The organism is Micromonospora humi (genome assembly GCF_900090105.1).
GTDB classification, from domain to species: Bacteria; Actinomycetota; Actinomycetes; order Mycobacteriales; family Micromonosporaceae; genus Micromonospora; species Micromonospora humi.
Genome location: NZ_FMDM01000004.1, coordinates 283,988 through 396,747, shown reverse-complemented (window position 1 = coordinate 396,747; position 112,760 = coordinate 283,988). Strand labels below are relative to the sequence as shown.

106 protein-coding genes, 2 tRNA genes and 2 pseudogenes are annotated in these 112,760 nt (G+C 73.6%); 69 read left to right on the top strand and 41 right to left on the bottom strand.

Going from position 1 to position 112,760, the window contains the following annotated elements:
• Positions 1-224: 224 nt before the first annotated feature.
• From GA0070213_RS10175 to GA0070213_RS10130, 11 genes are all read left to right on the top strand, one after another.
• The gene (locus GA0070213_RS10175) at positions 225-740 is read left to right on the top strand and encodes a MaoC family dehydratase (protein WP_091061273.1); all 516 of its coding nucleotides are present in this window, start codon (positions 225-227) and stop codon (positions 738-740) included.
• A gap of 92 nt (positions 741-832) precedes the next feature.
• Positions 833-1,324, top strand: a complete 492-nt coding sequence (locus GA0070213_RS10170) for a hypothetical protein (RefSeq protein ID WP_091061518.1) — start codon at positions 833-835, stop codon at positions 1,322-1,324.
• A gap of 35 nt (positions 1,325-1,359) precedes the next feature.
• Positions 1,360-1,983, top strand: a complete 624-nt coding sequence (locus tag GA0070213_RS10165) for a TrmH family RNA methyltransferase (protein WP_091061269.1) — start codon at positions 1,360-1,362, stop codon at positions 1,981-1,983.
• Positions 1,984-2,072: 89 nt separating this feature from the next.
• The gene (locus GA0070213_RS10160) at positions 2,073-2,771 is read left to right on the top strand and encodes a TFIIB-type zinc ribbon-containing protein (protein ID WP_332367391.1); all 699 of its coding nucleotides are present in this window, start codon (positions 2,073-2,075) and stop codon (positions 2,769-2,771) included.
• 116 nt (positions 2,772-2,887) lie between these two features.
• Complete coding sequence (locus GA0070213_RS31470; protein WP_013283898.1) at positions 2,888-3,046, top strand: hypothetical protein; 159 nt, start codon at positions 2,888-2,890, stop codon at positions 3,044-3,046.
• A 6-nt stretch (positions 3,047-3,052) separates the two neighbouring features.
• Entirely contained in the window at positions 3,053-3,925 is an 873-nt protein-coding gene (locus tag GA0070213_RS10155; protein WP_091061265.1) for a PH domain-containing protein, read from the top strand.
• Between the two features lie 76 nt (positions 3,926-4,001).
• Positions 4,002-4,853 (top strand): SigE family RNA polymerase sigma factor, encoded by an 852-nt coding sequence (locus GA0070213_RS10150; protein WP_091061262.1) that lies wholly within the window; start codon positions 4,002-4,004, stop codon positions 4,851-4,853.
• Positions 4,850-6,115: a TolB-like translocation protein gene (locus GA0070213_RS10145; RefSeq protein ID WP_091061258.1), complete on the top strand. Its 1,266-nt coding sequence runs from the start codon at positions 4,850-4,852 to the stop codon at positions 6,113-6,115. Before GA0070213_RS10150 ends, GA0070213_RS10145 begins: the two co-directional genes overlap by 4 nt.
• 10 nt (positions 6,116-6,125) lie before the next feature.
• Positions 6,126-6,992 (top strand): PHP domain-containing protein, encoded by an 867-nt coding sequence (locus tag GA0070213_RS10140; protein WP_091061254.1) that lies wholly within the window; start codon positions 6,126-6,128, stop codon positions 6,990-6,992.
• 31 nt (positions 6,993-7,023) lie between these two features.
• Complete coding sequence (locus GA0070213_RS10135) at positions 7,024-7,638, top strand: MarC family protein (protein ID WP_091061251.1); 615 nt, start codon at positions 7,024-7,026, stop codon at positions 7,636-7,638.
• 132 nt (positions 7,639-7,770) lie between these two features.
• On the top strand, positions 7,771-8,604 hold the full coding sequence (locus GA0070213_RS10130; protein ID WP_245716343.1) for a RecB family exonuclease: 834 nt from the start codon (positions 7,771-7,773) through the stop codon (positions 8,602-8,604).
• Between the two features lie 7 nt (positions 8,605-8,611).
• On the opposite strand, the gene GA0070213_RS10125 is transcribed toward GA0070213_RS10130, so the two are convergent.
• Complete coding sequence (locus tag GA0070213_RS10125) at positions 8,612-9,463, bottom strand: oxygenase MpaB family protein (RefSeq protein ID WP_091061244.1); 852 nt, start codon at positions 9,461-9,463, stop codon at positions 8,612-8,614.
• Between the two features lie 119 nt (positions 9,464-9,582).
• On the opposite strand from GA0070213_RS10125, the gene GA0070213_RS10120 reads away from it, so the two are divergent.
• Entirely contained in the window at positions 9,583-10,065 is a 483-nt protein-coding gene (locus GA0070213_RS10120) for a DUF2231 domain-containing protein (protein ID WP_091061514.1), read from the top strand.
• A 25-nt stretch (positions 10,066-10,090) separates the two neighbouring features.
• Here GA0070213_RS10120 and GA0070213_RS32645 read toward each other — a convergent pair whose 3' ends face one another.
• Positions 10,091-10,891 (bottom strand): hypothetical protein, encoded by an 801-nt coding sequence (locus tag GA0070213_RS32645; RefSeq protein ID WP_342670496.1) that lies wholly within the window; start codon positions 10,889-10,891, stop codon positions 10,091-10,093.
• Between the two features lie 127 nt (positions 10,892-11,018).
• On the opposite strand from GA0070213_RS32645, the gene GA0070213_RS10110 reads away from it, so the two are divergent.
• Positions 11,019-11,201: a hypothetical protein gene (locus GA0070213_RS10110; protein ID WP_091061512.1), complete on the top strand. Its 183-nt coding sequence runs from the start codon at positions 11,019-11,021 to the stop codon at positions 11,199-11,201.
• 20 nt (positions 11,202-11,221) lie between these two features.
• Here GA0070213_RS10110 and GA0070213_RS10105 read toward each other — a convergent pair whose 3' ends face one another.
• The 3 genes from GA0070213_RS10105 to GA0070213_RS10095 form a co-directional block, all read right to left on the bottom strand.
• Positions 11,222-11,632: a flagellar biosynthesis protein FlgA gene (locus tag GA0070213_RS10105; protein WP_245716328.1), complete on the bottom strand. Its 411-nt coding sequence runs from the start codon at positions 11,630-11,632 to the stop codon at positions 11,222-11,224.
• Positions 11,633-12,157: 525 nt separating this feature from the next.
• Positions 12,158-12,523, bottom strand: a complete 366-nt coding sequence (locus GA0070213_RS10100; protein WP_091061237.1) for an FmdB family zinc ribbon protein — start codon at positions 12,521-12,523, stop codon at positions 12,158-12,160.
• Positions 12,524-12,586: 63 nt separating this feature from the next.
• Positions 12,587-13,234 (bottom strand): 5-formyltetrahydrofolate cyclo-ligase, encoded by a 648-nt coding sequence (locus GA0070213_RS10095; protein WP_091061233.1) that lies wholly within the window; start codon positions 13,232-13,234, stop codon positions 12,587-12,589.
• Between the two features lie 84 nt (positions 13,235-13,318).
• On the opposite strand from GA0070213_RS10095, the gene GA0070213_RS10090 reads away from it, so the two are divergent.
• The 6 genes from GA0070213_RS10090 (at position 13,319) to GA0070213_RS10065 (ending at position 19,702) form a co-directional block, all read left to right on the top strand.
• Entirely contained in the window at positions 13,319-15,499 is a 2,181-nt protein-coding gene (locus GA0070213_RS10090; RefSeq protein ID WP_175441277.1) for a GGDEF domain-containing protein, read from the top strand.
• A gap of 9 nt (positions 15,500-15,508) precedes the next feature.
• The gene (locus tag GA0070213_RS10085; protein ID WP_091061230.1) at positions 15,509-16,456 is read left to right on the top strand and encodes a UTP--glucose-1-phosphate uridylyltransferase; all 948 of its coding nucleotides are present in this window, start codon (positions 15,509-15,511) and stop codon (positions 16,454-16,456) included.
• Positions 16,453-17,766 carry a molybdopterin molybdotransferase MoeA gene (locus GA0070213_RS10080; protein WP_091061227.1) on the top strand — a complete coding sequence of 438 codons (1,314 nt, stop codon included), beginning with the start codon at positions 16,453-16,455 and terminating at the stop codon, positions 17,764-17,766. Before GA0070213_RS10085 ends, GA0070213_RS10080 begins: the two co-directional genes overlap by 4 nt.
• A gap of 16 nt (positions 17,767-17,782) precedes the next feature.
• Positions 17,783-18,421 (top strand): GNAT family N-acetyltransferase, encoded by a 639-nt coding sequence (locus GA0070213_RS10075; protein ID WP_091061223.1) that lies wholly within the window; start codon positions 17,783-17,785, stop codon positions 18,419-18,421.
• Between the two features lie 179 nt (positions 18,422-18,600).
• Positions 18,601-19,383, top strand: a complete 783-nt coding sequence (gene sepX, locus GA0070213_RS10070) for a divisome protein SepX/GlpR (protein WP_175441276.1) — start codon at positions 18,601-18,603, stop codon at positions 19,381-19,383.
• Positions 19,384-19,628: 245 nt separating this feature from the next.
• Positions 19,629-19,702: transfer RNA gene (locus tag GA0070213_RS10065), tRNA-Ala, on the top strand.
• Positions 19,703-19,760: 58 nt separating this feature from the next.
• Here the strand turns inward: GA0070213_RS10065 and GA0070213_RS10060 are convergent.
• On the bottom strand, positions 19,761-20,456 hold the full coding sequence (locus GA0070213_RS10060) for a proteasome protein (protein ID WP_091061216.1): 696 nt from the start codon (positions 20,454-20,456) through the stop codon (positions 19,761-19,763).
• Positions 20,457-20,650: 194 nt separating this feature from the next.
• On the opposite strand from GA0070213_RS10060, the gene GA0070213_RS10055 reads away from it, so the two are divergent.
• Both GA0070213_RS10055 and GA0070213_RS10050 read left to right on the top strand, forming a co-directional pair.
• Positions 20,651-22,765 (top strand): cellulase family glycosylhydrolase, encoded by a 2,115-nt coding sequence (locus tag GA0070213_RS10055; protein WP_091061212.1) that lies wholly within the window; start codon positions 20,651-20,653, stop codon positions 22,763-22,765.
• A 218-nt stretch (positions 22,766-22,983) separates the two neighbouring features.
• Positions 22,984-23,535, top strand: a complete 552-nt coding sequence (locus GA0070213_RS10050) for a hypothetical protein (RefSeq protein ID WP_139128650.1) — start codon at positions 22,984-22,986, stop codon at positions 23,533-23,535.
• A gap of 22 nt (positions 23,536-23,557) precedes the next feature.
• On the opposite strand, the gene GA0070213_RS10045 is transcribed toward GA0070213_RS10050, so the two are convergent.
• The 5 genes from GA0070213_RS10045 to GA0070213_RS10025 all read right to left on the bottom strand — a co-directional run bounded on the left by GA0070213_RS10045 (position 23,558) and on the right by GA0070213_RS10025 (position 27,966).
• Complete coding sequence (locus GA0070213_RS10045; protein ID WP_091061204.1) at positions 23,558-24,016, bottom strand: DUF1579 family protein; 459 nt, start codon at positions 24,014-24,016, stop codon at positions 23,558-23,560.
• 54 nt (positions 24,017-24,070) lie between these two features.
• Entirely contained in the window at positions 24,071-24,694 is a 624-nt protein-coding gene (locus tag GA0070213_RS31835; protein WP_217628603.1) for a G5 domain-containing protein, read from the bottom strand.
• A 362-nt stretch (positions 24,695-25,056) separates the two neighbouring features.
• Positions 25,057-25,776, bottom strand: a complete 720-nt coding sequence (locus tag GA0070213_RS10035) for a VOC family protein (protein WP_091061201.1) — start codon at positions 25,774-25,776, stop codon at positions 25,057-25,059.
• Between the two features lie 129 nt (positions 25,777-25,905).
• Positions 25,906-27,234 carry a DUF4352 domain-containing protein gene (locus tag GA0070213_RS10030; RefSeq protein WP_091061197.1) on the bottom strand — a complete coding sequence of 443 codons (1,329 nt, stop codon included), beginning with the start codon at positions 27,232-27,234 and terminating at the stop codon, positions 25,906-25,908.
• Between the two features lie 75 nt (positions 27,235-27,309).
• Positions 27,310-27,966, bottom strand: a complete 657-nt coding sequence (locus GA0070213_RS10025; RefSeq protein ID WP_091061195.1) for a 4'-phosphopantetheinyl transferase family protein — start codon at positions 27,964-27,966, stop codon at positions 27,310-27,312.
• Between the two features lie 117 nt (positions 27,967-28,083).
• On the opposite strand from GA0070213_RS10025, the gene GA0070213_RS10020 reads away from it, so the two are divergent.
• The gene (locus GA0070213_RS10020; RefSeq protein ID WP_091061192.1) at positions 28,084-28,353 is read left to right on the top strand and encodes a hypothetical protein; all 270 of its coding nucleotides are present in this window, start codon (positions 28,084-28,086) and stop codon (positions 28,351-28,353) included.
• Positions 28,354-28,411: 58 nt separating this feature from the next.
• On the opposite strand, the gene GA0070213_RS10015 is transcribed toward GA0070213_RS10020, so the two are convergent.
• The 3 genes from GA0070213_RS10015 to GA0070213_RS10005 all read right to left on the bottom strand — a co-directional run bounded on the left by GA0070213_RS10015 (position 28,412) and on the right by GA0070213_RS10005 (position 32,442).
• On the bottom strand, positions 28,412-29,185 hold the full coding sequence (locus GA0070213_RS10015) for a peptidase (RefSeq protein ID WP_091061189.1): 774 nt from the start codon (positions 29,183-29,185) through the stop codon (positions 28,412-28,414).
• 2 nt (positions 29,186-29,187) lie between these two features.
• On the bottom strand, positions 29,188-30,477 hold the full coding sequence (locus GA0070213_RS10010) for a VWA domain-containing protein (protein ID WP_091061184.1): 1,290 nt from the start codon (positions 30,475-30,477) through the stop codon (positions 29,188-29,190).
• Positions 30,478-30,849: 372 nt separating this feature from the next.
• Positions 30,850-32,442 (bottom strand): dolichyl-phosphate-mannose--protein mannosyltransferase, encoded by a 1,593-nt coding sequence (locus GA0070213_RS10005; RefSeq protein WP_425412813.1) that lies wholly within the window; start codon positions 32,440-32,442, stop codon positions 30,850-30,852.
• Positions 32,443-32,630: 188 nt separating this feature from the next.
• Here GA0070213_RS10005 and rsmI point away from each other — a divergent pair, with 188 nt between their 5' ends.
• Positions 32,631-33,470 (top strand): 16S rRNA (cytidine(1402)-2'-O)-methyltransferase, encoded by an 840-nt coding sequence (gene rsmI, locus GA0070213_RS10000; protein WP_425412810.1) that lies wholly within the window; start codon positions 32,631-32,633, stop codon positions 33,468-33,470.
• A gap of 94 nt (positions 33,471-33,564) precedes the next feature.
• Here rsmI and GA0070213_RS09995 read toward each other — a convergent pair whose 3' ends face one another.
• Positions 33,565-34,395 (bottom strand): hypothetical protein, encoded by an 831-nt coding sequence (locus GA0070213_RS09995; RefSeq protein ID WP_245716327.1) that lies wholly within the window; start codon positions 34,393-34,395, stop codon positions 33,565-33,567.
• A gap of 127 nt (positions 34,396-34,522) precedes the next feature.
• Here GA0070213_RS09995 and metG point away from each other — a divergent pair, with 127 nt between their 5' ends.
• The gene (metG, locus tag GA0070213_RS09990; RefSeq protein ID WP_091061175.1) at positions 34,523-36,325 is read left to right on the top strand and encodes a methionine--tRNA ligase; all 1,803 of its coding nucleotides are present in this window, start codon (positions 34,523-34,525) and stop codon (positions 36,323-36,325) included.
• A 54-nt stretch (positions 36,326-36,379) separates the two neighbouring features.
• Here the strand turns inward: metG and GA0070213_RS09985 are convergent, their stop codons facing one another.
• Both GA0070213_RS09985 and GA0070213_RS09980 read right to left on the bottom strand, forming a co-directional pair.
• Positions 36,380-37,231, bottom strand: coding sequence for an alpha/beta fold hydrolase (locus GA0070213_RS09985; protein WP_091061170.1), 852 nt, complete (start codon positions 37,229-37,231; stop codon positions 36,380-36,382).
• A gap of 59 nt (positions 37,232-37,290) precedes the next feature.
• Positions 37,291-38,535 (bottom strand): hypothetical protein, encoded by a 1,245-nt coding sequence (locus GA0070213_RS09980; protein ID WP_091061166.1) that lies wholly within the window; start codon positions 38,533-38,535, stop codon positions 37,291-37,293.
• An 81-nt stretch (positions 38,536-38,616) separates the two neighbouring features.
• Here GA0070213_RS09980 and GA0070213_RS09975 point away from each other — a divergent pair, with 81 nt between their 5' ends.
• The 6 genes from GA0070213_RS09975 (at position 38,617) to GA0070213_RS09950 (ending at position 44,505) form a co-directional block, all read left to right on the top strand.
• Entirely contained in the window at positions 38,617-39,522 is a 906-nt protein-coding gene (locus GA0070213_RS09975; protein WP_091061506.1) for a TatD family hydrolase, read from the top strand.
• 79 nt (positions 39,523-39,601) lie between these two features.
• On the top strand, positions 39,602-40,471 hold the full coding sequence (rsmA, locus tag GA0070213_RS09970) for a 16S rRNA (adenine(1518)-N(6)/adenine(1519)-N(6))-dimethyltransferase RsmA (RefSeq protein ID WP_091061163.1): 870 nt from the start codon (positions 39,602-39,604) through the stop codon (positions 40,469-40,471).
• An 84-nt stretch (positions 40,472-40,555) separates the two neighbouring features.
• Entirely contained in the window at positions 40,556-41,509 is a 954-nt protein-coding gene (locus GA0070213_RS09965; RefSeq protein ID WP_091061159.1) for a 4-(cytidine 5'-diphospho)-2-C-methyl-D-erythritol kinase, read from the top strand.
• A 64-nt stretch (positions 41,510-41,573) separates the two neighbouring features.
• The gene (locus GA0070213_RS09960; protein ID WP_091061155.1) at positions 41,574-43,373 is read left to right on the top strand and encodes an ABC-F family ATP-binding cassette domain-containing protein; all 1,800 of its coding nucleotides are present in this window, start codon (positions 41,574-41,576) and stop codon (positions 43,371-43,373) included.
• Positions 43,374-43,458: 85 nt separating this feature from the next.
• Positions 43,459-43,914: a DUF4383 domain-containing protein gene (locus GA0070213_RS09955; RefSeq protein WP_091061152.1), complete on the top strand. Its 456-nt coding sequence runs from the start codon at positions 43,459-43,461 to the stop codon at positions 43,912-43,914.
• Positions 43,915-44,028: 114 nt separating this feature from the next.
• Complete coding sequence (locus GA0070213_RS09950) at positions 44,029-44,505, top strand: DUF4383 domain-containing protein (protein WP_091061149.1); 477 nt, start codon at positions 44,029-44,031, stop codon at positions 44,503-44,505.
• Here GA0070213_RS09950 and GA0070213_RS09945 read toward each other — a convergent pair.
• Positions 44,495-45,160 carry a TetR/AcrR family transcriptional regulator gene (locus tag GA0070213_RS09945; RefSeq protein WP_091061147.1) on the bottom strand — a complete coding sequence of 222 codons (666 nt, stop codon included), beginning with the start codon at positions 45,158-45,160 and terminating at the stop codon, positions 44,495-44,497. The two genes, GA0070213_RS09950 and GA0070213_RS09945, sit on opposite strands and share 11 nt — an antisense overlap.
• 78 nt (positions 45,161-45,238) lie before the next feature.
• On the opposite strand from GA0070213_RS09945, the gene GA0070213_RS09940 reads away from it, so the two are divergent.
• From GA0070213_RS09940 to cysN, 9 genes and pseudogenes are all read left to right on the top strand, one after another.
• Positions 45,239-45,976 carry a helix-turn-helix domain-containing protein gene (locus GA0070213_RS09940; RefSeq protein WP_091061143.1) on the top strand — a complete coding sequence of 246 codons (738 nt, stop codon included), beginning with the start codon at positions 45,239-45,241 and terminating at the stop codon, positions 45,974-45,976.
• A gap of 47 nt (positions 45,977-46,023) precedes the next feature.
• Positions 46,024-46,094, top strand: a tRNA-Gln gene (locus tag GA0070213_RS09935).
• Positions 46,095-46,167: 73 nt separating this feature from the next.
• Positions 46,168-47,691 (top strand): annotated as a pseudogene (gene glmU, locus GA0070213_RS09930) (bifunctional UDP-N-acetylglucosamine diphosphorylase/glucosamine-1-phosphate N-acetyltransferase GlmU); the annotation flags it as partial.
• 56 nt (positions 47,692-47,747) lie between these two features.
• Positions 47,748-48,728 (top strand): ribose-phosphate diphosphokinase, encoded by a 981-nt coding sequence (locus GA0070213_RS09925; protein WP_091061136.1) that lies wholly within the window; start codon positions 47,748-47,750, stop codon positions 48,726-48,728.
• A 283-nt stretch (positions 48,729-49,011) separates the two neighbouring features.
• Positions 49,012-49,704: a 50S ribosomal protein L25/general stress protein Ctc gene (locus GA0070213_RS09920; RefSeq protein WP_091061132.1), complete on the top strand. Its 693-nt coding sequence runs from the start codon at positions 49,012-49,014 to the stop codon at positions 49,702-49,704.
• 100 nt (positions 49,705-49,804) lie between these two features.
• Positions 49,805-50,395, top strand: a complete 591-nt coding sequence (gene pth / locus GA0070213_RS09915; RefSeq protein ID WP_091061128.1) for an aminoacyl-tRNA hydrolase — start codon at positions 49,805-49,807, stop codon at positions 50,393-50,395.
• 75 nt (positions 50,396-50,470) lie between these two features.
• Positions 50,471-51,304 carry an inositol monophosphatase family protein gene (locus GA0070213_RS09910; protein ID WP_091061124.1) on the top strand — a complete coding sequence of 278 codons (834 nt, stop codon included), beginning with the start codon at positions 50,471-50,473 and terminating at the stop codon, positions 51,302-51,304.
• 79 nt (positions 51,305-51,383) lie between these two features.
• Entirely contained in the window at positions 51,384-52,295 is a 912-nt protein-coding gene (cysD, locus tag GA0070213_RS09905; protein WP_091061121.1) for a sulfate adenylyltransferase subunit CysD, read from the top strand.
• Complete coding sequence (gene cysN / locus GA0070213_RS09900; RefSeq protein ID WP_091061117.1) at positions 52,295-53,599, top strand: sulfate adenylyltransferase subunit CysN; 1,305 nt, start codon at positions 52,295-52,297, stop codon at positions 53,597-53,599. The genes cysD and cysN overlap by 1 nt, the downstream gene beginning before the upstream one ends.
• A 60-nt stretch (positions 53,600-53,659) precedes the next feature.
• Here cysN and galK read toward each other — a convergent pair whose 3' ends face one another.
• Both galK and galE read right to left on the bottom strand, forming a co-directional pair.
• On the bottom strand, positions 53,660-54,817 hold the full coding sequence (gene galK / locus GA0070213_RS09895; RefSeq protein WP_091061113.1) for a galactokinase: 1,158 nt from the start codon (positions 54,815-54,817) through the stop codon (positions 53,660-53,662).
• Positions 54,814-55,800, bottom strand: coding sequence for a UDP-glucose 4-epimerase GalE (gene galE, locus GA0070213_RS09890; RefSeq protein ID WP_091061110.1), 987 nt, complete (start codon positions 55,798-55,800; stop codon positions 54,814-54,816). The genes galK and galE overlap by 4 nt, the downstream gene beginning before the upstream one ends.
• 176 nt (positions 55,801-55,976) lie before the next feature.
• Here galE and GA0070213_RS09885 point away from each other — a divergent pair, with 176 nt between their 5' ends.
• The 6 genes and pseudogenes from GA0070213_RS09885 (at position 55,977) to GA0070213_RS09860 (ending at position 60,504) form a co-directional block, all read left to right on the top strand.
• Positions 55,977-56,993, top strand: a complete 1,017-nt coding sequence (locus GA0070213_RS09885; RefSeq protein ID WP_091061107.1) for a hemolysin family protein — start codon at positions 55,977-55,979, stop codon at positions 56,991-56,993.
• A gap of 33 nt (positions 56,994-57,026) precedes the next feature.
• The gene (gene trpS, locus GA0070213_RS09880) at positions 57,027-58,052 is read left to right on the top strand and encodes a tryptophan--tRNA ligase (protein WP_091061104.1); all 1,026 of its coding nucleotides are present in this window, start codon (positions 57,027-57,029) and stop codon (positions 58,050-58,052) included.
• A 14-nt stretch (positions 58,053-58,066) separates the two neighbouring features.
• Positions 58,067-58,612 (top strand): 2'-5' RNA ligase family protein, encoded by a 546-nt coding sequence (locus GA0070213_RS09875; RefSeq protein ID WP_091061100.1) that lies wholly within the window; start codon positions 58,067-58,069, stop codon positions 58,610-58,612.
• A 56-nt stretch (positions 58,613-58,668) separates the two neighbouring features.
• Positions 58,669-59,616: a YihY/virulence factor BrkB family protein gene (locus GA0070213_RS09870; RefSeq protein ID WP_091061505.1), complete on the top strand. Its 948-nt coding sequence runs from the start codon at positions 58,669-58,671 to the stop codon at positions 59,614-59,616.
• Positions 59,613-59,984: pseudogene (locus tag GA0070213_RS09865) on the top strand (GntR family transcriptional regulator); the annotation flags it as partial. The gene GA0070213_RS09870 and the pseudogene GA0070213_RS09865, both read left to right, overlap by 4 nt.
• A gap of 76 nt (positions 59,985-60,060) precedes the next feature.
• Positions 60,061-60,504, top strand: a complete 444-nt coding sequence (locus GA0070213_RS09860; protein WP_091061093.1) for a hypothetical protein — start codon at positions 60,061-60,063, stop codon at positions 60,502-60,504.
• A 151-nt stretch (positions 60,505-60,655) separates the two neighbouring features.
• Here GA0070213_RS09860 and GA0070213_RS09855 read toward each other — a convergent pair whose 3' ends face one another.
• Both GA0070213_RS09855 and GA0070213_RS09850 read right to left on the bottom strand, forming a co-directional pair.
• Positions 60,656-62,290, bottom strand: a complete 1,635-nt coding sequence (locus tag GA0070213_RS09855) for a glycoside hydrolase family 13 protein (protein ID WP_091061089.1) — start codon at positions 62,288-62,290, stop codon at positions 60,656-60,658.
• Between the two features lie 174 nt (positions 62,291-62,464).
• A complete protein-coding gene (locus tag GA0070213_RS09850; protein ID WP_091061084.1) occupies positions 62,465-63,535 on the bottom strand; it encodes a LacI family DNA-binding transcriptional regulator in 1,071 nt (356 codons plus the stop codon).
• Positions 63,536-63,732: 197 nt separating this feature from the next.
• On the opposite strand from GA0070213_RS09850, the gene GA0070213_RS09845 reads away from it, so the two are divergent.
• The 4 genes from GA0070213_RS09845 to GA0070213_RS09830 all read left to right on the top strand — a co-directional run bounded on the left by GA0070213_RS09845 (position 63,733) and on the right by GA0070213_RS09830 (position 69,474).
• A complete protein-coding gene (locus GA0070213_RS09845; protein ID WP_091061081.1) occupies positions 63,733-64,986 on the top strand; it encodes a sugar ABC transporter substrate-binding protein in 1,254 nt (417 codons plus the stop codon).
• A complete protein-coding gene (locus GA0070213_RS09840; RefSeq protein ID WP_091061077.1) occupies positions 64,986-66,629 on the top strand; it encodes an ABC transporter permease subunit in 1,644 nt (547 codons plus the stop codon). Before GA0070213_RS09845 ends, GA0070213_RS09840 begins: the two co-directional genes overlap by 1 nt.
• Entirely contained in the window at positions 66,626-67,537 is a 912-nt protein-coding gene (locus tag GA0070213_RS09835) for a sugar ABC transporter permease (RefSeq protein ID WP_091061073.1), read from the top strand. The genes GA0070213_RS09840 and GA0070213_RS09835 overlap by 4 nt, the downstream gene beginning before the upstream one ends.
• Before the next feature lie 137 nt (positions 67,538-67,674).
• Complete coding sequence (locus GA0070213_RS09830) at positions 67,675-69,474, top strand: alpha-amylase family glycosyl hydrolase (protein ID WP_091061070.1); 1,800 nt, start codon at positions 67,675-67,677, stop codon at positions 69,472-69,474.
• Positions 69,475-69,529: 55 nt separating this feature from the next.
• On the opposite strand, the gene GA0070213_RS09825 is transcribed toward GA0070213_RS09830, so the two are convergent.
• Positions 69,530-70,117: a TetR/AcrR family transcriptional regulator gene (locus tag GA0070213_RS09825; protein ID WP_217628602.1), complete on the bottom strand. Its 588-nt coding sequence runs from the start codon at positions 70,115-70,117 to the stop codon at positions 69,530-69,532.
• Positions 70,118-70,215: 98 nt separating this feature from the next.
• Here GA0070213_RS09825 and GA0070213_RS09820 point away from each other — a divergent pair, with 98 nt between their 5' ends.
• The 9 genes from GA0070213_RS09820 to GA0070213_RS09780 all read left to right on the top strand — a co-directional run bounded on the left by GA0070213_RS09820 (position 70,216) and on the right by GA0070213_RS09780 (position 80,395).
• Entirely contained in the window at positions 70,216-71,208 is a 993-nt protein-coding gene (locus tag GA0070213_RS09820) for a hypothetical protein (protein ID WP_217628601.1), read from the top strand.
• Positions 71,209-71,265: 57 nt separating this feature from the next.
• On the top strand, positions 71,266-71,607 hold the full coding sequence (locus GA0070213_RS09815) for a hypothetical protein (protein ID WP_091061503.1): 342 nt from the start codon (positions 71,266-71,268) through the stop codon (positions 71,605-71,607).
• A gap of 277 nt (positions 71,608-71,884) precedes the next feature.
• Positions 71,885-72,958 (top strand): BMP family lipoprotein, encoded by a 1,074-nt coding sequence (locus GA0070213_RS09810; RefSeq protein ID WP_175441293.1) that lies wholly within the window; start codon positions 71,885-71,887, stop codon positions 72,956-72,958.
• Positions 72,959-73,163: 205 nt separating this feature from the next.
• A complete protein-coding gene (locus GA0070213_RS09805; RefSeq protein ID WP_091061501.1) occupies positions 73,164-74,768 on the top strand; it encodes an ATP-binding cassette domain-containing protein in 1,605 nt (534 codons plus the stop codon).
• Complete coding sequence (locus GA0070213_RS09800; RefSeq protein ID WP_091061059.1) at positions 74,765-76,102, top strand: ABC transporter permease; 1,338 nt, start codon at positions 74,765-74,767, stop codon at positions 76,100-76,102. The genes GA0070213_RS09805 and GA0070213_RS09800 overlap by 4 nt, the downstream gene beginning before the upstream one ends.
• A 2-nt stretch (positions 76,103-76,104) precedes the next feature.
• The gene (locus GA0070213_RS09795) at positions 76,105-77,385 is read left to right on the top strand and encodes an ABC transporter permease (RefSeq protein WP_091061055.1); all 1,281 of its coding nucleotides are present in this window, start codon (positions 76,105-76,107) and stop codon (positions 77,383-77,385) included.
• Positions 77,386-77,478: 93 nt separating this feature from the next.
• Positions 77,479-78,195 (top strand): cytidine deaminase, encoded by a 717-nt coding sequence (locus GA0070213_RS09790; protein ID WP_175441275.1) that lies wholly within the window; start codon positions 77,479-77,481, stop codon positions 78,193-78,195.
• Positions 78,196-78,334: 139 nt separating this feature from the next.
• Positions 78,335-79,615, top strand: a complete 1,281-nt coding sequence (locus GA0070213_RS09785) for a thymidine phosphorylase (protein WP_091061499.1) — start codon at positions 78,335-78,337, stop codon at positions 79,613-79,615.
• Positions 79,616-79,714: 99 nt separating this feature from the next.
• The gene (locus tag GA0070213_RS09780; RefSeq protein ID WP_091061048.1) at positions 79,715-80,395 is read left to right on the top strand and encodes a DUF4272 domain-containing protein; all 681 of its coding nucleotides are present in this window, start codon (positions 79,715-79,717) and stop codon (positions 80,393-80,395) included.
• Here the strand turns inward: GA0070213_RS09780 and GA0070213_RS09775 are convergent.
• Both GA0070213_RS09775 and GA0070213_RS09770 read right to left on the bottom strand, forming a co-directional pair.
• A complete protein-coding gene (locus GA0070213_RS09775; protein ID WP_091061045.1) occupies positions 80,392-81,243 on the bottom strand; it encodes a putative RNA methyltransferase in 852 nt (283 codons plus the stop codon). The two genes, GA0070213_RS09780 and GA0070213_RS09775, sit on opposite strands and share 4 nt — an antisense overlap.
• A gap of 3 nt (positions 81,244-81,246) precedes the next feature.
• Positions 81,247-81,720, bottom strand: coding sequence for a MarR family winged helix-turn-helix transcriptional regulator (locus GA0070213_RS09770; protein WP_091061040.1), 474 nt, complete (start codon positions 81,718-81,720; stop codon positions 81,247-81,249).
• Between the two features lie 57 nt (positions 81,721-81,777).
• Here GA0070213_RS09770 and yczE point away from each other — a divergent pair, with 57 nt between their 5' ends.
• From yczE to GA0070213_RS09750, 4 genes are read left to right on the top strand one after another with little or no spacing between them, the layout of a single operon-like run.
• A complete protein-coding gene (yczE, locus tag GA0070213_RS09765) occupies positions 81,778-82,404 on the top strand; it encodes a membrane protein YczE (RefSeq protein ID WP_091061036.1) in 627 nt (208 codons plus the stop codon).
• Positions 82,392-82,970, top strand: coding sequence for an NADPH-dependent FMN reductase (locus tag GA0070213_RS09760; protein ID WP_091061033.1), 579 nt, complete (start codon positions 82,392-82,394; stop codon positions 82,968-82,970). Before yczE ends, GA0070213_RS09760 begins: the two co-directional genes overlap by 13 nt.
• Positions 82,971-83,023: 53 nt before the next feature.
• Positions 83,024-83,470, top strand: coding sequence for a PPOX class F420-dependent oxidoreductase (locus GA0070213_RS09755; RefSeq protein WP_175441292.1), 447 nt, complete (start codon positions 83,024-83,026; stop codon positions 83,468-83,470).
• Positions 83,471-83,517: 47 nt separating this feature from the next.
• Positions 83,518-84,594: an adenosine deaminase gene (locus GA0070213_RS09750; protein ID WP_091061030.1), complete on the top strand. Its 1,077-nt coding sequence runs from the start codon at positions 83,518-83,520 to the stop codon at positions 84,592-84,594.
• On the opposite strand, the gene GA0070213_RS32135 is transcribed toward GA0070213_RS09750, so the two are convergent.
• Positions 84,595-84,933, bottom strand: a complete 339-nt coding sequence (locus tag GA0070213_RS32135; RefSeq protein ID WP_245716326.1) for a hypothetical protein — start codon at positions 84,931-84,933, stop codon at positions 84,595-84,597. It lies immediately after the preceding gene.
• A 459-nt stretch (positions 84,934-85,392) separates the two neighbouring features.
• Between GA0070213_RS32135 and GA0070213_RS09740 the strand changes: the two genes are divergently transcribed.
• The 4 genes from GA0070213_RS09740 to GA0070213_RS09725 all read left to right on the top strand — a co-directional run bounded on the left by GA0070213_RS09740 (position 85,393) and on the right by GA0070213_RS09725 (position 90,656).
• A complete protein-coding gene (locus tag GA0070213_RS09740; protein ID WP_342670495.1) occupies positions 85,393-89,067 on the top strand; it encodes a sensor histidine kinase in 3,675 nt (1,224 codons plus the stop codon).
• A 111-nt stretch (positions 89,068-89,178) separates the two neighbouring features.
• The gene (locus tag GA0070213_RS09735; protein WP_013283992.1) at positions 89,179-89,583 is read left to right on the top strand and encodes a roadblock/LC7 domain-containing protein; all 405 of its coding nucleotides are present in this window, start codon (positions 89,179-89,181) and stop codon (positions 89,581-89,583) included.
• Between the two features lie 100 nt (positions 89,584-89,683).
• On the top strand, positions 89,684-90,061 hold the full coding sequence (locus GA0070213_RS09730) for a DUF742 domain-containing protein (protein ID WP_091061496.1): 378 nt from the start codon (positions 89,684-89,686) through the stop codon (positions 90,059-90,061).
• Position 90,062: 1 nt separating this feature from the next.
• Entirely contained in the window at positions 90,063-90,656 is a 594-nt protein-coding gene (locus GA0070213_RS09725; RefSeq protein ID WP_091061022.1) for a GTP-binding protein, read from the top strand.
• 117 nt (positions 90,657-90,773) lie between these two features.
• Here the strand turns inward: GA0070213_RS09725 and GA0070213_RS09720 are convergent, their stop codons facing one another.
• The 3 genes from GA0070213_RS09720 to GA0070213_RS09710 form a co-directional block, all read right to left on the bottom strand.
• On the bottom strand, positions 90,774-91,994 hold the full coding sequence (locus tag GA0070213_RS09720; RefSeq protein ID WP_091061018.1) for an ABC transporter substrate-binding protein: 1,221 nt from the start codon (positions 91,992-91,994) through the stop codon (positions 90,774-90,776).
• Between the two features lie 125 nt (positions 91,995-92,119).
• On the bottom strand, positions 92,120-94,570 hold the full coding sequence (locus GA0070213_RS09715) for a transposase (RefSeq protein ID WP_091061015.1): 2,451 nt from the start codon (positions 94,568-94,570) through the stop codon (positions 92,120-92,122).
• A gap of 40 nt (positions 94,571-94,610) precedes the next feature.
• Positions 94,611-95,609 (bottom strand): DNA primase, encoded by a 999-nt coding sequence (locus GA0070213_RS09710; RefSeq protein WP_091061013.1) that lies wholly within the window; start codon positions 95,607-95,609, stop codon positions 94,611-94,613.
• Positions 95,610-95,725: 116 nt separating this feature from the next.
• Here GA0070213_RS09710 and GA0070213_RS09705 point away from each other — a divergent pair, with 116 nt between their 5' ends.
• Positions 95,726-96,067: a PadR family transcriptional regulator gene (locus GA0070213_RS09705; protein WP_091061009.1), complete on the top strand. Its 342-nt coding sequence runs from the start codon at positions 95,726-95,728 to the stop codon at positions 96,065-96,067.
• 8 nt (positions 96,068-96,075) lie between these two features.
• Here GA0070213_RS09705 and GA0070213_RS09700 read toward each other — a convergent pair whose 3' ends face one another.
• The 10 genes from GA0070213_RS09700 to deoC all read right to left on the bottom strand — a co-directional run bounded on the left by GA0070213_RS09700 (position 96,076) and on the right by deoC (position 107,340).
• Positions 96,076-96,768 carry a permease prefix domain 1-containing protein gene (locus GA0070213_RS09700; protein ID WP_091061006.1) on the bottom strand — a complete coding sequence of 231 codons (693 nt, stop codon included), beginning with the start codon at positions 96,766-96,768 and terminating at the stop codon, positions 96,076-96,078.
• Between the two features lie 59 nt (positions 96,769-96,827).
• The gene (gene cydC, locus GA0070213_RS09695; protein ID WP_091061002.1) at positions 96,828-98,669 is read right to left on the bottom strand and encodes a thiol reductant ABC exporter subunit CydC; all 1,842 of its coding nucleotides are present in this window, start codon (positions 98,667-98,669) and stop codon (positions 96,828-96,830) included.
• Positions 98,666-100,351 carry a thiol reductant ABC exporter subunit CydD gene (gene cydD, locus GA0070213_RS09690; protein ID WP_091060999.1) on the bottom strand — a complete coding sequence of 562 codons (1,686 nt, stop codon included), beginning with the start codon at positions 100,349-100,351 and terminating at the stop codon, positions 98,666-98,668. Before cydD ends, cydC begins: the two co-directional genes overlap by 4 nt.
• Positions 100,348-101,370, bottom strand: coding sequence for a cytochrome d ubiquinol oxidase subunit II (locus GA0070213_RS09685; protein WP_091060996.1), 1,023 nt, complete (start codon positions 101,368-101,370; stop codon positions 100,348-100,350). The genes cydD and GA0070213_RS09685 overlap by 4 nt, the downstream gene beginning before the upstream one ends.
• A gap of 11 nt (positions 101,371-101,381) precedes the next feature.
• Positions 101,382-102,629: a cytochrome ubiquinol oxidase subunit I gene (locus tag GA0070213_RS09680; RefSeq protein WP_091060993.1), complete on the bottom strand. Its 1,248-nt coding sequence runs from the start codon at positions 102,627-102,629 to the stop codon at positions 101,382-101,384.
• A gap of 100 nt (positions 102,630-102,729) precedes the next feature.
• Positions 102,730-103,635 carry a M56 family metallopeptidase gene (locus GA0070213_RS09675; RefSeq protein ID WP_091060989.1) on the bottom strand — a complete coding sequence of 302 codons (906 nt, stop codon included), beginning with the start codon at positions 103,633-103,635 and terminating at the stop codon, positions 102,730-102,732.
• A gap of 10 nt (positions 103,636-103,645) precedes the next feature.
• Positions 103,646-104,095 carry a BlaI/MecI/CopY family transcriptional regulator gene (locus tag GA0070213_RS09670; protein WP_091060986.1) on the bottom strand — a complete coding sequence of 150 codons (450 nt, stop codon included), beginning with the start codon at positions 104,093-104,095 and terminating at the stop codon, positions 103,646-103,648.
• A 32-nt stretch (positions 104,096-104,127) separates the two neighbouring features.
• Positions 104,128-104,952: an aldehyde dehydrogenase family protein gene (locus GA0070213_RS09665; RefSeq protein ID WP_091060983.1), complete on the bottom strand. Its 825-nt coding sequence runs from the start codon at positions 104,950-104,952 to the stop codon at positions 104,128-104,130.
• Positions 104,945-106,375 carry an aldehyde dehydrogenase family protein gene (locus tag GA0070213_RS09660; protein ID WP_091060980.1) on the bottom strand — a complete coding sequence of 477 codons (1,431 nt, stop codon included), beginning with the start codon at positions 106,373-106,375 and terminating at the stop codon, positions 104,945-104,947. Before GA0070213_RS09660 ends, GA0070213_RS09665 begins: the two co-directional genes overlap by 8 nt.
• A 5-nt stretch (positions 106,376-106,380) precedes the next feature.
• Positions 106,381-107,340: a deoxyribose-phosphate aldolase gene (gene deoC, locus GA0070213_RS09655; protein ID WP_091060976.1), complete on the bottom strand. Its 960-nt coding sequence runs from the start codon at positions 107,338-107,340 to the stop codon at positions 106,381-106,383.
• 136 nt (positions 107,341-107,476) lie between these two features.
• On the opposite strand from deoC, the gene upp reads away from it, so the two are divergent.
• Both upp and GA0070213_RS09645 read left to right on the top strand, forming a co-directional pair.
• Complete coding sequence (upp, locus tag GA0070213_RS09650) at positions 107,477-108,109, top strand: uracil phosphoribosyltransferase (RefSeq protein WP_091060972.1); 633 nt, start codon at positions 107,477-107,479, stop codon at positions 108,107-108,109.
• A 120-nt stretch (positions 108,110-108,229) separates the two neighbouring features.
• The gene (locus tag GA0070213_RS09645) at positions 108,230-108,910 is read left to right on the top strand and encodes a GOLPH3/VPS74 family protein (protein ID WP_091060969.1); all 681 of its coding nucleotides are present in this window, start codon (positions 108,230-108,232) and stop codon (positions 108,908-108,910) included.
• 84 nt (positions 108,911-108,994) lie between these two features.
• Here the strand turns inward: GA0070213_RS09645 and GA0070213_RS09640 are convergent, their stop codons facing one another.
• Positions 108,995-110,659 (bottom strand): phospho-sugar mutase, encoded by a 1,665-nt coding sequence (locus GA0070213_RS09640; RefSeq protein ID WP_091060965.1) that lies wholly within the window; start codon positions 110,657-110,659, stop codon positions 108,995-108,997.
• A 49-nt stretch (positions 110,660-110,708) separates the two neighbouring features.
• Positions 110,709-112,730: a protein kinase domain-containing protein gene (locus GA0070213_RS09635; RefSeq protein ID WP_091060962.1), complete on the bottom strand. Its 2,022-nt coding sequence runs from the start codon at positions 112,728-112,730 to the stop codon at positions 110,709-110,711.
• Between the last annotated feature and the right edge of the window lie 30 nt (positions 112,731-112,760).

Below are 112,760 nucleotides of genomic sequence, written 5' to 3'. Positions count from 1 at the left end.
ATAAATGTGACGTCCATCTCTGTTGGACGGTGCCTCCGTGCGGCAGAATCTTCCCCATCAGAGCGTGGGCGGCGGGTGCCGGGGAGGGCCCCGCCGCTCATTGCGTCTCCCCCCAGGTGGCGCCCGGTGTGACATTTCCGCCGCGCGAGCGCCCCGGCCCTCGCCTTAACCAGCGGTAAGGCATGCTGTGCCGAACTCCATCGCCGCCCGTCGAAGGGACCAGGATGCAGTTCGGCCGCTACTACGAGGAGTTCGAGGTCGGCGCGGTCTACCGGCACTGGCCGGGCAAGACGGTCACCGAGTACGACGACCACCTCTTCTGCCTGCTCACCATGAACCACCACCCGCTCCACCTGGACGCCCACTACGCGGAGTCCGCCTCCCAGTTCAAGCGCAACGTGGTGGTCGGCAACTACATCTACTCGCTGCTGCTGGGCATGTCCGTGCCGGACGTCAGCGGCAAGGCGATCGCCAACCTGGAGATCGAGTCGTTGCGGCACGTGGCCCCGACCTTCCACGGGGACACGATCTACGGCGAGACGACCGTGCTCGACAAGCGCGAGTCGGCCTCGAAGCCCGACCGCGGCGTGGTGGCGGTCGAGACCCGGGGCTACAACCAGGACGGCACGATGGTCTGCGTGTTCCGGCGCAAGGTCATGGTCCCGAAGCAGGAGTACGCGGCCGCCGCGGTGCCGGACGGCGTCGACCCGGAGCGCCCGAGCTTCCCCGAGCCGCGCTGATCCGCCACGCCCGACGCGCTGGTCCCGTCGCCGTTCGGCGGGGACGGGACCAGCGGCTCCGCCCGGGGCATATGCTCTGGCTGGAGGTCACCATGAGCCACTCCGTCGCCGGAGAGCCGTCCTCTGGCGGTCGCCGCCCCGCACCGCCCACCACCGCCGCGTACACCGCAGCGGAGTGGGACCTGCTCACCGACCTGCCCGGCCGGGTCCTCGTCGCCGCCGCCTCGCCCGGCCCCGGGCGCCCGCACCGCGGCGTCACCGCCGGGCTGGCCGGCCTGGACGCGGTGGCCGCCGGCCGGGCCTTCGACAGCGACCTGGTCCGCGCGGTGGTCACCGCGATCTACGCCCGCCACGACGGCGCGGCCGAGCGCGGCGAACGCCTCACCGACCTGGTGGACCTGCTCGCCGCCGCCCGGGCCGCGGTGCGGGTGCTGCGCCGTCGGGCCGATCCGGCCGACTCCGCCGCGTACCGGCAGTGGGTGGAGTCGGTGGCCGCCCGGGTGTGCCACGCCGGCCAGACCTCGCCCAGTCCGGCCGACAGGCGTTTCCTGGAGCGGCTGGGTGGCGCGCTCGACCTGCGCTGACCGCGCGCCCGGTCGGCCCGTACCCTCTGCAGACCGTGACCGACGACCAGCTCGACGTGGGCGTGGGGCCGTGGCCCGGTGACCCGCCGGACGACCCGCGCCTCGATCCGGAGCTGCTCGCCGCCGGGGACCGGCGCAACGTGGTGGACCGTTACCGCTACTGGCGGCGCGAGGCCGTGGTGGCCGACCTGGACCGGCGCCGGCACGACTTCCACGTGGCGATCGAGAACTGGCAGCACGACTTCAACATCGGCACGGTGGTCCGCAACGCCAACGCCTTCCTCGCCGCCGAGGTGCACATCGTCGGACGCCGGCGGTGGAACCGCCGCGGCGCGATGGTGACCGACCGCTACCAGCACGTCCGGCACCACCCGACGATCGAGGAGTTCGTCTCCTGGGCGGCCGGGGAGCGGCTGCCGGTGGTCGGGATCGACAACCTGCCCGGCTGCCGGCCGCTGGAGACCGGCGTCCTGCCCCGCCGTTGCGTGCTGCTCTTCGGTCAGGAGGGGCCGGGGCTCTCCCCGGTGGCCCGGGCGGCCTGCGACGCGCTCTTCTCGATCGCCCAGTACGGGTCGACCCGTTCCATCAACGCGGGGGTGGCCAGCGGCATCGCCATGCACGCCTGGATCCGGTCGTACGCCGGCCCGCCGCCGGACTGACGCTCGACGGTCGTGCTGCCGGGTGGAAATCCCATGTTCGTCGGCCCGGCCCGCTTGACGCGTCGCCGCCCCGGGGTGACGGTGAAGGCGTGACAGTCGCGGTGAGTTGTCCCAGGTGCGCGGGCCCGGTGCGCGAGCCGGACCTGATGCACGGCGAGTACCGGTGCGTGCGCTGCGGCCCGGTGGTGCCCCTGCACGTGCCGGCGCACATCGGCGCCGAGATCATGGCGAGCGTGGTCCAACGGGTGGCCGCCGACGGCGAACCGGCCGACCGGCCCGGCATGCCGCTGTGGTGCCCGTGGCCGCTCCCGCCGGGTTGGACGCTGACCGGGGTGGCATGGGCGGGCGACGATCGGGTCGGGATCCGTGCCACCGCGGTCGCCTGCGCCGGCCCGGCGCCGCTCGACGGTGGACCGGCCGACCTGATCTTCGTCGCCGAGGAGCCCGGCGTCGGCCTGGGTTCCCGCTTCGCGGGACTGCCCGGCCCCGATCCCGGCCCCGAGGTCGAGGAGGCGCTGACCGATCCCGGCCCTGGTCATCCCGAGCGTGTGCCGCACGCGAAGATCAGGGTGGGCGGCCATCCGACTCCACTGTGGCTCGTGCGGTCCGAAACGGATCGAAGCGCGTACGCCGGCGAGGCTCGGGGAATGTGGCTCCATGCGATAGCCTGGCCGGCGAGCGCGGGTCACCTCCTCGCGGAGGAGGTCGTCTTGCACGACCTCACCGAGTGGACGCCGCCCGAGCTCGTGTACGGCGCACCATCCCCGTACCTGCACGGGCAGGCCTGACCGGCCGGCACCGGCGAGTCGGAGACCGGACGCAGATATTCACGGTAAGACACCATGCTGATACTCTGGGTGCCGCTGCGGTAAACGGACCCGGCTCCGCGAGAGGATGGCCCGCTATGGTCAAGAAGGTCCTCACCTGGGCCGGCATCGCATTCTTGATCTTCTTCGTCGCCTACCGGCCGAACTCGGCCGCCGACGTGTTCAAGTCTCTCGGTGGCGGCATCATGGACATCGCGCAGGGCTTCGGCGACTTCTTCACCAACCTCGTCGCCTAGCCGCCCATGGGAAGCCCTTCCGGTCCCCCCTTCGACCCGGACGATCCCGACCGGGCACGCCGGGAGCGCGACACCGAGCCGATCCCACGGATCGACCCGGACGACGGTCCCGGCTACGGCGCCGGCCCCGCCTACGGGGCCGGGCCCTCCCTGTCGGGCGACGCCGCCTTCGGCGACGGCCCCGGCTACGCCGGTGAGGGCCGCTCCGGCCGCGCCTGGTCGCGCGACCCGGAGGGCTACCCGGAGCAGCCGATCTCCGAGGAGGAGCTGGCCGGTCTCCGGGTCGACGCCTCCGGCATGGCCCCACGCCGGGTGCTGCCGCTGGAGGACGAGCCCAGCTCGCTGGTCGCCCGCTACCTCTTCCCCACCGAGCGCTACCGGGGCGAGTGGAAGCGGCACTGGATCCACCTCTCCACGCCGATCATCGTCGGCGTCGCGGCCACGTTCGTGCTCGGCTACCTCTCCGGCTTCCTCGCCGGGCGGGACGTCGGCGCCCTGACCACGGTCGCGGTGCTGCTCTGGTTCGCCGTGATGGGCTGGGTCGCCTGGCGGGTCGCCGACTGGTGGTACGACCGGTTCATCCTGACCAACAAGCGGGTGATGGTGGTCAACGGGATCATCACCCGCCGCGTCGCGATGATGCCGCTGGTCCGCGTCACCGACATGAAGTACGAGCAGACCCCCACCGGTCGCGCCCTCAACTACGGCACGTTCGTGCTGGAGTCGGCGGGGCAGGAGCAGGCGCTCCGCGAGGTCAAGAACCTGCCCAACCCGAACGAGCTCTACCTGCGCGTGGTGGAGGAGATGTACGAGCCGCAGGCCGTGGAGGCGCGGTTGGGCAAGGAGGCCGACGAGGCCAAGGCCGACGACGGCGCCTGAAACTTTCCGTCCGAACATCGGAAGGACTGCACACCTTTCGCCGTCGACCCGACCCGCTCGGCCGTGGGAGCCTGCCATGCAGGACGGGGGCGCGGAGGTGAGCGTGGCGAGCAGGGATCCGCTGGAGGAGGAGTTCCGCGAGTTCGTGGCGGCCCGGTCCGGCGCCCTGCTGCGCACCGCCTACCTGCTGGCCGGTGACTGGGCCACCGCCGAGGACCTGCTCCAGACCGCGCTGACCAAGACCTACCTGGCCTGGAAGCGGCTCGGCGGGATCGACGCCATCGAGCCGTACGCCCGCCGGGTCCTGGTCAACACGTCGACCAGCTGGTGGCGTCGCCGCTGGCACGGCGAACGGCCGACCGAGGTGCTGCCGGAACGGGCCGGCGTCGACGAGATCGAGCACCAGCTCGACCGGGACGCGCTGTGGCGGCACCTGCAGGCGCTACCCGCCCGGCAGCGGGCCGTGCTGGTGCTCCGCTTCTACGAGGACATGTCGGAGGCGCAGACCGCCGCCCTGCTGGAGATCTCCCCGGGCACGGTCAAGAGCCAGACCTCCCGGGCGTTGAACACCCTGCGCCGCCGGCTCGGCTCCGAGGCCGCGCTGGGCCTGCCGGCCGAGCCGGACGTCGAGGCGAGGCCGGCCCCCGGGGCCGCCCCGACCGGCGGCCCGGGCTCGTCCGCACCGTCCACCGGGCCGGCCCGACCCGCGCCCGTCCGGCGACCCGCGCCCACCCGACAGCCCGCGCCGGCCGGTCAGCCCGCGCCGGCCGGTCAGGTCGCACCCACCCGACAGCCCGGGTCCGCCGGCCGGCCCGCGCCGGCGGGTCAGCCCGCGCGCCCACCCGGGTCCGCCGGGCGGCCCGCGCCCCGCCCGGCCACGCCGGCCCAGGTCCGCCCGGCCGTCGGGATCGCGGCGGAGACCCGATGAGCGGCAGCCGACCCGCCCGTGACAACCGGACGGGCAGCCCGGAGCGTCCACTCCTCGTGGGCGAGGACGAGCTGGAGCGGGCGCTGCGGGAGACTCTCTCCCGTCGGGTCGACCGGCCCGGACCGCTCCGCGCCGACCCGGCGGGGGCCGTGCTGCGACGGGCCCGGCGCAGCGGGCGTCGCCGGGCGCTCGCCGGCCTGGCCCTGGCGGGCATCGCGACGGTGCTGGTCACCACCGGGATGGCCCAGCTCGGCGAGTCGGGCGGGCGCGGCGGCACGCCGACCGTGGTGCTCGGCGACCCCCGCGGGCACACCCCGTCCCCGCTGCCCACCGCCTCCACGCCGCGGTCGGGCCCGGTCCGAGCCGAGCTCGACCTGCTCGTCGGCGACGTCCTGGACACCAGTGGCGGCGAGCGGCGGGAGCTGACCGGGGTGGGTGGCGTCGAACGGGCGCAGCGGATCCACGACCGGGAGGGCTGGCTGCTCACCTCGGCGGCCACCGCGGCCGGCCGTACCCTCTGGTGGGTGTCCGCCGCCGGCGGCGCGCCGCAGGTGATGCTCGCCGCCGCGGACGCCGTCGCGGTCTCCCCGGACGGGCGGCAGGTGGCCTGGCGGGACGGCCCGGACCTGGTCGCGGCCGGGGTGGTCGCCGGCCAGCTCATCGCGCCCAGCCGGGTGGCCGCGCCGACCGGCGTCGTGCCGGTCGGCTTCAGCGGCGACGACGTGCTGGTCAGCCAGCCCGACCGGGTCGGCATGAGCGTCTGGCGACGCGCCATGGGCGGGGTGCCCGGTCCGGTGAACCCGGACGTGCGTGGCGTCTACGGCAGCCGGCCGGACGGGCTGGTGGTCGGCCTGGTCGCCACCGGGCCGGCACGACAGCCCTGCGTGGCGCTGCTCGACCCGGCCCGCGACCTCACCCCGACGCGCACCGGCTGCGGTCCGAAGCTGGCCGCCGACGGGCTCGGCGCGATCTCCCCGGACGGTCGCTGGCTGCTGGCGAACGGCACCGGCCGCACCGCCGTGCTGGTCGACCTGGCCGGCGCCCCGGCGGCCCACCCGGCCGGTCCGCTGCTGGCCGGTGTTCCGGCCTGGACCCGCGTCGGCGCCGCGCTGCACGTGGACGCCACGGGCGGGCTGGTCCGGGTCAGGCCCGACCGGGTCCTGGCCGGTGAGCGGCCGACCCCGTCGACGCTCGACGGGGTGCCGCCGGGGCAGCGGCCCGTGGTGGTGGCCGACACCCCGGCCGTGCCGGACGGGGCGTAGCGTCGGGCGGGTGAGCGTTCCCGCCCGCATCGACCTGCACACCCACTCCACCGCCAGCGACGGCACGCTCGGCCCGGCCGAGCTGGTCGGAGCCGCCGCCGGGGCCGGGCTCGACGTGGTGGCGCTCACCGACCACGACACCACGGCGGGCTGGGCCCCCGCGGTCGCCGCCCTGCCGCCCGGCCTCACCCTGATCCGCGGCGCCGAACTCTCCTGCCGCTGGTTCGGCGCCGAGCCGGCGATCCCGCTGCACCTGCTCGCGTACCTCTTCGACCCGGGCTCGCCGGAGCTGGTCGCGGAACTGGCCCGGGTCCGGCGGGCCCGCGAGGAACGCGGTGAGCGGATCGTCCGGCTGCTCCAGGCCGACGGCATCCCGGTGAGCTGGTCGGCGATCCTGGCCGGCGCGGCCGGCGGCACGGTCGGCCGGCCGCACATCGCGCAGGCGCTGATCCGGGCCGGCCTGGTCGCCACCACCACCGAGGCGTTCGGGCCGGACTGGCTGGGGGAGCGGTACCGGCTGCCCAAGGACGACATCGACGTGTTTCGCGCGGTCGCGCTGGTGCGGGCGGCCGGCGGGGTGCCCGTCTTCGCCCACCCCCGGGCCAGCCGGCGCGGCCGGATCGTCCCGGACGAGCTGATCGTCGAGCTGGCGGCGGCCGGCCTGGCCGGCCTGGAGGCCGACCACGAGGACCACAGCCCGGCCGAGCGGGAGCACGTCCGCCGCCTCGCCGCCGAGCTGGATCTCCTGGTCACCGGCTCGTCGGACTTCCACGGCACGCACAAGACCGTCCGGCTCGGCGCGCACACCACGAGCCCCGAGGCGTACGAGCGGATCGTCGGGCTGGCCCGGGGGGTGACCCCGGTCGCTTCAGGCTGAAGCGTTCCGGCGGCACGGCTACCGTGTCCGCGTGGATCTCAAGCTCTTCGGCGAGGTCTTCGTGACCCTGCTGGTGATCGTCGACCCGCCCGGAATGATGCCCATCTTCCTCGCGCTCACCGGGCCGCTGCCCGCCCGCGACCGGAACCGGGCCGCGTGGCAGGCCGTGGCGCTGGCGCTCGGGGTCATCGTGATCTTCGCGGTGGCGGGGCAGACGATCCTCGCCTACCTGCACGTCGACCTGCCCGCGTTGCAGGCCGCCGGCGGCCTGCTGCTGGTGCTGGTGGCGCTGGAACTGCTGACCGGCAAGGCCGACGACCCGAGCCAGCAGGTCACCTCCAACATCGCGCTGGTGCCGCTGGGCACCCCGCTGCTGGCCGGCCCCGGCGCCATCGTGGCCACCATGCTGTTCGTGCAGCGGGCCGGCGGCATCACCGACTACGTGGCCATCGCGCTCGCCATCGTCGCGGTGATGGTCGCGGTCTGGGTGGTGCTGCGCTTCTCCGGCGGGATCGTCAAGGTGCTCCGCCCGGGCGGCATCGAGGTGCTGACCCGGATCGCCGGCCTGCTGCTGGCCGCCATCGCGGTGCAGCTCATCGCGGACGCGATCGCGGCGTTCGTGACCGAATACCTCACCAACGCCTGAGCGGTCCGGCCGCTGTCACAGTCGGGTGGCAGGATCTCCGGTGTGCGACGACCTTCACCGACCGGACGACCCACCGGCGGCCGGGCGCCCCGGCCCCGCGCCGAGCAGGCCGAGCAGCTCGGCTTCGAGGGCATGCCCGAACGGCTCTTCGTCTGCACCCCCAGCAAGTTGGGCGCCTACGCCGACTGCCCCCGGCGCTACCGCTACGCGTACGTGGACCGGCCGGCCCCGCCGAAGGGGCCGCCGTGGGCGCACAACTCGCTCGGCGCCAGCGTCCACACCGCGCTGAAGAACTGGTATGGGCTGGCCCCCGACCGACGCCGGCCCGAGGCGCTCGGCACCCTGCTCAAGGGCGTCTGGGTCCGCGAGGGCTACCGCGACGACGAGCAGGAACGCGACGCCTTCCGGCGGGCGCTGGGCTGGCTCGAGTCCTACGTGGCGGGCCTCGACCCGGCCGACGAGCCGATCGGCGTGGAGCGGGTGGTCGCCGTCAAGACCGCCGTGCTGGCGTTCAACGGCCGCACCGACCGGATCGACTCGCGCCCCGGCCCGGACGGCCGACCCGAGCTGGTCATCGTCGACTACAAGACCGGCCGCACCGGGCTCGACGCCGACGACGCCCGTGGCTCGCAGGCGCTCGCGCTCTACGCGTACGCGGCGGAGCGGGTGTTCCGGCGACCGTGCCACCGGGTCGAGCTGCACCACCTGCCCACCGGCACGGTCGCCGCGCACGAGCACACCCCCGAGTCGCTGCACCGGCAGCTCACCCGCGCCGAGGAGACCGCCCGCGACATCATGGCCGCCGAGCGGGCGGTGGCCGGCGGGGCCGACCCCGACGAGGAGTTCCCCACCGAGCCGGGGCCGCGCTGCGGCTGGTGCGACTACCGGCGCACCTGCCCGGCCGGCGCGCAGGCCCCCGGCAAGGACCCGTGGTCGGCCGTCGAACGCTTCGCCGACGCCGACTGAGGACGCCTCAGGCCGCCGCGAGCCGGGCCGCGCGTTCCTTGGCGGCCTGCTGCAACGGCCCCTCCCGATAGCGGCGCGGCACCGCCGCCAGGGCGAGCCGCAACGCCCGCACGCCCACCTCCGCCGAGAGCGCGGTGGTCGGCAGGCCCAGGCCGCCGTAGAGCCGCAACGCCCAGGGCGGCAGCAACCCCAGCGCGGTGCCGGCCACCCCCAGGTACGCCCAGCGCGGCGGCCCGAGGTTCAGGCCGAGCTTCACCGTCGGGCTGAGCTTCCACGGGATCGGCGGCGCGGTCAGGAACAGCGCGGTCTCGGCCGCCTCCCGGGTCATCCGCAGCTCCGGGCGTACGTCCCGGTAGTAGGCCTCGACCTCGGCGGCGGTGCCCGGCACGTCCGCCGGATCCAGCCCCACCAGGGCCGCCGCCCGGCGCTGCTCGGTGTAGTAGCCGTCCACCTCGTCGTCGGTCAGCGCGAGCCCGGCCCGCCGCGCGGTGCTCACGAACGACTCGACCTCGGTGACGTGCACCCAGCGCAGCAGGTCCGGCTCGTCGACGCGGAACTCCTCGCCGGTGACCGGGTCGGTGGCGCGCATCCGGGAGTGCAGCCCGCGCAGGCGCCGGCCGGCCGCCTCCGCCTCGGCGGTGGTGCCGTAGATCGTCGTCGCCACGTAGGTGGCCGTGCGGACCAGCCGGCCCCAGGCGTCGGACCGGTAGTTGCTGTTCTGCGCCACCCCGGCCATCGCGCGCGGATGCAGCGCCTGCAGGTAGAGCGAGCGCAGGCCGGCGACGATCAGGACCGGTTCCTCGTGCACCTTCCACGTGACCGAACCCGGACCGAACAGGCCGATGTCGTCGGTGTCCACCGGTCAAGAGTGCCACGCCGGATGAACCGGCACGGTTCGCGCCGCGTGGATCTCGGTGTGCGACCACGCCGCGTCGTACGCTGACCGCGCGCGAATCCGTCCACTCGCCGGAGGTGTCGGTGTTCAGGGAAGTCAACGGTCTTCCAGGCCACGTTCTGGTCATTCACGCGGTGGTGGTGCTGGTGCCGCTGCTGGCGCTGCTCACCGTCGCCTACGGGGTGCTGCCCCGCTGGCGGCCCCGGCTGGACTGGGCGGTGGTCGCGCTCGCCGTGGTCACCCCGATCCTCGCCTGGGTGGCGACGGAATCCGGCGAGGAGCTGGAGGAGGTGCTGGAGTCACGCGGCTACCCGGCCGAGGGGCTCCGGAAGATCCACGAGCACTCCGAGTACGGCGAGACGCTGCTCTGGTTCACGCTCGGCCTCGCGGTCGTCGCGCTCCTGCTGGTGCTGAGCACCAAGGGCTTCGCCCGCACCCGCGACCTGCCCCGCTGGGTGCCGATCGCGCTCACCGCCGTGGCGGTCGTGCTCGCCGTGTTCGCGCTGGTCTACGTCTACCTGACCGGCGACAGCGGGGCCAAGACGGTCTGGGACGGCATCGTCTGACGACTCGCTCCCGATCCGAGGTCGCTCAGAACAGGATCCGCGAGCAGAGCAGGCACGTCAGCAGCAACAGCACCACGCCGACGACCGCCCCGATGCCGTAGGTGAGCTGCTGGGCGCGCTGCTCGGACCGGTCCATGGCGGCCATGTCCTGCGGTGGGAGCCGGCGGGGTGGTGGCACCTGCACGTGCACCGGCGGTCGCCAGCCGGGCGGCGGCGGGGTGCTGGGCGGCGGTCCGGCGTACCCGCCCGGCGCCGGGTGGCCGGCGGGACCGGCCGGGTCGGGCCACCCACCGCCGGTCGGGGTCCACCCCCCGGCCGGCGCGGTCGGGCCCGGCCGCGCCCAGGGGCTCTCCGAGGCACCCGCCCGCGACCACGGGCTGACGCCCCCGGCCGCAGCCGCCTCGGGAACGTGGGTCGCGCCGGTGCCGGGCGCCCCGGCTTCGGCAACGCCGGTGTCGCCCGTGCGGTCGTCAGGAGCGCCGGACCCGGCGGCCGGACGCCAGGCCGCGTCGGAGGCGTCCGCCGGGCCGGTCGCTTCGGAACGTGCCGCGTCGGGCGTATCGTCACCTGCGGGGTCGCTCGGGTGGGTCGGGCCGGTTCCGGCGGGACTCGCGTCGGCCCTGCCCGCCGTCTCCGGGACCGTCGGCGTCGTCACGGCCGAGCCCGCGCCGGCGGGGTCCACCTCCTCGGCCGTGCCGCCGGCAGCGTGACCCGCTCCGGCCGGTGGGCCGGCGCCGGTGCGGTCCGCGTCCGGTGTCCCGTCCGCTGCGGCCGGCTGCTCGGGGCGTCGCCAGGTCTCGTCGGGGTTGCCGCTCGGCGTCGTCACGCCGACCGACGCTACCAACGCCTCGGCCGCTCGGCCGCCCGACGCGGCGAGCGTCGATGGACCGACCGCGTCACGTTCGGCGGGCGGCGCGGGGAAGGCGGGTTGTCGTCCGGCGGCGGTATCGTTGCTGCTCGTGACCGAACCCGGCATCCGGGTCCCGCGCGGCGACGACGACCGCGTGGTCGACCTCAGCGAAGACTTCGTGGTGCTGCCCGAGCAGACCACCGACGACACCGACCGTGGCTGGGGCGAGCGCCCCAGCGGCAGCGACGACTGGCTGCTCGCCGAGCGCCCGCCGCACTGGGACTGACTGACCGGTCGCGGCCGACGTCAGCCGCGTACGACCACGGCGAAACGGCTGCCCTCGGGCAGGCCGACCGCGCGCCGAGCCTGCTCCGGCGGGAGCGCCAGGTAGAGCGCCGAGGACCCGTCGACCGCCCCGGCGGCGCCCACCACGTCGAGCACCAGCGCGCGCGGGGCGAGCAGGCTCGGGTCGGGTGACCCGCCGGCCGGCACCACCAGCAGGTCGACCCGGGCACCCGGGCGCAGCACGGCCAGGGCGGCCGGCTCGGCCAGCCGGATCGGCACGCCGACCGCCCCTGCGGGCAGCGCCGGAGCCCCGGTGGCGCGGGCCGGGTCGGGCGTCGTGGGCGCGCCGGCCGGGGTCGGCCCGGGTGGACAGCCGGCCGGGGTCTGCAGCACCGCGGCGGCCAGCCCCAGCAGCGCCGCGACCAGGGTCACCCGAATCAGCGTCCGGCGTCGGGGCAGCCCCCGCCAGCGCACCGGTCGCAACGTCGACTCCGCACCCGCCACCGCCGGCCTCCCGCCCGTCCCCGCATCCCGACCACCGGCCCGTCGCCCGTTTCCGGCCCGGCCCGGCCGTTTCCGGCCCGGCCCGGCCGTTTCCGGCCCGGCCCGCCCGTCCTGGCATGGTCCGACCAGTCCCGGCTGGGCCAGACCGCGTCCGGCCCACCAGCAGGCTAGGCGGGCTCCGTCGCTCCGCGTCGCCCCAGCGCTCGCCCTGTGGATAACCCGTCAGGCTGTGGACGAGTCGGGGGCGCGAGCCGGCGGGAACCACCGGTTCGGCGAGGCCGCTGCTCCCGGGTGCGCTGACGCCGCCACCGCGCCGGGCGGCGCGCTCGTCCGATCGAAAGGTGTTAAGAGGGGGCCCCGCCTCTACCGAATGCGTTAACAGGGGGCCCCGCCTTTCGCAGACGCGAGAAGTGGCCGCCCCGGACGGGACGGCCACTTCCGAAAGCGCGAGCGTCAGGACGAGCTGGCGGCCGAGGCCTTGCTCGCGGTCGAACCCGAACCGCCCCCCGACGACGAGGACGACGAGGACGCCGAGGACGACCCGGACGACGAGGACGACGACGAGGAGTCGGACGAGGACGACGTCGACGACTCGGACTTGGCCGGCTTGTTCGTGCTGCCGGCGGCGTTGTCGGAACCGGACGAACGGGAGTCCGTCCGGTAGAAGCCGGAGCCCTTGAACACGATGCCGACCGAGTTGAAGAGCTTGCGCAGCCGCCCCTCGCACGCGGGGCACTCGGTCAGCGGCTGGTCCGAGAAGGACTGCACCGCCTCGAGCTGGTGGCCGCACGCGGTGCAGGCGTACTGGTACGTGGGCACGTTCTCCTCCGGATCTGGGCACGGCCTGTCTGGCACTCGTGGTCTTCGAGTGCCAATGGTGCGTCATCGCACCCGGATTCGTCCAGCGGAAGCGCCCGGTCCCACACCCGGCACCGCGACCAGCCCGTCGGTGGGCGTGATCACGCAGTGCACCGGCCGGTCGTGCGGGTCGGCGGGAACGGCGGTGACCAGCTCACCGTCGTGCAGCAGCGCCACCGTCGGCACGGTCGCGGGCACCCGGGCCAGCGCCCGGTCGTACGAGCCGCCACCCCGACCCAGCCGGACGCCCCGGCGGTCCACCGCCAGCGCCGGCACCACCACCAGGTCGGCCCCGGCCACCGCGGCCCGGCCCCACGGCGGCCCGGTCGGCTCGCGCAGGCCCCGACCGGCGGCCCGCAGCGACTCCCGGTCGGTGTAGGCGGCCCAGTCCAGGTCCAGGTCGTCGGCGAGCACCGGCAGCAGCAGCTCGGCGTCGGCGGGCAGCGCGGCGCGCAGCACCTCGGGCAGGTCGGGCCCGCCGGGCTCCGAGGCGACCGGAACGTACGCGGTCATCCGGGCCGGCCGCAGCCGGCGTACCAGGGAGGTCAGCTCGGCCTGCACGGACGCGGCGGCCTCGGCGCGCCGGGTCGCGGACAGCGACCGGCGGGCGGCGAGCAGCGTGCCGCGCAGCTCCCGTTTCGCCTCGTGCACCTCATCCGAAAAATCCGGCACGCAACACTCCTGACGCAACGCTTGTCTACCGGTCGCTCTGTGTCAGCATCGCACCAAGGGGCGCGGAACTTCCGGGGGGAAGGCTTGACGCTACGCGGGCGGTTGACGGTGGCCTTCCTCGTGGTGGTCCTCGGCCCCGTGCTGCTCGGTGCGGTCTTCGTGGGCACCACGTTGAGCGCGGTGGACCGCAGCCGGGCCACCGAGCGGCTGGGGCTGGCCGCGGCCGGCGTGCGCACCTCCGTCGACGCCCTCTGTCAGCAACTGCGCGCGGCGGCCGACGCGGTCGCGCTGGTCGCCGACCCGGCAGCCCGGTCGCGCGCCGCCGACCAGGTGGTCGGCCGGGGGCTGGCCGCCGCCGTGGTGATCGCCGACCCGACCGGCCGGACCAGCTACGCCACCGCCGGCGGCCCGGCCGGCCCCTGGCAGGACTGCGCCGGCACGCCGGCCGGCCCGGTGGGCGCGCTCGCCGTCCAGGTCCGGCTCCGCGACCCGGCCGGCGCGGACCTCGGTGCGGTCGCCGCCGCGCAGCCCGTCGACCCGGCCTTCGTGGCGCGGCTCGCGGCCGTGACCGGCGTCGGGATCACCCTCCTCGGCGACCCCGGGCGGATCATCCACACGACCGAGGACCAGGGGGTACGCGCGGCGGTGCTGGCCGCCGCCCGCCGGGTGGCCGGGGACCGGGTGGTCGGCGCCGGCGACGGCCGGTACGTGCGTCGGGTCGGGCCGTCGCCGGGGCAGCCGCTGCCGCTGGTGCTCTCGGTGCCGGAGCAGCGCCCGCCCGGCCTGTACGGCGCGCTGGTCGCCGCGGTGGTGCTGGCCGCGCTGCTGGCGGTGCTGGCCGCCTGGCGGCTGGCCCGGGTGACCACCCGCCCGCTGGTCGAGCTGGCCGGCGCGGTGGACCGGGTGGCGCACGGCGACCTGACCGCCCGGGTGCCGGTGCGCAGCCGGGACGAGATCGGCCGGCTGGCCGGCGCGTTCAACCGGATGACCCGGGAGACCGGCAGCTACGTGGCGGCGTTGACCAGCAGCCGGGACCAGCTCCGCAACCACCTGGTGGTGCTCGGCGACACCCTGGCCAGCACGCACGACCTGCAACGCATCCTGCGGGTGATCCTGGACAGCGCGATCGCCGGGACCGGCGCGCGGGCCGGGGCGGTACTGCTGCTCGACGGCCACGGAGTGCTGGTCGGCCAGTGCGTGGAGGGGCTGGCCGGGCGCTGGCCGACCGAGGACCCGGCCGACCCGGCGACGTTGCGGGTGCCGGTCGGCGCCGGGGTGGTCGGCGCGGTGGCCGCCACCGGGGAGCCGCTGCGCGGCCGGTGGACCCCGCCGGACGCGCCGACCGGAGAGCCGACCTGCGAGACGTACGTGGCGGTGCCGTTCGCCGCGCCCGAGGCGCGCGGCCCGGAGCGGCCCGGCCACCCGCCGGCCGACGGTGACCCGGCCGCCCCGCCCAGCGCCGCGCTCGGCGTGCTGGCGCTCTACGACCGGCTCGGCGGGGACGAGTTCGACGACGACGACCTGGTCATGCTGCGGACGTTCGGCGGGCACGCGGCGGTGGCGGTGGAGAACGTCCGGGTGCACGAGGAGGCGCAGCGGCTCTCCCTCACCGATCCGCTGACCGGGCTGTGGAACTACCGCTACCTGCGCGAGTCGATCCGGCGGGAGGTGGAGCGGGCGAACCGGTTCGGCCGGATGCTCAGCGTGCTCGCCCTCGACCTGGACCGGTTCAAGCACGTCAACGACACCTGGGGGCACGCCGCCGGGGACGCGGTGCTGGTCGAGTTCGCCCGCCGGGTGCGCGGCGTGATCCGCGAGGTGGACCTGGCGTTCCGGCACGGCGGCGAGGAGTTCGTGGTGCTGCTGCCGGAGACCGACGCCCGGGGCGCCACGATCGTCGCCGAGCGGATCGGCGCGGTGGTGCGCGACCAGCCGGTGCCGGTCGACGGGCACGGCGACGAGCCGCTGCGGGTGCCGGTGACGGTGTCCATCGGCATCGCGGTCTACCCGGACCACGCCGCCGGCGGCCAGCAGGTGCTCGACGCGGCCGACGACGCGCTCTACGCGGCGAAGGCCGCCGGGCGGGACGGCTTCCGGCTGGCGTCGGTCGGGGATCCGGTGCGCACCCAGGAGATTCCGGTGGCGGCGGCCACGGTCAGCCCACCCGACGGGCTGCCCAGGGCGGGCGCGGCGGACCCGGCGAGCGCCGCACCGGGCGGCGCGTCTTCCGGTCCTCACCCGCCGCGGCAGAGCCGTGGCCGATAGTCTCGCGGCATGTCGGAGCACTCAGCGAACCCCTCAGCGGCCTCCGGTCGCTCCCGCGCGGTCAAGGCCGTCATCCCGGCCGCCGGCCTGGCCACCCGGTTCCTGCCGGCCACCAAGGCGGTCCCCAAGGAGCTGTTGCCGGTCGTCGACCGGCCGGTCCTGCAGTACATCGTCGAGGAGGCCACCCAGGCCGGCATCACCGACGTGCTGCTGATCACCGGGCGGGGCAAGACCTCCATGGTCGACCACTTCGACCGGCGGCCCGACCTGGAGGAACGACTCGCCAAGAAGCCCGAGCTGCTGGCCGCGGTGAAGCGCACCGAGGAGCTGGCCGCGATCTACACCTGCCGCCAGCCGGAGCAGCTCGGTCTGGGTCACGCGGTCGGCTACGCCGAGTCGCACGTCGGCGACGCGCCCTTCGCGGTGCTGCTCGGCGACGAGTTCGTCAAGCCCTCCGAGCCGCTGCTGCCGGCCATGCTGGAGTTGCAGGCCCGCACCGGTGGGGTGGTGCTCGCGTTCTTCGAGGTCGACCCCGCCGAGACCAGCCGCTACGGGATCGCCTCGGTCGAGCCGGCCGAGTCCGAATACTCCGACATCGCCGAGGTCGTCAAGGTCACCGGGATGGTCGAGAAGCCCAGCCCGGACGAGGCGCCCAGCAACCTCGCCGTCCTCGGCCGGTACGTGCTCCCGGGGCGGATCTTCGACGCGATCCGGCGCACCGAGCCGGGCAGCGGCGGTGAGATCCAGCTCACCGACGCGATGGAGCTGCTGCGCACCGAGGGCGTGCCGGTGCACGCCATCGTCTACCGGGGCACCCGCTACGACACCGGCATGCCGCTCGGCTACCTGCAGACCGTGGTCCAGATCGCCGCCGAGCGCGAGGACCTGGGCGCCGAGTTCCGCAAGTGGCTGGCCGAGTTCGTCAACACCGACGCGTCCGGCGGTGCCAATACATGACCGCGACGGCCGACGCCGAGGCGGCCGCGAACGAGTTGACGCCGCTCGCCGACTACCTGGGCAGTGTGCTGCGCAGGTTACGCGCGCTGCCTCCGCTCGACCTCGACCTGACCCAGGCGTACGGCAACGTGCTCGCCGAGGACGTGGTCGCCCCGCACTCGTTCCCCGCCTTCGACCAGGCGGCGGTGGACGGGTACGCCGCGCGCTGGGAGGACATCTCCGGAGGGAGCCGGGGGCCGGGCTACGTCCCGGCCCCCTCCGGTATGCCCGGCGGGCGCAGCATCCGGCTCAACGTGGTCGGCGACCTGGGCGCGGCGAGCTGGCGGCCGGTCCGGCTCACCCCCGGTGCGTGCTTCTCGGTGGCGGCCGGCGCGCCGCTGCCGATCGGCGCGGACGTGGTGGTCCCGGTGGAGTGGACCGACCAGGGCATGGCCGCGGTGGAGATCTTCCGCGCCCCCAAACGCGGGTACGGCCTGCGCCGCGCCGGAGAGGAGCTGGTCGCCGGCACGCTGCTCGCCCGCGCCGGCGCGTACGTTTCGCCGGCCCTGGTGGCGGTGTTCGCGGCCACCGGCATCGGGCACGTGGTGGTGCGGCCCAGCCCGCGGGTGGTCATCGTGGCCACCGGCGACGAGCTGGTCGACGTGGGCCGGGGCAGCCAGCCCGGCCAGGTGGTGGACACCAACTCGCACGCGTTGACCGCGGCGGCGGCCGAGGCGGGCGGGCTCGCGTACCGGGTGGGCATCTGCGACGACGACCCGGAGGCGCTGCGTGGCCTGCTGGAGGACCAGACGCTGCGGGCCGACCTGATCATCACGACCGGCGGCACCGGCACCGGCCCGGGCGACATGGTCCGCCGGATCCTGTCCCGCCGCGACGGCGGGCGGGCCGGCCCGGTCTCCTTCACAGAGGTGGCCCTCTATCCGGGAACGGCTCTCGGGTTCGGTACGGTCGGCGCCGAGGAGGTGCCGGTGGTGTGTCTGCCCGGTGAGCCCGGCGCGGCGTTGATCGGTTTCGAGGTGCTGGCGCGCCCGGCCATCCAACTGCTGGCCGGGGCCGAGCCGGTGTTCCGGCCGAGTGTGCGCGCACACCTGCTGGAGACGGTCGCGTCCCCGGTGGGGCTGCGCGAGTTCCGCCCCGCGCACGTCGCCGAGCGGCGCGGCGGCGGCTACACCGTGCAGCCGCTGACCGGCGGCCCCTTCACCCTCTCCGGCCTGGCCGAGGCGAACGGCCTGCTGGTGCTCGGCGAGCGGGTCACCACCGCCGCCGCCGGCTCCACCGTGGACGTGCTCCTGCTGGACCGGCGCCGGTGAGCGCGAGGGTTCGGTGATGTTCCGGCGGGCGCCGGGGTGGCCGGCGGTGCTGGTGGACGGTCCGGTGGTGCTGCGGCCCTACCGGCGCTCGGACGCGGTGGCCTGGTCGACGATCCGGCGGGCCAACCGGGAGTGGCTGGCCCCGTGGGAGTCGCACGTGCCGGGCGGGTGGGACGAGACGAACTCGCCGGCCGCGTTCCGCCTGGTCCACGCCGACCAGCGGAGGTCCGCGCGCACCGGCGACGGCATGCCGTTCGCGGTCTGCCTGCGCGAGGGCGGGCAGGAGCGGCTGGTCGGCCACCTCAACGTGGGCAGCATCGTGCGGCGGGCGTTCTGCTCGGGGTACGTCGGCTACTGGGTCGACTCCCGGGTGGCCGGCCGGGGTGTGATCCCCACCGCGGTGGCGCTCGCCGTGGACCACGCGTTCGGCCCCGGTGGCCTGCACCGGATCGAGGTGAACATCCGGCCGGAGAACGTCCCGTCCCGGCGGGTGGTGGAGAAGTTGGGCTTCCGCGAGGAGGCCTACCACGTGCGGTACATGCACATCGACGGCGCCTGGCGGGACCACATCGGATATGCGATGACCGGTGAGGAAGTGGCCGCCGAGGGCGGGCTGCTGGCCCGTTGGCACCGCGTACGTGACAACCGGCGTTGACCCCTTCGGGCGGTGAGCGCCCGGCGCGGCGCACGGTGAACCGGGTCGGCGGCCCGTAACCTCAAGTAACTGCAAGCTGTGGCAAGCGCTGTCCGCCCGCATGATGTGCGCCGTTAACGAGAGTCGACGGAAGAAGTTGCGGTCGTGTGGCGCTCGCCCCGAACTTGGTGACGGGAGGGGTGAGGGTGCCGACGTCGGTGCTCCTCGCCGTCCTCGCCGCCGCCGGTCTGCTCGCCTTCGCTCCGGCGCTGGTCCGCCGGTACGACGCCACCGAGCGGCTGGTGGCGGAGCGGGCGCAGTCGACGGCGCGGGTGCTCCAGCGCGAGCGTCGTCGCCGCACCGTGCCCGGACGACGCCCGCTGCACCCGCCGCGCGCGCTTGTCGTCACCTTGAGTGAGAATTCCGACACGGGCGGTCTCGACCGGCCGGTCTCCGCCCCGCCGGTCCGGCGGCGCTCCGGCCGACTCCGGCCCGTTTCGGCGATCCCGGCGCAGTCCCGCCGACGGCACCCGCCCCGGCGTCGGCACACCCCGGCGGTCTACCGCCGCCGCCGGGTGCTCGCCGCGCTGCTCCTGCTCAACCTGGTCGAGTTGGTCGGCGTGATGCTCGTCGGTCCCGGGTTCTGGATCAGCGTCTCGGTCACCGGCGCGCTGCTCGTCGCGTACGTCGTACACCTGCGGCAGCGGGCCCTGGCCGAGCGCCGGCGGCGGCGCGCGGACGCCCGGGAGGCGGCCTGGTTGGCGGCCCGCCAGGCCGAGGTGCGCCGCGAGCAGGCCCGGCGCGCGGCGGCCCGGCGGGAGGCGCAGCGCCGGCTGGCCGCCCAGCGGGAGGCGGTCCGGCGTACCGCGATGGGCCTGGACCGGCCGGCGGACCTGCCGCCGGCCGCCAGCGGCGGTTCGGTCTCCTACCGGCGGGCCGGCGGCCTGCGCGGCCGCCCCTACCAGTCCGGCCGGGGCGCCTGACCCCCCGGCCCTCCCCCTCCCCGCCTCCCGCTTGCGTCGATCTTGGACTTGTGGCGCCAAGGTTGCCCCATTGGCGACTCGTCGGAGGTGCCACAACTCCAAGATCGACGAGAAGGGCGAGCTGAGACCCGCTGCCGTGGGGGCGTGGGGCGGGGTGGTTCGCGTGGTGGGGGCGGGACCTGTTAGCCTTGGCGCCGGCCCGCCCGGTGAAAGCCGGGTGGGACCTGCGCCGGTTCGCCGGCGGAGGGGCTGTGGCGCAGACTGGTAGCGCACCTCGTTCGCATCGAGGGGGTCAGGGGTTCAAATCCCCTCAGCTCCACCCAGTTCAAAGGCCGTTTCCGCCAGGCGGAAACGGCCTTTTTCGAACGTGTGGAGCGTCAGTCGAACAGCTTGTCGAGCGCTTCCTGTTCGAGGTCGCGCCAGCGCTCGGCGTCCTTCAGTGCCTTGGCGATCTCCTTCTCGTCGAGGTGGTGGGCGCCCTCCTCGCGGATGCACGCGACGCTGAACGGCCCGCCGACCGACGGCGAGGTCCGCTCCAGCGCCTCCAGCACCCGCACCACGCCCACCACGCCGAACTCGACCGTGCGGGTGGTCATCCGGAAGTGGGACAGCAACGCGCCGGCCTGCTGGGCCATGGGCGCGCCGGAGCCGATCGCGTGGAAGCCCACGTCCTCGTAGCGGCCGATGAGCCCGTTGGGGTTGATCTCCACGATCCACGGGCCGCCCTGGCTGTAGCCGGCCGCGAGCAGGTACGCCGACACCCCGCCGCCGCTGCCCTCGCCGGGCACGTCCGGGATGTAGTTCTCGTAGTGCTTCCGGAAGACGGGTAGGACGCGCTCCTGCAGCTCGCCGCCGATGTCGGGTGCTTCGAGGATGGCGGTGGCCGAGTCCTGGAGGAGGGGGCGCAGGTCGTTGAGCACGCCCCGCGCGCCGCTGCCGCCCCAGGCGGCGCAGGAGCCCAGCGGGTGCAGCTTCTGGGCCGGGAAGCTCAGGCCGCGGTCGCTCTCGGTGATCTGGGAGTCCGCGCCGATCACCACCCCGTCGCTGCAGACAACGGCGAGTACGACGGTCATGGGGATCCTCCTGAGCAGGGGTAAGGGGTCGGGCGCGAGGTACCCGACAGCCGGTCCGCCTACACCCCCGACCTCCAGAGCATCCATCATCGCCGATTGACAATGTTTGGAATGCAAACTTATTCTCGCGCCGGGCGGGGTGCGCGCCCGCCCGACCCGTCCACGCGCACACCCCACCACCCGAAGGAACCACGATGCTCGGCTTCTTCCGTACCGCGAGGCGGGCCCGCACCCGGGTCGGTCTCGTGGCCGCCACCGCCGCGACACTCGTCGCCGGCACCGCCCTCCTGGCGACCAACGCCCAGGCGGCCGCCGGCTGCCGCGTCACCTACACGACCGCCAGCCAGTGGGCCGGTGGCTTCACCGCCGACGTCGCCGTCACCAACCTCGGCGACCCGGTGAACGGCTGGAGCCTGCGCTGGACGTTCCCGTCCGGCCAACAGGTCACCCAGGCGTGGAACGCCTCGGTCAGCTCATCCGGTGCGCAGGTCACCGCCACCAACGTCGGCTACAACGGCGCGATCGCCACCAACGGCAGCGTCTCGTTCGGCTTCAACGGCTCCTGGTCCGGCGCCAACACGGCGCCGACCTCGTTCACGCTCAACGGCGTCGCCTGCACCGGCGGCGTCGGTGGCACCACCCCGCCGCCCACCACCACCCCGCCGCCCACCACGCCGCCGCCGACCACGCCCCCGCCCACCACCCCGCCGCCGGCCGGGGACGCGATGGCCGCGGTCGCCGCCATGCAGCCCGGCTGGAACCTCGGCAACTCGTTCGACGCGGTCGGCGCGGACGAGACCGCCTGGGGCAACCCGCGGGTGACCCAGGCGCTGCTGGACAACGTGCGGGCGCAGGGCTTCAACAGCATCCGGATCCCGGTGACCTGGAGCAACCACCACGGTGGCGCCCCGAACTACACGATCGACGCCGCCTGGCTCAGCCGGGTACACGAGGTGGTCGACTGGGCCCTCGCGGACGGCTTCTACGTGGTCATCAACATCCACCACGACTCGTGGCAATGGATCAACACGATGCCCACCGACCGGACCACGGTGCTGAACCGCTACAACGCGCTCTGGACCCAGATCGCCGCCGCGTTCCGGGGCTCCTCGTCGAAGCTGGTCTTCGAGAGCGTCAACGAGCCGCAGTTCACCGGCAGCTCCGGCGACGCGCAGAACGCCACCCTGCTCAACGAGCTGAACACCTCGTTCCAGCGGATCGTCCGCCAGTCCGGCGGCAACAACGCCACCCGGCTGCTCGTGCTGCCCACCCTGCACACGTCGGCCGAGCAGGCCCGGGTCGACGAACTCGTCAGCACGTTCAACGCGCTGAACGACCCGAACCTGATCGCCACCGTCCACTTCTACGGCTACTGGCCGTTCAGCGTGAACATCGCCGGCGGCACGACGTTCGACGCCACCGTGCAGCAGGACCTGACCGACCAGTTCGACCGGGTCTACACCGCGTTCGTCACCCGGAACATCCCGGTGATCATCGGCGAGTACGGCCTGCTCGGCTTCGACCGCCACACCGGCACCATCGAGCAGGGCGAGAAGCTCAAGTTCTTCGAGTTCCTCGGCCACTACGCGCGCAGCCGGAAGCTCACCACCCAGCTCTGGGACAACGGCCAGCACTTCGACCGCACGTCCTTCGTGTGGAAGGACCCGGAGCTGTTCGCGCAGATCAGGTCGAGCTGGACCACCCGCTCCGGCACCGCGTCCCGCGACCAGGTGTACGTGCCGCGTACCGGCACGATCACCGCCAAGAGCCTGACCCTCAACCTCAACGGCACCACGTTCCAGGGGCTGCGGCAGGGCACCACCGACCTGGTCAACGGCGTCGACTACACGGTCTCCGGCAGCACCCTCACGCTCACCGCGTCGGCGCTCACCCGGCTGGTCGGCTCCCGCGCCTACGGGGTGAACGCCAACCTCCAGGCCCGCTTCTCCGCCGGCGTGCCCTGGCGGATCAGCATCGTCACGTACGACCCGCCGGTGCTCGGCAACGCCACCGGCCCCACCGGCGGGTTCAACCTGCCGGCGCAGTTCCGCGGCGACCAACTGGCCACCATGGAGGCGAAGTACGCCGACGGCAGCAACGCCGGCCCGCAGAACTGGACCCCGTTCAAGGAGTTCGACGTGACGTTCGCGCCGAACTACAGCAGCAACACGATCACCTTGAAGCCGGAGTTCTTCGCCGAGGTCAACGACGGCCAGCGGGTCACCCTGACGTTCCACTTCTGGAGCGGCACCAAGCTGACCTACTACGTCACCAAGTCCGGCGGCACCGTCACCGGCACGGTGAGCTGACGCCGGCCCGCTCTCGACGATCAGGAGGGTGGCGGCGCGCCGTGCCGCCACCCTCCTGATCACCCCCCGAGAGGACGGGAGCGCGGCCCGGTTGCTCCGTCGATCATGGATCTGTGGTGCCCGTAAATGCGGTATCTGCCATATTTCTGAGGTGCCATAACTCCTAGATCGACGCCACCGGTGGAGGCGACCCCACCCGCAGGTCACGGGGTCGGCGGGTGGTGGATCATGTCGGCATGACGGGTGAGTGTCCCGCGATCGACCTGCTGGCCGATCTGGTCGGCTGGCACGGCGCCACGTCGTACGCGCCGGACTGGCCGTCCCTGCGAAAGACCTTCGGGCGACCGTTCCCGACCGACTTCCGCTGCTACGTGGAGCGGTTTCCGCCCGGTGCCCTCGGGCTGGTCCAGGTGTTCCACCCGGAAGAAGCGGACTGGCGTGGCCATCCGACCAGCTACGTCGCGCAACTGTCGTGGCGTAACGAATCGGCGAACGTCGTCGGGCGCCGCCAGGGGCGATTCGGCACGCGATCCGGCGATCTCCTTGCCTGGGGCACGGTGAACGGTGAATTCGAGCTGTGCTGGGAGTTGACCGACCAGCCCGCCGAGACGTGGGGATGCCGGATCGTCGACATCCGGTGCGACGAGGCGGAGCACTATCCCGGTGGCATGGCCGATCTGCTGCTCGACGCGCTGAGCGGCACCGGCAGGATTCACCTGCTCGATCACCTGCGGGAGCTTCCGCCGCCCCGCTTCGAGCCCTACGCGTAGGCGGTGCGCCGGCCGGCGAGAATCAGGCCGGACGCAGGTCGGTGACCATGACCGGGTACGGGCCGGCGGGCGCGTCGGGCTCGGCCTGGTCGGCCGGGACGACGTTGTCCATCCGCATCCGCAGGTGGCCCGGCTCGACGGTGTCGAACACGATCCGCCAGGCCCAACCGCCGCCGTACTCGCCGGCCAGCTCGACCGTCCCGCCCACCGCGCCGGTCAGCGTCATCGTCGTCGGCTGCTGGTGCCACGAGTCACCCCACCAGGCGACAAGAGAACCCGGCGACTCGCCGGCGGCGATCACCACCAGGCCGTGCTGCGGGCCGTCGTCCGGATGCGCCCAGGAGTACGCCACAGTGGTCAGGTGACCGCCGGCGGCGGACGCGACGGTCAGCGTGGCCGGTGACTCGACGAGCGGGTCGGCGGGCATCATCCGGAAGCCGTTGGTGCCGGCCCAGGAACCGGTCACGTCCGCGAGAACCATCGACCCAGCATAGGTGCGCGGAGGTCGCACCACCGTCCGTACCAGATCTGTCGGTCAGTCGTCGCAACCGACTCCGTCGCCGTCCCGGTCCAGATCGTAGATGTCGCTACCGATGACGCGGACCGGGCCGGCCACGTACGCCGGACCATTGCCGCTGCCGCCAGAGCAGTCGACGTCGCTCGCGATCGGCACGCAGGCCCCGCTGTAGTTCGGATCGCACCTACGCGTCTGCTTGGTGCCGACGGAAACGACCTGCGTGACCGGCTGCCTCGTGACCACCGACCGGATCAGCTTCTTCGCGGTCTGCACCCCGTCGGTGACCGTCACCTGATACGTGAGGGTGCGAACGCCCGCGATGCCGCGGATGCGTATCTTCTTCGTCCCGCGCGGCAGGGTGGCGTCCTTCACCGTCCTGGTGGGGTAGTCGATCCTCGTGGTCGAGGAGACGGTCCTGATCTGGACCTGGGGTGGCGGGGACGCGGCCCGGCTCGACTCCGGCGTCGACGAGGCCGAAGCCGGGGCCGAGGCGGTCAGATCAACGATCGCCGGTGCGGGGGCGGCGGCCCCGACACTCTTCGTCGCCGACGTGGCCGGAGCGGCGCCCTTCTTGCCGGGGCCGGCCGGAGAGTCACTGCTCGCGCCGATCGCCACTCCGCCGCAGCAACAGAGCACCAGCACTCCGACGCCACCTCGACTGCTGCGGCGTGGGGTGCGCCGACCCGGCGGGAGTCGGTGATGGATACGTCACGCGCTTCAGTCTGCTTGCGTTCTCAACAGTTGCCAGCGGTCGACCGGAGCGCTCCGTGGCGACAGTTCGGCAACCAGCCGTGACGAAGGTGGCGGTATTCGGACCGACCGATGAGACCCGACGCCGCCCCGCCGATCAGGGGGCGACGGTTCGGCCCGAGCCACGACGGCCAGCGGTCCGGCGGAGGCCCACCCGTTCGGCCGCCACGCGGGCACCCACTCTCCCGGATCTTGGCAGTTTTCGGCCCCTGCGGGGGCCGCTTCGTACCAAGATCTTGGGGGAGTGGCGAGTTTCAGTCGGCCGGCAATGCGGCGGTCAGGTCGGCGGCGTGCTGGCGGGTGTCGGCCAGCCGCTCGTGCGACTCCGCGCCCAGCGGCACCGCCTCGGCGCGCCGCAGCAGGTCCCGCGCCGCCTCCGGTTCGTCGAGCAGCAGCGCCAGCTCCGCCCGGTAGACCAGCGCCTCCACGTGGACGGCGGGGTCGTCGGTGGCGTCCGGGCGGGCCAGCGCGCCGTCGAGAATCTTCGCGGCCTGCCGGGGGTTGCCCCGGGAGTCGGCCTGCACCACCGCGTTCCGCAGCGCCCGGGCCAGCCCGGCCGGGTCTTCGTCGGTACCGGGCGTCCTGGCCCGGGCCACGAACCGGATCCAGTTTCCGCCGGGGTCGACGATGCTGAAACCGGTGTGCCCGTCGTCGTTGCCCCGGGCCCGGGGTCGGGTCATCCGGGGCACCCCGGAGACGAGCACCTTCCCGTACGCGGCGCGCAGGCCCGCCGCGAAGGCACGGTGGATGCCGACCAGGTCGTCCACCACGACCAGGCAGCTGCCGTACGAGTCGGCCGGGTCGAACTCCGGCATGCCGAAGAAGTGCAGGTTCAGGTCCTCCCGGCGGAGCGCCAGGTAGGGGTTGGGGCGGGCCTGCCGGTACGTCACCTCGAAGCCGAGTGCCTGGTAGAAGGGTGCCACGTCGTCGAGGAGCCGGCAGGGCAGCAGGGGGATGGTGGTCTCGTTCGCCATCGTTCGAGCCTGCCGGCCGTCGGACGGCCCGTGCACATGGAAAAGGCCGAACGGCTCTCCGGGACCACCCGAACGGCGAGGGGGCCGGTCCCGGGCGGGACCGGCCCCCTCGAACGGGTCGCGCGTGGGTCAGGGCTTCCAGGACCCGGCGGTACGCAGGTTGTGCTCGTACTCGACGACGCCGCTCTTGTCCTTGACGTCGAAGATGAGCTGGCCGCTGCGCTTGGAGCCGACCGGCAGGTTGTTGCCCGACGTCATCAGCTTGCCGCAGCCGGAGAAGGCGCCGCCGATGCCACTCTCCTCGGTGCCGTCCGATCCCTTCCAGGTGAAGAAGAACGGGTTGATCGAGCCGGTGCCCTTGGTGATCTCGGCGGTCACGTCGGCGATCAGGAACATGCCGTTCTTCGGGCCGGGCATGAACTCCCGGCAGGCGGCGTCCTTGGTGCGGAAGTTGCCAACCGTGATCTCGATGGTGCCCTCGTCGTCGTTGATGATGAGCTTGTCGCCGGCCGGCATGTTGAACGTCTCGTTGTCGGTGGTGCCCGGCTGCGGCGTGGCGGACGGCGCGCCGGTGGTCGGGGCGTCGACCGGGTCGCTGTAGGTGATGCCCGGCGTGGGCAGGCTGTCGATCGCCTCCTGGGTCTTCTTCGCCCCGCTGTAGATGGCGAAGATGCCGCCGCCGCAGCAGAGCAGCAGCAGGACCGCCGCCACGATGCCGATCGTGATCCAGACGTTCTTGTTGGACTTCTTGGCCGGCGGCCCGAACGGCTGCGCCGGCGGCGGGTACGGCCCGGCCGGGTACGCGTCACCCGGCGGGTACTGCCCGGGCGGCGGATAGGGCGCGCCCGAGGTGGGCGGGTACGGCGGCTGCGCCCCGCCGGGCGGCGGGTAGCCACCGGCCTGCGGGTACTCGCCACCCGGGGGCGGGTACGAGCCGCCTGCGGGCGGGTACGCGCCACCCGGCGGCGGGTAGGAGCCGGCCTGCGGGTACGAACCGCCCGGCGGCGGGTAGCCACCGGCCTGCGGGTACTCGCCTCCCGGCTGCGGCTGGCCGCTGCCCGGCGGCGGATACGGCGCGCCCGAGGTGGGCGGTGCCGGCGGGAAGGCCGCCGTGGACGGTGCCGGCGGGAACGCCTCGGTGGGTGGCGCCGGGTAGGGCGTGCCCGAGGTCGGCGGTGCCGGCGGGAACGCCTCGGTCGGCGGCGCGGGCGGGAACGCCTCGGTGGGTGGCGCCGGGTCGGGCGTGCCCGAGGTGGGCGCCTGCGGCGTACCGGAGGCGGGAGCCCCGGAGGTCGGCTGCTGCGGTGCGCCCGAGATGGGCTGCGTGTCCGCGGCGGGCGGCGCCCAAGGGCTGCCGGAGGCCGGCGGCATCGGCGCGGTGGGGAACGCCTCTGTCGGCGGTTCCTGCGGCTGCTGGTTCGGGTCCTGCGACCCGGACGGAGGCTGAGGGTTGCTCACCGTACTCCTTGGGCACCTTCGGGATTTTCAGTCGGAACGACGGTACAAGCCGGGGGCAACCCGGCCGTCAGGCCCTCACCGGTGTGCCAGGACGGCGGCGGTGCGCACCAGGCCGTCGTCCACCGCGAACCGTCCGGTCACCGACGGCGGCGGATCGGACACCGGAGCGGCGGCGAGCCGGGCCGGGGAGATCTCCGCGTGGAACGTGCCCGCGTCGGGGTCGAGCGTGACCCGGGCGTCCGGGAAACCCAGCCAGGTGCCGACGAGCGGGTACCAGACCTTGTAGACGGTCTCCTTGGCGCTGAACAGCACGGTCGGCCAGGGCGGACCGGCCGGCAGCCGGGCCAGGTCCGCCTCCTCGTCGGGCCGGCACACCTTCCGGCGTACCCCCTCGGAGAGTGGGCGGTGCCGCTCGGCGTCGATGCCGACCGCGCGCAGGTCGGCGGCGCGGGCGACGGCGGCCGCGCAGTAGCCGTCGGTGTGGGTGATCGCTCCGACCACGCCGGCCGGCCAGACCGGGGCGCGGTCGGCGCCGGCGGGCACCGGCGTGACCGGCAGGCCGAGCGTGGCGAGGGCCCGACGGGCACACGCCCGGCCGGCGGTGAAGTCGCGGCGGCGGCTGGGCACGGCCCGGTCGCCCAGCGCGGCCTGCTCGGCCGGCAGGAGCTGGCCGGACCAGTCGGCCGGGCCCGCCACCGCCACGGCGACGGCGGGTGGCAACAGGTCACGCACGAGCGTCGGTGGGTGACGGGAACACGCGGTGACCGTACCGTAACGCCGGAGCGCACTGTGGCGCTGAAGGAACGTTGCGGGGGGAGGCAGCGTAGAGATCGATGGAAGGAGTGGCCGATGACCCCCGGTGTGGAGGCGTCGGAACCACGGTCCGGCGAGCACGTCCCCGTGACGCCCGACTGGACCTGCGGCTCGTGCGGCGACGACTGGCCCTGCGCCACGAAACGCCGGCACCTGCTGATCGAGTACCAGGTGGACCGGGCGTCGCTGAGCGTCTATCTCGGTTCGTGCCTGGCGGCCGCCACGCACGACCTGCGTACCGCGCCGGTCACCGCGTTGCAGGACCGGTTCATCGGCTGGGTGCCGCGCGGTCCGCGACCGGTCTGAGCCGCGGCGCTTCCGGTGGCCGCCGCGTCGGGTTCACGGCGGCCACCGGTCGCGGCTCTCAGCGGCGGCGGGGGCGCCGGGTGAGGGCGAAGCCGGCGACGCCGGCCACGGCGGCGAGCACGCCGCCCACGCCGGTCCAGACCCAGCGCGAACCGGCCTCGGGCAACCAGCCGGTCAGGTCGGTCTCCTCCGCGGCGACCGGTTCGGGCGTCGGCTCGGCGGCCAGCACCGTCCCGGCCCGCGTGTTCGGCACCAGCGGCGCCGCCAGCTCACCGTCGTCGCCGGACGCACCGCCGGAGTCGGTGGCGCCGACCACCAGGTCCACGTCGATCGGCGCGCCCAGGTCGGGCTCGGGCAGGTCGGTGACGGAGAGCCGGACGTAGTAGGCGCCTGGTAGCGGGTCACCCGACCACGGCTCGGCCCACGGCCGCACCCGGCGCAGCGTGCAACCGAGCGTCACGCTGGTGGCGGCCGGCTCCGCGGTCGGTGTCTGCGCGCCGGCCGTGCAGGCCTGCCGGCGGCGCAGACCGTCGAAGACGTCGACGGTCCAGGTGGACGCGCCGGAGCGCGGCTTTCCGAAGGTGACGGTGACGCCGACCTCGTGCACCTGCCCGGCGTCGGCGCGGAACGACCAGTAGAGGTGGTCGCCGGTGGAGGCGCCCACCCGCACCGGCTGGCCGGCGTCGATGGTGGTGGCGGTGAGGAACGAGGTGCCGGCCTTGGCCACGGTGGTCGCGCCCGGTGACGGGCTCGGTGCGGCGAGGGCCGCGGCCGGGGCGAGGGCGAGGCCGGTGGCGGCCGTTGCCGCCACGAAGCGGATCAGGGTACGCATCCTCAGTTCTCCCTCCAGGTGGCGACCCACCAGCGGGTGAGCAGCCCGGCGACCAGCCCGGTGAGGAGGCCGGCCAGGGTGAGCAGGAGCAGCAGGGCCCAGCCGCGGCCGAGGTCCGGCCCGTCCGGCGCGGGGGAGGCGGCGACCACGTCCACGGTCAGCTCCACCGGCATGCCCGGCTCGGCCCGGGTGCCCGGGCGGGCCGCGAACGAGTTGCTGACCACCAGGCAGACGGTCCGGGCGGCCTGCGTACCGCTGGGGGTCGGTTCGGGGGTGGCCGCTTCCTCCTCCTCGGCGGCCGACCAGCGCAGGCCGGCCGACACCACGTCGGTACGCCCGCTGCCGGCGTCGACGCCGCGGACCAGTTCCCGCCCGTCCGGCGCGGTGGCGCGCAGCAGCACGCCGTAGTCGGGGTTCACCGGCCGGTCCAGCGCCACGCTCACCGACGCGCGCAGCTCCTGACCGGGGCGTACCGGCACCCGGTACCAGCGGTGCTCGGAGAACGTCTCCCGGTCGGTGTAGACGCCGGGCGCGAGCAGCGGAGCGCCGTCGCAGGCCGCCGTGCCGCCGACCACCGCCGGGGTGGCCGTGTACGTGTCGCGGGCCCGGTCGACCAACTGCTTGATCCGGCCGGTCAGCTCCTCGGCGCTCTGCGCCGCGGTGTAGGTGCCGCCGGTGGCGCCGGCGATGCAGAGCAACTGCCGGCGTACCTTCTCGTCGGGGGCGAGGCCGAGCGTGTCGACCACCAGCCGGGTGCCCTGGGCGGCGAGTTCGCGGGCCACCTCGCACGGGTCGGGCGGGGCGCAGGTGTCCTCACCGTCGGTGATCAGCACGATCCGGCGGGCGGTGCTGCCGGTGCCCAGATCCTGCGCGGCGGACCGCAGCGCCAGCCCGACCGGGGTGAACCCGGTGGGGCGCAGGCCGGCGACGGCGGCCTTGGCCTGGGCCCGGTCGACCGGCCCGACCGGCACGATCTGCTGGGTGTCGCGGCAGCCCTGCTTCTTGTCCTTGCCCCGGTAGGTCGCGCCGAGCACGCGGATGCCGAGCTGTGTCTCGTCCGGGAGCCCGTCGACCACCTCGTTGAACGCCTGCTGCGCGACGGAGATCCGGCTGCGCCCGTCGATGTCGCGGGCCCGCATCGAGCCGCTGACGTCGAGAACCAGCTCGACCTTGGGTGGTTCGGCGGCGGGTTCGGTGGTCTCGTCGTCGGCCCCGGCGGGGCTCGGACCGATCAGCGCGGTCGCCGCCAGCAGTCCGAACAGGACGGCCGTCGATCGTCTCTTGTTGATCACCGGGCGAAGTGTAATGAGATCCACTTTGGAAGATCATCCGGGTCGGGGTCCGCCCGGCCGCGTCGGCGGCGGCCCGGCGGCGGCGATGTCGAACTCGTTATGTTCCGGCGGGATGACCCACCGTTAGATGCCCGACGTAAACCTTTCGGGGGGTGGCGCGTCGGTCGGAAATCTGACTCGGCTGCACCCGTTGTGCGGCTGGCGCGCTGTGGCTAAGCTCTGTCTTGCACGCCCCAATCGCCCGCTTCCCCCGTGGCAGGCGATCGGGGCGTGCTTTTTCGTGGCTCGGTCCGTCGATGCGGCCCGACGCGGTGATCGCAACCGAATTACGGCCCGGTGGGAACTTCCCACCGGGCCGTCGCGCTCGCCCGCTCAGATCCAGCGGCCGTCCAGCCACATCCGGGCGGACCAGTCCGCGTACGGCAGGATCTTCCCCACGAAGATCGGATAGAAGTAGCCGAAGCAGAGCGCGACCAGCAGCACATAGGCGCCGGCGATGATGCCGCCGACCAGGCGACGGTCGTTGACCTGCTCGGCGGTCGGCGGTGCGGCGCTCGGAGCGACCGGCGCGGGCGTCACGATCGCACCGAGCACATAGACCACCGCGAGCACCAGGAACGGCACCGCCGGCGCGGCGTAGAAGGAGAACATCGTCCGGCCGTCGAGGGCGAACCAGAACCAGGGCAGCAGGCCGGCGGCGGCACTCAGCAGGATCGCCCCGGCGCGCCAGTCCCGCCGGGCCAGGCCGAGCCAGGCCGTCGCGGCCAGCGCCGGCAGGAACGACCACCACAGCAGCGGAGTGCCCAGCAGCAGCACCTCGGAGGCGCAGCTCGACGCACCGCAGCTGCCGTCACCGTTGTAGGCGAACGCGACCGGCCGGCCCAGCAGCAGCCACTGCCACGGCCAGGACTGGTACTTGTGCGGGTCGTCGAGCTGGGTGTGGAAGCCGTACGCGGCCTTGTGGTATTCCCAGAGGTTGATCAGCGGGCCGACGAACGGTGTGTCGCTCAGGCCCGGAACGTTCGGGTAGCGGCTGGCCAGGCGGTAGTAGCCCTCGTCGCTGAGCAACCAGCCCGACCAGGTGGCCACGTAGGTGACCACCATCAGCACGCCGGCCGCGAGCAGCCAGGGCAACTCGTCGAGCAGGGCGTCGCGCCACGGCCGGCGGACGCCGGAGGAGCGGCGGACGCCGACCTCCCAGAGCAGCACCAGCAACGCGAACGCCGGCACGAAGTAGACCCCGCTCCACTTCACCGAGCAGGCACACCCGAGCAGGACCCCGGCGGCCAGCCGCCACCACGGCCAGTTCCGCCAGCCCGACGGCGGCCGGCCGGCACGCCCCGGCGTCGTCGGGTCGAGCCCGTCCGCCAACGCCCGGGCCCAGCGCCGCCGCCGGGCGTCCCGGTCGAGCACCAGCGCGCCGAACGCGGCCAGCACGAACAGCAGCAGGAAGATGTCGAGGATCGCCGTGCGGGACAGCACCAGGTGGAAGCCGTCCAGCGCGAGCAGCAGGCCGGCCGCGCAGCCGAGCGTGGTGGAGCGGAACATCCGCCGGCCGATGCGCACCAGCAGCAGCACCGACAGCGTGCCGCACACCGCCGCGCCGAAGCGCCAGCCGAACTCCGGCGCGGTGGTCATCAGGTGCCCGGGCACCGACACGTTGGTCTCGGCGTCCTGGTAGCCGAAGGCCCACTCGCCGATCCCGATCAACCACTTGCCCAGCGGCGGGTGGACCACGTAGGACGGGCCGTTGTCCTTGTAGTTCCACTCGACGCCGCGGTCGATCAGCCCGTAGGCGTCCTTGGCGTAGTAGGTCTCGTCGAAGATCTTGCCGGACGGGTGACCGAGCCCGACGAAGCGCAGGATCGCGGCGATCGCCACCACCACGGCGGTGGCCAGCCACGCCTGCCCCCGGCCGAGGTGGTCGTCGACGGTGGCGAGTCGCCGCCGGACCGCGGCCGGGATCCCACCACCACCGCCGCCACCGCCGCCCTCGTCGTCCGGCGAGCCGGCGGCCCGGTCGGTGGTGGAGGGCTCCTGTGCTGTCGACGCACTCGTCACCCGGCGATCGTAGGCTGCGAGGGTGCCCGGTGGCGTCCGTCGTCCCCGAAATTGGTACGACCATCGATGAGGGAGCGCACACCGTGGGGGAAATGTCCGAGGTAGGGCGGTTGGTGCTGCTCGGTGCGCCGCTGGGCAACCCGGCCGACGCGTCCGCCCGGTTCCGTGAGGTGCTCGCCGCCGCCGACGTGGTCGCCGCCGAGGACACCCGCCGGCTCACCCGGCTCGCCCGCGACCTCGACCTCACCGTCCCCGGCCGGATCGTCTCCTACTTCGAGGGCAACGAGGAACGGCGCACCCCGGAGCTGGCCGAGGTGCTCACCGCCGGCTACACGGTCGCCCTGGTCACCGACGGCGGCATGCCGAGCGTCTCCGACCCCGGCTACCGCCTGGTCCGGGCCGCGCTGGAGGCCGGCGTCCCGGTCACCGCGGCGCCCGGGCCGAGCGCGGTCACCACCGCCCTGGCGCTGAGCGGGCTGCCCTGCGACCGGTTCTGCTTCGAGGGCTTCCTGCCCCGTACCCCGGGCGCCCGTCGCTCCCGGCTGCGCGCGCTCGCCGGCGAGGAGCGCACGCTGGTGCTGTTCGAGGCGACGCACCGCATCGGCGGCGCCCTGGCCGATCTGGCCGAGGCGTTCGGCCCGGACCGGCCCGCCGCGCTCTGCCGGGAGCTGACCAAGACCTACGAGGAGGTGGTCCGCCGCCCGCTGGGCGAGCTGGCCGAGTGGGCCGCCGAGAACGAGGTGCGCGGCGAGATCACGCTGGTCGTGGCCGGCGCGCCGGCGACGCCCGCGGCCCGCCCCGACGACGAGACGCTGCGCGCCGCGGTCGCCGAACGCGAGTCGTCCGGGATGTCCCGCCGGGACGCGATCACCGAGGTCGCGACCGCGTACGGGCTGCGCCGCCGCGAGGTCTACGCCGTGGTCCACCGCTGAGGTGTGCAAGGAGGGGCCCCCTGTTAACACCTCGGTGTGAGAGGGGGCCCCTTCTCTACCGGAGGCGTTAACAGGGGGCCCCGCCTTACACCGCTCACCAGGCGGCGGCGAGGAACCCGACCGTGATCAGCAGCGGACCGGCCAGCGCCAGCCCCACCGCCAGCCGCCGCTGACGCGGCTCGACCAACCGGGTCGCGCCGGTCCACCTGGCGATCCCCGCCGCGCAACCCACCACCAGGGTCAGCCCGAGCAGCCAGCGCAACTGCCCGCCCACGCCCCGGTCCGCGTAGGCGGTGGACCCGTCCGGGCCGGTCATCCGGGCCGGCAGCGTGCTGCCGGTGGCGGTCCGCCCCGCCGGCACGCCGCTGACCCGTACCCCCTGGGCCTGGAAGCGGTCCCGGTCGGCCTCGAAGATCCCCCGGCAGCGCTGGGTGAGCCCGCCCCCGGCGCACTCGGTGATCATCACGGTGCCGGCGGTGGAGTGCCCCACCGCCAGCCAGAACGGGCCGGCGCTCACCCAGGCGAAGAACGCGGCGAGCAGGCTCAGGGCCAGCAGCACGGCCAGCCCGGCGGGCGGGTCCGGCGGGTGGACCGGGCGGGTCCGGCGCCGGGTCGGGGCGTCGACGGCGTGGGGTCGCGGCTCGTCGCGCAGCGGCGTGCCGTCCCAGTGCACCTCCTCGATCGGCGCCCAGCCGGCCACCTCGTCGCCCGCCCGGGCCGATCGCCGATGCCAGCGCGGCTGGCGCACCGGCACCCGGCGGGGCACGGCGTCGCGCGGCGCCCCGGTGGTCGGCTCCACCTCCACCGGCGGGTCCGCCGGGTCCAACCGGGGCTGTGGGGCGACCGGGGCGCCGGGCGCGGTCCGCGCGGTCCGGTCGGCCGCGGACGGCTCGGGCGCCGTTGGTCTGCTGGTCACGACGTTCATTGGACACCGGCACGCCGGGCTCGTCGGGCAGCTCAGGCCGCGTGTCGGCGACAAATCGGGCGTACGCCGGCGGCACCCGCCCTATTGGTTCGCGGGGCGCCCACGGCAATCACTAGTCTTGACGCTCATGAGTCACGTTCTCGCCGCGGTCGCCTGGCCCTACGCCAACGGCCCGCGCCACATCGGCCACGTATCCGGATTCGGCGTTCCCTCCGACGTCTTCGCCCGGTACATGCGGATGGCCGGTCACGACGTGCTCATGGTCTCCGGCACCGACGAGCACGGCACCCCGATCCAGGTGCAGGCCGACGCCGAGGGGGTCACCCCGCGCGAGCTGGCCGACCGCTACAACCGGGTGATCGCCGAGGACCTGCGGGCGCTGGGCCTGTCGTACGACCTGTTCACCCGCACCACCACCCGCAACCACTATGCCGTGGTGCAGGAGCTGTTCACCGGGCTGCACCGCAACGGCTACATCGTCCCGAAGGTCACCACCGGGGCGATCTCCCCGTCCACCGGCCGCACCCTGCCCGACCGTTACATCGAGGGCACCTGCCCGATCTGCGGCTACGACAGCGCGCGCGGCGACCAGTGCGACAACTGCGGCAACCAGCTCGACCCGATCGACCTGATCGACCCCAAGTCGAAGATCAACGGCGAGACGCCGGAGTTCGTGGAGACCGAGCACTTCTTCCTCGACCTGCCGGCGCTGGCCGACGCGCTGCGGCAGTGGCTGGACACCCGGGAGGGCTGGCGGCCCAACGTGCTCCGGTTCTCCCGCAACCTGCTCGACGACCTCCAGCCCCGGGCCATCACCCGGGACCTGGAGTGGGGCGTGCCGATCCCCCTGGAGGGTTGGCAGGACCGGTCCGACAAGCGGATCTACGTCTGGTTCGACGCGGTGATCGGCTACCTGTCCGCGTCCATCGAGTGGGCCCGCCGCACCGGCGACCCGGAGGCGTGGCGGAAGTGGTGGTCGGCCGACGGGGAGGGCAAGGACGCCCGCGGCTACTACTTCATGGGCAAGGACAACATCGTCTTCCACTCGGTGATCTGGCCGGCGCTGCTCGGCGGCTACTCCGGCGCGGGCACCCACGACGGCGAGCCCGGCGAACTGGGCCGGCTCAACCTGCCCACCGAGGTGGTCTCCAGCGAATACCTGACCATGGAGGGGCGAAAGTTCTCCTCCTCCCGCAAGGTGGTCATCTACGTCCGGGACTTCCTCGAACGCTACGACGCCGACGCGCTGCGCTACTTCATCGCCGTCGCCGGCCCGGAGAGCAACGACACCGACTTCACCTGGGCCGAGTTCCTTCGCCGCAACAACGACGAGCTGGTCGCCGGCTGGGGCAACCTGGTCAACCGGTCCGTCTCGATGGCGGCGAAGAACTTCGGCGCCGTCCCGCCGGTCGACCCGGCCGGGCTGACCGAGGCCGACGAGGCGCTGCTCGCGGTGGCCCGCGCCGGCTTCGCCACCGTCGGCGACCTGATCGGCCGGCACCGGCAGAAGCAGGCCATCGGCGAGGCCATGAAGGTGGTCGCCGAGGCCAACAAGTACCTCTCCGAGCAGGCGCCGTGGAAGCTCAAGGGCGACGACGACAAGCCGCGGATGGGCACCATCCTGCACGTCGCCCTCCAGGTGGTCAGCGACGCCAACACGCTGCTCACCCCGTTCCTGCCGCACTCCGCGCAGCAGATCCACGAGCTGCTCGGCGGCACCGGCACGCACGCGCCGATGCCGGTGATCGAGGAGGTCGACGACCTCGACGGCGGCCCGTCCTACCCGGTGCTGACCGGTGACTACACGGTCGGCGCGCGCTGGGAGTCCGTACCCCTGGAGGTGGGCCGGCCGCTCGCGGCGCCCAAGCCGGTGTTCCGCAAGCTGGACCCGTCCATCGTCGACGAGGAGCTGGCCCGCCTCGCCGGGTGACCACCGCCGCGCGGACGGCCCCGGGGGAACCCCGGGGCCGTCCGTCGTTCCGGGTCAGGCCCGGGCCATGCTCGGCTTGCCGATGAACTCCATGATCGCGTTGTTGACCTCGGTCGGGTGCGTCCACGGCGTGCCGTGCGGCGCGCCCTTCAGGGTGACCAGCTTGGCGTCGGACAGCATGTTCACCAGCCGCTGACCCGTCACCGGGAACGGCAGCACGTTGTCCTTGTCGCCCTGGATGATCAGCACCGGCACGTCGATGTTCGGCAGGTCGCCGCGGAAGTCGGTCTGCCAGGCGTCCACCGAGTCGTGGGTGCCCTTCGCCGACGCCTGCGCGCCGATCTGCCAGTGCGCGTGGTAGGCCTCGTCGCTGACCAGCTTCCCCCGGTTCTCGCTGGCGTTGAAGAACGCGTCGCAGAACTGGGTCAGGTAGGCGAACCGATCCTGGATGATCGCCTTCTGGAACCCCTCGAACATGCTCTTCTCGACGCCCTGCGGGTCGTCCGGCGTCTTCAGCAGGTAGGGCGCCAGCGGGGCCATCAGCACCGCACGCTCCACCCGGTCCGACCCGTACGCCCCCAGGTAGCGGGTGACCTCACCGGTGCCCATCGAGTGCCCGACCAGGATCGCGTTGCGCAGGTCCAGCTCGGTCATCAGCACGTCGAGGTCGGCGGCGAACGTGTCGTAGTCGTAACCCGACGCCGGCTGCGCGGAACTGCCGAACCCGCGCCGGTCGTACGTGATCACCCGGTACCCGGCGGCGAGCAGCGGACCGCTCATCTTCTCCCAGGTGGCCCCGTTGAACGGGAAACCGTGGATCAGCACGATCGGCTGACCGGAGCCGTGATCCTCGTAGTACAGGTCGATGGGTGCGGAATTCTCCGTACCGACGGTGACGAAAGGCATCTCGGGATTCCCCCTACGCGTGGGTCTCGGACGCCCACGCCTTCCCGACCCGCCGCCGTCTATGCGTTCGGCCGCGGATAGGGCAGGTCCACCACCCGGTCGTCGGTCAGCTCGGCGCCCGGCGCCCAGACCTCGTAGACGCCGCGTTCGTGACACTGCGCCCCGGTCCGGGCCACCGCGTCCGGATCCGGGCGGCGCAGCCGCAACCGCAGCCAGCCCGCCTCCTCCCGCAGCACCAGGCAGGGCACCCCGCGCCAGGTGGCCGTCCGCAGCCGCCGGGCCGCCGCCTCCACCGGATAGCGGGCCGCCCGGGTCATCGCCAGCACCCGGAACCCGCCCGGCTGGTCGGCCACCGCCTCGTACTCCACCCCGGCGTACGCGCCGACGAGCTGGGTGGAGCGCGGCGCGTCGCCGGTCGGCACGTACTCCTGGTCGGCCGCCAGCCCCGGCACCGCCGCCAGCAGGTGCCGCCACTGCGGGCCGGCCAGCCGCAACCAGCCGCGCTGTTCCGCCTGATAGGTGTAGAGCACCACCTCCACCCCGTCGGCCGGGTAGGCGAGCAGGGTGGCGTTCGCCGGCATCGGCAGGTCGGCGAAGTCCCGGGTGACGAACTCCGGGACGAGCTGCGCGTTGCTCGGCACGAAACCGGTGCCCAACACCGGCGGCCCGAGCCGGTCCCGGGGCGGCAGGACGGTCAGCCCGCGGTGCACCGGGCCGACCGGCACGTCGTAGTCGGCCGGGTCGGCGGCCCGCCAGCGCAACGCGTACGCCACGTCGCCGCCCTCCGGGTCGCCCCGCAGCACCGCCATCCCGGCGGGCGTGCGCAGGTGCGCCACGTCGTGCTCCCGGTAGCAGAACCCGTGCGGCAGCCAACCCCGCACGTAACCGGCGAGCTGCCGGGCGGAGAGCACCTTCATCATCCGGGTGCCCGGCCGGACCACCGCCGACGCCCGCACCGCGGCCAACGTCGGGTCGTCCGCCGCCGCCGGCCGCTGGCTGAGCTGGTGCACGTACGCCCAGCCACGCGCCCGGTGCACCGGCATCAGCAGCGGCGCATCCGCCTCGTCGGTCGGCTCCGCCGCCCCGTGCACCGCCTCCACCTCGGTGGCGTGCACGAACCTGCGCCACGGGTGACCGCCGTCGGGCCGGGGGCACCACTCGAAGCCGGGCGCCTCGTCGGCGCTGAACAACTCGTAGGCCGCGCCGCGGGCGAGCTCCTCGGCCGGGTGCACCCGGCCGTCGTACGTCACGCGCAACCCGGTCCGCTCGGAGGCGGCCCCGCCGGCCTGGTCAGTGACGGTCACCCCGGGACGCTAAGCCGGCCAGATGTGGGGCGTGTGAACGGACGATGGCGGTCCGGGAACGTGGCCGCCGGCCGGTGTGTGATGCTGGCCGCGATGACCGAGCAGACCGAGACCCGCAAGCAGCGTGCCGCCCGCCGGGCCGGCGAGTTCCCCCCTCCGCCGGAGCCGCTGCCGGCGCCCGTGGCGGACAGCCACACCCACCTCGACATCACCGTCGGCGAGTACGGCACGCCACCGGGCGGCACCGGCGACGGCGACCCGGTGGCCGCCGCGATCACCGTCGCCGCCGGGGTCGGCGTGGACCGGCTCGTCCAGGTCGGCGTGGACGTCGAGTCGTCCCGCTGGGGCGCCGACGTCGCCGACCGGCACCCGGCGGTGCTGGCCACCGTGGCGCTGCACCCCAACGAGGCGCCCCGGCTGGCGGACCTGGACGAGGCGCTGCGCGAGATCGAGGCGCTCGCCGGGCGGGACCGGGTCCGCGGCGTCGGCGAGACCGGCATGGACTTCTTCCGTACCGGCGCCGACGGGCGGGCCGCGCAGGAGGAGAGCTTCCGGGCCCACGTCGCCGTCGCCAAGCGGTACGGCAAGGCGCTGGTCATCCACGACCGGGACGCCCACGCCGACGTGCTGCGGATCCTCGACGACGAGGGCGCGCCGGACACGGTGGTGATGCACTGCTTCTCCGGCGACGCCGACTTCGCCCGCGAGTGCGTCCGCCGGGGGCACCTGCTGAGCTTCGCCGGCACGGTCACCTTCGGCAGCGCCGCCGCGCTGCGCGAGGCCGCCGCCGTCACCCCGCCCGAGCAGATGCTGGTGGAGACCGACGCGCCCTACCTGACGCCGATGCCGCACCGGGGGCGGCCGAACGCGTCGTACCTGATCCCGCTCACCGTCCGCTTCCTCGCCGAGACCACCGGCGTCGACCTGGACGAGTTGTGCGCCGCCATCTCCACCAACAGTGAGCGCGCGTTCGGCCCGTGGCGTTAAGCAGGGCCCCCGGCACAACTCCAGGCGTTAAGAAGGGGCCCCTCCTTTCACCGAGGCGGGGGCGCTTACGCTACGGGGCGTGACCGGACTCCTCGGCCCGGCGGAGATCCGGGAACTCGCCGCGCGGCTCGGCGTCACGCCGACCAAGAAGCTCGGCCAGAACTTCGTGCACGACCCGAACACGGTGCGCCGGATCGTCACCGCCGCCGGCCTCGCCCCGGACGACGTGGCGCTGGAGGTCGGCCCCGGCCTGGGCTCGCTCACCCTGGCCCTGCTGCCGGTCGCCGCGCACGTGCACGCCGTGGAACTCGACCCGGCGCTCGCCGCCGCGCTGCCGGGGACCGCCGAGCGGTTCGCCGGCCCGGACGCCGCCCGGCTCACCGTCCACCCCGCCGACGCGCTGCGGGTCACCGCCGCCGACCTGGCCGACCCGGCGCCCACCGCGCTGGTGGCGAACCTGCCCTACAACGTCGCCGTGCCGGTGGTGCTGCACCTGCTCGCCGAGCTGCCCACCCTGCGACACGGCCTGGTGATGGTGCAGAAGGAGGTCGCCGACCGGCTCGTCGCCGGTCCCGGCTCCAAGGTGTACGGCATCCCCTCGGTCAAACTCGCCTGGTACGCCCGCTCCCGGGCCGCCGGCAAGGTCCCACCGAACGTCTTCTGGCCGGTGCCGAACGTCGACTCCGGGCTGGTCGCGTTCACCCGCCGCGAGCCGCCCCGCCCCGACGTACCCCGTACGGCGGTCTTCGCGGTCGTCGACGCCGCGTTCGCCCAGCGCCGCAAGACGCTCCGCGCCGCCCTCGCCGGTTGGGCCGGCGGCGCGGACCGGGCCGCCGCCGCGCTCACCGCCGCCGGTGTGGACCCGGGCGCACGCGGCGAGTCACTCACCGTCGAGCAGTTCGCCGCCATCGCCGCGTCGGCCCCGGACGGCCCCGCCGCCGCCCAGTAGGCTGGCGCCGTTGCCCGACCCCGCCGAGGAGCTGACCGTGCAGAAGCCGTTCGACATCCGCCTGCGTCCACGGGAGCTCCCCCGGTGACCGAGGCCTGGCGACCGGAGGACGAGGACGGGCAGCGGCGCGGGGCCAGCGGCCCGGTCAAGGTGCGGGTGCCGGCCAAGGTCAACCTGCACCTCGGGGTGGGGCCGCTGCGCCGCGACGGCTACCACGAGCTGAACACCGTCTACCACGCGATCTCCATCTACGACGAGCTGACCGCCCGCCGCGGCGACACGCTCACCCTGACCATGGAGGGCGAGGGCGCCGGCGAGCTGGCCCTCGACGACACCAACCTGGTCCTGCGCGCCGCGCACGCCCTCGCCGGCTACGCCGGTGTCGCCCCGCACGCCCGGCTGCACCTGCGCAAGCACATCCCGCTCGCCGGCGGGCTGGCCGGCGGCAGCGCCGACGCGGCGGCCGCGCTGGTCGCCTGCGACGCGCTCTGGGGCACCGGCCTGTCCCGCGACGAACTGGCCGGCATCGCCGCCGACCTCGGCTCCGACGTGCCGTTCCTGATCCACGGCGGCACCGCGCTCGGCACCGGCCGGGGCGAGACGGTCAGCCCGGTGCTGGCCCGCCCCACCTCCTGGCACTGGGTGGTGGCCATCGCCGACGGCGGCCTCTCCACCCCGGCCGCCTACCGCGAGCTGGACCGGCTGCGCGAGACCGGGGCCGCCGGCCCGCCGCTGGGCAGCACCGACGCGCTGCTCGGCGCACTACGCCAGCGGGACCCGAGGGTGCTCGCCGCCACGCTCGGCAACGACCTCCAGGACGCCGCGCTGACCATGCGCCCGGCGCTGGCCGGCACGCTCAAGGCCGGTGAGGCCGCCGGCGCGCTCGCCGGCCTCGTCTCCGGCTCCGGGCCCACCTGCGTGTTCCTCGCCGCCGACGCCGCCGACGCCGGGCGGATCGCCGACGAGTTGACCGCCGCCGGGGTGTGCCGGGAGGCCCGGGTCGCGCACGGCCCGGTGCACGGCGCCCGCATCGTCTGACGACCCGTACCCTTGACTCAGGCGTCCCGGCCCCCGGGGCGCCTGAGTCATGAAAGGTGGGTCCGTGGCCAACATCGTCAACCTGGACCGGGTGTCCAAGGGGTACGGCGCCGCCGGGCCGCTGCTCACCGACGTGTCGCTCGGCCTCGACGACGCCGACCGGGTCGGTGTGGTCGGCCTGAACGGCGCCGGCAAGTCGACGCTGCTGCGGATGCTCACCCGCACCGAGGAACCCGACGACGGCCGGGTGACCCACCGTCGCGACCTGCGCGTGGCCTGGCTGCCGCAGCGCCTCGACCTGGCCCCCGACCTCACCGTGCGCGACGTGGTGCTCGGCACCGCCTGGCTCGACCAGAGCATGGGCGCCGAGCACGAGTGGGCCGGCGACGCCGGCGTCCGGGCCATCCTCGACGGCCTCGGCATGCCCCATCTCGGCCTCGACACCCCGGTCGGTCCGATGTCCGGCGGGGAACGCCGCCGGGTCGCGCTCGCCGCGCTGCTGGTCCGCGACGCCGACCTCCTGGTCCTCGACGAGCCCACCAACCACCTCGACGTCGGCGGCGTCGACTGGCTGGCCCGGCACCTGGTCACCCGCAAGGGCGCGCTCGTCGTGGTCACCCACGACCGGTGGTTCCTCGACGCCGTCTGCACCACCACCTGGGAGGTGGCCGACCAGACCGTCCGGGCCTACGAGGGCGGCTTCGCCGCCTGGACGCTCGCCCGCATCGAGCGGCAACGCCTCGCCGCCGCCACCGAGGCCCGCCGGCAGAACCTGCTCCGCAAGGAGATCGCCTGGCTGCGCCGGGGCCCGCCGGCACGGACGTCCAAGCCCAAGTTCCGCATCGACGCGGCCAACGCGCTCATCGCCGACGTGCCGGAGCCGCGCGACACCATGTCGCTGCAACGGCTGGCCACCGCCCGGCTCGGCAAGCAGGTGTACGACCTGGAGCACGTCACCCTGCACGCCGGCCCGAAGGAGATCCTGCGCGACACCACCTGGCAGGTCGGGCCCGGCGACCGGATCGCCGTGCTGGGTCGCAACGGCGCCGGCAAGACCACCCTGCTGCGGTTGCTCGCCGGCGTGACCCGGGCCGACGGCGGGCGCTTCGCCGCCGGGCAGACGGTGCGGCCGGCGTTCCTCTCCCAGGAGCTCGCCGAACTCCCCGGTCACCTGCGCGTCCTGGAGGCGGTCGAGGAGGTGGCCCGCCGGGTGCAGTTCGGCGACCGGGAGATCAGCGCGTCCCAGCTCGCCGAGATCTTCGGCTTCGACGACCGACGGCTCTGGACCCCGGTGAGCGACCTCTCCGGCGGCGAGCGCCGCCGCCTGCAGATGCTGCGGCTGCTCGCCGGCGAACCCAACGTGCTCCTGCTCGACGAGCCCACCAACGACCTGGACACCGACACCCTCGCCGCGCTGGAGGACCTGCTCGACTCCTGGCCCGGCACCATCGTGGTGGCCAGCCACGACCGCTACCTGATCGAGCGGGTCACCGACGTCGCGTACGGGATGTTCGGCGACGGCCGGCTGGTGCACCTGCCCGGCGGCGTCGAGGAATACCTGGCGCGCGCGGCCGCGGCCGGCGGCCCGGCGCCCGCCGACCTCACCCCGGGCTCGGCCGCGGCCGCCCGCGACGGCATGTCCGCCGCCGAGGTACGCACCGCGAAGAAGGAGCTCAACCGGCTGGAACGGCAGATCGCCAAGCTCGAGCAGAAGGAGGCGGGCCTGCACGAGCAGCTCGCCGCGAACGCCACCGACTATGCCCGGGTCGCCGAGCTGGACGCCCAGCTCAAGGAGGTGCGGGCGGAGCGGGACCGCACCGAGGAGACCTGGCTGGCGCTGGCGGAGGAGCTGCCCGGCGGCTGAGGAGTGGGGGTGTGCGGCGTCACTGACCGGCGTACGGGACAATCTGCGGTGGAACCCTCATCCGAACGGTCTTGGAGACGCAGAGATGGCCCACACCCCCGTCAACCACCCCGCGCGGCCGATCTTCCGGGCGATCGGCGGGCTGGTCGGTCTTTACTTCGTCGTCTTCGGTGCGCTCGGTGTCATCGCCGCCGCCGGCGGCGACTTCTTCGCCCAGGACGACACCAAGGCTCTCGGCCAGGGCACCAACATGGGCTTCTCGCTCCTGTCCGTGCTGATCGGCGTCGTGATCCTGGCCGGCACCGTGATCGGCCGCAACCTCGACGTGGTGATCAACCAGTGGATGGCCTACTCCCTGATGGTCGTCGGCCTGGCCGCGCTGGCGTTCCTCCAGACGGACGCCAACGTGCTCAACTTCTCGATCATGACGGTGGTCGTGGTCCTCACCCTGTCGCTGGTGCTCCTGGTGGTCGGCATGTACGGCAAGGTCGGCACCGACGACGAGCACGAGGCCTGGCAGAAGGCCCGGCTGGTGCTCTGATCCGTTCCGCCCCGACGGCCCGGCGCGACGCGCCGGGCCGTCGGCGTTTTCCGGACGGAGGCGGGCGGCTCAGGCGACAATTGCCCCGAATCAGTCAGGCGACTGGAGGGCACCATGGCGCACTTCCCGGTGAACCACCCCGCGCGACCGCTCTACCGGGTGCTGTCCGGGCTCATCGGCCTCTACATCCTGGTCTTCGGCGTCTGGGGCGTGTTCCAGACCTGGGGTGACGGGCTGTTCGGCCGGGACGCCAACTGGGCCCTCGGGCTGCGCACCAACCTGGCCTTCTCGCTGGTCTCGGTGGTCTTCGGCGCGGTGCTCATGCTCGGCGCGTCCCGCCGCGACAACCTCGGGCACTACATGAACCTCACCGCCGGCGCGGTCTTCCTGGTCACCGGCATCCTGATGATGTCGGTGCTGCAGACCTCGGCGAACTTCCTGAACTTCTCGATGTCCACCGTCATCGTGTCGATGCTGTTCGGGCTGATCCTGCTCGCCACCGGCCTCTACGACAAGGTGGGCCCGCCCGAGCACGCCGAGGAGGAGCGCCGGCGCCGCTACCACCCGGTCGCCGAGGGGCCTAACCGCTGATCGGGCCCGGCTTCGACTCCAGGTGGGACAGGCCGTTCCAGGCCAGGTTCACCAGGTGCGCCGCCACCGCCTCCTTGCGCGGCTTGCGGACCTCCAGCCACCAGCGCCCGGTCAACGCCACCATGCCCACCAGCGCCTGCGAGTAGAGCTCCGCCAGCTTCGGGTCGTACCCCCGGCTGTGGAACTCCGCGCCCAGGATGTGCTCCACCTGGTGTGCGACGTCGTTCATCACGCTGCTGAAGTTGCCGGTCGCCGACATCAACGGCGACTCCCGGACCAGCACCCGGAACCCGCTGGTCTCCTCCTCGATGTAGGTCAGCAACGTCAGCGCGGCCTGTTCCAACAACTCCCGGGGGTGACCGGCGGTCAACGCCGTGGTGATCCGGTCCAGCAGCGAGCGGACCTCCCGGTCCACCACCACCGCGTAGAGCCCCTCCTTGCCGCCGAAGTGCTCGTAGACCACCGGCTTGGACACCTTCGCCCGCGCCGCGATCTCCTCGACCGAGGTGGCGTCGAACCCGCGCTCGGCGAAGATCTGCCGAGCGATCGAGATCAACTGCTCGCGTCGCTGCGTCGCGGACATCCGGACCCGGGAGGGCTTGGCTGCCGGGACGGCCCGCCGGCGAGCGCGGTCGCTGCCGGGAACATCGGTCACCCGCCCCATCCTGCCAGGCCCGGTGGACGGGAGCCGACCGGTCCACCTGTTGTCGTACACCTGTTCTATTTTGGTCGCGTGGCTGTCGACGACACTCCGGCGAACACGCCCGTCTATCGCGGGCGGAAGCCCGAGTTGCATGCCCGGGCGCTCGCGCTGCGGCGCTCCGGTTGTCCGGTGGGCGAGATCGCCGCGCGGCTGAGGATCTCCACGTCGACGGCCTACCTCTGGACCCGGCACCTGCCGCTTGATCCGGCGCTGGTGCTACGGCGACGTCGGATCGCCCAGCAGGCCCGTTCGGACGCCCAGTGGGCCGCGCACCGAGCGGCCCGGGACGCGGCCCGGGCCGACGAGGTTGCGGCGGCGGCCGCATGGGTGCGGCGGCTGGGGTCCCGCGAGCTGCTGCTGATCGGGGCGGCGATCTACTGGTGCGAGGGCGGGAAGGCCAAGCCGTGGCGTCCGAACGACTGCCGGATCAAGTTCGTCAACAGTGACCCGATGCTGGTCCGGCTCTTCCTGCGTTTTCTGGACGCCGTCGAGGTGGCGCCCGAGGGTCGGCGCTTCCGGGTCAGCATTCACGAGACGGCCGACGCCGACGCCGCGGTCCGGTGGTGGGCGGATCGGGTGGGTGTGCCGGCGGATCACTTCCAGCGCACCACCATCAAGAGGCATCGACCGGCGACCACGCGCAAGAACGTCGGCAGCGACTATCGCGGTTGCCTGACCGTGCATGTCGTCGGCGGGAGTCGGCTCTACTGGCGGATCGAGGGGATCATGAAGGGAATGAGCGATGAAGATCCACCTCTCGACCGGTAAGGTGTAGGCAGCCGTTGAGCGGGATCCTCTTTGCCCGTTTTAGACCATCCCGGGTCGTCTAATGGCAGGACGTCAGGTTTTGGTCCTGATTATAGGGGTTCGAATCCTCTCCCGGGAGCTTCTGCTCTTTGCCCTCCGTCGCGTGGTTAGCATGACCGCGAGACTGTCGCCGTCCCGACGGGAGCCACGTCGTGTCCCAGCCCCACCTCCGCACCGTTGTCGTGCTCGCCGCCGGTGAGGGCAAGCGGATGAAGTCGTCCCTGCCCAAGGTGCTGCACCCACTGCTCGGCCGTACCCTGCTCGGTCACGTCCTGGTCGCCGCCGAGCCGTTGGGCGCGGACCGCACCGTGGTCGTGGTCGGCCACGGTGCCGACCAGGTCCGGGCGCACCTGACCGAGGTGGCCCCGGCGGCCACGCCGGTCCTCCAGGAGCGCCAGCTCGGCACCGGGCACGCGGTCCGCATCGCGCTGGACGCCGCGCCGGACGCCACCGGCACGGTCGTGGTGATCAACGGCGACGTGCCGCTGCTGCGCCCGGAGACGGTCGCGGCTCTCGTCGAGGCGCACGAGGGTGCCGCCGCGGCGGCGACCGTGCTGGCCGCCGAGGTGCCGGACCCGACCGGCCTGGGCCGGATCGTGCGGGACGTGCAGGGGCAGCTGGAGCAGATCGTCGAGGAGCGCGACGCCACGCCGCAGCAGCGCGCGCTGCGGGAGATCAACGCCGGCATCTACGCGTTCGACGTGGCCCGGCTGCGGGAGGCGCTGAGCAAGCTCTCCACCGACAACGACCAGGGCGAGGAATACCTGACGGACGTCTTCGCCCTGCTCCGGGACGCGGGCGAGCCGGTCGCGGTGCACGTCGCGGCCGACCACGTGGAGACGCTGGGCTGCAACGACCGGGTGGAGCTGGCCGGGCTGCGCCGGCTGCTGCGCGACCGGGTCAACGAGGGCTGGATGCGCACCGGGGTGAGCCTCCTCGACCCGCACACCACCTGGATCGACGTGACGGTGACCGTGGAGCGGGACGCGGTGATCGACCAGAACACCCAGTTGCAGGGGGCCACGACGGTCGGCGCGGGTGCCCTGGTCGGCCCGGACACCACGCTCGTGGACACCGTGGTGGGCGAGGGCGCGAGCGTGGTGCGCAGCCACGCGGTGGGCGCCGAGGTGGGCCCGCAGGCCAGCGTCGGCCCGTACGCCTACCTGCGGCCGGAGTCGCGGCTGGCCCGCAAGGCGAAGGTCGGCACGTTCGTGGAGACCAAGAAGGCGTCGATCGGTGAGGGCTCGAAGGTGCCGCACCTGTCGTACGTGGGGGACGCGACGATCGGCGACCACAGCAACATCGGCGCCGCCTCGGTCTTCGTCAACTACGACGGGGTGCGCAAGCACCACACCACCATCGGCAGTCACGCGCGCACCGGGGCGGACAACATGTTCGTGGCGCCGGTGCGGGTGGGCGACGGCGCGTACACCGCGGCCGGTTCGGTGATCATCGCGGACGTGCCGGCGGGCGCGATGGCGGTGGCCCGGGGTCAGCAGCGCAACGTGGAGGGCTGGGTGCTGCGCAAGCGGGCCGGCACGGCGGCCGCGGAGGCGGCGCGACGGGCCGGTGAGGGTGCGTCGGAGTCGGGCGGGTCCGCAAGCGAAGGTGACTGAATCCACGGGGGCGGCCGGGCCATGGGTGGACCGGTGAACCGGGGGGATACTGCAACCGAACAGTCCCCGGCCCCACCGCCGCCGGGCACCACCGACACACGGGAGCAGACGGGCCCATGGGCAGCATCGTCGCCGAGAACCGCAAGAGCCTGATGCTCTTCTCCGGGAGGGGTTTTCCGGAGCTGGCCAAGGAGATCGGTGAGGTGCTCGGCGTCGCGCCGACGCCCGCCGACGCCTACGAGTTCGCCAACGGTGAGATCTTCGTACGGTTCAAGGACTCGGTGCGTGGTTCGGACGCCTTCGTGGTGCAGTCCGTGACGCACGGGGTGAACACCTGGGTCATGGAGACCCTGATCATGATCGACGCGCTGAAGCGCGGCTCGGCCAAGCGGATCACCGTGGTGCTGCCGTTCTACCCGTACGCGCGCCAGGACAAGAAGCACCGGGGGCGGGAGCCGATCTCGGCGCGGCTGGTGGCCGACCTGCTGAAGACCGCGGGGGCGAACCGCATCCTCACCGTCGACCTGCACACCGCGCAGATCCAGGGCTTCTTCGACGGCCCGGTGGATCACCTGTTCGCGATGGACATCCTGGCCGAGTACGTGGAGCACAGGTACGCCGGCCGTCCGATGACGGTGGTGGCGCCGGACTCGGGCCGGGTGCGGGTGGCCGAGCGGTGGACGGACCGGCTGGGCGGTTGCCCGCTGGCGTTCATCCACAAGACCCGGGACCCGATGAAGCCGAACCAGGTGGTGGCGAACCGTGTGGTCGGTGAGGTCGAGGGCCGGGTGTGCCTGATCGTCGACGACATGATCGACACCGGTGGCACGATCACCAAGGCGGCCGACATCCTGAAGGAGTCGGGGGCGGCCGAGATCGTGGTCGCGTCGACGCACGCGCTGCTGTCGGACCCGGCGACGGAGCGGCTGAAGAACAGCCCGATCAGCGAGGTCGTGGTGACGAACACGCTGCCGTTGCCGCCGGAGAAGCAGCTCGACAAGCTGACCGTGCTGTCGATCGCGCCGCTGCTGGCCCGGGCGATCCGCGAGGTCTTCGACGACGGTTCGGTGACCACCCTCTTCGGTGGCCTGAGCTGATCGTCCGGTCCGGCCGCCGGCGTCGTCCGGCGGCCGGGCCGTTGCCCTGCGGTCCGGCCGGTGCGGTGATATGGGGACTGCCGGAGAGCCGGGAAATCGCTCGGGTAGACTGGTGCGGTTGCCACGGCGAGGGTGCCCGGCGGGCTGCTGAATAGCACCGCACGGAGGCGCCGTCATCGACGCGGTGCTCCGGGCGGTCGTTCATGACCTTGAGCCCCAGCGAGCCCCTCGCCCAGCACCGCCAGACGACAAGCCGCCGCAGCGAAGCATCAGGAGTTTCCCCGTGTCCGAGGTAAAGATCAGCGCCGAGCCCCGTACCGAGTTCGGCAAGGGTGGTGCCCGTCGTACCCGCCGGGCCGGCAAGGTGCCCGCCGTGCTGTACGGCCACGGCGAGAAGCCCAAGCACATCGCGCTGCCGGCGCGTGAGTTCGCCGCCGCGATCCGCAAGGGTGGCGCGAACCAGCTCTTCGCGATCGAGGTGAGCGACGGCACCCAGGTGCTGGCGCTGCCGAAGGCGATCCAGCGTGACCCGATCAAGGACAGCTTCGAGCACGTGGACCTGCTGCTGGTCCGCCGCGGCGAGAAGGTCACCGTCGAGGTCCCGGTCCAGCTGACCGGTGAGGCCGCGAAGGACACCCTGATCGTGCACGACCACGACACGCTGTCGGTGACCGCCGACGCGACCAAGGTGCCGGACCACCTGGAGGCGTCGATCGAGGGCGCCGAGCCGGGCACCACGATCACCGCCGCCGACGTCGAGCTGCCGTCCGGCGTCGAGCTGGCCACCGACGAGGAGACCGCTGTCGCCTCGGTGACCGCCGCCCCGACCGCCGAGCAGCTCGAGGCCACCCTCCCCGAGGTCGAGGAGGCCACCGAGGAGGCCGAGGCCGAGGCCGGCGAGGAGACCGCCGAGGCTCCGGAGGGCGCTCCGGCCGCCGAGGGCGAGGCTCCGGCCGAGGAGAAGACCGAGGCCTGATCGGTCCGCAGGCTGTGCGACAGGCGTCCCCGGGGTTCGGGGGCGCCTGTCGGCGTATCGGAGCGGGGCGTCGGGCAGGCGAGCGGGAAGGGGTTCTCAGGTGACGGACGAGGCGGGGCCGTGGCTGGTGGTCGGCCTGGGCAACCCCGGTCGGGAGTACGCGAACAACCGGCACAACGTGGGGTTCATGGTGGCCGACCTGCTGGCGGCGCGGGTGGGCGCGAAGTTCGGCCGGCACAAGCGGGCGGTGGCCGAGGTCGCCGAGGGGCGGCTGGGGTTCGGCGGCCCGAAGCTGGTGCTGGTGAAGCCGCTGACCTACATGAACCTCTCCGGTGGCCCGGTGGCGGGGCTGGCCCAGTTCCACAAGATCCCGCCGGCGCGGGTGATCGCGGTGCACGACGAGCTGGACATCGGCTACGGCCAGGTGCGGGTGAAGTTCGGCGGCGGCGAGGGTGGGCACAACGGCCTGCGGTCGATGTCGAAGTCGCTCGGCACGAAGGACTACCCGCGGGTGCGGTTCGGCGTGGGGCGCCCGCCGGGCCGGCAGGACCCGGCTGACTTCGTACTCTCGGATTTTTCCGCCGCGGAGCGCAAGGAGCTGGAGTTCCTGGTCGACCGCGCGGCGGACGTGGTGGAGTCGGTGGTCACCAAGGGTGTGGAGCCGACGCAGAACCTGTACCACGGGGCGTGACCGGCGGACCCGGCGCCGGCCGGTAGTCTGCGCCTTTCGGCGTGAGCGAAGGCGGGCGACGGGAGCGGTAACACGATGGGCAGTCCTCCGATGATCGACGGCGCGTTCGCCCGCTGGCTGGCGTCGCGGGCCGGGCAGGCGTTGACGGACCTGCGCGCGGAGATGGGCTTCGCCGACGCCGGGGCGTTGCGGTCGGCCGGGGACAAGGTCTCGCACGACCTGATCCGGACCGAGCTGGCCCGGTGGCGCCCGGCGGACGCGATCCTGTCGGAGGAGGACGAGGGTTCGCGCCTGGCCTGGACCGCGGAGGTGAGCAGGGAGGCGATGCCCCGGCTGACCGCGGACCGGGTGTGGATCGTCGATCCGCTGGACGGCACCCGGGAGTACGCCGAGGAGGGGCGCGCCGACTGGGCGGTGCACGTGGCGCTCTGGTCGCGGCACGCGCCCACGCCGCACGGTCTGGTCGCGGGCGCGGTGGGCCTGCCGGCGCAGCACCGGGTGCTGGGCACGGACTACCCGCCGGCCTACCCGCCGATGCGGGTGGAGGCGGCGACGGCGGGTGGCGCGCGGACCATCCGGTTGGCGGCGAGTCGTAGCCGTCCGCCGGTTTTCCTGACCGATCTGGCGGCGGACGTCGGCGCTCATCTGGTTCCGATGGGCTCGGCGGGTGCGAAGATCGCCGCCGTGGTCACCGGTGAGGTCGACGCGTACATCCACGCGGGCGGCCAGTACGAGTGGGATTCGGCCGCTCCGGTCGCTGTGGCGACGGCCACCGGACTGCACGCTTCCCGGATCGACGGTTCTGCGCTGAAATACAACGAGGCCGACCCACGCCTACCGGATCTGTTGGTCTGCCGCAAGGATCTCGCGAGTCGGTTGCTTGCGGCGTTGCAGCGGCACTCCGGGTAACCTGAGCGTTCTTCTTCACGAGTCCGACCGGAAAGGTCTGGAATCCGATGTGCGGATCCGAGCGAATCGAGTTCGTGTCATGACGGCCCCCGCCGCCTACCAGGTGTCGCACCTCGACGCGCTCGAGGCGGAGAGCATCTTCGTGATGCGCGAGGTGGTCGCCGAGATGGAGCGGCCGGTGCTGCTCTTCTCCGGCGGCAAGGACTCGATCGTGATGCTCCGGTTGGCGCAGAAGGCGTTCGCGCCGGCCAACATCCCGTTCCCGGTGATGCATGTGGACACCGGGCACAACTTCCCCGAGGTGCTCGACTACCGCGACCAGCGGGTGGCCGAGCTGGGCCTGCAGCTCATCGTGGCGAGCGTCCCGGAGGCCCTGAACAAGGGCATGGTCCGCGAGGCGGCGGACGGCACGCGCAACCGGATCCAGACGCCGGTGCTGCTGGACGCGGTGGAGAAGCACCGCTTCGACGCGCTCTTCGGCGGCGCCCGGCGGGACGAGGAGAAGGCCCGGGCCAAGGAGCGGGTGTTCAGCTTCCGCGACGAGTTCGGCCAGTGGGACCCGAAGAACCAGCGTCCGGAGTTGTGGTCGCTCTACAACGGCCGGCACCACCCCGGCGAGTCGATCCGGGTGTTCCCGCTGTCCAACTGGACCGAGCTGGACGTCTGGCACTACATCGCCCGGGAGCGGATCCCGCTGCCGTCGATCTACTACGCGCACGAGCGCGAGGTGATCGAGCGCGACGGCATGCTCTACGCGGTCAACGAGTTCTTCCGGGCCCGCGCCGGCGAGCAGCCGGTCAAGGCCCAGGTGCGGTACCGGACCGTGGGTGACGCCTCCTGCACCGCGGCGGTCCGCTCGGACGCCGACACGGTGGAGAAGGTGATCGAGGAGGTGGCCGCGACGCGGATCACCGAGCGCGGCGCGACCCGCGGTGACGACCGGGTCAGCGAGGCCGCCATGGAGGACCGCAAGCGGGAGGGCTACTTCTGATGAGTGTCGAGACCTTGGCGCCGGCCGACGGCGAGACCAGCGTACGGCCGATGGACCTGTTGCGGTTCGCCACCGCCGGCAGCGTCGACGACGGCAAGTCGACGCTGATCGGTCGGCTGCTCTACGACACGAAGTCGCTCTTCAGCGACCAGCTCGCCGCCGTCGAGGCGGTCAGCGCGGCGCGCGGCGACGAATACACCAACCTGGCGTTGCTCACCGACGGCCTGCGGGCCGAGCGGGAGCAGGGCATCACCATCGACGTGGCGTACCGCTACTTCGCCACGCCGCGGCGCAAGTTCATCATCGCCGACACCCCGGGGCACATCCAGTACACCCGGAACATGGTCACCGGCGCCTCCACCGCCGATCTGGCGCTGATCCTGGTGGACGCGCGCAAGGGCCTGGTGGAGCAGTCCCGCCGGCACGCGTTCCTCTGCTCGCTGCTGCGGGTGCCGCACCTGGTCCTGTGCGTCAACAAGATGGACCTGGTGGACTGGTCGCAGGAGGTCTTCGAGCGGATCGCCGACGAGTTCACCGCGTTCGCGGCGAAGCTCGACGTGCCGGACCTGACCGTGGTGCCGGTCTCCGCGCTGCGCGGCGACAACATCGTCTCCCGGTCGGAGAACATGCAGTGGTACGAGGGCCCGTCGCTGCTGCACCACCTGGAGCGGGTGCACATCGCCTCGGACCGCAACCTGGTCGACGTCCGCTTCCCGGTGCAGTACGTGATCCGGCCGCAGTCCACCACCGTCACCGACTACCGGGGCTACGCGGGCCAGGTGGCCTCGGGCGTGCTCAAGCCGGGTGACGAGGTGATGGTGCTGCCGTCCGGATTCACCAGCCGGATCGCCGCGGTGGAGACGGCCGACGGCCCGGTGGACGAGGCGTTCCCACCGATGTCGGTGACGGTCCGGCTGACCGACGAGATCGACATCTCGCGGGGCGACATGATCTGCCGGCCGAACAACGCGCCGATGGTCGCGCAGGACATCGAGGCGATGGTCTGCTGGATGGACGAGAGCCGGCCGCTCCAGGTGGGCGGCAAGTACGCGATCAAGCACACCACCCGGTCGGCGCGGGCGATCGTGCGCGAGCTGCACTACCGGCTGGACATCAACTCGTTGCACCGGGACGAGTCGGCCGGTGAGCTGAAGCTCAACGAGATCGGCCGGGTCCGGCTGCGGACCACCGTCCCGCTGCTCGCCGACGAGTACCGCCGCAATCGCACGACGGGCGGCTTCGTGATCATCGACGAGTCCACCAACCGTACGGTCGGCGCCGGCATGATCGTCGAGGCCAGCTGAGCCTTCCGTGGGTGAGAAGGGGCCCCTTCTTGACGCCAGGCGTTAAGAAGGGGCCCCTCCTTACCCGCGGGTGACGCCGGCGGCGGGGAGGACCGTGAGGGTGCCGGGGGCGGCGAAGCCGCGCTCGGCGTACGCGGCGGTCACCGCGTCGGCCACCGCGTCGGCGTCGGCGGCGTCGACGAGGGCGAGCACGCAGCCGCCGAAGCCGCCGCCGGTCATCCGGGCGCCGTGCGCGCCGGCGGCCAGCGCCGCCTCGACCGCGGTGTCGACCTCCGGCACGGTGATCTCGAAGTCGTCGCGCATCGAGGCGTGCGAGGCGGTCAGCAGCGGACCGATGTCGCGGGCCCGGTCGGCGCGGAGCAACGCGACGGTGTCGAGCACCCGCTGGTTCTCGGTGACCACGTGCCGGACCCGGCGGCGGGTCTCCTCGTCGTCGAGGCGGGCCAGCGCCGCGTCGAGGTCGGCGACGGGCACGTCGCGCAGGGCGGCCACCCCGAGCGTCGCGGCGGCCCGTTCGCAGCTCCTGCGCCGGGCGGCGTACTCGCCGTCGGCGTGCCGGTGCGGCGCGCGGGAGTCGACGACCAGCACGGCCAGCCCGGCGGCGTCCAGGTCGAACGGGATCTGCTCGACCTCCTCGCTGCGGCAGTCGAGGAAGAGCGCGTGCCCCTCCCGGCCCCGGACGACGGCGGACTGGTCCATGATCCCGGTCGGCGCGCCGACGTAGTCGTTCTCGGCGCGCTGGGCGAGCCGGGGCCACCGGTCGGTGGGCAGGTCGAGCCCGCCGAGGTCGACCAGCGCGGCCAGGACCGCCGACTCGATGGCGGCCGACGAGGAGAGCCCGGAGCCGACCGGGACGTCGGAGGCGATCGCGAGCCGCGCGCCCGGGACGTCGAGGCCGGCGGCGCGCAGCGCCCACACCACACCGGCCACGTAGGCGGCCCAGCCGTCGACCCGGCCGGGCTCGTCGGCCTCCGCGGCCCCGAACTCGACCGGCTCGTCGTCCAGCTCCGACCAGACCGTCCAGCGGCCGTCCGGGCCGGGCGCCGCGGCGACCACGGTACGCAGGGGGAGCGCGAAGGGCAGCACGAAGCCGTCGTTGTAGTCGGTGTGCTCGCCGATCAGGTTGACCCGCCCGGGAGCCGCCCAGCGGACGGCCGGCTCGGCGTCGTACCGCTGCCGGAAGCCGGCGGTGGCGCGGTCCGCGACGTCGCCGCTCATGCGGTCGGCCCGGCGATGTGCTCGCGGTAGAACGCCCAGGCGTCGCCGACCATGTCGTGCAGGGTCGGCTTCGCCGGCACCCAGCCCAGTTCGTCGCGGGCCAGCGCGGACGACGCGACCAGCTCGGCGGGGTCGCCCTCGCGGCGCGGCGCCACCTCGACCGGCACCGGGTGACCGGTGACCTCGCGGACCACCTCGACCACCTGACGGTTGGTGAACCCGTTGCCGTTGCCCAGGTTGTAGATCCGGTGCCGGCCCGGCGTGGCCGCGTCGAGGGCGAGCAGGTGGGCGCGGGCGAGGTCCTCGACGTGGATGTAGTCGCGGACGCAGGTGCCGTCGGCGGTGGGGTAGTCGTCGCCGAAGAGCTGGAGCTTCTCGCGCCGGCCGGCGGCCACGTCGAGGGCGATCGGGATGAGGTGCGTCTCCGGGTCGTGCCGCTCGCCGATGGTCGCGCCGTCGTGCCGGTAGGCCCCGGCGACGTTGAAGTAGCGCAGCGAGACGGCGCCCAGCTCGTGCGCGATCGCCTCGGAGGTGAGCGCCATGTCGACGGCCAGCTTGGTTGCCCCGTAGGTGCTGGTGGGGGCCTTCACGGCGGTTTCCGGGATGGGTAGCTCGGTGGGGTTGCCGTAGACGGCGGCGGTGGAGGAGAAGACCATCCGTGGGACCCGGGCGGCGCGGACCGCGTCGATGAGGGCGAGCGAGCCGACGGTGTTGGTGTGCCAGTAGAGCTCGGGGCGGGTCATCGACTCGCCGGCGGCGATCAGGGCGGCGAAGTGCAGCACGCCGTCGAACCCGGCGTCGGGGGTGAGCACCCGGGCCGCCTCGTGCACCGGCAGGTCGACGTGGGTGGCGTCGGGGGCGAGCGCCTCGCGGTGGCCGGTGCGCAGGTCGTCCAGCACGGTCACCCGGTGGCCGTGGTCGAGCAGCATCCGGGTCACCACGCTGCCGATGTAGCCGGCGCCGCCGGTGACGAGCAGTTTCACGTCGGGGTCCTCCTGCCTGGCCGCGTCCGCGTCGGCCGTCCGTGATCACCCTACGGCCGGCGGCTGTGGCGCCGCTGTCGAGTGAGTCCCGCCCCCATTCCACCACGATCCACCAGGATTGAACAGATACGCACATTGGGTCTGCCGTCCGGCGGGCGCTGTCTACCATGCTTGTCATGCGGGAAGCGGGTGGTCCCGGGCCCCGGCGGCGACCGTCGGGGCGGCCCCGGCGCGAACCCCGCCCGCTGGCCCGGGCCGTGGCCCGCGTCGTGGTGCGGGCCGCCGACGGCGCCACCCGCCTGGTCACCGGCCTGCTCGGGGCGAGCCCCACCGCCGGGCGGGAACGGATCAGCGAGGCCGAGCTACGCGACCTGGTGGCGGCCAACACGCTGCTCGACGCGGACGAGCGCCGGATCATCGACGAGGTGCTGGTGGCCGGCGCGCGGCTGATCCGCGAGGTGATGGTGCCCCGCACCGAGGTGGTCTTCCTCGCCGCCGGCCTGCCCGTGACCGAGGCGCAGCGACTGGTGCGGGCCGATCCGCACACCCGCTACCCGGTGGTGGACGGCACCCACGACGACGTGGTCGGCCTGGTGCACCTGCGGGACGTGCTGCTCCGCCCGGAGCCCGCCGGCCCGGTCGCCGTCGGGGAGCTGACCCGCGAGGTGAAGCGGCTGCCGGGCAGCAAGCGGGTGCTCGCGGCGCTCACCGAGATGCGCCGGGAGGGCCACCACCTGGCCGTGGTGGTCGACGAGTACGGCGGCACCGCCGGCATCGTCACCTGCGAGGACCTGGTCGAGGAGCTGGTCGGGGAGATCCACGACGAGGGCGACGGCCCACCCGGTCCGGCCCCCGCCGGCCTGCCCGCCGTGGTCGACGGCCGGCTCAACCTGGCCGACTTCGCCGAACGCACGGGCGTCCCCCTGCCCGCCGGCCCGTACGAGACGGTCGGCGGATACGTGATGGCCGCGCTGGGCCGCCTGCCGGTGACCGGCGACGAGGTGCCGGTCTCGGCCGGGACGGACGACGGGGTGGACGCCACCGATCCGGAGGGCTGGCTGCTGCGGGTGCTGGCGCTCGACGGCCGGCGGGTGTCCCGCCTGGCGGTCTCCACCCGGCGTCTGCCCGAGCCCCGGCGCGAGGTCAACGGGCCGCCGCCACCCGTACCGGCCCGACCCGCCGGCCCGTCATGACGAATCCCCGGCCTTGCTGACAGAATCACCGCCATGTCCGACGTACCCGTCCGCCCGCGCGTCTTCTCCGGCATCCAGCCGACGGCCGACTCGTTCCACCTCGGCAACTACCTGGGCGCGCTGCGGCACTGGGTGGCCCTGCAGGACAGCCACGACGCGTTCTACTGCGTGGTGGACCTGCACGCGATCACCGCGGGGCACGACCCCGAGGTGCTGAAGCGGCGCAGCCGGGTGGCGGCCGCGCAGCTCTTCGCGCTGGGCATCGACCCGGAGCGCAGCACCCTCTTCGTCCAGTCGCAGGTGCCCGAGCACCCGCAGCTGGCCTGGGTGCTCGGCTGCATCACCGGCTTCGGCGAGGCCGGCCGGATGACCCAGTTCAAGGACAAGTCGCAGAAGCAGGGCAGCGAGCGGGCCAGCGTCGGCCTGTTCACCTACCCGATCCTGCAGGCCGCCGACATCCTGCTCTACCAGGCGCACGCGGTGCCGGTCGGCGAGGACCAGCGGCAGCACCTGGAGCTCTCCCGCGACCTGGCCCAGCGGTTCAACTCGCTGTTCGGCCCGACGTTCACGGTGCCGGTGCCGCACATCGTGAAGGACACCGCGAAGATCACCGACCTGCAGGACCCGACGGCCAAGATGTCGAAGTCGTCCTCCTCCCCGGCCGGCATCATCGACCTGCTGGAGGACCCGGCCCGCTCGGCCAAGAAGATCCGCTCCGCGGTCACCGACACCGGGCGCGAGATCGTCTTCGACGCGGAGGGGAAGCCGGGCATCTCCAACCTGCTCACCATCTACTCCGCGCTGTCCGGTCGGGGCATCGACGACCTGGTCGCCGCGTACGACGGCCGGGGCTACGGCGACCTCAAGAAGGACCTCGCCGAGGTGGTGCGGGAGTTCGTCACCCCGGTCCAGGAGCGCACCAACGGCTACCTGGACGACCCGGCCCAGTTGGACAAGCTGCTCGCGCAGGGCGCGGAGAAGGCCCGGGCGGTGGCGGCCGGCACGCTGCGCACCGCGTACGACCGGGTCGGCTTCTTCCCCCCGGTGCGGTCCGAGTAGCGGTCGGCGCAGAGATGTCGGACAACGTGACGGCCGGCGGGGACACGATCCAGATCGGGATCGCGGTGGACATCCCCGAGCCGTGGGGCGGGATGCTCACCCGTCGGCGGGTCTCCGCCGGTGACCCGCTGGCCGTGCCGGCCCACGTCACCCTGCTCGGGCCCACCGAGATCCCGATCCACGCGCTGCCCGCGGTCGAGGAGCACCTGACCGGGGTGGCCGCCGCGCACCTGCCGTTCACCCTGCACCTGCGCGGCACCGGCACGTTCCGCCCGGTCACCCAGGTGGTCTTCGTGACGGTGGCGGCCGGGATCAGCGAGTGCGAGCTGCTCGCCTCCGCCATCAACTCGGCCCCCGAGCTGCGCCGCGAGGCGCGGTTCCCCTACCACCCGCACGTGACCGTGGCCCAGGACGTGCCGCCCGAGGTGCTCGACAAGGCCTACGAGGATCTCGCCGACTTCTCCGCGCTGTTCGAGGTGGAGGCGTTCACGCTCTTCTCGCACAGCGGGGCGGCCCGGTGGCAGCCCCGCCGCGACTTCCGGCTCGGCGGCCGGCGCTGAACACCCGACCCGCCGGGCCTCCTCCGCCGGGGGCGGTGATCGGCGAGGATGGCGGGGTGAACGTCTTCGGCCGGATCGAGGCGGCGGTCGGGCGCCGGATCGACGCGGCCCGTGGTCGCTCGCCGGTCTTCGACCACCTGTGGCAGGCCGGGACGCTCTACGCCGACCTGCTCGCCGGTCGGCTCGCCGCCGCCATCGCCTACTACGGCTTCTTCGCCGTGTTCGCGCTCGCGCTGGTCGCGTACTGGATCTTCGGCGCGGTGCTGCGCGACAACGAGGACGTCAGCCGCGCGGCGGCCGACTTCCTCCGGGAGAACCTGCCCTTCCTCGACCCGGCGCAGATCGCCGAGAGCAGCAACACCGTCGGCGTGGTCGGCCTGATCATCCTGGTCTTCACCGGGATCGGGTGGGTGGAGGCGATCCGCTCCTCGCAGCGGCTGATGTACGGCTTCAACCAGCAGCCCGGCAACCTGGTCATGCGTCGCCTGGTCGACCTCGGCGTGCTGGTCGCGGTCTTCGTGCTGCTCTTCGTCTCGGTCGCCGCCGTCGACGCGCTGGAGTCGCTGCTGCGTTTCCTGCTGCGCAGCACCGGCTCGGTCGGCCTGACCACGGTCAGCGCGGTGCTCAGCGTGCTGGTCAACGCCGTGCTGGCCGCCGCGCTGCTGCTGGCCGTGCCCCGGCTGCGGATGAGCCGCCGCCGGCTGCGCCCGGCGGTGCTGACCGTCGCCATCGGCATCACCCTGCTCAACACCGTGGGGCGTTACTACGTGGTGCGCACCGAGCGGAACCCCGCCTACACGGTGGTGGCCACCGCGGTGGGCCTGCTGCTCTACCTCTACCTGCTCAACCAGTTGGTGCTCTTCGGCGCCGCGCTCGCCGCCACCAGCCGCTACGGCCGGGTGGTGGACCTGGCCGAGGGTGGGGCCGGGGCGCGGGAGGTGGACGTGGAGGCGGACGTGCTCGACGAGGAGACCGATCCGGGCACACCCGGAGGCGGCGGATGAGCCCGCGCGTCCGGGTCGACGCCGAGTCGGCGGTGCCCCCGTACGAGCAGGTGCGCGCGCAGCTCGCGAGCGCCATCGGCGACGGTCGGCTGGCGGTGGGCACCCGGCTGCCCGCGGTCCGGCAGCTCGCCGCCGACCTGGGCCTGGCGGTGAACACGGTGGCCCGGGCCTACCGCGAGTTGGAGTCCGCCGGCCTGGTGGAGACCCGGGGCCGGCACGGCACCGTGGTGGCCCCGGGCCGCGACGACGCCACCGACCGGCTGCACCGCGCCGCCGCCGGGTACGCGGCCGAGGCGCGTCGCCTGGGTGTCCCGCCGGAGCGGGCGCTCGCCCTGGTCCGTGCGGCGCTGGACGCCGGTACGCGTGGTGGAGAGCGGTCGCCTGAGCGGGGAGAGTCGGGGGATTGGCGTCCCCGCGCGGGCGCGCAGCGACCATGATGGGCCGGTGGGCGCACTCGTGACACTGGACCTGCCGGACGACTCGCCGATGCTGGGCCTGCCGTGGATCATCACGTTCGGCCCGCTCGGCGCGGAGGACGAGTGGGAGCCGGTGGTCTGCGGCCCGTACGAACGACCGCACGCGCTGGCGCTGGCCGAGGCGGTGGTGGCGGAGGAACAGCTGATGGCGGTGGTGGAGCCGCTGCTTCCGGCGCTCACCCCGGAGGAGATCCGCGGCGAGATCGCCGCCGCCCAGATCGCCGCCGCCGACGAGGTGGCCGAGATCGACCAGGCGGATCTCTACGGCGACTTCGAGGACGTCATCGACGACGAGCTGGAGTTGGCCGCCGAGCGCCAGCCGGAGCCGCAGCCGGCGAGCCCGCCGGACCGCGACGAGGTCCGGGCCGGGTTCGCCCGGATCGCCGCGCTGCTCACCGCGAAGGGCGGCTGACCGCCGGCGCGGGCGTCGATGGACACCGGCCCCCGGGAGCGGACTCCCGGGGGCCGGTACCACCTCACCCCCCACCACAAGGGGTCGGCAGCCCAGCCGCCCGTCGGCGCGGGGCACAACGGACGGCCAGGTCGTTGGCGGGTTACCCGGCTCAGCGCCGTTCGAACCACGCGGTCGTGTCCACCGGCAGGACGTGTCCGTCGCCCCGCTCGGTGAGGTCGGCGCTGGCGACGAGCGGCCGGCCGTGGCCGGCCACGGTCACGTCGGCGCCGCTGAGGTTGACCACACAGGTCAGCTCGGTGTCACCGGCGGCGCGACGGAACGCCAGCACGCCGGGCTCGGTCTCCAGCCAGGTGATGCCGGCGAGGCCGGCCAGCGCGGGGTGCTCGCCCCGGATCCGCAGCGCGGCCCGGTAGAGCTCCAGCGTCGAGCCGGGCGTTCCGGTCTGGGCGGCCACCGAGAGGGCCCGCCAGGTCGCCGGCGCGGGCAGCCAGCTCAGCTCGCTGCCGTCCGGCCCGAAGCCGTACGGGGCCAGCTCGCCGCTCCACGGGATCGGCACCCGGCAGCCGTCGCGGCTCTCGCCGGTGCGCCGGAACGCCGGGTCCTGGCGCAGCTCGTCGGGGAGGTCCAGCACCTCCGGCAGGCCCAGTTCCTCGCCCTGGTAGACGTACGCGCAGCCGGGCAGCGCGAACATCAGCAGCGCGGCGGCCCGGGCGCGGCGCAGGCCGACCTCGCCGTCGCCGTAGCGGGTGACGTGGCGCTGCCGGTCGTGGTTGGAGAGCACCCAGGTGGTCGGCGCGCCGACGATCGTCGACTCGGCAAGCGCCGTGTCGATCACCTTGCGGAACGAGTCGGCCGACCAGGTGGCGTCGAGGAAGTCGAAGCTGAACGCCTGGTGCAGCTCGTCCGGACCGATGTAGCGGGCCAGCCGCTGCGGCGTCTCGGCCCAGGCCTCGGCGACCGCCATCCGTCCGCCGGGGTAGCTGTCCAGGATCGGCCGCCAGGCGCGGTAGATGTCGTGCACCTCGTCCTGGTCGAAGTAGGGCAGCCGGCCCTTGCCGAGCAGCTCCGACTGGCGCTGCCCGGTGGTCATCGAGTTGAAGCCCACGTCGGGCAGGCCCTCGGCCTTGATCATCCCGTGCGCCACGTCGATCCGGAAGCCGTCCACGCCGCGGTCCAGCCAGAACCGCAGGACGTCCTCGAACTCGGCGCGCACCTCGGGGTGGCGCCAGTTCAGGTCGGGCTGCGCCGGGTCGAACAGGTGCAGGTACCACTGGCCGTCGACGACCCGGGTCCAGGCGGGGCCGCCGAAGATGCTCTCCCAGTCGTTGGGGGGCAGCTCGCCCTGCTCGCCCTTGCCGTCGGCGAACAGGTAGCGCTCGCGCTCGGGTGAGCCGGGGCCGGCGGCGAGCGCGGCGGCGAACCACGGGTGCGCGCTTGAGGTGTGGTTGGGCACCAGGTCGACGATGATCCGCAGGCCCAGGGCGTGGGCGTCGGTGATCATCTCATCGAAGTCGGTCAGGTTGCCGAAGAGCGGGTCGACGTCGCGGTAGTCGGCCACGTCGTAGCCGGCGTCGACCTGCGGGGAGGTGTAGAAGGGGGTCAGCCAGAGCGCGTCGACGCCCAGGTCGCGCAGGTAGGGCAGGCGCCCCCGGATGCCCTGGAGGTCGCCGACGCCGTCGGAGTTCGCGTCGGCGAAGCTGCGGACGTAGACCTGGTAGACGACCGCGGAGCGCCACCAGTCGTCGTCGGTGGTCAGCGGCGCGGGGGTGGGGGCGGAGGTCATCGGCGTCGATTCCCGTTCTGTGGCGGCACAGGGTGTCTGAGCAGAATGCCGCGCCGCCTCTGCAAGAGTCAAGCATTCCTTGCGCAAGAAATGACCGCGATCACGCTCCGGCCAGGCCGATCACGCACGGGTAGCCGTCCCGGATCGCGGGACGGCGGGGGCGAGGGGTCGGCGTCAGGCGGGGACGGCGAGGGAGCTGGGGGTGGGGCGCTGGCGCTTGACCGTGGGGGTGGGGCGGGCGACAGCGGTGGAGCCGCGCACCACCAGCTCGGGACGGAACAGGTATTCCGAGTGCGGGGCCGCGTGCCCGTTGATCTCGTCGACCAGGGCCCGCACCGCGGCGACCGCCATCGCGGTCACCGGCTGACGCATGGTGGTCAGCGGCGGATCGGTGAAGGCCATCAGCGGCGAGTCGTCGTAGCCGACCACGGACAGCTCGCCGGGCACGGACCGGCCGCGTTGCCGGGCGGCCCGGATCGCGCCGAGCGCCATCAGGTCCGAGCCGCAGACGATGCCGGTGACGTCCCGCTCGATGAGCCGGCCGGCGGCCGCCTCGCCGCCCTCCACGCCGAACAGGGACAGCTCGGCCAACTCGTCCAGCTCGCTCTCGGCCACGCCGGCGAGCCGGGACATGGCGGCCCGGAAGCCGGCCACCCGGCGCTGCACCGGCACGAACCGGTCCGGACCGGTGATCAGCCCGATCCGGCGGTGGCCGAGCGCGACCAGGTGGGCGACCGCCAGCTCGGTGGCCTCCCGGTCGTCGCAGGAGACGAACGGCGCGGCGATGTTGGGGGCGAACCCGTTGATCATGACGATCGGCAGCGGCCGGGCGATCAGCGCCCGGTACCGGTCGTGGTTCGCCGCGGTGTCGGCGTGCAGGCCGGAGACAAAGACGATGCCGGAGACCTGGCGGTCCAGCAGCATCTCCACGTACTCGTCCTCGGTGACCCCGCCCGGGGTCTGCGTGCACAGCACCGGGGTGAACCCGCTCTGCGCCAGGGTCGACTCGATGACCTGGGCGAACGCCGGGAAGATCGGGTTCTCCAGCTCGGGCACGACCAGGCCGACCAACCCGGCGCTGCGCTTGCGCAGCCGGGCCGGGCGCTCGTAGCCGAGCACGTCGAGGGCGGTGAGGACGGCCTGCCGGGTCTCCGGGGCCACTCCGGGGCGGTCGTTGAGCACCCGCGACACCGTGGCCTCGCTGACTTCGGCCTGTTGGGCGATGTCGGACAGTCGAGCGCGCATGGCGGCACTTTAGCTCAACGGCAAAGTCTTGCGTACACTTCTGCAAGCCCTTCCATTCTCTGCAACCTCTTGCTAACGTCCCCGCAACATGCGAGAGCAGCGGCGCAGTACCCCCGCGCCGGTCAGCAAGAAATTTCAGAGGTTTCCACTGGCGGTCGCCCTTCCCCCGGCGGACCGCCATGACGACAGGAGTACCGATGCGCATCCGTACCGCGGGTGTGGTCGCCGTCCTCGGCCTGGCGCTCGCCGCGTCCGGCTGTGGTGACAGCGGCAGCGACAAGCCGGCCGCCGAGCAGTCCGCCAGCAAGGCGACCGGTGGCAAGCTGGTCATCTGGGCCGACGACAAGCGCACCGCCGCCCTCAAGCCCTTCGCCGAGGAGTTCGGCAAGGAGAACGGCGTGACCGTCGAGGTCCAGGCCGTCTCCAAGGACCTGCAGACCAACTTCGTCACCGCCTCCCAGCAGGGCAGCGGCCCGGACGTCGTGGTCGGCGCGCACGACTGGATCGGCAACCTGGTCCAGAACGGCGCCATCGACCCGGTCCAGCTGCCGGCCGAGCAGAAGACCGGCTTCAACGAGACCGCGATCAAGGCCGTCACGTTCAACGGCCAGCTCTACGGTGTGCCCTACGCCACCGAGAACGTCGCGCTGATCCGCAACACCGAGCTGGCCCCCGAGGCGCCGAAGACGATCGAGGACCTGGTCGCCACCGGCAAGAAGCTCAAGGCGCAGAAGAAGGCCACCGAGATCCTCTGCCTCCAGTCCGGGCAGAACGGCGACGCGTACCACATCTACCCGCTGTACACCTCGGCCGGCGGCTACCTGTTCGGCACCGCCGCCAACGGCGACTACGACCCGAAGGACCTGGGCGTGGGCAAGCCGGAGTCGATCGCCGCGTTCCAGAAGATCGGCAAGCTCGGTGAGAAGGGCGACGGCGCGCTCAAGCGTTCCATCACCCCGGAGAACGCCATCTCCACCTTCACCGGCAAGAAGTGCGCCTTCCTGGTCTCCGGCCCGTGGGCCGTCGCCGACGCCAAGAAGGCCAACATCAAGTACGACATCTCCCCGGTCCCCGGCTTCGCCGGCGCCAAGGAGGCCCAGCCGTTCGTGGGCGTCCAGGCGTTCTACGTCGCCGCCAAGGGCAAGAACAAGGCGCTGGCCCAGGAGTTCGTCACCAACTACGTGACCAAGCCCGAGCTGGCCGTCGCGCTCTACAAGGCCGAGCCGCGCCCGCCGGCGCTGACCGCCGCCTTCGACCAGGTCAAGGGCGAGGACGCGGACCTGGCCAAGTTCTCCGAGGCCGGCAAGAACGGCCAGGTGCTCCCGGCGATCCCGGCCATGGCCGCGATCTGGGACCCGTTCGGCAAGGCCGAGGCCGCCGTCATCGGCGGCGCCGACCCGGCCAAGACGATCACGGCCGCTGGCAAGACCATCCAGGGTCAGATCAAGTAATGAGCGAGCCGCTGTCCGGCCCGGGGTCCGCCACGCGGACCCCGGGCCGGGAGCCCGCTCGGCCCGGGCTCCCGCGCTCCTCCCGTACCGCGCGGAACCACGCGCCGATCACCGCGACCGGTCTCCTCGTCAAGGTGGTCCTGCTCGGCCTGGTGGCCGGAATCGCGCTCTGGGCGGCGTTCCCGCTCATCGAGGCCGGATACTGGCTCGGACTGGGCGTCCTGACGGTCACCACCGCCGGCCTGTTCTACCTCTACCTGAGCCGTCGGCACATCCCGGCCAAGTACCTGGTCCCCGGCACGCTCTTCCTGATCGCCTTCCAGATCTTCCCGGTGCTCTACACCGCGAGCACCGCGTTCACGAACTTCGGCGACGGACACCGCGGCAGCAAGGACGACGCGGTCGTCGCCATCCAGACCTCCTCGGTGAAGCAGGTTCCCGGCTCGACCGAGTACGCGCTCACCATCGCCACCACCGGTGATCCGGCGACCGGGCCCCTGACCTTCCTGCTCAGCGACCCGAAGACCAAGGAGGTCTTCGCCGGTGACGCGGGCGGGCTGCGTCAGCTCGACGCCTCCGACGTCACCGTCAGCAGCCTCAGCGGCAAGATCACCGCCGCCGACGGCTACACCGTGCTGAACATCGGGCAGGCCAGCGGCCGCAGCGACGCGATCACCGCGCTGATCGTGCCGACCGACGACGGCGCCATCCGCTCCAACGGCCTCACCCGGGCCTACGAGGGCAAGGCGGCCCGGGCGTACGACGCCGGCTGCGACTGCGTCAAGGACAGCGAGACCGGCAAGACCTGGACCGCCGACGAGAAGATCGGCTCCTTCGTGGCCGCCGACGGCGAGCGGCTCACCCAGGGCTGGAAGGTCAACGTCGGGCTGAAGAACTTCGGCGCGGTACTCACCGACCCGAACATCTCCAAGCCGTTCTTCGGCACCCTGGCCTGGAACTTCGCGTTCGCGATCGGCTCGACCGGGTTCACCTTCCTGCTCGGCATGGCCATCGCGCTCGCGCTGCACTCGCCCCGGATGCGGGGCACCAACTTCTACCGGGTGCTGCTGATCCTGCCGTACGCCATGCCCTCGTTCGCGATGCTGCTGGTCTGGCGGGACATGTTCAACACCGACTTCGGCCTGCTCAACAACCTGTTCGGGCTGGACGTCGACTGGTTCGGCGGTGCCTGGTCGGCCCGGATCGCGGTGCTGCTGGTGCAGCTCTGGCTCGGCTACCCGTACATGTTCCTGGTGGCGACCGGCGCGCTCCAGGCCATCCCGCGGGAGTTGACCGAGGCCACCTCGGTCGACGGGGCGTCGCCCTGGCAGTCGTTCAAGGCGGTCACCCTGCCGCTGCTGCTGGTGGCGCTCTCGCCGCTGCTGATCGCGTCGTTCGCGTACAACTTCAACAACGTCAACGCGATCCTGTTCACCACCGAGGGCGGGCCGTTCGCGCCGGACAACCCGCGCAACGGCGCCACCGACCTGCTGATCACCTACACCTACCGGCTGGCGTTCGGCGCCCAGGGCGCCGAGTTCGGCCTGGCGGCCACCGTCTCGATCTTCATCTTCGCGATCGTGGCGACGGTCTCGGCGATCAGCTTCCGGCGCACCCGCAAGCAGGAGGAGGTGTACTCGTGACCAGCCTCGCGGAAACGCCGGCGGCTCACCGCCACACCGGTCGCGGTCCGGCCGGCCGGACCCGCAACCGGTGGTTCACCCAGGTCGGCTGGCGGCACCTGGTCGGGGTGCTGGCCGTGGTGTTCAGCCTCTTCCCGATCCTGTTCGTGATCTCGGCGGCGCTCAACCCGCTCGGCACGCTCTCCTCGACCCAGTTGCTGCCGACCGGTGCGTCGCTGGAGAACTTCACCAACCTGTTCGACCGCACCGCGTTCGGCCACTGGTTCCTCAACTCGCTGCTGCTCGCGGGCGTGGCCAGCTTCGCGTCGATCTTCCTGTCGGCGCTGGCCGCGTACGCGTTCTCGCGGATGCGGTTCGCCGGGCGTCGGGTCGGCCTGCTGGCGTTGCTGCTGATCCAGATGTTCCCGCAGTTCCTGGCGATCGTGGCTATCTTCCTGATCTTCACCACGCTCACCGACCTCTACCCGGTGATCGGCTTCAACACCCCGTGGGGCCTGTTCCTGCTCTACATGGGTGGTGCGCTGGGGGCCAACACCTGGCTGATGAAGGGCTTCTTCGACACGCTGCCGAAGGAGCTGGACGAGTCGGCGACCATGGACGGCGCCTCGCACGTGCAGGTCTTCTTCCGGATCATGCTGCCGCTGGTGGCGCCGATCCTGGCGGTGACCGGCCTGCTCGCGTTCATCGGCTCGATCAACGAGTTCATCATCGCCAACGTGTTCCTCACCAACACCGAGTCGAAGACCCTCGCGGTCGGCATGTACGGCCTGGTGGCGGGCGAACGCAACAACAACTTCGGGATGTTCGCGGCGGGCACGCTGCTCACCGCGATCCCCACGGTGCTGGTGTTCCAACTTCTCCAGCGCTACATCGTCTCCGGCCTCACCTCCGGAGCCGTCAAGGGCTGAGCCTCCTCGGCTCACGCTGCGGCAAGGGCGTCGTGTCGGCGTACACCACAGCGGTTTGGAGGGCGGACCGTCGCGGTCGGGTGACCGATCGCGACGGTCGCCCCACTCACTGTCGGTACGACGCGAAAGGCCCCACCATGTCCCTACAGCCGCACCACGACGGATCCGCCACCTACGTGCCGGAGCAGGAGCCCGCGCTCGGGCAGACCGTGCCGGTCTTCGTCCGGGTACCGGCCGGCGCCGGCGTCGACCAGGTGCACGTGCGCACCACCGGCGACGGCGAGCCGCACTTCGCCGAGGCGGTCGTCGACCGCACCGCCGGCGGTGACGTGTGGTGGCGGGCCGACGTCGAGGTCCGCAACCCGGTCAGCAACTACCGCTTCCTGCTCGACGGCGACGCCGGCCCCCGCTGGCTCAACGCCGCCGGCCTGGCCGGCCACGACGTGCCGGACCACGGCGACTTCAAGCTGGTCAGCTACGCGCCGCCACCGGCCTGGGCGCGGGACGCGCTGATCTACCAGATCTTCCCGGACCGGTTCGCCCGCTCGGCCGCCGCCGACGGCCGCACCGCCCCGGACTGGGCCATCCCGTGTGACTGGGACACCCCGGTGATCGGCCGGGGCCCGGAGACGCCCCGCCAGTTCTACGGCGGCGACCTGGACGGGATCACCGAGCGCCTGGACCACCTGGAGCGGCTCGGCGTCAACACCGTCTACCTCACCCCGATCTTCCCGGCGCGCTCCAACCACCGGTACGACGCGTCCAGCTTCGACACCGTCGACCCGCTGCTCGGCGGCGACCCGGCGCTGGTCCGGCTCGCCGACGCGGTCCGCGCCCGGGGCTGGCGGCTGCTCGGCGACATCACCAGCAACCACACCGGCGACGCGCACCGCTGGTTCACCGACGCGATCTCCGACGTCGACGCACCGGAGCGCGAGCTGTACTACTTCGACCTGCCCGGCTCCGACTACGAGTCGTGGAACGGGGTCAAGTCACTGCCGAAGCTCAACTGGGGCAGCGCGGAGCTGCGCCGGCGCTTCGCCACCGCCGAGGACTCGCTGCTGCGCCGCTGGCTGTGCCCGCCGTACGGGCTGGACGGCTGGCGGGTGGACGTGGCGAACATGACCGGCCGGCGCGGCGCGGACGCGTACACCCACGAGGTGGCGCGACTGCTGCGCGAGGTGGTCGCCGAGACCCGGTCGGACGGGCTGCTGCTCGCCGAGCACGGCCACGACCACACCGGCGACCTGGACCGCGACGGCTGGCACGGCACCATGAACTACGTCGGCTTCACCGACCCGGTGTGGTCCTGGCTGCGGGCCGGCGACGGGCCGGTGCCGAACTTCCTCGGCACGCCGGGCGGGGTGCGGCGGCGGGACGCGGACGCGGTGCTGGCCACCATGAACGCCTACCGGTCGCTGATCTCCTGGCGGTCGTACACGCACTCGTGGCAGCTGCTCGGCTCGCACGACTCGGCCCGGATCCGCACCGTGGTCGGCGACGCGGCCCGGCAGGAGGTGGCCGCCGGGCTGCTCGCCACCATGCCCGGCACCCCGGTCGTCTTCGCCGGTGACGAGCTGGGCCTCACCGGCACCAACGGGGAGGGCTCGCGTACCCCGATGCCGTGGCACCGGCCGGAGAGCTGGGACCGGCGCACGTTCGACGCGTACCGGTCGCTGCTGGCGCTGCGCCGCGACGAGCCGGCGCTGCGGCACGGCGGCCTGCGGTGGGTGCACGCCGACGCGGACACGCTGGTCTTCCTCCGCGAGACGCCGACCGGCGCGGTGCTGGCGCTGGCCCGCCGCGCCCCCGGCGCCCCGGTCCACCTGACCGGCCTGCCCGCCGCCGAGAACATCTACGGCGGCGCGCCCGCGCTGCCCCCCGGCACCGCCACCCTGCCCGCGGACGGCCCCACCTTCCAGCTCTGGCGCTGGTGAAAGGAGGGGCCCCTTGTTAACGCATTCTGCATGACAAGGGGCCCCTCTTCACACCTCAACGCAGGAGAGCGCGGGCGCCGGCGAGGTAGGTGGCGCGGTCCGGGGAGCCGGTGAGGATGCGCTGGGTGAAGTAGCCCGGCACCAGCCCGAACAGCGCCGCGCCCACGGCGGCGGGATCGGCGTCCGCGGGCAGCTCGCCGGCGTCGCGGGCCCGCTCGGCGGCGGTCACGAAGTGGCCGCGCAGCCGGGTGTACGTGGCGGCGACGAACTCGGCCAGCACCGGGTCCCGCTGCGCCTCGCTCCACACCTGCAGGGCCAGCGGCAGCACGCCGTCCGGGCCGAGCTGGGTGTCGACGAAGGTCAGGGCGCGTTCCAGCACGCCGGTCAGCGGCAGCGGCGGGTCGGCGGTGGACAGGTCGGCGAAGGTCGCGTCGGCGGTGCCGATCACCGCCTGGGCGATGGCCGTGATCAGGTCGTTCTTGCTGGGGAAGTAGCGGTAGACCGCACCGACGGAGAGCCCGGCCTCCTTGATCACGTCCTGCATCGAGGTGTGGTGGAACCCGTCGCGCACGAAGCAGCGCCGGGCCGCGTCGAGGATCTGCTGGCGGCGGGCGGCGAGGTGCTGTTCGGAGACGCGTGGCACGACACACATTCTAAAGCGAACGTTCGTTCTTGACGAACGCGCGCGTGGCGGCGCACGCTCAGTCCAAGAGAACGAACATTCGTTTTAAGGAGATCGCGATGCCCCGCTCACCGTGGACCCTCGCCGCGCTGCTCGTCGGCGCGGCGGTGGTGGTGCAGGCACTGCTCGTACCGTTGTTCGCGGCGCCCGCCGCGCACCTCGCGCCGCGCGACCTGCCGGTGGCCGTGGCCGGCCCGCCGCCGGCCGTCGCCGAGCTGACCGCCCGGCTGGCCGCGGCCCGCCCCGGCGGCTTCGCGGTCACCACGCTGCCGGACGCGGCGGCGGCCGACCGGGCGCTGCGCGACCGCGAGGTCTACGCCGCGTTCCTGGTCGGCCCGGACGGCGTCGCCCTGCACACCGCGCCGGCCGCGAGCCCGACCGTGGCGGCCCTGCTCACCGAGGCTGCCGGCCAGCTCTCGGCCGGCCGGCCGGTGCCGGTGACGGCTGTCGTCCCGACCGATCCGGACGACCCGCGCGGGGCCGGGTTCGCCGCGGGCTTCCTGCCACTGGCGCTCACCGGCATGCTGGCCGGCGCGCTGCTCACCCTCCTGGTCGCCGGCCGCCGCGCCCGGCTGGCCGGCCTGATCGGGTACGCGGTGCTGGCCGGCGCGGCCGGCGTGGCGGTGCTGCACGGCTGGCTCGGCCTGCTCGACGGCGACCCGTGGCGGGAGTCGGCCGCGATCGGCCTGTTCTCGCTCGCCGCCGCCGGCACCGTGGCGGGTCTCGGCGCGCTGCTCGGCCGCGCCGGCCTCGGCCTCGGGGCGCTGCTCGTCTTCCTGATCGGCAACCCGCTCTCCGCGGTCGCCGCCGCGCCCGAGCTGCTGCCGCAGCCGTGGGGGGCGGTCGGGCAGTTCCTGCCGGTCGGCGCCGGCGGCACGCTGCTGCGCTCGGCGGCCTTCTTCGACGGCGCGGGCGCCGGCCGGCCGCTGGCCGTGCTCGCCGGGTACGCGCTGGTCGGGCTGGCCCTGGTCCTGCTCGGCCGCCGGGCGGGCGGCGGCGCGGACCCGGCGCCGGTGGCGGCGCGGCCGGCGGCGGCCCAGGTCACGGTATGACGGCACCTGGGCGAGCTGACTACTACGCGGCGTCGTTGATGGGGAACAATGGCCGGCGTGGAAGCTCTTCGACTGATCCTTCTCTACGTCCATCTGATCGGCTTCGCGCTGCTGCTCGGCGGCGGGATCGCCCAGTACGTCAGCGGCCGGCTGCGGATCAACGCGGCCATGCTCTGGGGAGCGGTGATCCAGATCCTGACCGGTCTCGGACTCTCCGCGCCCCTGCGGGACGGCGACGAACCGGCCCCGGCGAAGCTTGTTACCAAGTTGGTGCTCGCGTTGCTCATCTTCGTCATGGTCTTCTTCTCCCGTAAGCGGGAGTCCGTGAACCGCGGGCACTTCCTTGCGATCATCGGGTTGACGCTGCTCAACGCGGCGGTCGCGGTGTTCTGGCGGTAGCCCGCAGAGCAACGGGAGCGCGCCGGGAAACGGACGTTCAGGACACGCCCGCGCACGCCCACCGGCCGGAAAAGTGATCTGCCCCACCCAAGGGTTACACCGGGGTAACGGACGCTCAACAGTCGTGCACGATTGTCGGCCGGTGGGTGGGCGCGGGCGTACGCTCCCGTCCGTAACGTGGGACGCCGGCGGCATACCGCAGGCCGGCGCAAGGGCATGCGTACCGCGCACGACGCGGGCGCAATGGGAAGGAGACGTCTTGCGCTCTGTGCGTGGGATGCGGATCGCCTCCGCCTTCGTGGCGGGTGGCCTCGTGCTGGGCGCCGCCGCGTGTGGTGAGGCTCCGGACGACGACAACAACAACGCCGGCGGCACTGGCGGCAAGAAGTACAGCGCCTGCATGGTGACCGACGTCGGTGGCATCGATGACAAGTCCTTCAACACCTCGGCCTGGAAGGGCCTCCAGGAGGCGAAGAAGGAGAACGACAACATCGACATCAAGAACGTCCAGTCGAAGGCCGAGGCGGACTACGAGGTCAACCTCAAGGGCTTCGTCGACCAGAAGTGCGACTTCATCCTGGCCGTCGGTGGCCTGATGTCGGACGCCACCAAGGCGGCCGCGCAGGCGAACCCGAACCAGCAGTTCGCGATCGTGGACGCCAACCCGGGTGTCGGCAACATCTACCCGATGCAGTTCGACACCGCGCAGGCCGCGTTCCAGGCCGGTTACCTGGCCGCCGGGATGAGCAAGACCGGCAAGGTAGGCACCTACGGCGGCCTGCCGATCCCGCCGGTCACCATCTTCATGGACGGCTTCGCCGACGGCGTGGCCTACTACAACAAGGCCAAGAGCAAGAACGTCTCGGTCATCGGCTGGGACAAGGCCACCCAGAAGGGCTCCTTCACCAACGACTTCGTCAAGCAGGACGAGGGCAAGAAGGTGTCCGACACGCTGGTCGCCCAGGGCGCCGACATCATCATGCCGGTCGCCGGCGGCGCCGGCCTCGGCACCACCTCCGCCGCCAAGGCCTCGGGCGGCAAGTACTCGGTCGTCTGGGTCGACGTCGACGGCTGCGAGAGCACCCCGGACTGCTCGGCGATCCTGACCACGGTCGTCAAGAACATCCCGGAGGCCGTCAAGGAGGCCGTCGTGAAGGCCGCCGGTGGCGAGAAGCTGCAGTCCACCCCGGGCTTCGTGGGCACCCTGGCCAACACCGGCGTCTCCATCGCGCCGTACCACGACTTCGACAGCAAGGTCCCGGCGGACCTGAAGGCCGAGGTCGACAAGATCAAGGCGGACATCGCCGCCGGCACCATCACGGTCACCTCGAAGGCCCAGCCGACCAAGTGACCGCTCCGCCGGCCGCCGCGGTGAGATCATCGGCAGCGGGGCCGGCGAGCACCAGGTAGCACGATCCGGCCGTCCCGGGCGTACGGGTTCTCCAACCCCGTGCCCGGGGCGGCCGGTCACCGTGATCCCCCCACACCCCCACCCGGCGCGGTGGCGGCGCGGCAGTCGCTACGCTGCACCATCGCTCGCACTCCAGGAGGTTGCGCTGAGACTCGAACTGCGCGGCATCACCAAACGGTTCGGTGATCTGGTCGCCAACGACCACATCGACCTCACGGTGGAGCCTGGAGAGATCCACGCCCTGCTCGGCGAGAACGGCGCCGGCAAGTCGACCCTGATGAACGTGCTCTACGGCCTCTACCAGCCGGACGAGGGCGAGATCCTGGTCGACGGCAAGCCGCTGAAGCTGAAGGGCCCCTCGGACGCGATCGCCGCCGGGATCGGCATGGTGCACCAGCACTTCATGCTGGTGCCGGTCTTCACCGTGGCCGAGAACGTGATGCTCGGCGCCGAGCAGGTCAAGCTGCCCTTCGCCGGGCTGCTGGACCGCCGCCGGGCCCGCCGAGAGGTCGCCGAGGTCTCCGAGCGGTACAACCTCCGGGTCGACCCGGACGCGGTGATCGAGGACCTGCCGGTCGGCATCCAGCAGCGGGTGGAGATCGTCAAGGCGCTCACCCGCGACGTCGACCTGCTGATCCTCGACGAGCCGACCGCCGTGCTCACCCCGCAGGAGACCGACGAGCTGCTCACCGTCATGCGGTCGCTCAAGGCCGCCGGCAAGTCGATCGTGTTCATCACCCACAAGCTGGGCGAGGTGAAGGCGATCGCGGACCGGATCACCGTGATCCGGCGCGGGCGGACGGTCGGCACCGCCGAGCCGACCGCCAGCCGGGACGAGCTGGCCGCGCTGATGGTCGGCCGCAACGTCCGGCTGACCGTGGACAAGCAGCCCGCCGCCCCGGGCAAGCCGATCCTGGAGGTCGCCGGCCTGGTCGTCGACGACGACCGGCAGGTCCGCGCGGTCGACGGCGTCGACCTGACCGTGCACGCCGGTGAGGTGCTCGGCGTCGCGGGCGTGCAGGGCAACGGCCAGACCGAGCTGATCGAGGCGATCATGGGCCTGCGCCCGGTGCTCGCCGGCACGATCAACCTCGACGGCGAGGCGACGGCCGGTTGGTCGACCAAGAAGGTGCTGCGCGCCGGCGTCGGCTACGTGCCGGAGGACCGCAGCGTCGACGGCCTGGTCAAGGAGTTCTCCGTGGCGGAGAACCTGGTGCTGGACATCTACGACCGGCCGCCGTTCGGCCGGGGCCTGTCGCTGAAGCCGGACGCGATCGCGAAGTCGGCGAAGGAGCGGATCGAGCAGTTCGACGTCCGAACCTCGTCGGCCGACGCGGCGGTCGGCACGCTCTCCGGCGGCAACCAGCAGAAGGTGATCGTGGCCCGGGAGCTGTCCCGGCCGCTGAAGCTCTTCATCGCCGCCCAGCCCACCCGGGGGGTGGACGTCGGTTCGATCGAGTTCATCCACAGCCGGGTCATCCGCGAGCGGGACGTCGGCACCGCGGTCATGGTCGTCTCCAGCGAGCTGGACGAGGTGATCGGCCTGGCCGACCGGATCGCGGTGATGTACCGCGGCCGGGTCATCGGCATCGTCGGCCCGGACACCCCGCGTGAGGAGATCGGCCTGCTGATGGCCGGCATCACCCCGGACACCGCGCCCGCGACCCCGCACGAGGGCAGCTCCGCCGTCGCGCCCGAGGGCGACGACGCCCCGGCCCCCGAGGGCCCCGGCAACGAGGACGAGGCATGACGAACCCGAACCCGGCGTCGGGCTCCCCGGACAAGGAGCCGGCGACCGAGGCGCTCCAGGCGCGCGAGGAGGCTCGCGCGACGCCGACCGCGCCGGCCGGCGACACCGCGCTCAAGCAGCGGCCCGCCGAGGCGCCCCGGCCCAGCCTGGGCCGGCTCTTCCTGGACAACCTCTGGGCGGCCAACACGGTCACCGTGACCGTGCTCGCGGTCGTGCTGGCGATGCTCGTCGGCGCGGTGCTGATCATCGTCTCCGACCCGGAGGTGCTGGCCACCTACGGTTACATCACCGCCCGACCGGCGGACGCGTTGAACGCCAGCTGGACGGTGGTCAGCGAGGCGTACGCGAACCTGTTCAAGGGCGCGGTCTTCGACCCGGACGCGGTCGGCTTCACCGCCGCGATGGGTCCGATCTCGGAGACGCTCACCTACACCGCGCCGCTGGTCTTCACCGGCCTGTCGGTGGCGCTGGCCTTCCGCGGCGGCCTGTTCAACATCGGCGCCCAGGGCCAGGCGACCATCGGCGTCGTCCTGGCCGCCGTCGCCGGGTTCGCGCTGCCGCTGCCGCCCGGGGTGCACCTGCTGGTGGCGCTGATCGCCGGTGCGCTGGGCGGTGCGCTCTGGGGCTTCATCCCGGGCATCCTCAAGGCCCGCACCGGCGCCCACGAGGTGATCAACACGATCATGCTCAACTACGTGGCGGTCTACTTCCTGTCCTGGATCATCGTCCAGAGCGGGGTGCAGAACCCGACCCGGTCGGACGCGATCAGCAAGCCGGTCGACTCCTCCGCGCAGCTGCCCCGGCTGCTCGGCGACAACCTGCGGGTGCACGCCGGCATCCTGCTCGCGGTGCTGGCCACCTGGTTCATCGCCTGGCTGCTCAACCGCTCCACGCTCGGCTTCGAGCTGCGCGCGGTGGGCGCCAACCCGGACGCCGCCCGGACCGCGGGCATCAGCGTCACCAAGACGTACGTGCTGGTGATGGTGATCGCGGGTCTGCTGGCCGGCCTCGGCGGCTCGAACATGGTGCTCGGCTCCACCGCCAACGCGCTGACTCCGCTGGTGATCGCGCAGATCGGGTTCGACGGCATCCTGGTGGCCCTGCTCGGCCGGGTGAAGCCGTGGGGCGTGCTGCTGGCCGCGCTGCTGTTCGGCGCGCTCCAGGCCGGCGGCAACCGGATGCAGTCGTACTCCGGGATCTCGCTGGAGCTGGTCACCGTGCTCCAGGCGCTCATCGTCATCTTCATCGCCGCGCCCGCCCTGGTAAAGGCGATCTTCCAGCTCCGGGCGGCCCGCGCCGCCCGGCTGCAGACGAGCCTCGCGAAGGGCTGGTGAGCATGTCCACCACGGCTGTCCCCGACGTCGCGGTCACCGCGGTCGACGAGGGTTTCTGGACGCGGGCCCGCAAGGCGGGCGCCGTCCTGCTGGCGCTGGGCGTGCTCGCGGCGGTGCTGTTCGGCGCGCTCGCCACCGACCAGCAGGCCCGATTCACGCTCAGCGAGACCGAGGGCGGCGCCGCCCTGGAGATCAACGGCACGGTCGGCGCGATCCTGTTCGGGGTCATCGCCGCCGCGACCGGGGCCGCGCTGCTGGCCGGTGTGCCCAAGCGCTGGTTCACGGTGCTGCTCGGCGCCGGGCTGGTCGCCTTCGTGCTGAGCTTCCTGTGCTGGCAGGTCTCCGCCGCCCCCGAGGGGCGCAACTTCATGCCGCTGGTCAACGTGCTGCGCGGCACGTTCGTCCTGGCGCTGCCGCTGATCTTCGGCGCGCTGGCCGGGGTGCTGTGTGAGCGCTCCGGCGTGGTCAACGTGGCGATCGAGGGCCAGTTGCTGATGGGCGCCTTCTCCGGCGCGCTGTTCGGCAGCATCTCCGGCAACGTCTGGGTGGGCCTGGTGGCCGCCGCGCTCGGCGGCGCGTTCATCTCGCTGCTACTCGCCGTGTTCGCCATCCGCTACCTGGTCGACCAGGTGGTCATGGGCATCGTGCTCAACCTGCTGGCGGTCGGCGTCACCGGCTTCCTCTACGAGCGGCTGATGCAGACCGACGCGACGAAGTACAACAGCGCGCCGCGGTTCAGCAACTGGGAGATCCCGCTGCTGAAGGACATCCCGCTGCTCGGCCCGGCGCTGTTCCGGGGCAACATCTTCCTCTACCTCGGCCTGCTGCTGGTGCTGGTCATCCACCTGGCGCTGTTCCGCACCCGGTGGGGCCTGCGCACCCGGTCGGTCGGTGAGCACCCGACCGCCGCCGACACGCTCGGCGTGAAGGTGCTGCGGCTGCGCTACCGCAACGTGCTCCTGGCCGGTCTGGTGGCCGGCGTCGGCGGCGCGTCGTACACGCTGGCGCTCTACTCGTTCACCAAGAACATGATCGGCGGCAAGGGCTTCATCGCGCTGGCCGCGCTGATCTTCGGCCGGTGGAGCCCGACCGGCGCGCTGCTCGCGGCGCTCTTCTTCGGCTTCGCCGACCAGCTCGCCACCTACCTGGGCGCGATCGGCAGCAGCATCCCGAGCCAGTTCCTGGCGATGCTGCCCTACCTGGCGACGATCCTGGCGGTGGCCGGGCTGGTCGGCCGGGTCCGGGCGCCGGCCGCCGACGGCAAGCCGTACATCAAGGGCTGATTGTCGCGCGACGCACCGTGCCCGGCGGGGACGACCCGCCGGGCACCGTCGTCTCCGGACGCGCCCGCGACCGATCGGCGTGAATTGGGCAGAATGGGAGTCGTGATGGAGATCGACTGGGAGCGGCTGCGGGCCGCCGCCACCGAGGTCATGCGGCACGCCTACGTGCCGTACTCGAAGTTCCCGGTCGGGGCCGCCGCCCTGGTCGACGACGGCCGTGTGGTGGTCGGCTGCAACGTGGAGAACGCCGCGTACGGCGTGGTGCTCTGCGCCGAGTGCGGCGTGGTCTCCTCGCTGCACGCCACCGGTGGTGGCCGGATCGTGGCGCTGTCCTGCGTCGACGCGACCGGCCAGCCGCTGATGCCGTGCGGCCGGTGCCGGCAGCTGCTCTGGGAGCAGGGCGGCCCGGAGTGCCTGATCGAGGCCAACGGCGGGCCGCTGCGGATGGCCGAGCTGCTGCCGCACGCGTTCGACGTGGCCGACATCGAGGCGGTGACCGGCGAGCACCCGGTGCCCGTGGTGCCGGACCGGCTGGCCGCCTGGCGGGGGCGGGGCACCGTCTTCGTGCACCCGGATCTCTCGGACGGGCAGCAGGTCTGGACGGCCTACTGGGAGCGGTCGGCCGGCGACACCGAGGGCGCCGAGACCGGCGTGCTGGAGGAGGGCCCGAGCTGGGACGATCCCGACGGGGCCCTCGAGTGGGGGATGGCGCGGACGCCGCGCGTGGTCGTGGTGGACGCGTCGGGCGCGATCTTCTGGGCGGGTGAGGGGGAGCCTCCGTCGGAGATTCCTCAGCGGTGGGGTGGTTGAGGTGGGGGAATCGGGCCGACCGTGCCCGGCTCCGGGCGGTCAGGCTTGATCCCTCCGCCGGTCACGGTCGGCCCGATTCCTCGTCGGTCACCGGTCGCGGGTCGGGTGGACCACGCGCTATTACTGATTGGATCTTGTGGTGAGTGCTTTTGCGGCGGTTGATGTCATTCGGGCGAAGCGGGACGGGGGTGTGCTGAGCGACGGGCAGATCGACTGGGTGGTCGACGCGTACACCAAGGGGTTGGTGGCCGACGAGCAGATGTCGGCGCTGGCCATGGCGATCCTGCTGCGCGGCATGACCGGCCCGGAGATCGCCCGGTGGACCGCCGCGATGATCGCCAGCGGTGAGCGGCTGGACCTGTCGCCGGTGGCCCGGCCGACCGTGGACAAGCACTCCACCGGCGGCGTCGGCGACAAGATCACCCTGCCGCTGACCCCGCTGGTCGCCGCGTGCGGCGCGGCCGTCCCGCAGCTCTCCGGCCGGGGCCTCGGCCACACCGGCGGCACCCTGGACAAGCTGGAGTCGATCCCGGGCTGGCGGGCGGCGCTGAGCAACGACGAGTTCATCGCCCAGCTCCGCGACGTCGGCGCGGTGATCTGCGCGGCCGGTGACGGGCTCGCCCCGGCCGACCGCAAGCTGTACGCGCTGCGCGACGTCACCGGCACCGTCGAGGCCATCCCGCTGATCGCCAGCTCGATCATGAGCAAGAAGATCGCCGAGGGGACCGGGGCGCTGGTGCTCGACGTGAAGGTCGGCTCCGGCGCGTTCATGAAGAACGTCGACGACGCCCGCGAGCTGGCCCGCACCATGGTCGAGCTGGGCGGCGCGCACGGGGTGCGGACGGTCGCCCTGCTCACCGACATGTCCACCCCGCTCGGCCGGGCCGTCGGCAACGCGGTCGAGGTGACCGAGTCGGTGGAGGTGCTGGCCGGTGGCGGCCCGGCCGACGTGGTGGAGCTGACGCTGGCGCTGGCCCGGGAGATGCTCGACGCGGCCGGCCTGCCGGACGCCGACCCGGCCGCCGCGTTGCGCGACGGGCGGGCCATGGACTCGTGGCGCGCGATGATCCGGGCGCAGGGTGGTGACCCGGATGCCCCGATGCCCACCGCGAACGAGGTCGAGCTGGTCACCGCGGCCGAGGACGGCTGGGTGGCCGAGGTGGACGCGTACGCGATCGGGGTGGCCGCCTGGCGCCTCGGCGCCGGCCGGGCCCGCAAGGAGGACCCGGTCAGCGTCCCGGCCGGTGTGGTGCTGCACAAGCGCCCCGGCGACCCGGTGCAGGTCGGCGACCCGCTGTTCGAGCTGCGCGCCGAGCACGCCGAGCGGATCCCGGCCGCGTTGGCGCAGGCACGCGACGCGATCCGGGTGGCGCCGGCGGCCCCGGCCACGACGCCGCTGGTGATCGAACGGATCGGCTGACCGGCGGGCCATGGTGCCGGCCCGGCCGGAACCGCTATCCTCGCAGGCCAGGGGGACCGACCGGCATCGAGCCGAGGCGAGCAGACAGGGACTGAGGCGTTGCGCGTATCCGCTCCCGACCCCCGGGCCGTCCGTGAGGCGAGTCTCGACGAGCTGTCCCGGCTGGGTCTTCCGCTGCCGCCGCCGCAGTTCCCGCTGGTCTGGGAGCCGGGCGACGAGATCGAGCTGCGTGCCACGCCGGAGATCGAGGCGCGGATCGCGGTGCTGCACCTGATCCTGGCCCGCTGCTTCGGCATGCCGCCGCAAGCCGCGATGAGCTGGCTGCTGGAGTCGCACCTGGTGGAGATGCTGACGCCGCCGGAGTGGCAGTTCGTGATGGGCGGCCGGGGCGACCACCGGTCGTTCGTGCTGCACCACGACGCACTGTTCTCGCTGGCCTGGGTGCTCGGCCTGAGCAAGCAGCTGGACCCGACCGTGCCGGTGGACGAGCGGCTGGTCGAGCGGATGCCGAACCTGGTCACGGGGGAGACGTTCCCGCAGTGGCGGGCGCGCATCCTGGCCGCCCCGCAGCATCCCGCCGACGCGGCCGCGCTGCTCGACCTGCACTACTGCCTGGACTGGGCCTACCTGGAGACCGAGCGGGCCGGGCAGGCGCTGCCCGGGCTGGTGGACGCGAACGCGATCGGGCAGCGCCGGTGGGCGCTGGAGTGGGCGGTGGTGCTGCGCGGGCCGTACCACGACGAGCCGCCGGGCTGGGAAGAGGTCGACCTCTCCACCTAGCGCGGTCGGTGCGTGCCGAGCCGGACGGCGAGCGTGACGGGGGTGGGCTCGGGCAGCGCGGCGATCCGCGCGGCGAGTCGCTGCGGGTCCGCGTGCCAGGCGCTGGGGCCCATCCCGACCAGCGTGCCGACCTCGGCACGGGTCAACGACAGCCGGGACCGGTGCGCGGTGGCGGATTCCTCGACGAAGTGGGCGCCCAGGCTGTCGGCGACCCGGTCGGCCTTGGCCGGGTCCACCCGCAACAGGTCCAGCGCCTCGACCAGCTCGCCGAGGTGGTCGGTCGTCGGGGTGACCACCAGCAGCGCGCCGGCCGGGTCAAGCACCCGGTGGAACTCCGGGCCGTTGCGGGGCGCGAAGACGTTCAGCAGCACGCGCACGGACCGGTCGGCCAGCGGCAGCCGCTGCCAGGTGTCGGCGAGCGCGGCGGCGGCGCGCGGGTGGGCGCGGGCGGCGCGGCGCAGCGCCGGCTTGGAGACGTCCAGGGCCAGGCCGGCGGCGTCCGGCAGCGCCGCCAGCACCGCGGCGAGGTAGTGGCCGGTCCCGGCGCCGGGCTCCACCACCAGGGGGTACGGATCCCCGGGCGCGATCCGGCTCGCGGCGGCGGCCAGCGCGGCGGCCAGCGTGTCGTAGTGGCCGGCGGCCAGGAAGCCGGCCCGGGCGGCCACCATCTCCGCGCTGTCCCCGGCGTGCGGGGCCCGGCCGGCGAGCAGGTTGACGTATCCCTGCCGGGCGGTGTCGAAGCTGTGCCCGCGCGGGCAGCGCAGCGCGCGGGTGGTGCCGGCGGTGGCCTCGGCCAGCGGCTCGCCGCAGACCGGGCAGCGCAGCCGGGCCAGGATGCGGGGGTCCACGCGTCAGCCCGCCGCTTCCGTGCGGTCGGTGAGGTGGTCGACGACCCGCCGGCTCAGCGTGCCGAGCGCCGCCAGCTCCGTCGGGGTGAGCAGGTCGATCAGGTGCCGCCGGACGGCGGCCACGTGCCCGGGTGCGGCGCTCTCGACGGCCCGCCGGCCGGCCGGGGTGAGCGCGACGATCGAACCGCGGCCGTCGGTGGCACACTCCTCCCGGGTGACCAGGCCGCGCTGCTGCATCCGGGAGATGTGGTGGGAGAGCCGGCTGCGGGACCAGAGCATGCGATCGGCCAGCTCGCTGAGCCGCAACCGCTGGTCCGGTGTCTCGGAGAGGTCGCTGAGGACGTCGTAGTCCGGCTCGGAGAGGCCGGCGTCCTGCATCAGCTCGCGGGCCAGCTCCAGGTCGAGCAGGCGGCGCATCCGCCGGTAGCCGCGCCACGCGCGGTCCTCCCGCTCGTCCAGCCAGCGCGGTCCGTCCATGCCCCGATCCTAACCAGGTGGTTGACATGTCACCAACTCGCCACCTAGCTTGATGACATGTCAACCAAACTGCCGGCCCGCGTGGTCCGGCTCCTCGCCGGCCTGGCCCTGTTCGGGGTGAGCGTCGCGCTGATGGTCCGCGCCGACCTCGGGCTCGCCTCCTGGGACGTGCTGCACCAGGGCCTCGCCGCCCGCACCGGCCTGCCGATGGGCCTGCTGGTCAACGGCGTGGCGTTGCTGGTGCTGCTGCTGTGGGTCCCGTTGCGCCAGCGGCCCGGGGTCGGCACGGTGGCGAACGTGGCGCTGGTCGGGTTCGCCCTCGACGCGACGCTGGCCCTGATGCCGCCGGTCGACCCGCTCGCCGCTCGGATCGGCCTGCTGGGCGTCGGCGTCCTGCTCAACGGTCTCGCCACCGCGCTCTACCTGGGCGCCCGGCTCGGCCCGGGTCCGCGGGACGGGCTGATGACCGGTCTGGCCGCCCGCGGCCTTCCGCTCGGCCCGGCGCGCACCGGTATCGAGCTGACCGTGCTCGCGGTCGGTTGGCTGCTCGGCGGGGCCGTCGGCCCCGGCACCCTGCTCTACGCGATCGGCATCGGGCCGATCGTCGCCTGGCTCGTTCCCCGACTCACCGTGCCGGCCCCGGCCGCCACCGCCACCGGAGTGACCTCACCATGCCCAGCCTGAACGTGATCGTCGCCAGCACCCGACCCGGCCGGGTCGGCCGCCGCATCGGTGACTGGTTCACCGCCGCCGCCGTCCGCCACGCCGGCTTCGACGAGGTTCGGCTCGTCGACCTGGCCGAGGTCGGGTTGCCCTTCCACGACGAGCCGCACCACCCCGCGGAGCGGGTCTACCGGCACGAGCACACCCGCTCCTGGAGCGCCACCGTCGACGCCGCGGACGCCTTCGTCCTGGTGATGCCGGAATACAACTACGGCTTCAGCGCGCCGCTCAAGAACGCGATCGACTACCTCTACCACGAGTGGCAGCACAAGCCGGTGGGCTTCGTCAGCTACGGCATGACCTCCGGGGGCCTGCGCGCGGTGCAGATGATCAAGCAGGTGGTGACCACCTTGAACATGGTCCCGGTGAACGACGCGGTGACCGTCTTCCTGCGGCAGGCGCTGGACGAGGCCGGCGAGCTGCGACCCAACCCGGGCCGCGAGCAGGCGGCCGAGCTGATGCTCGACCAGCTCGTCCGGCTGGCCGCCGCGCTCGCCCCGCTGCGGACGACCGAGGTCACGGCATGAGCGAGCGCACCGAGCGGAGCGAGGGCCGTGAGGGCATGCCCGGTCGGCCCGGCATGAGCGAGCGCACCGAGCGGAGCGAGGGCCGTGAGGGCGAGCGGCTGTGGGGGCTGTTCGGCGAGCGCGGGCGCGGGGTGCTGGCCACCCTGCGCCGGGACGGTCGCCCGCAGCTGTCCAACCTCGACTACCTGGCCGAGCCGGGCCTGATCCGTTGCTCCACCACCGGCGACCGGGCGAAGGTACGCAACCTGCGCCGCGATCCCCGGGCCAGCTTCCACGTGACCACCGCCGACGGCGGGGCGTACGCGGTGGCCGAGGGCACGGTCACGCTCACCCCACCGGCCGCCGCGACCGACGACGCGACGGTCGACGAACTGGTCGAGGTCTACCGGCGGATCCGCGGCGAGCACCCGGACTGGGCGGACTACCGGGCCGCCATGGTGTCCGACGGGCGTCTGGTCCTGCGCCTGACGGTCGAGCGGGTGTACGGCTGGCGGCCCTGACGCCGGTCCGCTGCCCGGCCGGCACCGCCGGTGACTAGGGTCTGGGCATGGTCGCAATCTCGTACGAGGACATCGTCAAGGTCCCGAAGGCGCTGCTGCACGATCACCTCGACGGCGGCCTGCGGCCCGCGACGATCGTCGAGCTGGCCGCCGAGGCCGGCCACGAACTGCCCACCACCGACCCGGACGCGCTCGGCCGCTGGTTCGCCGAGGCGGCGAACTCCGGTTCGCTGGAGCGCTACCTGGAGACGTTCGCGCACACCGTGGCGGTGATGCAGACCGCGAGCGCGTTGCGCCGGGTCGCCCGCGAGTGCGCGCTGGACCTGGCCGCCGACGGCGTCGTCTACGCCGAGGTCCGGTTCGCGCCCGAGCAGCACCTGGAGCGGAACCTGACCCTGGACGAGGTGGTCGAGGCGGTGGTCACCGGGTTCCGGGAGGGCAGCGCGCTGGCCGGCGAGGCGGGCACGCCGATCCGGATCGGCACCCTGCTCACCGCGATGCGGCACGCCGCCCGTTCGCAGGAGATCGCCGAGCTGGCGGTGCGGCACCGGGACACCGGGGTGGTCGGCTTCGACATCGCCGGCGCGGAGGCGGGCTTCCCGCCCACCCGGCACCTGGACGCGTTCGAATACCTCCAGCGGGAGAACTTCCACTTCACCATCCACGCCGGCGAGGCGTTCGGGCTGCCGTCGATCTGGCAGGCGATCCAGTGGTGCGGCGCGGACCGGCTGGGTCACGGCGTCCGGATCGTCGACGACATCACCCCGGGCAACCCGCCCGCGCTGGGCCGGCTGGCCGCGTACGTGCGGGACAAGCGCATCCCGCTGGAGCTGTGCCCGTCGTCGAACGTGCAGACCGGCGCGGCGGCGTCGATCGCCGACCACCCGATCGGGCTGCTGCGCGACCTGCGCTTCCGGGTGACGGTGAACACCGACAACCGGCTGATGAGCGGCACCTCGATGTCGCGCGAGATGGCGTTGCTGGTGGAGGCGTTCGGCTACGGCTGGAAGGAACTCCAGTGGTTCACCATCAACGCGATGAAGAGCGCCTTCATCCCGTTCGACGAGCGCCTGCGGATCATCGACGAGGTGATCAAACCGGCGTACGCGAAGCTGATCGGCTGATCACGGCCGGCGCGGGTGGCCGGCGAGCAGGGCGGCCACCCCGCGCAGCACCTCGCCGGCCCGGGCGGCCTCGGCGCCCAGCCCGGTCTGGCGGCGCAGCACGGCCGGCTCGGCCCGCAGCAGGGTGAGACCGCGCCGGATGAGCACCCGGGGCGCCTTGCGCTGTTCGGCGAGGTCGCGGGCGAGCCGGCGCAGGAAGGTGGCGCCGCGCGGGCGGCGCAGCGCGTACGCCCCGGCGAGCAGGCCGCGGCGCCGGCACTCGGCGACGATCTCGGCGGCGAAGATCCCTTCGGCGACGAAGATTGGCGATCCGTCGACGTCGAATGGCCGGGTGGCCACCCTCCGGTCCGCGCCGATCGCATAAACCGGCACTTCGGCCTTGCCCTCCCGGGCCAATCGGGCAATTGTTTCCACCGCCGTGTCCGCGTCCCAGGACGAGGGGGACTCCCAGTCGACCTGTCCGTTTCGGCGGGGACACGTAGGGTCATCGCCGTCCTTGTAGAAGTCGTCCAGGCACAACACCGGGAGTCCGGTTCGCTGTGCTATGTACGACTTTCCCGAGCCGGAGGGTCCGGCGAGGAGGACGACGCGGTGCGGATGTTCCATTACCTTCAGTGACTCCGGCCAGACGGATTGCTATCAAATTGCATCAACATCTCATCACACCTCCGGCGAGGGACAACCTGGGCTTTCTCTTTGCGAGGCGGCGTGATGGAATCTCGGAGGTCCGACCCGCCGGGTCGGTCGCTCGGCGTTGCCCTCAGGTGACGTCGGACGCGGTTTTGCGAGGGCGGTGACGTGAGCAAACGGCCAACGACGGCGGGCTCCTTCCTGTCGCGGCTGAGCCGGCCGGCGAGCCGGCTGCGCGACATGCCGATCTGGTCCAAGCTCGGTCTGATCATGATCGTGCCGACCATCGCCACGGTCGTGGTGGGCACCAGCGGTCTGGTCGAGAACCTGGAGACACTCAACAGTGCCAACCGGGCCGGCGACCTGGCCAGCCTGATCGGCTACTCGGGTGACCTGGCCGACACGATGCAGGACGAGCGGGCCGGCTCGGTGCTCTTCCTCGGCGCCAAGGAGATCCAGACCCGGGCGCAGTACCAGGAGGCCTTCAACCGGGCCAACCAGCGGGTGGACCAGGCGAAGGCGCCCTACTCGCGGCAGCGCGGCGAGCTCAACGACCTGCCGCGCAACTTCGAGGTCCGGCTGAACGAGATCGACGACCAGCTCAAGGACCTGCCCGCCACCCGCAGCCAGGTGCTGAACGGCAAGCTGAAGATCGACGACGCCAAGAAGGTGTACGACAGCCTGATCGAAGACCTCCTGTCGATCCGCGACTCGACCACCCAGCTCGCCGGCGACAACGACCTGAGCGACCGGATGCGTGCCGCCGCCGCGGTGGCCCGGCAGAAGGAATACCTGGCCCAGCGCCGGGTGGTCGTGCACCAGGCGCTCACCCAGGGGCAGTACAGTCCCGCGCTGCGCGAGCAGTTCATCGCCAGCGGCACCGCCCTGGACCAGGCACTCGCGACCTTCCGGTCCGTCGCCACCCCGGCCGACTCCGAGTTCTTCGACCAGACCGTCGAGGGGCCCGACCTGCGCAAGGCGGAGAACCTCTCCGGCTTCATGCGGGCCAACAACAGCGGCTCCATGCGGGGCGCGCCGTTCGGTCCCGACCAGTGGGACCAGGCCATGGTCGGCAACGCCAAGCTGCTCCGCACGGTCGAGTCCCGGCTGGACGGCAACGTGGTCCGGCAGGCCGACGAGCTGCGCTCGGACACCCAGCGCCAGGTGTTCCTCACGACCGGCCTGCTGCTCACCATGCTGCTGCTGGCCATCCTCTTCGCCTACCTGGTCGCCCGCTCGATGGCCCGCTCGCTGCGCGACCTGCGCCAGGGCGCCCTCTCGGTGGCCCAGTACGGCCTGCCGCAGGCGGTGGCCCGACTGCGCGACCCGCAGGTGACCGGCCAGCTCTCCCCGGTGCAGCTCGCCAACCAGATCGCCGAGCCGCTGCCGGTGCGCAGCAAGGACGAGTTCGGCCAGGTGACCGAGGCGTTCAACGCCGTCCACCTGGAAGCGGTCCGGACCGCGGCCGAGCAGGCCGCGCTCCGCGCGTCCGTCGCGACCATGTTCGTCAACCTGGCCCGCCGCTCGCAGATCCTGGTCGACCGCCTGATCGGTCACCTCGACCGGTTGGAGCGCGGCGAGGAGGACCCGGACCGGCTGGCCGAGCTGTTCCAGCTCGACCACCTGGCCACCCGGATGCGCCGGAACGACGAGAACCTGCTGGTCCTCGCCGGCGCGGACTCCACCCGCGTGCAGCGCGAGCCGGCGGCGCTGATCGACGTTCTCCGCGCCGCCCAGTCCGAGGTCGAGCACTACACCCGGATCGAGTTCGGCGTCATCGACCGCGACATCGAGGTCGCCGCGCACGCGGTCAACGACCTGGTGCACCTGGTCGCCGAGCTGTTCGACAACGCCACCGCGTTCTCCCCGCCGGACTCGCACGTCATGGTGGAGGCCCGCCGGGTCGGCGACCGCGCCTCGCTCTACGTCGAGGACCGCGGCATCGGCATCAGCGCCGACCAGCTCCACGACCTCAACGAGCGACTCGCCACGCCGCCGCAGGTGGACGTGGCGGTCTCCCGGATGATGGGTCTCGTCGTGGTCGCCCGGCTGGCGGCCCGGCACGGTGTCAAGGTCGAGCTGCGGCCCGCCGCCGACCGGGGCACCGTCGCCGACGTCACGCTGCCCACCACGGTCCTGGTGCCGCGCGCCCTCGCCGGGCGCGGGCAGCCGGCACCGGCGCTCCCGGCCGCCGGCCCGCAGCAGGGTGGCCCGGTGCCGGCCTTCGGCGCGAGCCCCGCACCCGCCTTCGGCGCCGGCCCGGCGCCGGCCTTCGGCACCGGTCCCGCACCCGCCTTCGGCGCGCTGGCCGCGCTCGGCAACGGACCGCACACCCCGCCGCCGGCACCGCACCCCGGCGCCTCCGGCAACCAGGTGACGCTCGGCGGCCGGTCCTTCGACCCGGGCCACCGCAACGGCGCCGGCACCCCGGCCAACGCCGGTCGCGCCATGCCGGCCTGGTCCGACCTGACCGGGGCCAACGCGAGTGCCGGCGACGGCTACCCGCCGCGGCCGGAGAACGGCCAGCGGGTCGACCCGCTGCCCCAGCGGCGTAACCCGGGCGACGGCGACCCGGCCGTCAGCGGCCAGCAGCCGGCGATCCCGCGGCAGCTGCCCAGCAGCCCCGAGGCGCGGCCCTACAACCCGCCGCCGGTCTCCGCCCCGCCGATCCCGCCGGTGTCGGCGCCGCCGCTGCCGCCGGTCTCCGGCGCCCCGGCCGCCGGCCACCCGTTCGCCGGCCGTCCGGTGTCGGCCGCCCCGGTCTCCGGCCACCCGGTCTCGGGCGACCCGTACCAGGGCGACCCCTACTCCGGCCGCCCGGTCTCGGGCGACGGATACTCCGGCCGCCCGGCGTCGGACGACCCCTACTCGGGCCGTCCCGTGTCAGCCGCGCCGGTCTCGGGCACTCCGCTCCCGACCCGGCCGGTGTCCGCGGCGCCGGTCTCCGGCACCCCGCTCCCGACCCGTCCGGTCTCCGGCCGGACGGCCGACGGCCACCCGGTCTCCGCACCGCCTGCCGACCAGCCGCCGTCGCGTCCGGCACCCGCGCCGCACGTGGGCGCGCCGCCGGTCTGGCCGCCGGTCGCCGCCCCGACCCCGGCTCCCGCCGTGCCGGAGCGACGGACCAGCGGCCTGGACATGACCGCCGAACTGCCGCGGGTCCCGCGTTCCGAGACCCCGTCGGCCGCGTCGCAGCAGCCCACCGCAGAGCCACCGGCCACGCCGTCGGCACCGGTCCCCGCGCCGCGGCAGGTCGCGCCGCAGCAGGCCGGTAACCGCCAGCGGTACGCGGACGAGACGATGGAACTGCCGATCTTCCGGGAGCTCGAGTCGGCCTGGTTCCGCACCCGCCGGCCAGGGCCGAACGAGGAGGCGGCGGCGCCGGCACCGACCCCGGCGGCCCCGGCGAACGGCGCCGCGACCCAGCAGTTCGCCAAGGTGGACACCGCCGGTCGGCCCGTGCCACAGGCGACACCCGCAACGACAGGTAACACACCGATGGCACAGACCCCGACGGCCGGCGGAACACCGCGGGACAGCCGGGCGGCGAACGGGAACGGCCGTCCCGCGTACGCCGGGGGGGTTGCCCACCCGGCAGCCGACGGCGCCGCAGCAGTCGTCGCCGTGGCAGACCGCGGCGGACGACGGGTGGCGGGCCGCCTCGGCGGCCACCGAGGTCCCGGTCGCGGAGACCACCCAGAAGGGCCTGCCCAAGCGGACGCCGATGGCGCAGCTCGTGCCGGGCAGCATCGACAAGCCGTCGCCGGCGGTTCAGCGGCGGACGCCGGAGGCCGTCCGGGGTCTGCTCTCGGCCTACCATCGGGGGGTCCAGCGGGGGCGTAACCACCCGACCGACAGCAACACGACCGGCCCGGAGGGCACTCCGGCCGGGCAGCAGTCCTCGCAGTCTGGCTCAGGCCCGGTGGCCGGGAGCGGGCAGAAGGAGCAACAAGGATGACTACTACGCAGGATCTCGGATGGCTGCTCGCCAACTTCGCCGACCGGGTGCCCGGCGTGGCGCACGCGGTCGCGGTCTCGGCCGACGGCCTGCTTCTCGCCTCGTCGCGTGACCTTCCGCGGGACCGCGCCGACCAGCTCGCGGCGATCGCCTCCGGCCTGGTCAGCCTGACCCAGGGCGCGGCGCGTTGCTTCGAGGGCGGGGCGGTGCTGCAGACAGTCGTCGAGATGGACAACGGTTTCCTGTTCCTGATGTCCATCTCCGACGGCTCGTCGTTCGCGGTGCTCGCGGCGCGCAGCTGCGACGTGGGCCAGGTCGGGTACGAGATGGCTCTGCTCGTCGACCGGGTGGGAGACGCCCTGACTCCGCAGCCGCGTACGGCTGTGGGGATGATGGGCTGAATGACGCGCTGGCCGGTGGGTCAGGAGCGGGAACAACAACGACAGCGACGGGTGTCACCGGGGCGAGCCGGTGTCGGGTACGAGGGAGGTGAGCGGCGACATGGTGGATCGTGACGAACCAACCGGAGCGTTGGTCCGGCCGTACGCCGTGACCCGTGGTCGTACCCGTCCTCGGCTCGACATCGCCCTGGAGGCGCTCGTCGAGACGACGGTGCGCGGCCGAGCGGTGGCCACTGGCAACGGTGGCCAAGGCCGTGAACACCAGTACATCGCCGCGTTGTGTGACGGACGTGTGCAGTCGCTCGCCGAGATCGCGGCGCGGATGCAGCTTCCGCTCGGCGTGGCCCGGGTGCTCATCGCCGACATGGCGACGGATGGCCTGGTCGCGGTCCACGAGCCGACCATTCTGGACGACTCCGACGACGCGGTGGGCACTGAATTGCTGGAGAGGGTGCTGAGTGGACTTCGCAGGCTCTGACATGTCGCACCGGCCGCCGGTGCCGAGCGGACGCGTGACGTCGGCGAAGATCGTAATCGCCGGTGGTTTCGGCGTCGGCAAGACGACGCTGGTCGGCTCGGTCTCGGAGATCACGCCGCTGACCACGGAGGCGATCATGACCTCCGCCGGCGTGGGCGTCGACGACACCCGGCAGGTGCCGGGCAAGACGACGACCACGGTGGCGATGGACTTCGGTCGTATCTCGATCGACCGTGACCTGATCCTGTACCTCTTCGGTACGCCGGGTCAGACGCGGTTCTGGTTCATGTGGGACGAGCTCGTCCGGGGAGCGATCGGCGCGGTGGTGATGGTCGACACCCGCCGGCTCGCCGACTGCTTCGCCGCCATCGACTTCTTCGAGCACCGGCGGCTGCCGTACCTGGTGGCCATCAACTGCTTCGACGGCATGCAGTACCACGACCCGCAGGACGTCCGGGACGCGCTGGCGATCTCCCGCGACGTGCCGGTGGTGCCCTGCGACGCCCGTAACCGGGAGTCGACGAAGCACGTGCTGATCTCGCTTGTCGAGTACGTGCTCACCATGCGGCGCTCGCGGGCCGTCGCGCCCGCCTGACCGACGCGCGGAAGCGCCCGGCGGCCATCGGCCACCGGGCGCTTCCTGCTGTCCGTCGCCGGACGTGATGCGCGCTCGCCCGGACCGTCCCACGGGGACGGCCCGGGCAACCGACGGTCAGGCGTACCGGGTCCAGCTGCCCTGGGACACCTGGTAGACGCCGAGCGAGTCGGCCTCCATGCCCCCGTGCCGGTCGGCGGTGAACGCGTACCCGCCCGCGATGCCCTCGCTCGTCTGGGTCTGCAGGAACGCCCGCAGCCGGCCCCGGTCGAGGCTCGTCGCCTTGCGGGCCGCCGCGGCGACAAGTTGCAGCGCGTCCGCCGCGTACGGGGCGAAGCCGACCGAGGTGCCGTGCTTCCGGGTGTAGCGGTAGTCGAAGTCCCGCCGGGCCACCAGCGCCCCGCTGGTGGCCATGAGCGCGGAACCGCCGAGGCAGGCCGGGTGCACCGCGTACGCGCCCTCGACCGCCTTCGCGTTGGCGCCGCTCAACGTGTCGTCGACGACGGCGCCGGCGTCGAAGAAGAGCGCGCCCCGGTGGCCGGCGCGGCGCAGTTCCCGCGCGGCGGTGCCGGAGTCGGGTGCGGTGCCCCACACGATGACGGCGTCCGGGTTCCCGGCGGCGACCCGCTCGGCGGCGGCGCGGAAGCTCCGACCGCCGGCCGGCAGGCGTACCGTGCGTCCCAGGTCCACGGTGCTGCTGGCGAACGCCTCCCGGAGCGCCCGTACGCCGGAGTCGCCGTGCGGCCCGTCCTCGGCCAGCAGGGCCACCCGTCCGACCCGCTGCGTCTCGAGCAGGTCCACCATTCGGCGCGCCATGTCGGTGGCGTCCGGGGTGAGCTTGAAGCTGTACGTGCGCTCGGACAGCGGCAGCACGATGCGGTCGGAGAAGCCCAGCGCGAGGAACGGTGTCTTGACCCGCTGGGCGGCCACCGCGATGGCCGTGGCGGTGTCGCCGAGGACGCCGCCGACCAGGGCGTGGGCCCCGGCGCGGGTCAACTCGGTGGCGTGCCGGCCGGCGACCTCCGGGTCGCTGCCGTTGTCCCGGAACTCCAGCCGGACGGACCGGAGCAGGTTGCCGACCGGGATACCGGACCGGTTCAGCGCCTCCGCGGTGATCTCCAGCGCCCGCCGCTGCACCACACCGAGCGCCGCACCCCGGCCGCTCAGTTCCAGGCTGACGCCGACGACCAGATTCTGGTCACCGGGTGCGCTGCTGCTGGTGCCGTCGTCGGGCCGCTGACCCTGCGGCCCGCAGCCCGCGAGCAGCAGGCTGCCGGCCGCGGCCGCGAGGACGCCCCGACGGGTGAGCATGGTGGAGTCGAATGCCGGTGTCGCCAATGGAGTCGCCTTCCCACCACGGCGAACACGCGCCGCCGCTGGTCCGCCGGGTATGTTCCCGGCCGGCCGGACCCGGCGTCAAATTATCCGGGTGTGGGCAGGAACACCAGGCCTGCGGCGTGCGGTCAGGACCGGTAGCCCGCCGAGCGGTATTCGTATTCCCGCTCGTCGTCGCGGTCGCCGGTGTCCCGGCTGAAGTCCCAGCCGCCGGCTGCCTCACGGCCCGGTCGGCCGCCCACGGCGAAGCCGCCGATCTCCTGACCGCGGCGCCACCCCCGGAAGTAGCCGGTGGTGTTCTCGGCGAGGCTGGCCGCGTTGCGGACGATCCGCAGTGGACGTTCCTCGCGAAGGGGCGATCCCGGCACCAGGTTGGCCTGCGGCACGCGCTTGGGCAGGCCGGCCTTGGTCTCCGAGCCGATCGCCGGCCGGGCCGCCTGCTCGGCGGCCTGCCAGCCGGTGTCGGCGGTGGAGGACCACTCCAGGTCGGCCTCGTCGCCGTGCCCGACGAACCAGGCGGACTTGGCCTGCGCGAAGATCAGCAGATCGCCGTCGCCCTCGTCGGAGACCGGCGGGGGCCGGTGCTCCTTCGGCGCGGGGCGTCGCTCCAGCGGAGCGGGCATCTCGACGTGGGACTGCGTCCGGGCCGCGCCGCCCCGGTCGACCAGCCGCAGCGGCGGCGTGTCCAGGCCCGGGTCGGTCGGTCGGTTCAGGCCCGGGTCGGTCGGGCGGTCCAGCCCGGCGCGCAGCGCCCGGTCGGCCAGCGGTGGCGGCTCGACCAGCCGCAGCATCGGCGGCTCCTGCGGCAGGTCGTCGGCGAGCCACGGCGGGGTGACCCGACCCGGGTCACTCGGTGCGTCCACACTCCGCCCGTACGGGTAGGCGGGCGCCTCCCGCTCCCGGTCGGCCTGGTCGTCACCGGTGTTGACCAGCGGCCAGTTGGCCCGGGAACCCGGCGGCGCGGCCTCCGGGGCGGACGGGCGCGGGTTCGGCACCGGGATACTCAGATCGGTGGCGCTGAAGCCGCCGGTGGGCGGTTCCGCCGGAGTGGTCTTCGGGCGCGGCGGGATGACCGTGCGCTGCCGCTCGGCCCGGGCCTTGTTGATCGCCGCGGTGGTCAGCGTCGGCCGGAACGGCTCGCCGGCCTCGGCCGGCGGCACCGCACCGCGCTGGGACGGGGTGATCGGGGTGATCCCGGGCGGCGGCGGGGGTGGCGCGGAGACCGGCCGGTTGGTCGGCCCGTCCACCCGCGAGGGCAGCGGGGCGCCGGTCGGTTCGGGACGGCTCGGGGGCGCGGACATCGGCCGGCCCAGTGCCGCGGCCGGGGCGACCGGGGCCATCGGGGCCATCGGGGCCGGGGCGACCGGCGGCGGCGTGACCGGGGCGGGTGCCACCGGCGGCGGGCCGAGCGGTCGGGGCGTGCTCGTCGCGGCGGGACCGGAGACCGGTTCCGGGCGGCTGCGCCGGCCACCGGGGACCGGCTCGGGTCGGCTGCGCCGGCCCACCGGTTCGGTGGCGTCGGGCTCCGGCTCGGGTCGGCTGCGCCGACCGGCCGGCTCGACGGCGGGCGCGGGCGGGGCCGGGCGCACCGGACGCAGCCCGGTGGGCGCGGTCAGTTCCTCGACCTGCTCGCCGCGGCGGGCGGCGGCTCGACGGCCGGGGGCCGGGGCGGGCGTGGCGCGCTCGGCGAGCGCGCCCACCAGCGCGTCGCAGCCGGCGTCCAAGGCCCGGACGGACGCGACGGCCTGCCGCACCGTCTCGGCGACGGCAGCGGTGAGCACCCGGTTGACGGTGGCCCGCCGGGGGGTTTCGGAGATGGCGACGCGCAGCGCGGTCACCGCCTCGGTGACGGTGTCGGCGTCCGCCAGGCCCTCGGCGGCCAGCTGCGCGGTCACCGCCTCGGTGGCCGCGCCGATCTCGCGGCCACGGCCGGCGCCGGTCAGCATGCTCGGTTCGGGCAGCGCGTCGAGCACCGCCAGGGCGACCGGTTCGGCGGGGTCGGGGTAGGCCCGCAGCGCGGCCGGGTAGACCTCGCGCAGCACCTCGCGCAGCGTCACCGCGGCCGAGTGGCGCCCGCTGGCCAGCGCCGCGTGCGCGGACAGGACCTGCTTGTAGCCGGCGAGGTCGCGCGGGGCGGGGAGGCTCACCGCGGAGAGCGCGCCGGCCTGCAGGGCCCGGGCCAGACCGACCGCGCGGCGCTCGGCCGGCGGGGACTGCATCTCCTCCAGGGAGTCGTCGTCGGCGAAGCGCTCGGCGAAGTCGTCGACCGAGTCGTCGTCCGCGATCGCGAGCGGCCGGCCGGCGGCGCTGAGCAGCGAGGTGACCGTGTGGTCGTCGCTGTCCGCGGCGATGGCCGCCCCGCTCGGCCCGCCGGACCGCTCCACCAGGAGCGCGACCAGCCGGGCGTAGCCGGCGGGCTCGTCACCGATCTCACAGACGTGCAGAAGACGGCCTGCGTCGTCGACCACAGCGGACGTCAGCGTCGTTCCGGCCGAGGCCGTTCGGTCGGCCGGATCTGCCGAGGCCAGACCGCAGTACACGCGCACGAGCGCCACGGCGTCGTCCTCCTCCCGGGACACAGGTCTTGTTCTGCCAGAGACTGATGCTCCCCGCTCCGGGTCAGTCGCGCCAGTCCACAACGGCAGAGATCTTGCCGACAATGGTGCGCCAACCCAGACTTGCGGTTTGTGCCCCGATTTTCTTCAACCGGCGGCGACCCAGGAAACCACCCACCCCGCCGTTGACGGAAGCGCGCAGCGCCTCGTCCAGATCGTCCAGGCTGGACCCGGCGGAGAGCATGTCGAGCACGGCCGGTAGCCGCAGGGCGTACGCCAGGTCACGGGCGATCTCGCCGGCCTCGATCAGCAGCGCGGGATCCCACGCGTCGTGCCCGCCGCGCAGGTTCTCCACCACCAGGTCGAGTTCGTAGGTGTCCTCGTCCAGGGGGGCGATGTCGGCCGGTTCCAGCCGTTCGGACAGTTCATTCCAACTGTCCAGCTGGGATAGGTCGTTGGGCGCACCGGAACGGATGAAAGTGACGAGTGACTCCGGCGTCTTGAACAGCAGCAGCTTGCCCTTGTGGGTGAGGAAGACCGGCACCTCCTCGTCGCCCGCGGCGTCGTCCTCGTCCGTTTCGTCGTCGTCCTCGTCGCCGGCGGCGTCCGCGTCGTCCGCGTCCGCGTCCGCGTCGGCGTCGGCCGTGCCGCGACGGGTCGTGGCGCGCTCGCCGTCCTTCTTCCCGTCCTCGTCGTCCTCGTCGGCGGAGAGGGCGGCGAACTCCTCGTCGAGGATCACCACCTCCTCGTCGTCCTCGGTCTCGACGACCTGGCGGCGGGCCAGGAAGGGGTCGTCCAGGTCGCGCTCGGCGACGTCGGTCGGGGTCAGCTCCCGCGCGGACCGGTAGGCCCGCAGCGTGTAGCCGGTGCCGGCGGGCAGGGCGATCTCCACCGGGTCGATCCGCACCTCGTCCCAGAGCGCGCGGTCGGCGGCCGGGCGGTCGACCTCGACCTCGTCTGCTTCGGCCGGCGTCTCGGTGTCGTCGAGCTCGGGCTCGTCGGCGTCGGGCCGTTGGGGCGACTGGCGGGCCACGCTGACCTCCGTGTGCGTTCGGGTGCCCACCCGGCGGCGTCGCGCCGCCGAGTGACTCTGCGCACATACCCTAGTGGGCGACCGGTTCCGGTTGGGAGCCGCACCCCGGTGGCGTCCCGGAGCCCGGACAAGTAGGCTTTCTACGCATGAAGGCGCAGGCGCTGCACGGACACCTGGACGCGCTGCTGCTGGCCGTGCTGGAGCAGGGCTCGCGGCACGGCTACGCGATCATCGAGGCGCTGCGGGCGCGCAGCGGCGGCACGCTGGACCTGCCCACCGGCACCATCTATCCGGCGCTGCGCCGGCTGGAACGCGCCGGCCTGGTGGCGAGCACCTGGAGCACGGTCAACGGCCGGGAACGGCGCACCTACCAACTCACCGAGGCCGGTGGCCGGGCGCTCGCCGGGGAACGGGCCGGCTGGCGCGAGTTCAGCGCCACCGTCGGCCGCTTCCTCGGCGCGGACGAGCCGCCGACGGCGCCGGCCTGACCCGTTCCTCACCGCCGGGCCAACCGGGCGCCGCGCGCGCTCAGCAGCCACCAGCGGGCCGAGCGGGCCAGGGCGAACCAGGCCGCCGACACCACCACCGCTCCGATGATCATCGGAGGCCAGGTGAGCGCGGCGTCCCACAGCCGGACCGACCAGCCGAACAACGCGCCGCCGGCGAGCGCGCCGACCAGCAGGCCGCCGGTCAGCCCGAAACCGACCACCCGGGCCGACCGGAGGACACCGGCCGACGCCCGCCGGGCGGCCAGCGCGCCGAGCAGCAGCCCGGCCAGCGCCAACCCGCCGACCACCGCCCAGATGCCGTTCAGCGCGGCGGAGAGCAGCAGGTAGCCCGACGGCGGGCGCGGCCCGGCGCTCCAGCTCGACCCCTGCCAGGTCAGGTCCCCGGCGGCGATGAGCACTCCCGCCACCGCGAGCGTGCGCAGCGCCAGCCCGCGCAACGCGCCGGCGGCCAGCTCGGCCTGGAAGCCGGGCGCGAGTTGGGCGACGCTGCCGAACTCGGCCACCGCCCGCCGCTCGGCCTCGGCCCGGGGCAGGCCGCCGTCCCGGTACGCCTCGGCGGCGTCCTCCAGCGCGTGCCGCGCCTCGGTCAGCAGGTCGGCCTTCAACCGGGTGGGCCCGTGCAGCCGACCGGACAGCTCGCGCAGCCGGTCCTCGACCCGTGCCTCCTGATCCACGCGCATGGCACCAGCCTGCCACCGTCGGGCCACGGGCCGCGTCGGGGAAATCCCCTACCGCCGGCTCAGGGGGCGAGCGACAGGTAGCCGCGCTCGGCCGCCTCCTGGCGCAGCCACTGCTCCCGGTACCAGCCGGGTCGCGCCACCAGCTCGTCGTGCCGGCCGCGCTGCGCCACCCCGCCGTCCTCCAGCACCACGACCTCGTCCAGCCCGGCCAGCCCGCTGAGCCGGTGGCTGATCAGCAGCACCGAGTGCCCGGCCGGGGTGGCGGCGAGCGCGGACGCGAGCACCGCGTCGGCCGCCGCCGGGTCGAGGCCCTCGGTCGGCTCGTCCAGCACCAGCACCGGCGGGGCGGCCAGCAGCGCCCGGGCCAGTGCGAGCCGCTGCCGCTGCCCGCCGGAGAGCTGCCCGCCCTGCTCGCCGACCACGGTGTCCCAGCCGTCGGGCTGGTCGTGTACCCAGTCCAGCAGCCCGGCCGCCCGGGTCGCGTCGGCCAGCTCCGCCGCACCGGCGTCCGGCCGGCCGAGCAGCAGGTTCTCCCGCACCGTGGCGTGGAAGACGTACGCCTCGGCGAGCAGGCCGCCGACCAGCCGGGGCAGGTCGTCGGCCGGGTGGTCGGAGACCGGCGTGCCGCCGACGGTGACCCGGCCCTCGGTGGGGACCACCGCGCCGGTGAGCACCCCGGCGACAGTGCTCTTGCCGGCCCCGCTCGGCCCGACCACGGCCACCCGCCGGCCGGCCGGCAGGTCGAGGTCGAACCCGGCCAACGCCGGCGCGGCACCGGCCCGGTAGCGGACCGTCACGCCCTCGAACCGCACGTCGTGGCCGCCGGACGCGGGCGGCGCGGCGGTGGCCGGCGCCGGCGCCGCGGGCTCGGTCAGCAGGTCGGCCACCCGGGCCAGCCCGGCCCGGAGCTGGGTGCGTTGCCGGGCGGCGGCGACCAGGGCGAGGGCCACCTCGACGGCGGCCAGCGTGCCCACCGCGAGCACACCGACCAGCACCCCACGCACGTCGGCGCGCAGCGCCACGACCACCACCGCGGCGGCGGTGAGGCCGCCCACCAGCACACCGGCCGCGTCCACCGCGAAGCCGGTCGCGGCGAGCCGGCGCTCCAACCGGGCCAGCCGCCCGGCCCGCCCCCGCGCGGCGGCCAGCGCGGCGTCGGTCGCCCCGAAGGCGGCCAGGTCGGCGGCGCCGTGGGTGAGGTCGACCGCGTCCACCGCGAGCGCGCCCCGCAACGGGGCCACCTCGTCGGCGGCCCGGCGGGTCAGCCGGGTGGCCAGCGCGGGCAGCGCCACCCCGGCCAGCAGCAGGCCGACCGCGAGGACGCCGGCGGCCGGCGGCGAGATCAGCGCCGCGCCCCCGACCGCGAGCACGCTGACCAGGGCCGCCGCCGCCCCCGGCACCAGCACGCGCAGGAGCAGGTCCTGGGCCGCCTCCACGTCGGAGACCAGGCGGCTGAGCGCGTCACCGGTACGCCGGTCGGCGCCGTCGCGCCGGACGGCGAGCGTGGCGAAGACCCGTGCCCGTACGTCGGTGATCATGCGGAGCACGGCGTCGTGCCCGGCGAGCCGCTCGGTGTAGCGGAACACGCCCCGACCGACGGCCAGCGCCCGCACCGCGACGATCGCCACGGTCAGCCGGTCGAGCGGCGGGCGGCCGGCGGCGCTCATCAGCAGCCAGGTGGCGGTCGCCATCAGCGCCAGCCCGGCGAACTCGGTCGCGGCGGCGAGCAGCCCCGCGCCCAGCAGCCGGCCCAGGTAGGGCCGGGCCAGGCGCAGCACGGCGCGCTCGGCACCCGGACGGGGCGGTGCCGGTGGCTCCGGCGCGCCCGACGCCTGCACCGGGACCCCGGTCGGGCCGGCGGGCTCGCGGCCCACCGGCGTCACGCCGTCGCCCGCGGTCATCGGATCACCGCCGGGCCGGTGGCGGTCGGGCGCAGCTCGGTGACCCGGCCGTCGTCGACGCGCAGGATCCGGTCGGCGTCGGCCAGCAGCGCCGGCCGGTGCGCGACCAGCAGCGCGGTCCGCCCGGCGACCAGCCGTCGGGTGGCGGTCAGCACGACCGCCTCGCTGGCGCTGTCCAGCCGGGCGGTCGGCTCGTCGAGGAGCACCAGCGGGGCGTCCCGGAGGAACGCCCGGGCCAGCGCGACGCGTTGGCGTTGCCCGCTGGAGAGGCCGTGGCCGCGTTCGCCGAGCCGGGTGTCGAGCCCGGCCGGCAGCGCGTCGACCACCTCGTCCAGCGCGGCGGCGGCGACCGCGGCGGTCAGCACGGCGTCTGTGGCGTCGGCGGCCGGCGCGCCGAGACGGATGTTGTCGGCGAGCGACCCGGCGAACAGGTGTGCCCGCTGCGGCACCCAGGCCAGCTCGCGCCGCCAGGCGTCCAGGTCGACGCCGGCCAGGTCGACGCCGTCCACGGTGACCCGCCCGGCGGTCGGTGCGACGAAACCGAGGAGCAGGTTGAGCAGCGTGCTCTTGCCCGCGCCGCTGGGACCGATGACGGCCACCCGGTCGCCGGGGCGGATGGTCAGGTTGACGTCGCGCAGCGCGGTCGTCCGGTCGTACGCGACGGTCACGCCCTCGAAGCGGATCTCGCCGCGGCCGGTCGGCGCCGTGCGCCCGGCGGCCGGCGGGGCCGGTTCGGTGGTCGCGGACAGCGTGAGTGCCTCGTCCAGCGCGGTGAGCCCCTCCATGCTGGCGTGGAACCGGCTGCCGGCGGCCCGCAACGGCAGGTACGCCTCCGGTGTGAGCAGCAGCACCAGCAGCGCGGTGGAGAGCGTGATCCCGCCGCCGAGCAGGCGGATGCCGACCGGCACCGCGACCAGCGCCACGGAGAGCGTGGCGACCAGTTCCAGGACCAGCGCGGACAGGAACGCGATCCGCAGCGTCCGCATGGTGGCCTCGCGGTGGCCGTCGGCCATCCGGCGCACCACGTCCACCTGGGCCCGGGCCCGGCCGAACGCGCGCAGCGTGGGCAGCCCGGCGACCATGTCGAGGAAGTGCCCGCCGAGCAGCGACAGCCGCCGCCACTGGCGCTCGGTGGCGGCCTGCGCCTGCCAGCCGAGCAGCGCCCCGAAGATCGGGATGAGCGGGATGGTGAGCGCGATGATCAGCGCCGAACTCCAGTCGGCGAACACGATCCGGGCCAGCACCGCCGCCGGCACCGTCACGCTCAGCACGAGCTGCGGCAGGTAGCCGGTGAAGTAGGGGTCGAGCGCGTCCAGGCCACGACCGGCGAGCGTGGCGAGCTGCCCGGCCCGCCGGCCGGCGACCCAGGTGGGACCGTGCCGGCCGACCGCGCGCAGCAGGTCCGCCCGCAGCGCCGCCTTGACCGTGGCGGCGGCCCGCGCCGCCACCGTGCCCTGCGCCCAGCTCACCAGTGCCCGGGCGGTGACCGCCGCGAGGAGACCGGCGAGCGCCGGCCGGTGCAGCCGCCCGTCGATCGCGGTGGCCAGCACCGTGGCCAGCGCGGTGGCCTGGGCCACCACCAGCAGCGCGGTCAGCCCGCCCAGGAGTGCGAGCACGGCGAGGTCGCGCCGGGCCGCGGGGACCCGACGCAGCAGACGCGGGTCGAACGGGCGGCGGTTCACCAGTACACCGGTGCCCTGCCGTCGATCCGTCCCCGGAACACCCACCAGCACATCGCCTGAAAGCCTAGTAGGGCCGGCAGGAGCGGCAGCACGAGCCAGCCCAGCAGTGCCAGCGTCGGTCGGCTCGCGGCCGCCTCGGCGACGGTCAGCGACGTCGCCGGGTCGGTGGTGGAGACCAGGATCCGGGGCCACAGCGCGGCGCCGACCAGCGGCACGGGCAGCGCCAGCGCCGTCGCGGTGGCGGCGAAGGCCACCCCGGCCCGACCGCGGCGCAGCGCCGCGCCGGCCACCAACAGCGCCGCCACCAGCGCCAACGGCAGGAGTACGGCGATCGCCGGTCGCGCCACGGCGGCGCGTACCCGGTCGGAGAGCAGGCCCAGGACGGTGGCCGCGGCGACCGCGGTGAGCGCGGCGGGCACCAGGCCGCGGGCCAGCCGGGCGAGCGCCGGCGCGTCGGTGGCCGGCAGCCGCAGCGTGAGGAAGGTCGCACCGTGCAGCGCGACCAGCGCGACCAGTGTCAGCCCGGCGGCGGCCACGAACGGGGTGGCCACGTGGCCGACGCCCGCGACGTGCCCGTCGGCGGTGAGCGGCACGCCCTGGAGCAGGCCGCCGAGCAGGGCGCCCCAGCCCAGCGCCGCGAGCACGCTGCCGACCACCACGAGCCGGTCCCAGCCGGCCCGGGCCGCCTCGCCGCCGGCCCGGCCGCGCAACTGCACGCCGGCGGTCACCAGCACCACCCCGGCCAGCGCGCCGAGCACGACCGGGTAGAAGCCGGAGAGCAGCTCGCCCTCCAGGGTGGGGAACGCGCCGAACAGGATGCCGACGGCGGCCACCAGCCAGACCTCGTTGCCGAGGAAGAACGGGCCGACGGCGGTCAGCGCGACCCGGCGGGCGAGCGCGTCGCCCGGTCCGGTGCCGGCGCGCCGGGCCAGCAGCAGGCCGACGCCGTAGTCGTAGCCGCCGAGCACCAGGTAGGTGGCGAAGAAGAGGCCGAGCAGGGCGTACCAGGCGAGTTCCACGGTGGGCTCCCTCAGGCGAACACGGGCTGGTGGTGGTCGTCGGGGTCGGGCGCGGGTGGGCGGCCGAGCAGCGGGTCGACCGCGCCGCGCGCGGCGTGCCGGGCCAGCAGCACCCAGTTGGCGACGGTGAGCGCGCCGAGCAGCAGGGTGAACCCGATCAGCGAGGTGAGCATCAGCCCGGGCGGGACCGGGGAGACGGCCTGTGCGGTGGGCAGCAGCCCGTACGCCGCCCAGGGCTGTCGGCCCACCTCGCGGGCGATCCAGCCCAGCAGCACCGCCACGAACGGCAGCGGCAGGCCGAGCAGGACCAGCCAGAGCGGGAACCTCAGCCGGATGATCCAGTCGCGCCAGAGCAGCGGCAGCAGGAGCCAGACGCAGCCCAGCGCGAAGCCGATCAGGATCATGAAGCCGAGGCCGACGCTGGACAGCACCGGCGGGTCCCAGTCGCCGGGGCCGTACCGGGTGGTCCAGTCGGCGACCGTCGCGTCCCGGTCCGGGCCGCCGCCGAACTTGGTCGGCTGGAGTTGCCCGACCGGGCCGAACTGGGCGAAGCCGAAGCCCTGCACGGCACTCACCGCGAGCGCCGCGGTGACCAGCCCGAGCCGCAGCGAGGTGCGGAAGAGCCGGAAGTCGGGCGTGCGGCGCAGCAGGTGCCAGGCGCTGACCGCGGCCATCAGCAGGCCGCCGGTGACCAGGCTGGCGGACACCACGTGCCCGAACGCGAATCCGAATGTGGGGTTGGTGACCAGCGCGCCGAAGTCGGTGAGGTGGGCGACGCCGTCGCGCACCTCGTAGCCGACCGGGTGCTGGAGCCAGGCGTTGGCCACCATGATCCAGAACGCCGAGGCGTACGCGGTGATCGCGACCCCCCAGAGCAGCAACAGGTGTACGCCGCGCCGGAGCCGGTGCCAGCCGAAGATCCACATGCCGAGGAACGTGGACTCCAGGAAGAACGCCACGAGTGTCTCGATGGCCAGCGGCGCACCGAACACGTTGCCGACGTAGCGCGACAGGCCGCTCCAGTTCAGCCCGAACTGGAACTCCATCACGATCCCGGTGGCGATGCCGAGCACGTAGTTGATCACGTAGAGCTGGCCCCAGAACCGGGTCAGCCGCTCGTAGACCGGCTTGCCGGTGAGGTAGCCGGCCGTCTGGAGCCCGACCAGGAGGGTGACCAGGCCGAGCGTGACCACCACGAAGAGGAAGTGGAGCGAGGTGGTGGTGGCGAACTGCAGGCGGGCGAGGAGGAGGGGATCCATGGCGGCGCTCCCACGGGTTGGATCGCTTGTCATAGCGAGCCTACACGTAGTGTCGCTACCTATCGGGCCGCGCGGACCCGGAGAAGGCCCGTAGGGGTCGTCAGCTCAGGAACAGCGAGATCGGCAACGTCACCAGCGTGGCGGCGACGGCCAGCGCGGTGGCGCCCAGCACCCGCGGCGGACGGTCCGCGACCAGCAGCCGCTGCACGCGTACGTCGAGGTCACGGTCCCCGATGCCGAGGGTGCCGGCCGGCGTGAGCCGGTGTCCGGCGGCCGCGAACCGGCGCAGCGCGCCCGCCAGCGGCTCCTCCGCGTGCAGCTCCCGGGCCTTGTCGTCGGCGCGCATCTCGACCAGCAACGCCACCCGCGCGTGCGCGTCGCGCACCCAGCCGAACCAGGGCAGCGCCCGGCACAGCGCGGTGAACGGCAGCAACACCAGGTCGTGCCGCTCCTGGGCGTGCGCCCGCTCGTGGGTGAGCACCGCCGCCAGCTCGGCCGGGTCGAGCAGGTCGACAGTGCCGGCGCTCACCACCACCCGGGGCCGCACCCCGGGCAGGCAGTAGGCCGCCGCGCTCGGATGGTCGAGCACCAGCGCGCCGGGCACCGTCGGATCGCGCCGGGCGACCAGGCTGAGCAGCTCCCGGTGCCGGCGCTGGGCGCGCACCGCGCCGTGCACCGCGCGCACGGTCGTGGTCAGCAGCACCGCGCCGATGCCGAAGCCCACCCCGACCAGGCCCAGGTGCGCCGCGCCCACGCCGGCCGGCAGCGTGCCGTGGGCCAGGTCGTCGGCGAGCGCCAGCAGCGCGCCGCCGGTCGGCCGGTCGTAGGCGGCCAGACCCACCGCCATCGGCAGGCCCATCGCGGAGAGGCCGAGCGCCAGGCCGACCGCCTGCCAGCAGACGATCGCCACCCGGGGCGCCCGCCACGTCCACCGCGCGGCGGCGAGGACCTGCGCGGTCAGCCAGCAGGCCAGGATGGTCGCGGCGAAGTGCACGGCGTACGCCACGGCGGCCGCCCTACCGGTCCGTCGCCTCGTCGAGCGCCGGCCCGGCGGGCCGCGGATCCTCGACCCGGTCGGTCAGCCCGGCGTGCGGGGCTGTTCCGGCGGCCTCGGCGCCGAGCGCGGCGCGGAGCACGTCCGCCTCCGTGCCGGTCACCGAGCGGGCGAAGCGCACCAGCGCGGCGTCCCGGCTGCCACCGAGGTCGAGGGCGTCGAGCATGAGCTGGGCGATGTGCGCCTCGCGGGTGGCGGCGGGCCGGTAACGCCAGGCCCGCCCCTCCCGCTCGCGCTGCACCATGCCCTTGCCGGCGAGCCGGTCGAGCACCGTCATGACCGTGGTGTAGGCCAACTCACGCCCGTCCAGGGCGTCGGCGACCTCGCGCACGGTCACGCCGTCCGACGTGGCGGGCACCGAGTCCCACAACACGTCCATCACCGCACGCTCAAGGTCCCCCAGCCGAGTCACCCGTCAATCCTACCCCGCGTAGTAGACCGGTCTCAGACGCCCTTGGGGTGCCAGACCGTCTTGGTCTCCAGGAGCGTGGTCATCCGGGCCAGGCCCGGGTCACTGCGCCAGTCGTGGTCGGCCGGGGCGGGGCGGAGCACCCGCTTGAGGTTCTCCGCGGCCTTGACCTCCAACTCCACCGCCAGCTCGGCGTCGGTCACACCGGTCAGGTCGACGGCGTTGACGTCCATGTGCGCGGCGAGCGTCGGCGCCGTCTCGGTGATCTTCCCGGTGAGGATGTTGACCACGCCGCCCGGCAGGTCGGAGGTGGCCAGCACCTCGGCCAGCGTCACCGCCGCCAGCGGCGCCGCCGGGGAGGCGGCCACCACCACGGTGTTGCCGGTGACGATCGCCGGGGCGATCACGCTGACCAGGCCGAGCAGCGCCGGGGCCTCGGGCGCCACCACGGCCACCACGCCGGTCGGCTCCGGCGCCGACAGGTTGAAGTACGGGCCGGCCACCGGGTTCGCGCCGCCGTAGACCTGCGCCAGCTTGTCGGCCCAGCCCGCGTACCAGACCCAGCGGTCGATCGCGGCGTCCACCTCGTCGGCCGGCACGCCGAGCGCCACGAACTGCTCGCGCCGGCCCTCCAGCATCTCGGCCACCCGGTAGAGGATCTGGCCCCGGTTGTAGGCGGTCGCCCCGGCCCAGCCCTTCACCGCGGCGCGGGCCGCGACGACCGCGTCCCGCGCGTCCTTGCGGGAGGCCAGCGACACGTTGGAGTCCTGCACGAGATACGACCGTCCCGACTCGCTGCGCGGGAACTTCCCGCCGATGAAGAGCTTGTACGTCTTGCGTACCGCGACCCGCTCAGACATTGAGGTACCCCTCCAGCCCGTGCCGGCCGCCCTCGCGACCGTAACCCGACTCCTTGTAGCCGCCGAACGGCGAGGTCGGGTCGAACTTGTTGAACGTGTTGGCCCAGACCACGCCGGCGCGCAGCCGGTCGGCCGTCCAGAGGATCCGGGAACCCTTGTCGGTCCAGATCCCGGCCGACAGCCCGTACGGCGTGTTGTTGGCCTTCTCGACCGCCTCGGCCGGGGTGCGGAAGGTCAGCACGGACAGCACCGGGCCGAAGATCTCCTCGCGGGCGATCCGGTGCGCCTGGGTGACCCCGGTGAAGATGGTCGGCGCGAACCAGAAGCCGCGGTCGGGCAGCTCGCACGGCGGCGACCAGCGCTGCGCGCCCTCGGCGGCGCCGACCTCGGACAGCTCGCGGATCCGCGCCAGCTGCTCGGCCGAGTTGATCGCCCCGACGTCGGTGTTCTTGTCCAGCGGGTCACCGACCCGCAGCCGGGCCATCCGCCGCTTGAGCGACTCCAGCACCTCGTCCGCGACCGACTCCTGCACCAGCAGGCGGGAACCGGCGCAGCAGACGTGCCCCTGGTTGAAGAAGATGCCGTTGACGATCCCCTCGACCGCCTGGTCGACCGGGGCGTCGTCGAAGACGATGTTGGCGGCCTTGCCGCCCAGCTCCAGCGTCAGCTTCTTGCGGGTGCCGGCGACGGCGCGGGCGATGGCCCGGCCGACCTCGGTGGAGCCGGTGAACGCGACCTTGTCCACGCCCGGGTGCTCGACCAGCGCCCGGCCGGTGTCGCCGGCGCCGGTGACGATGTTGACCACGCCGGCCGGCAGGTCGGCCTGCTGGCAGATCTCGGCGAACAGCAGCGCGGTCAGCGGGGTGGTCTCGGCCGGCTTCAGCACCACCGTGTTGCCGGCGGCGAGCGCCGGGGCGATCTTCCAGGCCAGCATGAGCAGCGGGAAGTTCCACGGGATGACCTGCGCGGCCACGCCCAGCGGGCGCGGGTTCGCGCCGAACCCGGCGTGCTCCAGCTTGTCGGCCCAGCCGGCGTAGTAGAAGAAGTGCGCGGCGACCAGCGGCAGGTCGACGTCGCGGGACTCCCGGATCGGCTTGCCGTTGTCCAGCGACTCCAGCACGGCCAGCTCGCGCGAGCGCTCCTGGACGATCCGGGCGATCCGGAACAGGTACTTCGCCCGGTCCCGGCCCGGCATCGGGCCCCAGACCTTCTCGTACGCCGTGCGCGCGGCGCGGACCGCGCGGTCCACGTCCTCGCCGCCGGCCTCGGCGATCTCGGCCAGCACCTCCTCGGAGGCCGGGTTGACCGACTTGAAGCTGCCGCCGTCGGACGGGTCGACGAACGTCCCGTCGACGAAGAGCCCGTACGAGGGCCGGATGTCGACCACCGAGCGTGACTCGGGGGCGGGTGCGTACTCGAACATCGCGTTCAGTCCAGGGTGAAGTAGTCGGGGCCGGCGTAGACGCCGGTCGTCAGCTTGGTGCGTTGCATGAGCAGGTCGTTGAGCAGGCTGGACGCGCCGAAGCGGAACCAGTCCGGGTCGAGCCAGTCGGCGCCGACGGTCTCGTTGACCATGACCAGGTACTTGATCGCGTCCTTGGTGTTCTTGATGCCGCCGGCCGGCTTCACGCCGACCTGCCGCCCGGTGGCGGCGCGGAAGTCGCGGACCGCCTCCAGCATCACCAGGGTCACCGGCAGCGTGGCCGCGACCGGGACCTTGCCGGTGGAGGTCTTGATGAAGTCCCCGCCGGCCAGCATGGCGAGCCACGAGGCGCGGCGCACGTTGTCGTAGGTGGCCAGCTCGCCGGTCTCCAGGATCACCTTGAGGTGCGCGTCCCCGCACGCCTCCTTGGTGGCCACGATCTCGTCGTGGACCTCGGAGTAGCGACCGGCCAGGAACGCGCCCCGGTTGATCACCATGTCGATCTCGTCCGCGCCCGCCGCGACGGCGGCCCGGACGTCGGCCAGCTTGATCTCCAGCGGCGCCTGCCCGGACGGGAACGCGGTCGCCACGCTGGCCAGGTGCACGCCGCTGCCGGCCAGCACCTCGGCCACGTGCGGGACCATGGCGGGATACACGCAGACCGCGCCGACGTGCGGGCAGCTCGGGTCCGCCGGGTCGGGACGCAGCGCCTTCGCGGCCAGCGCCCGTACCTTGTCCGGGGTGTCGGCCCCCTCCAGGGTGGTCAGGTCGACCATCCGGATCGCCAGGTCGATCGCCTCGGCCTTGGCCGTGGTCTTGATGGAGCGGGTGCCGAGTTGGGCCGCCCGCTGCTCCGCGCCGACCTGGTCCACGCCCGGTAGGCCGTGCAGGAAGGTCCGCAGAGCGGTCTCGGATCGTCCCAGCTCGGAGAGGTCCGACCGGGCCGACGTCGCTGTCGCCGTCATGCCCCGAATAGTACGCACCCGCGAGTCGAGTGATCTTGGTCACGGCCGAGCGGCCGGACCGGTTGCACGTGAGCGGCGTCGCTGGTCGGGCCGCACCCGGCGTGCGCCGGGCCGGGGACCGGTAGGTTGAGCGATCGTGGACGTAACCGTCATTGACCATCCGCTCGCCCAGACGCGGCTGACCGCCATGCGGGACGCCCGGACCGACTCCGCGTCGTTCCGGGCCGCGCTGCGCGAACTCACCACCATGCTGGTGTACGAGGCCGCGCGCTCCTTCCCCGTCGAGAACTACCCGATCCAGACCCCGGTCACCGCCACCGAGGGCACCCGGCTGGCCAACCCGCCGCTGCTGGTGCCGGTGCTGCGGGCCGGGCTCGGCATGGCCGACGCCGCGCTGGGCCTGGTGCCCGAGTCGTCGATGGGCTTCGTGGGCCTGGCCCGCGACGAGGAGACCTACGAGCCTCGGGCGTACATGGAGTCGCTGCCCCGCGACCTCAGCGGCCTGCCGGTGCTGGTGCTCGACCCGATGCTGGCCACCGGCGGCTCGCTGGAGCACTGCTGCCGGCTGCTCGCCGACCGGGGCTGCACCGACATCACCGTGCTCTGCGTGCTGGCCGCCCCGGTCGGCATCGAGCGGCTGGAGCGGTCCGGCCTGCCGCTGCGCCTGGTCACCGCGTCCATCGACGAGGGTCTGAACGACAAGATGTTCATCGTGCCCGGCCTGGGCGACGCCGGCGACCGCCAGTTCGGCGGCATGCCGCGCTTCTGAGACCCCGGCAAAGGGCCCGATCCGCCCGGACGGGCCCTTTGCTCGTGATCCGGGCGGCGGGGCGGGTGACCTCGGCGAGTCGATGCGCGGGGGTGCGGGGAGGCGCTAGCGTTCCGGGCCATGACTGGTGTTGCGCTCGCCGAGGAGCTGCTCCTCCTCGCGTATGACGACGAAACCGGCAAGGCCGCGATGCCGCGGATCAGCCTCGACCTGGGCATGGCCGCCGCGGTGCTGGTGGAGCTGGCCCTGGCCGGCCGGGTCGCGTACGCCGACGGCAACCTCGCGGTGGTCGACCCGGCGCCGACCGGCGAGCCGATCGCGGACGCGGTCCTCGCCAAGATCGCCGCGGACACCCCGCACACGCCGTCGTCCTGGGTGCAGCGGCTGCGGCACGGGCTGCGCGACAAGATCCTCGGCGACCTCTGCGGCCGGGGCGTGGTCCGCGACGTCGACGAGACCGAGCTGGGCTTCATCCACGTGCACCGCTACCCGGTCGCGGACGCCTCGTACGAGGCGGACATCCGGCGGCGGCTGGCCGAGGCGCTGACCAGCGGCCAACTCCCGGACGAGCGGACCGCCGCGCTGGCCACGCTGGTCGCGGTGCTGCGGATGGAACCGGCGCTCGGGCTCACCGGCGCCGCCGCCGACGAGGCCGGCGCACGCCTGGAGGAGATCGCCACCGGCGCCGGCTTCTCCGGCACGGTGAGCCTGGACGACAGCGTGGTGCGCCCCTCGGTGAGCCTGGTCATCGCCGCCCTCGCCCAGGCGGTGGACGCCGCCCTCGGCAAGCGCCCGGTGTAAGGCGGGGGCCCCGGTTAACGTTTTTGGTAGAGGAAGGGGCCCCGCCTAACACTCAGGTGTTAAGCGGGGCCCCCTGCTTACACCTCAGAGGCCGAGGGCGGCGGCGATCTCGGTGCGCAGTTCGGTGACCGCCGCGCGGGCCCGGCGCCGGGACGCGGCGACGTCGCCGCCCGTGACCGGCTCCACCACCTCCAGGTACGCCTTGAGCTTCGGCTCGGTGCCCGACGGCCGGATCACCACCCGGGCGGTGTCGGTGCGCAGGATCACCACGTCCGCGTCGGGGAGCAGGTCGGACGCCTCGGTGACCGGATGCCCCAGCAGGGTGGTCGGGGTGGCCGCCCGGATCCGCGCCATCGAGTCGGTGATCACCCGCAGGTCCGCCACCCGCACCGAGAGCTGGTCGGTGTGGTGCACGCCGAACTCGGCGGCCAGCTCGTCCAGCCGGTCGGTGAGGGTCCGGCCCTCGGCCTTGAGCCCGGCGGCCAACTCGGCGACGGCCAGCGCGGCGGTGATGCCGTCCTTGTCCCGGACGTGGCCCGGCGCGACGCAGTAGCCCAGCGCCTCCTCGTAGCCGAAGACCAGCGGCTCCCGGCCACCGCCGGCCCGGACGATCCACTTGAAGCCGGTCAGCGTCTCGTCGTAGGGCAGCCCACGCGCCTCCGTCATGGCCCGCAGCAGCGTGGACGAGACGATGGTGGTGGCGTACAGGCCGGTCACCCCGCGCCGCATCAGGTGGTCGGCGAGCAGCGCGCCCACCTCGTCGCCGCGCAGCATCCGCCAGGACCCGCCGTCGCGTACCGCCACCGCGCAGCGGTCCGCGTCCGGGTCGTTGGCGACGGCGAGGTCCGCGCCGATGCGGTCGGCGAGCGCGACCAGCAGGTCCACCGCGCCGGGCTCCTCGGGGTTGGGGAAGCTGACGGTCGGGAACGCCGGGTCCGGTTCGGCCTGTTCGGGCACCACGCCGGGCACCCCGAACCCGGCCCGGGCGAACGCGGCGGTCAGCGCCGCGGCTCCCACCCCGTGCAGCGGCGTGTACGCCACCTTCAGGTCGCGCGGCCCGGCCGGGTCCACCACCGCGGCGGCCCGGTCCACGTACGCGGCGACCAGGTCGTCGCCGAGCAGCTGGCCGGCCGGGCCGAGCGGCACCTCCGCGAGCGCGCCGACCGCCCGGATGGCGGCCTCGATGCCGGCGTCGGCCGGCGGCACGATCTGCGCCCCGGCACCCAGTTCACCGCCGAGCTGCGCGCCCAGGTAGACCTTGTAGCCGTTGTCCTGCGGCGGGTTGTGGCTGGCGGTGACCATCACCCCGGCGACCGCGCCGAGCTGCCGCACCGCGAACGCCAGGACCGGCGTGGGCAGCGGGCGGGGCAGCAGCAGCGCCGGCCGGCCGGTGCCGGTGGCCACCTGGGCGGTGCGCTCGGCGAAGGCGCGCGAGCCGCGCCGGGCGTCGTACCCGATCACCAGCGGACCCTCGCCGCCCTGGGCGGCGAGCCAGCCGACCAGCCCGGCGGCGGCCCGGGTGACCACGGCGAGGTTCATCCCGTTGGGGCCGGCGCGCAGTGGGCCACGCAGCCCGGCGGTGCCGAAGGTCAGCGGGCCGGCGAACCGGTCGGCCAGGTCGGCGGCCGTGCCGGGCAGCCCGTCGAGGACGGCGCGCAGCTCGGCCCGGTCGGCCGGGTCGGGGTCGTCGGCGAGCCAGCGCTCGGCTCGCGCACGAAGGTCGTCAAGGTCAGTGGTATCCGCCGCCATTGCCTCATGAAAGCACGGCGGCGGATCACCACCGGCCGTCGGCCTCGACTCAGTTGGCCCCTGTGAGCTGGAACGAACCGACCATCGCGTCGAAGATCGGCTTGCTCTCGGCGAAGCGCGCGTCGGTGGAGGAGAGGTAGAACGAGTAGACCTTGCCGTCCTTCACCAGCCCCCGCCAGATGCCGTGCCGCATGCCGTCCCCCTCGCCGCAGGTGTATTCGAGCTGGCCCCCGGTCTGGCCGGCGAGCGGCTGCTCGGAGACCGACAACTCGGTGTAGGGCGCGGGGCAGGTCTTGCTGTTGGCGGTCTTGCTCTTCAGGTTCCGCGAGGCGAACTCGGCCCAGCTGATCGAGGTGCCGCCCCACTTCTCCGCGATGACCCGCACCTTGCGACCCTCGTCCTCCGGGTCGACGTAGTCGACGAAGAGGCCGCCGGTCTGCCGCTGCCAACCCTTCGGCACCTGGATGGTCACGCCCTTGACGGACTGCTCCTGCATATCCACCGGCGGGGCGGCGGCCGAGTTGGACGGCAGCGTGCCCACGATCGGCGGGGGAGCGTCGTCGCCGCCGCTGGTCAGCGCGATCACGCTCACCAGCAGCACCACGGCCAGTCCGCCGGCGGCGGCGAGCTGCACCTTGCGGGGCCACGCCTTGACCCGTCCGACGAGACCCTTCGCGGTGCCGACCGCGCCGCCGCTCTGCGCCGGCGCGGTGGCCGGGGTGGTCCACGGCTGCCCGGTGCCGGGCACCGACCACTGGTTGCCGCCGTACACCGGTTGGGTGGCGTCGGCGGCACCGCCGTAGGTCGCCGGCGGGCCGGTGGGCACGCGCTGCGTGGCGTCGGAGCCGGCGCCCCGGCCGAAGCGGACCGTGGCGTCCGACGAGATGCGCGGGGTGGCCTCGGGCGCGTCCGGCCCGGACATCGCGCCGGTGGGCGTGTGCAGCGGCCCGGCCAGCGCGTCGGCGCTCGTCTCGTCGAGCGCCGCGGCGCCCGCCGCGGGCTTCGCGCCGGGGCGCTCACCGCGGCGCAGCGCGGCGAGCCGGTCGGTCAGCGACTCGCTCGGGCCGATCATCGCCCGGCCGCCGATCTGGCCGCCCGGCTTGGGCTCCGCGGCGACGGCCGGCGGCGTGGTCGGGCGCGGCACCGGCACCACGGCGTACGGGTCGGTGACCGAGTTGACCGCGGTGGCGGTGCTGGTCAGCGGGCCGGCCAGCAGCTCGCGCAGCATGGCCCTCGCGCGGTGCACGTCGAGCCGGCGGGCCGGGTCCTTCTCCAGCAGGCCCATCAGCACGCCGGTGAGCGGGCCGCTGCGCTGCGGGGTGGCGGGCGGGTCCTCGACCACGGCGTGCATGGTCTCGATCGGGTCGCCCTTGTCGAACGGGGGCCGGCCCTCGACCGCGGTGTAGAGCGTCACACCGAGCGAGAACAGGTCACTGGGCGGGCCGAACTCCTGGCCCATGGCACGCTCGGGGGAGATGAAGTGCGGCGAGCCGAGCACCATGCCGGGCGTGGTGAGCTGCACGTCGGTGGGCATCCGGGCGACGCCGAAGTCGGTCAGCACGCAGCGGCCGTCGGTGCAGATCAGCACGTTCGCCGGCTTGACGTCGCGGTGCAGCACGCTGAGGGCGTGGGCCACCTCCAGCGCGCCGAGCAGGGCGATGCCGATCTTGGCGACCGCGCGGGGCGCGACCGGCCCGTCCTCGATCACCATGTCGGCCAGGCTGCGGGCGTCCAGCAGTTCCATCACGATCCACGGCCGGCCACCCTCGGTGACCACGTCGTAGACCTGGACCACGGCCGGGTGCTGGATCGCGGCGGCGGCGCGGGCCTCGCGCAGCGTGCGTTCGTAGAGCGCGTCGCGGTCGCTGGGGGCGAGCCCCGGCGGGAGGACGACCTCCTTGACCGCCACGTCGCGGCGCAGCAGGGTGTCTGTGGCCCGCCAGACCGTGCCCATGCCACCGTTGCCCACCGGGGAGCGCAACGAGTAGCGACCACCGATGGTGGTGCCGGGCGCCGCGCGTCCAGTGGGGGGACTGGCCGGTCCACCGCTCCACGTCGGAATCTGAGTCACAGAAAAGCCACCGGGGGATATCGAGGGGGC

Bases quoted from the DNA above. Each gene is read 5' to 3' on its own strand.
- GA0070213_RS10175 (WP_091061273.1), top strand. From the start codon at position 225: ATGCAGTTCGGCCGCTACTACGAGGAGTTCGAGGTCGGCGCGGTCTAC.
- GA0070213_RS10170 (WP_091061518.1), top strand. From the start codon at position 833: ATGAGCCACTCCGTCGCCGGAGAGCCGTCCTCTGGCGGTCGCCGCCCC.
- GA0070213_RS31470 (WP_013283898.1), top strand. From the start codon at position 2,888: ATGGTCAAGAAGGTCCTCACCTGGGCCGGCATCGCATTCTTGATCTTC.
- GA0070213_RS10155 (WP_091061265.1), top strand. From the start codon at position 3,053: ATGGGAAGCCCTTCCGGTCCCCCCTTCGACCCGGACGATCCCGACCGG.
- GA0070213_RS10150 (WP_091061262.1), top strand. From the start codon at position 4,002: ATGCAGGACGGGGGCGCGGAGGTGAGCGTGGCGAGCAGGGATCCGCTG.
- GA0070213_RS10145 (WP_091061258.1), top strand. From the start codon at position 4,850: ATGAGCGGCAGCCGACCCGCCCGTGACAACCGGACGGGCAGCCCGGAG.
- GA0070213_RS10130 (WP_245716343.1), top strand. From the start codon at position 7,771: ATGCCCGAACGGCTCTTCGTCTGCACCCCCAGCAAGTTGGGCGCCTAC.
- GA0070213_RS10085 (WP_091061230.1), top strand. From the start codon at position 15,509: ATGTCGGAGCACTCAGCGAACCCCTCAGCGGCCTCCGGTCGCTCCCGC.
- GA0070213_RS10080 (WP_091061227.1), top strand. From the start codon at position 16,453: ATGACCGCGACGGCCGACGCCGAGGCGGCCGCGAACGAGTTGACGCCG.
- GA0070213_RS10075 (WP_091061223.1), top strand. From the start codon at position 17,783: ATGTTCCGGCGGGCGCCGGGGTGGCCGGCGGTGCTGGTGGACGGTCCG.
- GA0070213_RS10060 (WP_091061216.1), bottom strand. From the start codon at position 20,456: ATGACCGTCGTACTCGCCGTTGTCTGCAGCGACGGGGTGGTGATCGGC.
- GA0070213_RS10055 (WP_091061212.1), top strand. From the start codon at position 20,651: ATGCTCGGCTTCTTCCGTACCGCGAGGCGGGCCCGCACCCGGGTCGGT.
- GA0070213_RS10045 (WP_091061204.1), bottom strand. From the start codon at position 24,016: ATGGTTCTCGCGGACGTGACCGGTTCCTGGGCCGGCACCAACGGCTTC.
- GA0070213_RS10035 (WP_091061201.1), bottom strand. From the start codon at position 25,776: ATGGCGAACGAGACCACCATCCCCCTGCTGCCCTGCCGGCTCCTCGAC.
- GA0070213_RS10020 (WP_091061192.1), top strand. From the start codon at position 28,084: ATGACCCCCGGTGTGGAGGCGTCGGAACCACGGTCCGGCGAGCACGTC.
- GA0070213_RS10015 (WP_091061189.1), bottom strand. From the start codon at position 29,185: ATGCGTACCCTGATCCGCTTCGTGGCGGCAACGGCCGCCACCGGCCTC.
- rsmI (WP_425412810.1), top strand. From the start codon at position 32,631: ATGTCCGAGGTAGGGCGGTTGGTGCTGCTCGGTGCGCCGCTGGGCAAC.
- GA0070213_RS09995 (WP_245716327.1), bottom strand. From the start codon at position 34,395: ATGAACGTCGTGACCAGCAGACCAACGGCGCCCGAGCCGTCCGCGGCC.
- metG (WP_091061175.1), top strand. From the start codon at position 34,523: ATGAGTCACGTTCTCGCCGCGGTCGCCTGGCCCTACGCCAACGGCCCG.
- GA0070213_RS09985 (WP_091061170.1), bottom strand. From the start codon at position 37,231: ATGCCTTTCGTCACCGTCGGTACGGAGAATTCCGCACCCATCGACCTG.
- GA0070213_RS09975 (WP_091061506.1), top strand. From the start codon at position 38,617: ATGCTGGCCGCGATGACCGAGCAGACCGAGACCCGCAAGCAGCGTGCC.
- GA0070213_RS09955 (WP_091061152.1), top strand. From the start codon at position 43,459: ATGGCCCACACCCCCGTCAACCACCCCGCGCGGCCGATCTTCCGGGCG.
- GA0070213_RS09950 (WP_091061149.1), top strand. From the start codon at position 44,029: ATGGCGCACTTCCCGGTGAACCACCCCGCGCGACCGCTCTACCGGGTG.
- GA0070213_RS09925 (WP_091061136.1), top strand. From the start codon at position 47,748: ATGGGCAGCATCGTCGCCGAGAACCGCAAGAGCCTGATGCTCTTCTCC.
- GA0070213_RS09910 (WP_091061124.1), top strand. From the start codon at position 50,471: ATGGGCAGTCCTCCGATGATCGACGGCGCGTTCGCCCGCTGGCTGGCG.
- cysD (WP_091061121.1), top strand. From the start codon at position 51,384: ATGACGGCCCCCGCCGCCTACCAGGTGTCGCACCTCGACGCGCTCGAG.
- cysN (WP_091061117.1), top strand. From the start codon at position 52,295: ATGAGTGTCGAGACCTTGGCGCCGGCCGACGGCGAGACCAGCGTACGG.
- galK (WP_091061113.1), bottom strand. From the start codon at position 54,817: ATGAGCGGCGACGTCGCGGACCGCGCCACCGCCGGCTTCCGGCAGCGG.
- GA0070213_RS09885 (WP_091061107.1), top strand. From the start codon at position 55,977: ATGCGGGAAGCGGGTGGTCCCGGGCCCCGGCGGCGACCGTCGGGGCGG.
- trpS (WP_091061104.1), top strand. From the start codon at position 57,027: ATGTCCGACGTACCCGTCCGCCCGCGCGTCTTCTCCGGCATCCAGCCG.
- GA0070213_RS09875 (WP_091061100.1), top strand. From the start codon at position 58,067: ATGTCGGACAACGTGACGGCCGGCGGGGACACGATCCAGATCGGGATC.
- GA0070213_RS09855 (WP_091061089.1), bottom strand. From the start codon at position 62,290: ATGACCTCCGCCCCCACCCCCGCGCCGCTGACCACCGACGACGACTGG.
- GA0070213_RS09850 (WP_091061084.1), bottom strand. From the start codon at position 63,535: ATGCGCGCTCGACTGTCCGACATCGCCCAACAGGCCGAAGTCAGCGAG.
- GA0070213_RS09845 (WP_091061081.1), top strand. From the start codon at position 63,733: ATGCGCATCCGTACCGCGGGTGTGGTCGCCGTCCTCGGCCTGGCGCTC.
- GA0070213_RS09840 (WP_091061077.1), top strand. From the start codon at position 64,986: ATGAGCGAGCCGCTGTCCGGCCCGGGGTCCGCCACGCGGACCCCGGGC.
- GA0070213_RS09830 (WP_091061070.1), top strand. From the start codon at position 67,675: ATGTCCCTACAGCCGCACCACGACGGATCCGCCACCTACGTGCCGGAG.
- GA0070213_RS09820 (WP_217628601.1), top strand. From the start codon at position 70,216: ATGCCCCGCTCACCGTGGACCCTCGCCGCGCTGCTCGTCGGCGCGGCG.
- GA0070213_RS09810 (WP_175441293.1), top strand. From the start codon at position 71,885: ATGCGGATCGCCTCCGCCTTCGTGGCGGGTGGCCTCGTGCTGGGCGCC.
- GA0070213_RS09800 (WP_091061059.1), top strand. From the start codon at position 74,765: ATGACGAACCCGAACCCGGCGTCGGGCTCCCCGGACAAGGAGCCGGCG.
- GA0070213_RS09795 (WP_091061055.1), top strand. From the start codon at position 76,105: ATGTCCACCACGGCTGTCCCCGACGTCGCGGTCACCGCGGTCGACGAG.
- GA0070213_RS09790 (WP_175441275.1), top strand. From the start codon at position 77,479: ATGGGAGTCGTGATGGAGATCGACTGGGAGCGGCTGCGGGCCGCCGCC.
- GA0070213_RS09770 (WP_091061040.1), bottom strand. From the start codon at position 81,720: ATGGACGGACCGCGCTGGCTGGACGAGCGGGAGGACCGCGCGTGGCGC.
- yczE (WP_091061036.1), top strand. From the start codon at position 81,778: ATGTCAACCAAACTGCCGGCCCGCGTGGTCCGGCTCCTCGCCGGCCTG.
- GA0070213_RS09760 (WP_091061033.1), top strand. From the start codon at position 82,392: ATGCCCAGCCTGAACGTGATCGTCGCCAGCACCCGACCCGGCCGGGTC.
- GA0070213_RS09755 (WP_175441292.1), top strand. From the start codon at position 83,024: ATGAGCGAGCGCACCGAGCGGAGCGAGGGCCGTGAGGGCGAGCGGCTG.
- GA0070213_RS09750 (WP_091061030.1), top strand. From the start codon at position 83,518: ATGGTCGCAATCTCGTACGAGGACATCGTCAAGGTCCCGAAGGCGCTG.
- GA0070213_RS09735 (WP_013283992.1), top strand. From the start codon at position 89,179: ATGACTACTACGCAGGATCTCGGATGGCTGCTCGCCAACTTCGCCGAC.
- GA0070213_RS09730 (WP_091061496.1), top strand. From the start codon at position 89,684: ATGGTGGATCGTGACGAACCAACCGGAGCGTTGGTCCGGCCGTACGCC.
- GA0070213_RS09725 (WP_091061022.1), top strand. From the start codon at position 90,063: ATGTCGCACCGGCCGCCGGTGCCGAGCGGACGCGTGACGTCGGCGAAG.
- GA0070213_RS09705 (WP_091061009.1), top strand. From the start codon at position 95,726: ATGAAGGCGCAGGCGCTGCACGGACACCTGGACGCGCTGCTGCTGGCC.
- GA0070213_RS09700 (WP_091061006.1), bottom strand. From the start codon at position 96,768: ATGCGCGTGGATCAGGAGGCACGGGTCGAGGACCGGCTGCGCGAGCTG.
- cydC (WP_091061002.1), bottom strand. From the start codon at position 98,669: ATGACCGCGGGCGACGGCGTGACGCCGGTGGGCCGCGAGCCCGCCGGC.
- GA0070213_RS09680 (WP_091060993.1), bottom strand. From the start codon at position 102,629: ATGGATCCCCTCCTCCTCGCCCGCCTGCAGTTCGCCACCACCACCTCG.
- GA0070213_RS09665 (WP_091060983.1), bottom strand. From the start codon at position 104,952: ATGTCTGAGCGGGTCGCGGTACGCAAGACGTACAAGCTCTTCATCGGC.
- GA0070213_RS09660 (WP_091060980.1), bottom strand. From the start codon at position 106,375: ATGTTCGAGTACGCACCCGCCCCCGAGTCACGCTCGGTGGTCGACATC.
- deoC (WP_091060976.1), bottom strand. From the start codon at position 107,340: ATGACGGCGACAGCGACGTCGGCCCGGTCGGACCTCTCCGAGCTGGGA.
- GA0070213_RS09645 (WP_091060969.1), top strand. From the start codon at position 108,230: ATGACTGGTGTTGCGCTCGCCGAGGAGCTGCTCCTCCTCGCGTATGAC.
- GA0070213_RS09640 (WP_091060965.1), bottom strand. From the start codon at position 110,659: ATGGCGGCGGATACCACTGACCTTGACGACCTTCGTGCGCGAGCCGAG.